Genomic DNA, 114676 nt, shown 5'->3' with positions numbered 1-114676 from the left:
GGATTGGGCAAACGCCATGCCGGCCAGCAAAGAGCCAAGCAACATGTCTTCACGGGCTTGGACATCAGAGCCCACGACATAGGCCTTGTAGAGGCTTTGCGAGATCAGCTTGATGGCATGCAGCGCCATGCTCTGGCTGATGGGGTTGGCCTGCTTGGACACATAGGACTCGATGGCATGCGTCATGGCATCCATGCCGGTCGCCGCCGTGATTTCCGGGGGCAGCTTCAGGGTCAGCTCCGCGTCCAGGATGGCCAGCTTGGGCAGCAGCAGCGCGCTGACGATCACCGTCTTGAAACGCGTTTGCGTGTTGGTGAATACAGTTGAGGCCGTGCATTCGCTGCCCGTGCCTGCCGTGGTCGGGATGGCGAACAGCGGCAGGGGTGTCGCCTTGAGTTTTTCGTAGCCTTCGTAGTCCAGAATGCCGCCGGGATTGGTGGCCATGGCGGCCACACCCTTGGCAGTGTCGATGGAGCTGCCGCCGCCCAGACCCAGCACGGCGTCGCAGCCGGTCTGCTTGATGAACGCCACCGCCGCATCCAGAACGTCCGTCGTGGGGTTGGGCTCCACCTCGCTGAAGATCTCGTATCCGATTTCTGCGGCTTTCAGCGATTGCAGCACCACATCGACCACCGGAGTTGCCCTGAGGCCCGGATCGGTCACGATCAACAGCTTTGTGATGCCATACGGCTTCAGCAACTTGCCCGTCTCATTGGCCAGGCCGCTACCGCTTTGGATACGTGTCGGAATATAAAAATTAAAGGCACTCATTTGCCGTCCCCTGTTGCTTTGCATTCGAGATGGCGGAGTCTATGAAGCCGGCCAGTTTCGGTACACTGACAGCTTTCCATAGCGATATAACTTTTCCTCATGCGACTCACCACACCCAGCCTGAACTCCGTGATGTCGCGCCTGCATGCCAAGCAGCTGCGGCTGCTCATCGCCATCGAGGAAAGTGGCTCCCTGCTTGGCGCTGCGGACAAGGTCGGCCTCACCCAGCCTGGCGCCAGCAAGGCCTTGCGCGAGCTGGAACAGACGTTTCAGCGGGAGCTCTTCGAGCGCACGAATCGAGGGTTAATCCCTAACGAAGCCGGCAAATGCGTGCTGCGGTTCGCACGCCTGATCCAGGCCGACATCAATAACCTGCGGTTTGAGCTGGATGCGATTGCCAGTGGCGCGGGCGGGCGGCTGGCCATAGGCACCATCATGGGCGCGGTACCGCTGCTCACCGATGCAATCTCCGACCTGCTGCAACAGCAGCCGCGCATGTCGGTGGAAGTAGTCGAGGACACCAGCGAAACCCTGTTGGGCCTGGTGGATCGGGGCCGCCTGGATGCGGCCATCTGCCGCTCCTCGGTGAGCCGCGACCCCGAAATCTACGAGTCGCTGTTCATCAAGGACGAATCGCTGTCGGTGATCGCCAACGTGGGGCACCCGGCCATGGGGGCAAAGTCGGTGGAGCTGACCGAGTTGCAGGACAGTCGCTGGGTGGTCTACCGCGCGCATATGCCCATGCGCCGGCTGCTGGAGCGCGAGTTCCACGAAGCGCAGCTCAACTTCCCGCTGCACCTGGTCGAGACCACATCCATGCTCACCACCCTGTCTCTGCTGAGCCGCAACACCGATCTGGTGGCCCTGGTGTCCGACGACGTGGCGAACTACTTCTGCCGCCACCATCTGGTCGGAGTGCTGCAGTTGCAGCTCAAGTCACGCAGCGAGCCTTATGAGCTGGTGCTGCGCAAGGGCGCCCCACGCAGCCCTACCCTCAGCCTGCTGCTGAAATCCTTGGACAAGGTGCAAGCCACGGGTGTGGTCGAGGACCGTGTCCACGATGTGCCGAAGTGATTTAAAAAAGATAGCTGCTTGCGCTTGCTCATATCGATATTCAGCATGTTTTCCATCTGAAACCCAATACAGACAAGCGCAAGCAGCTTTCAAATTTTCAGCCCCACAAAGATCAGGGCTTGGTCACCTCCAGTTCGGTCAACGGCCCCTGCATGCGGTAAAAGTTCAGATCGGCCGCCGTGAAGAAGGCCTTCGAGTGACCGCCAATGAAGTCGTCGATATGCACGACGGTAGCGCCATTGGCCTCCTGCCAGGAGACGGCGTACACGCCCTCGCTGATCTCCTGCCACTGGCAGGGCGATTCACCGCTGGCACCTGCATAGGGACCGCTGACGATGGCATAGCTGACGGAAGCGCCGTCCGCAGAATAGATGTTGTGCGCCGACAGGCCGTCATAGTCGACACGGAAGCTGCGGCCGGCGAACAGCGGGCGCGAAGTGTTGGTGGAGTTCATGATGGATTCCCAGGGAGAGATGGATGGGCCGCGCCGCTGCTCCTTTTCAGGGAACAGCGGCATTTCATGGCTTCTTAGAGAGGCAGAGGCGCCTCGGCCGACACCAGGCCCTGCTCGCGCAGCGCGGTCCAGAACGCGGCGGGGATGGGCGCCTTGGCCAGCGCCAGGTTCTCGGCAATGCGTTCGGGGCGGCTGGCGCCGGGAATGGCCGCGATCACGGCCGGGTGGGCCAGCGCAAACTGCAGCGCCGCCGCACGGATGTCCACCTGGTAGTCCGCGCTCAACTGGCGCAGGCGGGCCACGCGCGCCAGGATTTCCGGCGGCGCCTTCTGGTACTCGTAGTGATCTCCACCGGCCAGCACGCCGGAGTTGTACGGGCCACCGACCACGATGCCCACGCCGCGCGCAAGGCTCTCGGGCATCAGCTTGCGCAGTGCGTCCGCATGGTCGAGCAGCGTATAGCGGCCCGCCAGCAGAAAGCCGTCGGGATCGGACTGCTCCAGCGCCATTTCGCAAGGCTCGACGCGGTTCACGCCCAGGCCCCAGCCCTTGATCACGCCCTGCTCGCGCAGGCTGATCAAGGTTTTGGCGGCGCCGTCCATGGCGATCTGGAAAACGTCTTTCCACTGCTCGCCGTGGAAGTCCACCGCCGGGTCGTGGATGAAGACATAGTCGATATGGTCCACCTGCAGACGCTTGAGGCTGGCCTCGATGGCGCGCAGCGTGCCGTCGGCCGTGTAGTCATAGACGGCCTTGTTGGCCAGACCGTACTGGAACAGGCCGCTCTTCTCGCCCAGATCACGCGAGCTCGTATCTTCGAGCTCGTCGGTCAGCAGGCGGCCGACCTTGGTACTCAGCACGTATTCATTGCGCGGATGGTGCTTCAGGGCTTCGCCCAGGCGGATTTCGGCCAGGCCCGCACCATACATGGGAGCCGTGTCGAAATAGCGAATGCCTTGCTGCCAGGCCGATTCCACCGTGTCCAGGGCTTCCTGCTCTGGAATGTTGCGGTACATATTGCCCAGCGGTGCCGTGCCAAAGCCCAGTGCCGTGGGCACGGAGATGCGCTTGGAGATGTTTGGGGTATTGCTCATGGTTCAAGCCTCTGCGGATTCAGTTTCCAGCGTGGGGTAATCGGTCAGGCCGCGCTCGCCGCCGCCGAACAGCGTTTCGCGCTCATGCAAGGCCAGCGGCGCACCTATGCGCAGGCGCTCGGGCAGGTCGGGATTGGCCACAAAGGGCCGACCAAAACCGATCAGGTCGGCCCAGCCCTGCTCCACGGCTTCGCTGGCCCGCTCTGCCGTGTAGGCACCGGCATAGATCATGGTGCCGGGGAAGGTTTCACGCAGGCGCTGCTTGAACTCGACCGGCATGTGCGGAGCCTGCTCCCAGTCGGCCTCGGCGATGTGGATGTAGCCCACGCCGATATCGGCCAGCAGCCTGGCGGCGCCCAGGTAGGTGGTTTCGGGGTCAGCGTCCTCGCAGCCGTTGAGCGTGGTCAGCGGCGCCAGGCGGATGCCGACGCGGCCGGCATCGCCCGTACCTTCAACCAGGGCGCGGGTTACTTCACCCAGGAAACGCAGGCGATTTTCCAGCACGCCACCGTATTCGTCGGTGCGGTTGTTGGCGTTGGAGTCGATGAACTGGTTGACCAGATAGCCGTTGGCGGCGTGCAGCTCGACACCGTCAAAGCCGGCTTCCATCGCATTGCGTGCGGCCTGGCGGTAGTCATCGACGATGGCGTGGATCTCGTCAACGCTCAAAGCGCGCGGCATGGAGGCCTGGGCAAAGCCGGGCTTGCCGTCGGCATCGGCCACGAACACATTCACGCCCTGGGCCTGAATGGCCGAAGAAGACACCGGCGACTGGCCATTCAACAAACTGGTATGGCTCAAACGGCCCACATGCCAGAGCTGGGCGAAGATGCGGCCGCCGGCGGCATGCACGGCATCGGTCACCAGTCGCCAGCCAGCGACTTGCTCGGCGGTGTGGATGCCGGGCGTCCAGGCATAGCCCTTGCCCAGCGGCGAAATCCAGGTGCCTTCGCTGATGATGAGGCCGGCGCTGGCGCGCTGCGCGTAGTACTCGGCCATCAACTCGTTGGGCACGTCGCCGGGCTGGCTGGCGCGCGAGCGCGTCATCGGGGGCATCACGATGCGGTTGGGCAGATCGAGGCCGCCCATCGAATAGTTCTTGAACAAGGGATCTTGGATATCAGGCATTGCAAATCTCCTCGGCCGGTGCCGTCACCTTGGCCAACGAATGATGAAAAATGGGCAGCACATGCTCGGCGATCTCATGGAAGGTCTCGTCAAGCGGGCGCTGGTTGCGGCGGAAATGCAGGCCGACATGATCGACACCGGCTGCGCGCAAGGCGTGCAGCTCTTGGATCAAGGCCTTGCGGCCGCCACGCAGGCCGAAACGCCAGCGCTGCAGCGGCTCGTCGGCGTTTTCGGTCAGATCCAGATGGATGAAACTGGCGTAGGGCTTGACGCCCGCCACGGCGCGCCATGCGGCCACGCGGCGTGCATGGTCCTCGGGCGTGCCCGGATAGGCCAGGCAGCCGTCCATGTTTTCAGCCACCCAGTTCGGGGTTTGCTGGGCCAACCCAGCCACCAGCAGCGGCAGCGGCGACTCCATGCGCGGCAGCACATCCAGTCCACCCGGCAAGCGTGCCTGCGCACCTTCGCGCAGCAGTTCCACCTGATCGCGGAAGTTCGCGCCACGGCCCTCGAAGTCGCGCCCGAACAGCGGGTACTCCACCGGACGGTCACCGCTGGCCACGCCCAGCATCAGGCGGTTGCCGCTCAGGCGCTGCACCGTGGCAGCGGACTTGAGCGTGAGCAGCGGCTCGCGGATGGGGAGCACCACGGCGGCCGTGCCCAGCAGGATGTTCTGCGTGATGCCAGCCAGGTAACCGAGATAGGAAAACACCTCGAACACCTGGGCCGCATCGCCGAACGACGGGTCGTACAGCGGTACGTCCCTCACCCACAGGGCGCGAAAACCAAGGCGGTCGGCCAACCGGGCCAGTTCGGCATGGCGGCGCAGGTCCGGCTCGCCGGGCAGGCGGCCAGCCTCGCGCCGCGCCTGGTCGCCCGCAGGCGTCCAGTCGTTATCCAGAGGAGCTTCGATGCCGATGCTGAAGCCACCTTCGGTCAAGCGAGCCAGAGAAGCAGTCATTGCAGGTTCTCCCTTAATCCCAGACAGGAGCCAGGCCGTCAGGGCTGACTTCTCGGCCGTTGCGCTCGAGCGTGGCGATCAGCGCCATGTCTTCCGCATCCAGCTTCAGGTCGCGGGCCAGCAGGTTGCTGGCCAGGTTCTCGCGCTTGGTCGAGGAAGGGATCACCGCATAGCCCAGCTGCAGCGCCCAGGCCAGCGCCACCTGCGCCACCGTGGCGTTGTGCTTGGCGGCAATCTGGATCAGCACCGGGTCCTTGAGCACCTTGCCGTAGGCCAGGGTCATGTAGGAGGTGACCTGAATGCCCTGCTCTTTCAGGAAAGCTGTCAGCTTGCTGCCTTGCAGATAGGGGCTCAGTTCGATCTGGTTGGTAGAGATCTGATCCTTGCCCACGGCAGCGATGGCCTGCCGGGTCAGCTCGATATTGAAGTTGGAGATACCAATCTGGCGGGTCAGCCCCTTGGCCTTGGCATCGGCCAGGGCTTCCATGTACTCGGACAGCTCGACACCATTGCCGGGAGCGGGCCAGTGAATCAGGGTCAGGTCCACGTAGTCGGTGCGCAGCTTCTTCAGGCTGTCCTGCAGGCTGGCCACCAGCTTGTTCTTGCTGTAGTTCTCGACCCAGATCTTGGTGGTCAGAAACAGGTCGCTGCGTGCCACGCCGCTCTCGGCAATCGCCTGGCCGACTTCAGCCTCATTGCCGTAGATCTGGGCGGTATCCACGGCGCGGTAGCCCACGTCCAGGGCATTGCGCACCGAGTCGATCACGACCTGGCCGTTCAAACGGAAGGTGCCGACGCCGAAAGTTGGGATGTTGCTCATGAAGGGACTCCTAGGGGGTTGTGAAAAGGCGGGAATTGCTTTCCCGATGACTGAAGTTTGCGCTTTTCATCTTTGCAAATTAAGCCCTATATCTCACAAATTCTTTTGAATTTAATTCAAATATAAAACCATCGAAGCTGCCTCAAACAAGATCATCAATTCTTTTTTTGATAGCACCCCATGCTTATCCATCAATGCTTTTTTTGCCCAGCTTGATGAAGATAAAAAGCAAAAAGGCCAGTCAACGGACTGGCCTTTGGGTATAGGGGCGTTGCACGCCCCGGGGGAGCAGGAATGGACGTCAGAGCCCGAGCACATTGGCGCCTATGCAGGCGTCAATGGCGCGCTCCAGCTTCTTCTCATGGACGATGAGCGTGATCTCCATCGATCCCGTGCCCACCTCCAGATCCAGCAGATGGCCGCCGTAGGCATTGAAATTGCTGTCGCCAGCCACGCCATGCAGGTGGATGGACGGCTCGCCCTCCTTCCACGCCACCGAGCCGACGATGCTGCCCATCTCCACGTTGGAGAAAGTCTTGGCGTCAAACTCCTTGCGGTCCGCATTCCAGTAGCCAAAAGTCGCATGGGCAAAGCCAAGCGCGGTGACACTGGCAGCGGGAATGCTCTCGGCCTTGGCCAGCTTTGTCAGCTCTGCGAAGGCGTTGTCGCCCATACGCAGAACCATCAGATAGCCAGTGGGCGTCTTGATATAGCGAGGGACTTCCATATGCGCCGCTGCTGGTGCTCAGCCCTTGACCACGGCATCGGCCGCGGCGCGGGCGATCTGGGCATCCTGGTCGGGCGAGCCGCCCGAGACACCGATGGTGCCAATAAGCTGGCCACCCTGGCCGAAGACCGGCACGCCGCCACCAAAGACGACCAGGCCGCCATTGGTGCGCTCGAGCCCATGGGCCGGACTGCCGGGTTTGCACCATTCGCCCACCTCCTCCGTGGCTGTGCCAAACAGGGCCGAGGTCTTGGCCTTGTTCAGGGCCACGTCGATGGAGCCAAGGAAAGCGCCGTCCATGCGGCCAAAGGCCTTCAGGTGTGCGCCGGCATCCAGTACGGCGATGTTCACGGCAATGCCGAGTTGCCCGGCTGCCTGGCGCGCTGCAGCAACGGCTGCCTCGGCCTGTTGGAGCGAAATATTCATAGCATGATCCTTGGTAGAGAAATATGGCGCGGCCACGCCGCGCCATGGCTGCTGCTTAGTCCCAGATAGGAGCCAGGCCGTCAGGGCTGACTTCACGGCCGTTGCGCTCCAGCGCAGCGATCAGCGCCATGTCTTCCGCATCCAACTTCAGGTCACGGGCCAGCAGGTTGCTGGCCAGGTTCTCGCGCTTGGTCGAGGACGGAATCACCGCATAGCCCAGCTGCAGCGCCCAGGCCAGGGCCACCTGCGCCACCGTGGCGTTGTGCTTGGCGGCAATCTGGATCAGCACCGGGTCCTTGAGCACCTTGCCGTAGGCCAGGGTCATATAGGAAGTGACCTGAATGCCCTGCTCCTTCAAAAAGGCGGTCAGCTTGTGGCCCTGCAGATAGGGGCTCAACTCGATCTGGTTGGTGGCGATCTGATCCTTGCCCACGGCAGCGATGGCCTGCCGGGTCAGTTCGATGTTGAAGTTGGAGATACCGATCTGGCGGGTCAGCCCCTTGGCTTTGGCATCGGCCAGGGCTTCCATGTACTCGGACAGCTCCACGCCATTGCCGGGAGCGGGCCAGTGGATCAGGGTCAGGTCTACGTAATCAGTGCGCAGCTTCTTCAGGCTGTCCTGCAGGCTGGCCACCAGCTTGTTCTTGCTGTAGTTCTCGACCCAGATCTTGGTGGTCAGGAACAGGTCGCTGCGTGCCACGCCGCTCTCGGCAATCGCCTGGCCGACTTCAGCCTCATTGCCGTAGATCTGGGCGGTATCCACGGCGCGGTAGCCCACGTCCAGGGCATTGCGCACCGAGTCGATCACGACCTGGCCGTTCAAACGGAAGGTGCCGACGCCGAAAGTTGGGATGTTGCTCATGAAGGGACTCCTGGGTTGATGTGAAAAGCGGGAATTGCTTTCCCGATGACTGAAGTTTGCGCGTTTTATCTTTGCAGATTAAGAGCTGTATTTCTCAAATTCTTTTGAAATGAAATCAAATATCCACACCTGGAAATCTGCGGCATTCAAAAGTAACTTTGATAGCTATCACCGCTTTACCATCAATGATTTCAGGCCATTGGATACATGCAAAACAAAAAAGCCAGTCCTATGGACTGGCCTTTTTACAGCTTGCTTTTGATAGCTCCCGCTCAGGCGCCCTGCACCGCGCTTTGGCGGCGGCTGCTGCCCAGCCAGACCAAGCCCAGGCCACCCGCAGCCAAAGCAGCGCCAGCCAGCGGAACGGCCGCATAGCCCAGGCCCTGGCCGATGACGGCACCACCCAGCGCTGCGCCCACCGCATTGCCCAGGTTGAAGGCACCGACGTTGACCGATGAGGCCAGGCCGGGAGCCTGGGCCGCAGCCTGCATGACACGCATCTGTACCGGAGGCACGATGCCGAAGGCTGCTGCGCCCCAGACCACCAGGCCGATGGCCGCGCCAACTTGCGTGGTCATCACAAAAGGCAGTACGGCCATCACCACAGCCAGCGCACCGAGGATGAGCTTGGTGGCGCCATCCAGCGACCAATCGGCCAGCTTGCCACCAATGCTGTTGCCCAGCGTGAAGCCTATGCCGATCAGCACCAGGGCGAAAGCCACGAAGCCTGGGCTGGCATGGGTAATCTCGGCCAGCACCGGAGCCACATAGGTATAGAGCGTGAACATGGCGCCGGCACCCAGCACCGTGGTGCCCATGGCCAACAGCACTTCCGGGCGGGTCAACACCTTCAGTTCACGGCGCACGTCGGGGCGCGCTCCAGGCTCACCCTTGGGCAGCGCCAGCCACAGCGCGGCGATGGTGATAAGGCCCAGCACGGCCGTGCCACCGAAGGCCACGCGCCAGCCCACCTGCTGGCCAATCCAGGTAGCGGCAGGCACGCCACCGATATTGGCGATGGTCAGGCCCATGAACATCATGGCGATGGCGCTGGCCTGCTTGTCCTTGGGCACCACGCTGGCGGCCACTACGGCACCAATGCCGAAGAAGGCGCCGTGGTTCAGGCTGGTGATCAGGCGCGACAGCAACAGTGTCGTGTAGCTCGGCGCAAACGCCGACAGCAGATTGCCGACAGTGAAAAGAACCATCAACCCCATCAGCGCCGCGCGCTTTCCGAAGCGGCTGAACAGCAAAGTCATGATCGGCGCCCCGACCATCACGCCGATGGCATAGGCCGAGACCAGCATGCCCGCCGTGGGAATGCTGACCTGCACGCCATCGGCAATGACGGGCAATAGACCCATGGGGGTGAATTCGGTGGTGCCGATGGCAAACGCGCCAACGGCCAGGGCAAGCAAAGCAGCCGAGGATTTCATGGCAGTCTCTCCTGGAAGAAATAGTGAACGCTAAAGATGAATACGGTGTGAAACAGGTCCGGGACTCAAGCTTCTGCCAGCTTGAGCTGCACAGCCGCGCGGCGATCGAGACGGCCGGACAGCATGGTCAGGCCCAGGGCTCCCAGCGTCACCAGCGCCGCAACCCAGGGGGTATGCGCCAGACCCCAATGGCTGACGACCTGGGCGCCGGCCCAGGAGCCGCCGGCCACGCCCAGATTGAAGGCAGAGATATTGAAGCCCGTGGCCACATCGGTGGCATCAGGCGCGACTTCCTCGGCCAGGCGCACCACATAGACCTGCAGGCCGGGCACATTGCCAAAGGCCACGGCACCCCAAGCCAACACGGTCAACAGCATCAGCGGCTTGCTGGGGGCGGTGAAGGTCAACACCAGCAGCACGGCGGCCAGCAGCGCAAAAATGAGCTTGAGCGCCACTACCGGGCCCTTGCGGTCGGCCAGACGGCCGCCCCAGAAATTACCGACAGCCACCGAAACACCATAGGCCAACAGCACCAGGCTCACCATATTGGGGCTGAAGCCGGTGATGTCTTCCAGAATCGGGGCCAGGAAGGTGAAGGCGATCAGCGAGCCGCCATAGCCCACGGCCGTCATGGCATAGACCAGCAGCAGGCGCGGCTTCAACAGCACGCGCAACTGGCGGCTCAGCGGTGCCGGCTTGGTATGTGCAATATTGCGCGGCACCAAGGCCAGCGCACCAATCATGGCCACCAGGCCAAAGACGGCCACTACCAGGAAAGTAGTGCGCCAGCCAAAGTGCTGGCCGATGAAGGTGCCCAGAGGAATACCGGTGACGAAAGCCACAGTCATGCCACTGAACATGGTCGCGATCGCGCTGCCGCCCTTCTCACGTGGCACCAGGCTGGTCGCAACGATGGTTCCTACCGAGAAGAACACACCATGGGCCAGACCGGTCAGCAGACGGGCCACGATCAGCGTGCCATAGCCGGGAGCCAGCCAGGCCACCAGGTTGCCCACGGTGAACAAGGCCATGAGGCCGACCAGCAACAGCTTGCGCGGCACGCGGCCGGTCAGCGCCGTCAGAATGGGCGCGCCAACGGCCACGCCCAGCGCGTACAGGCTAACCAGCAGGCCGGCCGACGGCAGGGAAACGCTGAGGTCGGTAGCGATGGTCGGAATCAATCCGACGATGACGAATTCGGTGGTCCCTATGGCAAAAGCCGCCAGGGTCAGGGCAAGCAGGGCGAGAGGCATGGCTGCAATCCGGTGATATTTTTCAATGGAATGCAGTGTCCTCGGTTTATATTTGCAGATTAAGCCCTATATCAAACAAATTCTCTTGAATTAAATTCAACAATGAAGACCACCCTCGATGAATTGCAAGCCTTTGTAGCGGTCGTGGACACGGGCTCCATCACTGCCGCTTCAGAGCTGCTGGGCCTCACCATCTCGGCCACCAGCCGGACGCTGGGGAGACTGGAAGAAAAGCTTCAAACCACGCTGCTGCGCCGCACCACGCGCAGGCTTGAGCTGACCGAGGAAGGCTCCAGCTTTTTGCACAGCGCCCGCGCCATCATCGCCTCCGTCGACGAAGCCGAGGAGCAGATGGCCGCGCGGCGTATGCGCCCGGCCGGTCGGCTGCGCGTCGATGCAGCCACGCCCTTCATGCTGCATGTGCTGGTGCCGCTGATAGCGGGCTTTCGCGAGCGCTATCCCGAGGTGGAGTTGGAGCTCAATTCCAACGAAGGCATCATCGACCTGATCGAAAAACGCACCGATGTAGCCTTTCGCATCGGCGTGCTCAAGGACTCCACCCTGCACGCCCGTCCCGTCGGCACCAGTCAGGTCCGTGTTCTGGCCAGCCCCGCCTACCTCAAGCGCCACAGCGCGCCAAGCGACACGGAGCAGCTGGCCAGGCATTCGCTGCTGGGCTTCACCCAGCCCGAATCGCTCAACGACTGGCCACTGCGCGACGCAGCTGGCAACATTGTGCGCATTCAGCCGACGATTGCCTCCTCCAGCGGCGAGACCCTGCGCCACATGGCCTTGGCAGGCCTTGGCCTTGTCTGCCTGTCGGACTTCATGACGCGCGAAGACCGCAAGAGCGGCAAGCTGGTTCAGTTGTTCCCAGAGCAGACACTGGACGTACGCCAGTCCATCAACGCGGTCTACTACCGCAACACCGCGCTGGCGGCACGCATCACCTGCTTTGTGGACCATGTGATGGAGACCCTTGGTAGGCGACCATTCGCGGATTGACCTTCACGAAGTGACCTGCCTCCTTGTGCCTCAGTGGTAAAGGCATCTCCCACGGATTACGTCCCATGATGGTCTCTCATCGAGTTGAGGGCCACACAGGATGTGCTCTCTAGAGGGCGGGTTTCAACTCGCTTGAGCGACTAGCGACGATCGGCTTCCTCAGCCTTATGGCTGTCAGCGTCTTGCCGTAGCCATGAATTCATCATCTCGGCCATGAGCAGACTCCCATAGTGCACCTCCGAACTACAGCTGCAGGCTGTCTGAAGTCACTCGACTCAAAGATGCCAATGACAGCTAATGCCCAAAGCAGTCATTGGACTATCGCTAGTTTCGAGTGACCGCTTTTACCTGGGGCGAATTGGTGCCATTGACCCTAAGCAGAATTTCGGATGCACGTTAACAACGACTGAAATGCAGCGATGGCCGCTGTCCGTAGCCGCTCGCAACCTGTCGGACACCGCTCCATAACGGCCATCCGAGCATTGACGCCCGCAACTGCCCTGCCGTCCGGCTGTTACTCACCCCAGCGCAAACATCACGATGTCATTGCGCTCCCATGTACTTCATTGCTCGCGCTGACCAGGGTTTTGAGGAACTCTTCGACCAACCTGCACCGCTGTGCCGGCTGTGCGTCACAAGTTATCGACATAGGGTGGCCGTAGTCCCTGTAATGCAACAACACCATGCACCTAGAGACATGCCTAGTTATAAGATACATAATTAGTGAATCTTATGTGCAGTATCGACAGCGAAAGGAGTTGCGCAATGAGGATTCATGAGCTTTGCACTGAAGAGGAAGTCGTCAGCTTGGTGCACTCCTTCTATGCGCGAATACGCCAGGACGAGGTGCTCGGCCCCATCTTCGATGCGCGTATAGCGGACTGGGACCATCATCTGACCAAGCTGGTGGATTTCTGGTCGGCCATTTTGCGACGCACAGCACGCTTTTCAGGGGCTCCTATGCCCAAGCATGCTGCGCTACCCGGTCTAAGCCTAGAGCTGTTTGAGCGCTGGCTGGGCCTGTTCGAGGTCACGCTGGCCGAGCAACCCAACCGCGCAATGGCCAATCAAGCGTGGCAGGCGGCGCGCCGTATTGCACAGAGCCTGTGGTCGGGCTACCAGATGAGCCGTGATCCCAAGGCACTACCGGCGGTGGTGAGCCATGTCTGAGCTGCTGCAGATCGAGGAGCCGATGAGGTCTGTGCCCCAACCCAAGGCTCCTGCACCCCAGTGGAAAGCCTTATTGGAGCTTGGCTTCAGGCCCTTGTACATGGCCGGTTGTCTGTGGGCTGCGGTGTCGGTCGCGCTGTGGGTGTTCGCGCCACAGTGGCTTGCGGGGCGTTTGGGTGGCGTGCTGTGGCATGCGCACGAGATGTTGTGGGCCTTTGTGGCGACGATTGCCGTGGGCTTTCTGCTCACTGCGGCGAGTAACTGGACTGGAAGCAACCCTATTCAGGGCCGGGCGCTGGGCGGGTTGTGCGTGCTGTGGCTGCTGGCGCGCGTGGGTTTCTTGGTGGTGGGTGATACAGCTTTTGCTTTTGCCGTAGTGTGTGAACTGCTGTTTTTCGTCGTCGCTGCCGTAGTTCTGGGTCGGGTGATCTATACAGCACGCAGCCGACGCAATTACGGCCTGCCGCTGCTGGTGTCAGGTCTGGGTGTGGCCGATGCACTCTTTCTGCGCTCGGTATGGCAAGGCAGCGACTACGCAACGCTGATGCATTACCTTTATACAGGGCTGCTGTGCATGGCTGTGATTGCACTACTGGTGGCGCGGCGCGTTATTCCATTCTTCGCTATGCGGGCGGTGACGGATCTGCAGATTCCCATGCATACGGCCAGCGGGCAATGGCAACTCTGGGCTGGCGTGCTTGGCATTGTCTGTTTGTTGCTGGGATGGGGGCCGGGTATGGTGACCGCGTTGGCTGTCACGGGACTAATCACCCTATGGCAGGTGTTGGCCTGGAAACCCTGGGCTGTGCGTCAGGTGCCGTTGCTGTGGATTCTGTACCTGGGTCATGCGGCCTTGGGCACGGGCCTGCTGGTGGCAGCGCTGCAGGCGAGCAACTGGGTACTGCGCCTGGCCTGGCCGGTCCATGTGATCGGCGTGGCCGGCTTTGCGGTGCTGATAATCGGCATGGTGACACGTACGGCTTTGGGCCATCTGGGGCGACCATTGCGCGCCGATGGGAGCATCGTGGTCATGTATGTGCTGGTGCTTGCCGCCGCTTTGTTGCGCCTGCTGGCACTTCTGCCTGCGGGGCTCCCTCAAGTCGCGCTGCATGCCTCGGCGCTTGCATGGGGGCTGGCCTTTGCTTTGTACCTGTGGCGATTTGTGCCCTTGCTGATTCGGCCGCGCCTGCCACCAGCTGGACTCTCAGCGGCTCAGCCCTCAGGACAGGTCGCCAGCAAGTCCAGAGAATCTGTTTGAACGAGATCACTCAATGCGTCTAACCCTGATGACCGACTATGCGCTGCGGCTGCTCATGCATGTAGCCCAGCGACCAGATCGCCTGTGCACGATTTCCGAGGTTGCGCAGGCTTATAGCATTTCCGAGGCAAATCTGATGAAAGTGACGCATCAACTGGCCCTGCAGGGTTGGATAGAGACGGTACGTGGCAAGGGAGGCGGCATGCGCCTCGCCCGTGAACCTAAGCAGATCCATATCGGTACAGTGATACGTGGACTAGAGTCCGACTTCACGCTGGTGGAATGCTTTGGCAACGACAACCGGTGCACGCTGACCGGCGACTGCCGCCTTGCTGGCATGTTGCAAGGAGCTTTGCACAGCTTCATGGCGCATCTAGATGGCTTCACTCTTGCGGACCTGATACCGCCAACGTCTGTCAGCGCAGTGCCGTTGATTCCTGCCATACGACTGTCAAGAAAGGAGGCCCAGACATGAGCTATGGCCTGCTGATCACACTGCACCTGCTGGCCGCCGTGGCGTTTGCAGGCACAGTGTTCTTCGAAGTCGTGCTGCTGGCCAACGTGCACAGCCGAGTGCCGAAGCAGCACATGCTCCCCGTGGAGCAGGCGCTGGGAACACGCGCCACCGCCGTCATTCCCTGGGTGTTGCTAGTGCTGTATTCTGCGGGAGCAGGCTTGGCCTGGCAGCACCGATCGGTACTGGCACACCCATTGGCCAGCAGTACAGGCATGCTGATGGTGCTCAAGATTGCGCTGGCGCTTAGCGTGCTTGCGCACTTCGCCAGCGCCATGTGGTGGCGCCGCCAAGGACAACTTAATGGGCGACGCTCGCACCGATTGCATCTGAGCGTGTTCTGCCACGTGCTGGTCATTGTCTTGCTGGCCAAGGCCATGTTCTATCTGCACTGGTAAGAGACTAGCGAGGTATGCCAAGCGGCTGCATCCAAATACGTCATGGCAGACTTTCCCCTTGATCAGGGTGAGTCTGCCAATTCAATATCCAAAGAACTCCTCACTACGCACATCGTCCTCATCAATGCCGGCTGATAACAGCAACTGCTGCATTGCCGCCACCATGGAAGGTGGGCCAGCAACATAAAAGATCGGATTAGCCAAGCCCTCAATGGCCTGCTGGAGCCACTCTCTATCGATCGTTTGTGTATCACCACTCCAATCCACGGCTGAGTGCGCCATATCCGTCATGGTGGCCTTGAGCCGGAATTTTGGATTCTTCTTTTCGAGAGCTTGAAGTTCAGAGAGAAACGCCGAATCTTCTGGACGACGATTGGAATACAGCAGAAGCAAATCCTGCTGTGACTGCTGCATTGCAGCGTTTCGAAGCATGCTCATGAACGGCGTCACGCCAATCCCACCGGCGATGAGCACACCCGCTCGCGCCGTGTTTTTGTGCAAGGTAAGCGAACCAAATGGTCCATCGATATCCAACTCAGCACCTACGGGTAGAGCTCCCAAAGCGCGTTTGTAAACACTGTCCCTCATCCGCGTGGCAAACACTAGTTCACTCTCGTGTGGCGCGCTGACAATGGAGAACGCGTGACATCGCTCCTCGTTGCTCTCCCCAGGGACCGCGCCTGGCAGCTGGATTTCAAACGCCTGTCCAGGGCGGAAATCAAACCCCGCCGGTTTGGCGAGATGGAATGCCATCGTACCCTGTGCAACCTCTTCGCGTTCGAGGATTTTGCTGTGCTCTATGCCCATGATTCACTCCTTAGCAATCAATGGATCTACACATTGGATGTGTCCAATGGAGCAAATATTCCCGTCAATCGATACCCACCGTAAGAAACGGGTCGAATTGGGCGTTCTCATTGAACCGACCACCTCAGCCTGTTATGGCAGCGTTCGAAAAGCGCTACGCCGAGTGCTGGGCATCGAGAAAGTCATCTGGTTGCCAGGAATTGCGGGTCAAGACATCACCGATGGCCATACCGACTTTTATGCCCGCTTCTGCGCGCCCGGTGTGGTGGTGGCCGGTTTCGAGGGCGATTCGTCCTCGCCTGAGCATGCGGTCACACGTCGCCATCTCGACATCCTGCGCAAAGCCACGGATGTGCGTGGTCTTCCATTAAAGGTTGTGACCATGCCAGGGCCTGACCATGTTCGGCCGCAGTATGAGAACAAGGACTTTGCTGCAGGCTATATCAACTTTTATGTATGCAATGGCGCGGTGCTATGCCCTGAGTTTGGTCATGTGCAAGCCGATCGCAACACGAAAGCGATCCTGCGTGAGCAATTTCCCGGACGCGACATCGTGCAACTCAACATTGACGCAATCGCAGCTGGCGGTGGAGGTATCCACTGCACCACACAGCAGCAGCCGGCCTGAAATGATCAATGGGCCTGTCCAGAATGAGAGGTTTCATAAGACAGTGCCTTTGAAAGCCTTGTCACGGGCGGTGATCTCGTAGCCACTTCGTATTCATCTTGCAACCACGCGGCATACAGGATGGTGAAGTCGATAGCGGATGCCTGAATCAGATCTGCCGAATTGCGGTACGGCGGCAGATACGCGCCAATCTCATCGTGCCTCCACCCAAGCAGGCCCTGTTTTTGCTCAATTGCTGCCGTTGAGCTATCCGACCGCTTTTGCCCGTCTTGCTGTCCGGCCTCCCAAGGTCTCGCTGTCTCCAGTACCGCAAGCAGAAATCTGCGGGACTGCCTATATCGAAAGACTCATGGCAGCTTTCAGGCGCGACAGTGCCGTAGTGTTTCGGCCATATTCGGCATGCCAGGGATGGGGCGGCAGCCAGAAGGCATTTCAGCCTCCTGCACTGTCGCGGACAAACCTTTAGGCTTCAGTCCCGGTCGCTCTACAGAATCAGGCGCTCTTGAGGCGGAAGACGCTGACCATCTGCGACAAGTCGCTGGTCTGCTGCTGCATGGATTGCGCAGCAGCGGTGGACTCTTCCACAAGGGCGGCATTCTGCTGGGTCACCAGATCCATCTCGGCCACCGCGCGGTTGATCTGCTCGATGCCGCTGGTCTGCTCATGGCTGGCGGCGGTGATCTCACCCATGATGTCCGTCACACGCTGCACACTGCTGACGATTTCATCCATGGTCTGACCGGCCTGGCTGACCTGCGCACTGCCCTCCTCCACCTTGGTGACCGAGGCCTGAATCAGCTGCTTGATTTCCTTGGCCGCTTCAGCGCTGCGACCGGCCAGAGAGCGCACCTCCGATGCCACGACGGCAAAGCCGCGGCCTTGTTCGCCGGCACGGGCTGCTTCCACGGCGGCGTTCAACGCCAGGATATTGGTCTGGAAAGCAATGCTGTCGATCACGCCGATGATGTCGGAAATCTTGCGCGAAGACTGACTAATGGCACCCATGGTCTCCACCACTTGCGACACCACCATGCCTCCCTTGACAGCCACATCGGAGGCCGACAGCGCCAGCTGATTGGCCTGACTGGCGTTATCGGCGTTTTGCTTGACCGTGGAAGTGAGCTGCTCCATGGAGGCAGCGGTCTGCTGCAGGGAACTGGCCTGCTCTTCCGTGCGCGCAGACAGGTCATGGTTGCCCGCTGCAATCTGGCCCGACGCTGTGGCAATGCTGTCCGTGCCCTGACGCACCTGTCCCACCAGCCTATCCAGGCTGGAATTCATATCGTGCAAGGCCTGCATGAGCTGCCCGGTTTCATCGCTGCTGTTCACATGGATCTTGGCCGTCAGATCACCATCGGCCACGCGGCGAGCCACGCCGACCGCATGCTTGAGCGGAGCGGTGATGCCTTGCGTAAGACGCCAGGCGCTGACAGAGCCGATGGCCAGAGCCAGCAAGGCCAGAACCAGGAAGTACGTCCTACTGCTGCTCTCGATCTGCTCCACCTCTGCCGCCTTGGCATCCAAGCTGGCGCGCTGCAGGTTCAGCAACTCGCCGAGCAGCTTCAGATAACCCTGGGCGGCCGGCACATAGCTGTTGATCAGCGTGGACTCCGCCTCTTCGGCCATGCCATCGGCCTTGAGCTGACTGACCTTGTCGCGGCTGGCGAGATAGGTCTTGCGCACCTGCATGATCTTGTCCAGGATCTCGCGCTCCGCAGGCTGGGTGATCAGGGGTTCGATCTGCTTGAGCACATTGGCCGTGCTCTTGGTAGTGGCAGCCGCATCCGCAGCCAGAAACTGCACCAGACTTGCGTCGCTGCTCTTGGCGATGGCCGTGGTGCGTGCCACCGCCACGCTGACATTGCTGTTCCAGTCGCTGATCAGGCGTTCCTTGGTCAGCGGCTCCTGCATCATCTGCTGCGTGGCCTTGCCCACCGAGTTCAGCTGCCAGATGCCGATAACCGTGATCACCACGGCAAATGCCAACACCACTGCGAACCCCAGGCCCAGTCGGGCACCAATGTTCAGCTTGGTCAATCTCATCGCTTTCATCCATTCCATAGAAAAGTAAATAGCCGGCAAAGCGGCCACTCCGATACATGAAATGGGGCCGATCCGGCAAAGCCGCTTGCTGCGTCACTCGCCTAGCGCAAATCGCAACACAATGTAATTAGTATTATCAAGGGATTACGTCGCTGGATTGAGCTAGCAGGCCAACGACTCAAGAGGCTTTGTAGAAATGCCTTCGGCGGCTCAACTCCTCGCATCTGCAAATAGCAAGACCATTGCTTTCGAGCAGACCACTGTTAGAAATCTCGTCACATAGATGAACAGCGGCCACGCCCCGGGAAGGCCTCAGCGTCATTGCATCCTGAAAAGTGCGGGCCTCTTTTGCAAACGCAAAAAGGCCTGCGCCGCGAAATCGCGCAGGCCTTCTACCTCAAGCCCGATCAACTGGCCAATGTGATGGTCACGCTGGTGTCGCCATAGCTCGCAGTGGACTTTGCGAAACCATCCACCACCACACTGGTGAACTTGTTGTGCACGCCTTTGGCGGTCAACACGACAATCCTGTCACCCGCCTTGGGTGTGTAACCGCTGATGAAGCTCACGTTCAAAGCACCTGCCAGTGCAGCATGGTCGGTCACCGCCAACGTACCGGCAGTGCTGCTGGAAAGCGCCAAGTTCAACTCCCCCGACTTCTGGGTGTAAGAGCCTCTCACCTGGAGCTGGTTGCCGTTGGTTGCCAAAGTACCGCCATCGACGTATACCGCGCCGATGCCTATCGCGGTGGAAGAGTCCGCACGCAAGGTGCCCGCGGAAACCACGGTGCCGCCGCTATATGTATTCGCGCCTGTCAATGCCAGAGTGCCGCTTCCACGCTTGGTCAGCTTGCCCGCGCCGCTGATGTCGTTGCGCCAACGGTCAAAAGTGCAGAAGCCCGAAGCACAGAAGCCTTCGATGCTGTCGTTCATGGTGACGGTCACATCTGCCTCCAGTCTGCCGTAGCCGCTGGCCGCATCGAACAGGTTCAGTCGCCCAAAGCCTTCTTCATCGTCAAGCACTGGGTAGCCGGAATCGATGGCCGTGGTTTTGAGCACGGCTCGCCGCTGGTCTGCCGTCAGATAGGGAAAGCGGGTCTCCAGCAGGGTTTCCATTCCTTTGGGTACAACGGCAGGCTTGCCAGCCTTGGCCTTGTCTTGTGCAAAACCGAATGTCAGCCGCCTGAGATATTCCGCCTTGGTGATCGCGAAATCCGCAAAGCGGTCTTCGCCGGGCTTGGCCGAGTGCGCAACGTTCCAAAGCTCCACGCCGGTATTCACGCCCAGTCTGCTTCGCAACTGCGCTTGTGCTTGCTGAAACACGAGCTGACGCTGTGCTTCGGTATAGCTCAGACCTCGATCGCCAGCGCCCTTCAGAAAAGGCATCCATACGGACGAACCCAGCATGCGCCCGCCCATGACGCCCAGCGCCGAATGCATGCCGGCACGAATGCGGTTTTCACCGGCCTCAAGCCCGCGCGCCAGGGCTTCATGGAAACGCTGCGGCGCCATATAGGCAATAGCCATTGAATAGCGCACGAATTCGGCGGTATGGCCGCTGGGGAAGTCGGAGTCCTGCTGTGCCTTGACCTGCGCAGCAGCTGCATCATCACCTGCTGCGCGACGCGACATCAGTTCTGGCAGCACTTTGACGACCGGCAGGCTGCTGTCGGCAGCCGACCAGCGATACGGACGGGCGAATTTGTAAAAACCTTTGGGCCCGTTGTCCGAAGCAATATTGCCGACCGTGGCATTGTCAACGAACTGAAGCACCGCGCCGAACTCGGGGTTGGTCTGGATATTGGTATCGCCCCAGCCAGCGCTGGGATTCTTTGCAAGATCATCCCAAGCCTGGCCCAGCGGCCCCAGCGAGCCTCCCATGACCGTGCGCGTGACCTTGTTGCCGGTGTCGTCGAGCTTGATGTCCTCCTTCTGCGCATCGGTGTAAATCGTCTGTGTGGTCAGCTTGGACGAGTACGCCATATTCTGCAGAAATAGCTCGTTCTTCTTGATCGTTCCCGTGGTCCCTGCGGCCGGCGCCTGGCCTGGCGTGCTATCAGTGTTGTCTGCTGTAAGCACATGCCAGACACCGTTCCATGTAGTCAGAGCGAAAGCCTCACATCCCTGCTTTCCGGCGACGTTGGTATCCGGTGTGGTCGCGCCAGGCGCGAAGATTCCAGCGAAATCGGATTTCTTGAAACCGTTCATCTTCCGCTCGGAAGGCTCCCAGATATCGAGGAAGCCCGAGAGAATGCGCAGCGTGCTGTTGGTGGTGTGATCGGCATAGCAGGAGTTGTTGCCATTGGCCGTTGCATCATGCCTGCCGGAGTTGAAGACGGTGGCATCTTCGCGGTATCTGGGTACATCGGTGCGCGACACAGGCATGCTGGTCGCAGCTTGCGCTGTGACGTTGATCGTCTCGGTGCCCAGCCCTGCGGGCGGGCCGGGAATCACGTACTCGGCCACCTGGTCTTGATTGCCGCCGTCACCGCCGCCGCAGCCAGCCAGAGTCAATATTGTTGCCAGGGCGACGGCACGAAGCACGAATGTTTTCTTGTGTGCGGAAAAATGAACAGGTGTCTGCATACGCAAGCCAATCTCAAAGGGCGGAAAAGCCCGCAATCTTGGTAAGCGATCGTGAATCCGTTATGACATATCAATAAAATGGGCTTGCGTTTTCTGCCGCTCCGACTGTGCAATGCAACCGACTCGGCCCCCTTGGCGCTCAATGAAAATCCCGGCTGTTCAGTCCGACCTCGGCAAACCGCCCCAGCCAGCGGGTCACATCCCTGGCCTTCATCACGACCAGATGGCGAACCGCAGGCTCATCCCCTGTCTGGGCCGCAGGCATATCCCCCGCTGATTCCGACGCCTCCAGCTGCGGGGCCGTGCTGCGCTGCCAGATGCCCTCCACCGCCAGCAGACGCGAGGCCAACAACGCAGAGCGCCAGCGCGCAAAGGTCTGACTCCAGACCACCAGGTTGATGACACCGGTTTCGTCTTCCAGCGTGATGAACAGCGTGCCGTTGGCAGTAGGCGGGCGCTGGCGCACGGTGACGATGCCGCAGGCACGCAGCTTCTGGCCCGGCAGCATCTGGCGCAGCTCGGCTGCGGTTTTCAGGCCATGTCGTGCCAGCCTGGGACGCAGCAGGGCCAGCGGGTGGCGGCGCAGGCTCAGGCCGGTGGCGGCATAGTCGAACATGATTTCCTCGCCCTCGGCGGCCTGGGGCAGTTCAAGCCTTGGCTCATGAATGGCGGCCTGCGCAAAGATGGGCGGCAGGCTGGCCTGCGCAGCAGCATCCCACATCTGCTGGCGGCGATGGCCGGCCAGACTGCGCAGCGCGTCCGCCGCAGCCAGGGCCTCCATATCCGCCTTGTCCAGCCGGGCCCGGATGGCCAGATCGCTCACGTCCTTCCACGGAGCCTGCGCAGCTTCACCTTCGATCCGCAGCGCAGCGGCCTTGCCCAGCCTGGCAACCCGGTTCAGCCCCAGGCGCACGGCCGGCTGGGGCTGGGCCACGCCGCGCATGGCTTGCAGAGGAGCTTCCAAGGTGCAATGCCAGCGGCTATGGCAGACATCGATAGGCAGCACGCGCACTCCGTGTCGGCGCGCATCCTGTACCAGTTGGGACGGCGAATAAAAACCCATGGGCTGGGCATTGAGCAGCGCCTGCAGAAAGATGGCCGGCTCATGGCGCTTGAGCCAGGCGCTCGCATAGGCCAGCAGTGCAAAGCTGTAGGCATGACTTTCGGGGAAGCCATATTCGCCAAAGCCCAGCATCTGCGCAAAGATGGCCTGAGCGAATTCCAGCTTGTAACCACGCGCCACCATACCGTCGATCAACGGGCGCTCGAACTTGTGTACGCCGCCCTTGCGCTTCCAGGCCGCCATGGAGCGGCGCAGCTCATCGGCCTGGCCGGCCGAGAACTTGGCAGCATCCATGGCGATCTGCATCACCTGCTCCTGAAAGATGGGCACGCCCAGGGTTCTCAGCAAGGCATTTTCAAGCTCCGGTTTTTCAAGCTTGAGTGGCAGCTTCCGGCGTGCACGCTCGCGCGCCAGCAGATAGGGATGAACCATGCCGCCCTGAATCGGGCCGGGGCGCACGATGGCGACCTCGACCACCAGGTCATAGAAGGTACGCGGCTGCAGGCGCGGCAGCATGCTCATCTGGGCACGGCTTTCGATCTGGAAAGTACCCACGGTATCGGCCTGGCAGATCATCTCGTAGGTCGCGGCATCCTCCTGCGGAATCTGGTGCAGCTCCCATGGCTCGCCACGCCAACGAGCGCGCTCGTTCAAGGCATTGCGCAACATGGTGAGCATGCCCAGGGCCAGCACATCGACCTTGAGCAGGCCCACGACATCGAGATCGTCCTTGTCCCACTGAATGACGGAGCGCTTGGCCATCGTGGCAGGCTCCACGGGCACCAGACGCGTGAGCTTGCCCTCGGTCAGCACAAAACCGCCCACATGCTGGCTGAGGTGGCGCGGGCTGTCCTTGAGCTGCCAGGCCAGCTCTATCCAGAGGCGCAACCTATGCACGCCCACTGCGCAATGCATTTCGCGTGCCAGCACCTCGGCCTCCTGGAGCTTGCGCTGCACCCAGTCTTCGGGCAGTGCTTCGGGCGCCTGGTCCTCCTCTGCCGCATCCGCCGTCTCCGCGTGCGCCTGTGCTTGCGCCTGGGCATGCTCGCTGAACCAGTACTGCCCCTTGGCCAGGGCATCGATCAGATCGGCCCGCAGGCCCAGCGCCTTGCCCACATCGCGCAGCGCGCTGCGGCTGCGCCAGCAGCTGACCACGGCCGTGAGCGCAGCGCGGTCGCGCCCGTACTTGCCGTAGATGTACTGAATGACCTCTTCGCGCCGCGCATGCTCGAAATCCACATCGATATCGGGTGGCTCGCTGCGCTCCTTGCTGATAAAGCGCTCGAAGAGCAGATTGTTGTTTTCCGGATCTACCGCCGTGATGCCCAGGCAGTAGCAGACCGCAGAATTGGCCGCCGAGCCTCGCCCCTGGCAGAGAATGCCGACGCTGCGCGCATAGCGCACGATGTCATGCACGGTGAGAAAGTACATCTCGTACTTCTGATCCTCAATCAGCGCCAGCTCTTTGTGCAGCTGATCGTGCACGTCCTCGGGAATGCCCTGGGGATAGCGTCCCGCCGCGCCCTCCCAGGTCAGCCAGGCCAGGGTCTGCGTGGCCGTCATGCCGGGCAGCACGCTCTCTTGCGGATAGTGGTAGCGAATCTCGTCCAGGCTGAAGTTGCAACGCGCCGCCAGCTCCAGCGTCGCCTCCAGCATGGCTCTGGGATAGAGCGAAGCCAGCCGCAGACGCGAGCGCAGATGCCGCTCGGCATTGGGCTGCAGTGCAAAGCCGCATTCAGCCACGGTGCGCCCCAAGCGTATTGCCGTGACCACATCCTGCAGCGGCTTGCGCGAGCGCGCATGCATATGGACATCTCCGCAGGCCAGCAAGCGCAGCCCCAGCGCCGCGCCCGCCTGCTGCAGGGTCTGCAGCCACAGGCTGTCGTCGGGCGCCAGGTGCAGCTCCACGCCCAGCCACAGGTTATTTGTCGAAAAATGCGCTGAAACATTTTCCAGACAAGCGGTTATAGCTATCAAATCCGATGCATCGAGCTGCTCGCGCTGCGGCAGCAGCAGGCATTCGCAGCCTTGCTGCAGCAGCTGCCAGGGACTGGATTCATCGACCAGATAGTCGCCCTTGCCTGAGCGGCTGCGCGCAGCGGTGATGAATTCACAGAGATTGCCCCAGCCTTGCAGATCACGCACCAGCACCACCAGCCTGAGCGGGCCCCAGGCGAATTCGCTGCCATGGATCAGGTGCAGGCCGCAGTCCCGCGCCGCTTCAAAGGCACGCACGGCACCGGCTACCGAACATTCGTCGGTCAGCGCCAGCGCCGCATAGCCCAGGCTTTTGGCCCGGTGCACCAGCTCGGCAGGCGATGAAGCACCGCGCAGGAAACTGAAATTCGAGAGGCAATGCAGCTCGGCATAGGCCAGCGGCCCTTTGCCCATGCCCTGGGCCACGGGGCTGGTCGGTATGGCGGCAGGCGGCGGCCCTGCGAGGCGCAGTGCGGGAGCGGGCGGCTCAACCAGGATCTGCTCAGCCATACACGCCTTGTGCAAACCAGCAGGCGGGGCTGGCGGTCATGCTCATCAGGTGTTCGCTACGGGCGCGCTCGCGGTAAATCCAGACATGGCCGACCACGGCGTTATAGGCCACGAAATAGTCACGCACGGCCAGGCCGGCCGGCGCGCCGACCTGGGCCTCGGCAAACGCATCGCCAGCCACATCCCACCAGCCGGACTCCAGCCTGTAGGGCCCGGCCCTGAGCTGCAGCGGCCCATGCCATTGGGGACGGTTGCCCTGCACGGGCAAGGCCTGGGGCTTGGACAGCAGCCAGGGCGGCCACAGGGCTTGCCAGGGATCGGCACAGCCGGGCTGACGGCGCGGCCTGAAGCCGGCCCCCGCCTCGGCCCTGGCGCTAGCCCTGGTGCCCCCTGGCTTCTGGCTCTGCAGCAGCTTCGCCGCAGCTTGCCAGCACTGCATCTGCTCAGGGCGGTGATCGGCCAGCGGCTGCACCATTTGCACGGTCTCCTCGCCCCAGCGGGCGCTCAGGCGTTCCACCCATTCATGCCAGGCCAGAGTATCCGACAGGCCCTGGCCCTGGGCGGCAGGCAGGCAGCTCAGCGGCTCGGCCGTCCAGGCAACCGTCTCCAGCGCCTGCAACTCCAGCATGTCCACGGGGGCGCGCCAGCGCTGCTGGCCCAGGTGCTCACGCAACAGGCGCTGCAAATGCGCCATGCCCTGCGTGGGCTGGGCCGTGCGGATGACAAGCGCTTCCCAGGCCGGCAGCTCCTGGCCGTCAATACGGCGCAGATCATGGTGCCAGCGCAATCGCAGCGCCAGCACCGCATGGTGACGGGCCTGCAGCCAGGACTGCAGCGCGCGCAACAGCGGCTGGGCGGCATGGAGCACGGCATCGGCATGGTGAGCCGGATAACCCAGGTCGTGGCGTAGCTCGAACTGCTGAGGCAGTTGCAGCCAGTCAAGCGGCTGAGGCAGCAAACCATAGGCCTCGTCGAGCACACGCAGAGCCTTGGCTCCAATGCGACGCGACAGCCCCGCACGCGGCAGAGCGCGCACATCGCCCCAGCTGCGGCAGCCCAGACGCAGCAGCACGGCGCCGTGCTGCTCCAGGGCGCTCAGCGTCCATAGCGGCAGCGCATCGGCATGCAGCGATGACTCAGGCATGGACAAGGAAGCAGGAACGGTGCCGCAAGGCCGGTCCTGCTGCAGCCGCAGCCGTGCCAAAGCCTGCCAGGCCGTGCCGCCCTGTCCGCGCAGCGGCTGCAGTGCCGCATCCCCGCCCCCGGACTCCGGGTGGCCAGCCTGGCAAGCTTGCGCAAAAGCACTGTCCAGTCGCGCCAGCAAGACCTCGGCTCCACCCCAAAGACGCTGCACCATGCTGGTCTCCATGAGCAAGGCGTCTTCGAGCAAGGCCACCCGCGGCGAAAACTCCAGTGCCCACCAGCAGGCACTCTCTGGCACCGGACTGGACTGACTCAGGCAGGCCAGAGGCCAGGCCATCCAGTGCTCTGCGCTGCCCATCTCATGCCTCCGTCGTCCAAGGCGAAGCCGTTGCAGGAGCTGCGACAGTCATGCGCCCCTGCATGAGCATGGCAGCCTCCTCGCTCTGGCGCGCATGTCTTTGAGACTGCGCCTGCAGCACTGGCTGCCAGGCCCATTGCGAAAGCGGGAGCTGTATGGGACGCTCCAGCAAAGGCCCGCGCCGCTTCAGTATCTGTATCTGCAAACCCGGCGCCTGCTGGGCAGCGGAGTCTGCCGTGACTCTCTCCAGTCTCAACCGCAACGCAGCAGGAGAGCTGTGCGGCTCGGCCTGCGACTCCTGCCATAGCCACAGAGGCCGGCCCTGCGAAGCGGCAGCCAGTTGCAAGCGGCGCAGCGTGGACGCTGGAAGCTCGGGCAACCAGGCCAGCACCGCCAGCACATCCCGGCAATGCAGAGCCTGCTCACAGGCCCAGGCCAGATCCTGGGCACTGCGCCCCGGCTGCACCGCACACAGCCGCTTCGCGTCAATGCCGGCGGCCTGCAAGGCCGGGGCAAAAGGCAGATAGGGTGGAGCCACCAGCACCAGCTGGCCCAGCCCGGAATCCGTGCGTGAAGCCGCATGCTGCCGGACACGGGCGGCCAGCGCAGGCAACAGCAAGGCCCACTCCGCATGACAGTGCGCGGGTTGCTGCAGCTGAATCAAGGCATTTCCGGGCCAGCCTCCGCCCGGCAGCTCGGCATCCAGCGCAGCATGACCGCTGGGCCAGACCTGAGGGCCGGCGCCGGCCTGCCAGTCCGTGCCGCGCCAGACACCGGGAATCTGTATGGCGGACAAAGGCGGGCTGCTCGCAGCGGGCAGACCCGGCCGCACGCCCTTCTCTGCACCTGTTTGCTGCCGGACAGACTCCGTCATGCCGGGCGGTGAGCCAGGATGGACCAAGGATGTCAGAGGCTGGGTGTGCATGCGAAAACTCTTGAATACTGTACAAATATACAGTTATTCGAGTTTTCACGCAAAACAAGGCCTTAATATCGGCGGCAGATACGGCCGACCCTTTTATATCGGACGTTGTGCGCTATCAAAAATACTTTTTCAGGATGGCGCACACAGATGCGACAAAGCACGCCGCGCTGCGGCGTGATGCACAGAATCTTGAAGAAATACCGGTTTAGCGCTTGTCAATCAAGCGCCTGCAGCTATCAAACTTGAGGTCAGCCGTCGTCGCAGGCAAAACTCGCAGTCAATGCCCTCAATTGAGCGACTGCTTGTCGGCATTCATGGCCGAGCTGCGGCCTGCCTGCGGCATCAGCTGAGCGCAGGCCTCGCACCATTCGGCCACCGCGACTTCCAGTGTGGAGCCGCCCTGTCCCAGCGTGGGCCAGCGGCGCAGGCAGTCGTTCATGATGGCCTGCAACTGCCACAGGGCCTCGCGGTTGACCAGGGCCAGCTCGCTCATGCCCAGGGCGTCGTCCTTGAGGTAGCTCAGCACATCCAGCTGCTGGCTGGGGTGGGAGCCCGCTTCGGCCAGCTGTTTCTGCAGTTGCGCAAGACTGGCTTCCACGGCCACCGCCGCCTGCGCATCGGGCATTTGCTGCCAGTGCTCGGGAAAATCGCGCCGGAGTTCGCTCCATTTGCGCAGCGCAGCCTCCAGGGCCGCAATGCTGTGCGAGAACTCGGCCTGCAGCGGCGCCAGTGGCTTGCCAGGACTGATTTCGTCATAGAGCAGCGGCAAAATCAGGTGCACCAGATCGGCCGGATAGCTCTTGTGGTTCATGCGCAGCATGAGCGACAGGCGCTGGCCCGGCATGTCCGTGAATTTCTCGAAGAAGGCCGAGACCACCTCGGCCAGCAGCAGCACCTGCCCCATGGGCGAAATGGCGTTGCCCTTGATGCCGCGCGGATAGCCGGAACCATCCATGCGCTCATGGTGCTCGAGCACGGCGATTTCCACGGCGCGCGAATACAGTTCTGTGCTGCGCACCACCAGCATGGCGGTGACGGAATGCGCGACCAGATGCTTGCGCTCCTCGCCGCTCAAGCGGTGGTCCGGGTCGGTCCAGACCGGGTCCATATAGAGCATGCCCACATCGTGCAGCAGCGCGGCCGTGGCCAGCGGCACGCATTCGCGCTCGGTCCAGCCGTTCTTGAGCGCCAGAAAGATCGCCACCAGCGTCATCTGCAGGCTGTGCTGGTAGAGGTCGGTGCGCTGCTCGCGCATGACGGTGAGCTTGAAGGCGATGGCCTGGGGCAGCAGCAAGCTCTTGAGCGGCGCCAGTAGACGCTCGATATCGCCCATGGACGCCACCATGCGATGCAGTAGGTCGACCTGCTCGCATTGCTGACGCGCCAGGGTGACCAGGGATGCCACGTCGACCAGGTCGCCCGTGATCAGGTTGGCATCGATCGGATCACGCAGCTTGTGCATGACCAGACGGTCATAGAGACGACTGTCAACACGTGTGCCTTTGTCCACCAATTTCATGCCCTTGTCGGTATAGATTGCATCGCCTGTCATGACCTCCGTATGCTCGGCCATATCGGTGACTGCGCGCAAAAAATGTACATCGGTCTCGTGCCCCTGCGCACCAGCGTTCTCACTCATCAAAGCGCTCTGTTTCTGTCTGCTCAATCAAACTCGATTGTTGCAGATTGCAATAATTTGTGGGCCACAATTCAAGCAAAAACAGCTTACATCGCTTGTGCCATCAACCCCGGCAGCTATTAATTCTGCTGATTCCGCAGAAAAAGCATAAAAAAAGAACCGCCGCAGCGGTTCTTGCCCGGGAGCGCAGCGCCGCTTATTTCAGCAGCGTCACACCCGTCTTGGACTGGATCTCGTCAAAGCTCACGCCCTCGGCGAGCTCCACCAGCTTCAGGCCTTCGGGTGTCACGTCCATCACACCCAGATCGGTGATGATGCGATCCACTACGCCCAGACCCGTCAGCGGCAGGGTGCAGCTGGGCAGGATCTTCAGGTCGGTCGTGCCGTCCTTTTTCTTGGCCACATGTTCCATGAGCACGATGACGCGCTTGACGCCCGCCACCAGGTCCATCGCTCCGCCCATGCCCTTGACCATCTTGCCGGGAATCATCCAGTTGGCCAGATCGCCTTTTTCGGACACCTGCATGGCGCCCAGAATGGACAGATTGATCTTGCCGCCGCGAATCATGGCAAACGACTGGTCGGATCCGAAGATGGCCGAGCCGGGAAGCGTGGTCACGGTCTGCTTGCCGGCGTTGATCAGGTCGGCGTCGACCTGGTCCTCGGTCGGGAAGGGGCCGATGCCCAGCATGCCGTTCTCGGACTGCAGCCACACTTCCTTGTCACCCGTGTGGTTGGCCACCAGCGTGGGAATGCCGATACCGAGATTGACGTAGAAACCGTCTTCGAGTTCTTGGGCCGCGCGCGCGGCCATCTGGTCTTGGGTCCAGGGCATAAGAGCCTCCTGAATAAATCGTGATTGACGTTATTGGTAGTCGCCGGAGTCGATCATGGGCTGCAGGTGCGAAATCACACCATCGAGCAAGTGCAGCAGATCGACACTCTGGCCGTCTTCGAGCCGTTTGAGGACCATGTCGCGAGCCCCCACCTGGATGCTGGTTTCGCGGTAGCGCACAACGGGGTCAGTTCCCCATTCGTCGCTCACCATATGCCAGTCCATATCGTCCATTTCGCAGCTCAGCGCGTCACCCAGCACCACGCCCAGTCCTCGGGCCAGCAACAGGTTGTCGACCGACACCAGGCCGCGATCGAGCAGCGGCTGCAGCTGCGCCAGACCCGAGCGGTCCATGCTCCAGTCGCCCAGCCCCAGTTCGCGGGCCGCGACCTGGCACACCAGCAAGCGTTCGCGCTCCAGTTGCTCCAGCTCTTGCGCGGCCAGCGCACGAAAGACCGGTACGTCGGCCTGGGCGGCAGCCTCGGGCGAATAGGACGTATCCGCCATATTTCAGGCTTCGCGCACGGTGCGCTTTTCGATGCGCTTTTCGGGATTGGCGTTGTGCACGATGCGGTGCACATAGATGCCGGGCAGATGGATGTCGTCGGGAGCGATCTCGCCCACTTCCACCAGCTCCTCGACCTCCACCACGCAGACCTTGCCGCAGGTGGCTGCCGCAGGGTTGAAGTTGCGCGCCGTCAGGCGGAACTGCAGATTGCCGCTCTTGTCCGCGCGCCAGGCCTTGACCAGGGACACATCGGCCACGATGGCGTGCTCCATCACATAGGTTTCGCCGTCGAATTCGCGCAACTCCTTGCCCTCGGCCACCAGCGTGCCCACACCGGTCTTGGTGAAGAAGGCGGGAATGCCGGCGCCGCCAGCGCGCATCTTCTCGGCCAGCGTGCCCTGAGGCGTGAACTCCAGCTCCAGCTCACCGGCCAGGTACTGGCGCTCGAACTCCTTGTTCTCGCCCACATAGCTGGAGATCATCTTCTTGACCTGGCGGGTGTCCAGCAGCTTGCCCAGACCAAAGCCGTCCACGCCGGCGTTGTTGGATGCCACCGTGAGGTTCTTGACGCCGCTGGCGCAAACCGCATCGATCAGGGCCTCGGGAATGCCGCACAGGCCGAAGCCGCCAACGGCCAGCAATTGCCCGTCGGACACCACGCCCTGCAGCGCCGCTTCTGCGGATGGGTAGAGCTTTTTCACACATGTCTCCTTGAAATTGGATGCGCTACGATACTACGTACTTAAGTAAGTAGTTTTTCGTAAAGAGCAGTACCATGGTTGTGGATTACCGGCTGGCGTTCGACGCCGCCCCTGTAGGTCTCGTCATCTCGCGCAACCGCATCATGATTGACTGTAATCGGCAATTGTGTGAAATGTTCCACGCATCGCGCGAAGTACTCATAGGACAGACATTCCAGGTGCTTTATCCCAGCGTTGACGAATACGAGCGCCTGGGCGCGCGCATTGCCCCGATTCTCAACACCACAGGCATCTATTCCGACAACCGCATCATGAAGCGCGCCAATGGCGAGGTGTTCTGGTGCCATGTCAGCGGCCGCACGCTGGACCGCAACGATCCCCATGCCTCGGGCATCTGGAGCTTCGAGGACCTTTCGGCCCATCGCCCCGTCAAGGCCGAGCTCACGGGCCGCGAACGCGAAGTCGCTGCGCGTCTTCTCGAAGGCATGACCAGCAAGGAAATCGGCAAGGCACTGGCCATCAGCCATCGCACCGTGGAAATCTACCGCGCCCGGCTGATGCGCAAATACGGCGCCTCCACCGCAGCCGATCTGGTGCACAAGCTGGTAGCCGGCTGAGCCGCTGCCACAGCTGAGGTCAGGTAGGTCAACGACCTGATTTGATGGCTCATGCTTGTGTAAACAGGCAGGCTCGCATACGCTCAAAAGTCACAGTCTCAGTCACTTTGCGAAGTATCTGAACCCGACTTTGCGTCGGCTCAAGACTCGACCCATATTTCTTCCTATGGCGCTGCTTAGTAATTTCAATAGCACAACACGCCCTTCAGGCCAGCCGCGCACCGATAATTCATCTCAACCAATCGCCAATAGCTATTGAGTTGAATTGATTGATATCAATCATTGATTGATATCTGTTTCCTGGACCTACCGACCTGTCGGATCGTTGAAACGGAGAGCCCCATGACTACTGAATCCAAGTGCCCCTTCCACCAAGGACAGAACAGCGAAACCGCCGCCGCAGGCAACGCCACCAGCAACAAGGACTGGTGGCCCAATCAGCTGCGTGTGGATCTGCTCAGCCAGCACTCCGCCAAAAGCAACCCCTTGGGCGAAGACTTCAACTACGCCCAGGCCTTCCAGAAGCTGGACTATGAAGCCGTCAAGCGCGATCTGCGCGCCCTGATGACCGACTCGCAGGACTGGTGGCCTGCCGACTTCGGCCACTACGGCCCCCAGTTCATCCGCATGGCCTGGCACGCAGCCGGCACCTATCGCATTCAAGACGGTCGCGGCGGCGCGGGCCGCGCCCAGCAGCGCTTTGCCCCGCTCAACAGCTGGCCTGACAACGTCAACATCGACAAGTCGCGCCGCCTGCTGTGGCCGATCAAGCAAAAGTACGGCAACCAGATTTCCTGGGGCGACCTGATGATGCTGTGCGGCAACGTCGCACTGGAAACCATGGGATTCCGCACCTTCGGCTTCGGCGGCGGTCGCGTGGACACCTGGGAACCCGATCAGGATGTGTACTGGGGCGCAGAGAAGGAATGGCTGGCGCCCACCCAGAACCCGCACAGCCGCTACAGCGGCGAGCGCGACCTCGAGAACCCGCTGGCCGCCGTGCAGATGGGTCTGATCTATGTCAACCCCGAAGGCCCGGACGGCAATGGCGACCCCCTCTCGGCCGCGCATGACATCCGCGACACCTTTGCCCGCATGGCCATGGATGACGAGGAAACCGTGGCGCTGATCGCCGGCGGCCACACCTTCGGCAAGACCCATGGTGCCGGCCCCGCCACCCATGTGGGCGCCGAGCCCGAAGCCGCCGGCCTGGAAGCCCAGGGCCTGGGCTGGGCCAGCAGCTACAAGTCCGGCAAGGCCGGCGACGCCATCACCTCGGGCCTGGAAGTGACCTGGACCCAGACCCCTGCACAGTGGAGCAACTTCTTCTTCGAGAATCTGTTCAAGTACGAATGGGTGCAGGAAAAGAGCCCTGCCGGCGCCATTCAGTGGGTTGCCAAGGACGCCGGCGATGTCATCCCCGACGCGCATGGCGGCCCCAACAAGAAGCCCACCATGCTGACCACCGACCTGTCGCTGCGCATGGACCCGGCCTACGAGAAGATCTCGCGCCGCTTCCTTGAAAACCCACAGGCTTTCGCCGAAGCCTTTGCCCGCGCCTGGTTCAAGCTGACCCACCGCGACATGGGCCCTCGTGCGCGCTATCTGGGCCCAGAAGTACCTCGGGAAGAACTGATCTGGCAAGACCCCATCCCCGCCACCAAGCATGAACTGGTCAACGACGCCGATGTAGCCGCCCTCAAGGCCAGGCTGCTGGCATCGGGCCTGTCGGTGCAGGAGCTGGTGGCCACGGCCTGGGCCTCGGCCTCCACCTTCCGTGGTTCGGACAAGCGCGGCGGCGCCAACGGTGCCCGCATCCGCCTGGCTCCGCAAAAGGACTGGGCAGCCAACAACCCCGCGCAACTGGCCAAGGTACTGACCAAGCTCGAAGAAATCCAGCGCGAGTTCAACAAGGCGGCAGAAGGTGACAAGCGCATCTCGCTGGCCGACCTGATCGTGCTGGCCGGTAGTGCCGGCGTGGAAAAAGCAGCCGCAGACGCCGGTGTTCAGATCACCGTGCCCTTCACTCCTGGTCGTGGCGACGCGAGCGACGAGCAGACCGATGCCGAATCCTTCGCGCCGCTGGAACCCAAGGCCGACGGCTTCCGCAACCACCTGCAAGGACGTTTCCCAGCACCCGCCGAAGCCCTGCTGATCGACAAGGCCCAGTTGCTGACGCTCACCGCCCCCGAGATGACCGTGCTGATCGGCGGCCTGCGTGCCATCAACATCAACACCGCCGGCAACCACGGCGTGCTGACCCAGACTCCGGGCAAGCTGACGAACGACTTCTTCGTCAACCTGCTGGACATGGGCACACAGTGGCAGCCTCTGGAGGATGGCAGCTACGAAGGCGTGGACCGCAAGAGCGGTGCCAGGAAGTGGAGCGGTACCCGCGTGGACCTGGTCTTCGGCTCCAACGCCGTTCTGCGCGCCGTGGCCGAGATCTATGCCGAGAAGGGCAACGAGCAGAAGTTCTACCGGGACTTCGTCGCCGCCTGGGTCAAGGTCATGGAACTGGACCGCTTCGACCTGAAGAAGTAACAGGGCGCGCCGGGGTGAAAGCCCCGGCTGCAGGAAAATCCTAAAAAAAGAGCTGCCAGCGCTTGTCAAGCATGCGCTGGCAGCTCTTTTTTCATGAGCAACACATCACATCTCCAGCTCGACCGCTTCCTGCGACAGATCCCAGCCCAGCACAAAGACTTGGTACTGGTTTTGCCCGCTGTCGTCGCTCCAGACCTCGGGGCCGAACTCGCTCATATTGCCGTTCAGACTCAGTCCTTCGCGCAGCGCACTGGAATCGGTCTGCTCGGCCAGCACAAAGCGGCCGCTACCGGTACGCAAGGCGACCCGTCCGGAAGACTGCTTGAAAGCGACGACGGTGGCTTGTTCTGACATAAGGACTCCTTTACTGTTGTTGGCTGTTGTTGTTTGCAGCCAAGTCTAATCAGACCTGGGCAAAGCGAAAGCCCTGCTATTTCGGCCTGTGTGTTCCACCCGTAGGACGATCTCCGTTAGGCTTGCAATGTTTCCCTATCAAGCCCCACAAGCCATGCTTTTCATTCTGTTCAAACTTCTGCACCTTCTGGCCATCATCATCTGGGTGGGCGGCATGTTCTTCGCGCATTTCTTTCTGCGCCCAGCCGTCCAGGGTCTGCAGCCGCCCGAGCGCGTGACGCTGATGCATGGCGTGCTGCAGCGCTTTTTTGCCTGGGTCATGGTACTGGTGGTCGTCGTGCTGGCCACCGGCATCGGCATGATTGGCAGCATTCACGCCATGGCCGCCCAGGCCGGCGGCCAGTTCAACATGCCGGTCAACTGGATCGTGATGAGCATTCTGGGCCTGGTGATGATGGCCGTGTTCGGTCATATCCGCTTTGCACTGTTCAAGCGCCTGGATGCGGCCGTGCAGCTCAAGGACTGGCCCGCAGGCGGCAAGGCGCTGGAGAGCATCCGCAAATGGGTTTCCCTCAATCTGGCCCTGGGCCTGGTGATCGTGGTCGTGCTGCGCGTGCCGCTCTGAGCCACCTCTACCCTGCCCGCCCCCGCCCGGTCTCCATGACCGGGCTTTTTTTTGGGGCAGTGCCAGGTTCAGGCGCATAACAACAATGGACAAAATGCTTTTATTTTCATAGCAAGCGACACAAGCATCCCAAGGCCAGATATCCCGCTACTCAAAACCTTGCTGACATTTTTTTGCAGCTGCACAATAATTGCCGACTCAATCATTGATCAAGCAAATATTGGTGGCGCCATTGCAAAACCAGACCGACCCCATCATCGACCCGCAGGACGAATCCAGCTTCTTCTACCAGGCAGGGGTCTACGCGCCGGACAAAAGCATAGGCTTTCTCATGCGGCGTGTACTCAGCTCCATCCTGCAGCTGGCCGACGCCCAGCTGGCCGAGCAAGGACTGACCTATGTGCAGTGGCTGCCGCTGTACAAGCTGCTGATCTGTGCCGACACAAACAGCAGCACGCTGGCCAAGGACCTGGGCATGGACCCGGCTTCGGTGACGCGCGCACTGGACCGCATCGAGGCCAAGGGGCTGCTGCGCCGCGAGCGCTCCACCACCGACCGGCGCGTGGTGCATCTGGTGCTCACCGAGGAGGGACGCAGCGTCGCCACCCAGGTGCCCAAGGTGCTGACCAAGGTGCTCAACGGCCATCTGCGCGGCTTCAGCCACAGCGAATGCACGCTGATGCTGTCCATGCTGCAGCGCATGCTGGTCAACGGCGATGCGCTGCGCGATGCCCTGACCCAGGAGCCGGCCAAGCCCCCCATCCAAACGAACGAGGCAGACCGCGACCCCAGAGACTAGGCTGGCCTGCTGTCTACTTTTTTCACCGCCCTATTTCAATAAAAACCACTGGCACTTTTCCATGACCTCTAGACCATCACGCAAACCCGCCACCGAGTGCGCCCCCGGCCGTTCGCTGCTGGCAACCGCAGCACTGGCCGCCGTGCTCGCGCTGGCAGGCTGTGCCTCGCAAGGGCCGGCGCACCAGCCGCTGGCACGACTGGGCTCGGCCGATGTCGGCCTGAACGACTCCGCCAACCTCGGCGCTGCGGATGCCACGGCACTCGCCTCCTCCCAATGGTGGACAAGCCTGGGCGATACCCGGCTCAATCAACTCATCGATCAGGCCCTGGCCGGCAGCCCCAGCCTGGCCGCCAGCAACGCACGCTTTGAAAAAGCCGCAGCCCTGGCCACGGCCAGCAGCACGGCCAGCGATGTGCGCGGGACGCTGAGCGCCGACGCCACACGCCAGCGCTACACGGCCAACGGCATGATTCCCGCCCCGATTGCGGGCAATATCTACAACAGCGGCAATCTGCAGGCCGGCCTGTCCTGGTCGCCCGACTTCTTCGGCAAGCATGGCGCGGACCTGCAGGCCGCACTGGGCCAGGCACGCGCTGCCAAGGCCGACAGCGCCGCCGCCGCCAACCAGCTGGCCGCACAGGTGGCACGCAGCTATATCGCCCTGGCCCGGCTGATTGCCCAGAAGGAAGTGGCAGAGCGCACGCTGGGCCAGCGCCAGTCATTGCTGAGCCTGAGCGAACAGCGCACCCGGGCGGGCCTCGACAGCCAGGTGGAGCTGACCCAGGCCCAGGCCGGCATGCCCGATGCCCAAACCCAGATCGAGATGCTCGGCGAGCAGATCACGCTGGCGCGCCGCACGATTGCCGTGCTCTGCGCCCAGGCGCCCGATGCACAAAATGCGCTCTCGCCCCGGCTGTCGGTGCTGCGCATCCAGCCCGTGCCCCAGGCACTGGGCGCGGATCTGCTGGGCCGACGCCCCGATGTGGTGGCCGCGCGCTGGCGCGTGGAAGCGGCCACGCAAGGCATTGAATCCGCCAGGGCCGACTTCTACCCCGATGTGAATCTGACGGCCTTCGTGGGTCTGAACGCGCTGGGCCTGGACAATCTGCTGCAGGGCAGCTCGCGCCAGATGGGCATCACGCCTGCGCTGCGTCTGCCGATCTTCGACGGCAAGCGCCTGCGCGCCCAGCTGCGCGGCAAACAGGCCGACCTCGACACCGCCATCGCCCAGTACAACGGCGCGGTGCTCGATGCCGTCAAGCAGGCGGGTGATGCCATTGCCTCCGTGCAATCGCTGCAGCGCCAGCAACTGCTGCAAACCGAGTCACTGTCCAAGGCCGAGCGGGCCTATGACTTTGCCGTGCAGCGCTATCAGGCCGGCCTGGGCAGCCAGATCACCGTGCTCAACACCGAAACCCAGCTCATCAACCAGCGCCGCCTGGCCGTGGACCTGCAGGCGCGCGAGCTGGACACGCGTGTGGCCCTGGCCGCAGCCCTGGGCGGCGGCTGGAGCGACGACACCTCGGCTGTTGCCGTGCAATAAACATCGGACTCAACAAAATCAATAGCTGCTACCGCTTTACTGCCATTGAATCCAAGGCAGAAATACATTCAATTTATTGATTGACAAGCGTCAGCAGCTCCTCTTTTTAAATAGCGCAAAACCGCTTCACAGATAACAAAGCGCCAACATCATGACCGACACCAAGCCTACTCAGAACGCTCCCCAAGCTCCTGCGGCAGCTACGCCCAGTGCCAACCCAGCGGGCCGCCGCAAGGGCCTGACCATCGTGGCGGCCGCTGTCGCCGTGGCCGCCATCGCCTGGGGCGGCTGGCACTGGATGGTGGCCCGCAACTACCAGACCACGGACAACGCCTATGTGGCCGGCAACGTGGTGCAGATCACGCCCCAGGTCGGCGGCACCGTGATCAGCATCGGCGCCGACGATACCGACTATGTCAGAGCCGGCCAGTTGCTGGTGCAGCTGGACCCTGCCGACTATCTGGTGCAACTGGCCCAGGCCGAGTCGCAGCTGGCCCAGACCGCGCGCCAGACCCGCACCCTGTATGCCAACAACGCCCCGCTGGCCGCCCAGGTGGCCCAGCGCGAAGCCGATCTGCTGCGCCTCAAGGCCGATGCCGCCAAGGCCAACGACGATGTGGCGCGCCGCCGCCCGCTCACGGCCACCGGCGCCGTGGGCAAGGAAGAGTTTGACCATGCCAAGGCCCTGGCCACGGCCGCCAGCAACGCCGTGGCGGCCGCTGAAGCCGCCGTGCGCGCTGCCAAGGCCCAGCTGACGGCCGCCGAAGCCCAGACCAAGGGCACGACGGCCGAGGACTTCCCGGCCGTCATGGCGGCCGCAGCCAAGGTGCGCGAGGCCTATCTGGCCCTGCAGCGCACGCGGCTGATCGCGCCCGTGGACGGCTTTGTGGCCAAGCGCGGCGTGCAACTGGGCCAGCGCGTGGCCGCCGGCTCGCCGCTGCTGACCGTGGTCGATCTGCACAAGCTCTGGGTGGATGCCAACTTCAAGGAAAGCCAGCTGGCCGATCTGCGCATGGGCCAGAAGGTGGAGCTGACCGCCGATGTCTACGGCGACAAGACCACGTACGAAGGCAAGGTCGTGGGCCTGGGCGCCGGCACGGGTGCGGCGTTTGCGCTGCTGCCCGCGCAAAACGCCACCGGCAACTGGATCAAGGTGGTGCAGCGTGTTCCCGTGCGCATCAGCCTGGAATCCGAAGCGCTCAAGCAGCATCCGCTGCGTGTGGGCCTGTCCATGGACGTGAAGGTCGATATCCGCGACAAGGACGGCCAGGCCCTGGCCAGCACGCCGCGCAGCGAGCCCGTGGCCCAGACCACCGTCTATGACGGCAGCCTGGCCCAGGCCGAGCAGCGCATCCAGCACATCATCGCGGGCGACAAGCTGCCTGCGCTGACCCAGCTGGCCGACCTGCCCGCCCCGGCCGCAGCCGCTCAGCCCGCCCAGCCCGCAGCCCAAGCTGCGCAATAAGACGCGGAATCAGCCATGACTTCCACGACCTCTGACGACCCCGGAGCGGGCGCCTCGCCACCGGCTGCGGCGGCCCGCCCCATGCCGCCAGCCATCGCCCCGCTCAAGGGCGCGCAGCTCGCCCTGGGCACGCTGGCACTATCGCTGGCCACCTTCATGAACGTGCTGGACTCCTCCATCGCCAACGTGGCCATTCCGGCCATCTCGGGCGATGTGGGCGTCAGCCCCAGCCAGGGCACCTGGGTCATCACCAGCTTTGGTGTGGCCAATGCCATCTCCGTGCCGCTGACGGGCTGGCTCACCCAGCGCTTCGGCGCCGTACGCCTGTTCACCATGAGCGTGCTGCTGTTCGTGCTGACCTCCTGGCTCTGCGGCTTTGCCTCCTCGCTGGAGATGCTGGTGCTGTTCCGCGTGCTGCAAGGCGCCGTGGCCGGCCCCATGATCCCGCTGTCGCAGACCCTGCTGCTGTCCAGCTATCCGCCCGCCAAGGCCGGTGTGGCGCTATCGCTCTGGGGCGTGACGACCCTGGTCGCGCCCGTGGTGGGGCCGCTGCTGGGCGGCTGGATCACGGACAATATTTCCTGGCCCTGGATCTTCTACATCAACGTGCCCGTGGGCCTGCTCTCGGCCCTCATGACCTGGAGCATCTACCGCAACCGCGAAACGCCCACACGCAAGCTGCCTATCGACACCGTGGGCCTGTCCCTGCTCGTGCTGTGGGTGGCGGCGCTGCAGCTGATGCTGGACAAGGGCAAGGAACTGGACTGGTTTGCCTCCAATGAAATCATCGCCTTTGCGGTGATCGCTGTCGTGGCTTTTGCCGTGTTCGTGGTCTGGGAGCTGACCGACGCCCATCCCGTCGTCGATCTGCGCCTGTTCAAGCGACGCAACTTCGCGGCCGGCTCGATCGCGCTGTCGATCGCCTATGGCCTGTTCTTCGGCAATGTGGTGCTGCTGCCGCTGTGGCTGCAGCAATGGATGGGCTACACCTCCACCTCCGCCGGCCTGGCCCTGGCGCCGGTGGGCCTGCTGGCCATCCTGCTCACGCCCATGGTGGGCCGCAAGGTCGGAGTCTGGGATCCGCGCAAGATGGCCACGATTGCCTTCATCGTGTTTGCCATGGTGCTGTGGATGCGCTCGCAGTTCACCGTGGAGACCGACTTCGCCCACATCCTGATTCCCACGCTGATCCAAGGGGGCGCCATGGCCTTCTTCTTCATTCCGCTGACCACCATCACGCTGAGCGGACTGACGCCGGACCGCATTCCTGCCGCCGCAGGTCTGTCCAACTTCGTGCGGATCACGGCCGGCGCCATGGGCACCTCGATTGCCACCACGCTCTGGGAAAGCCGCGCTTCCATGCACCATGCGCATCTGACCGAGCTGCTGGTGCAGGGCCAGGGCACGTTTGCCAGCACGGTCAGAAACCTGCAGGCCGCAGGCATGAGCGCCGAGCAGGCCTATACCCAGATCAACCGGCTGATCGATCAGCAGGCCTTCACGCGGGCCGCCGACGACATCTTTCTGGCATCGTCCTTTCTGTTCCTGAGCCTGATCGTGCTGATCTGGTTCACCAAGCGCCCGGCCTCTCCCGCAGGAGCCGCCGACGCGGCCGCCGGCGCACACTGAAGGAATTGACAAAAAACTGGCTGGAAACGCTTGATCTACAAGCGCTTCCAGCTATTTTTTTGATAGTTGCTAGGCGCCTGTAGCCTGCTTGTCCAGGCGTCGCAAAAAAACCTGCAGCTCCTTGACGACCTGGGCATCGCCCCTGGCCTGGGCACAGCTCAGCCCTTGCTGCCAGGCGGCTCGCGCCGCCTGCGCATCGCCCAGCGCCAGCTCCACCTTGCCCAGCTGCTTCCAGGCGACGGAGTATTCGGCATCCAGTGCCGTGGCCTTGCGCAGATGCTCGCGCGCCACTGCCATCTGCTCCTCGTCGGCATAAGCCTTGCCCAGTGTATAGCGCAGCAGCGCACCGTCCTTGCCGGCCGCCAGCATGCTCTCCAGATTGTGAACCATGGGATTCATGTGCATTTGCTCCTCAGACAGCGAGTGTCGCACTCACCCTATCGGATCATTGGAATGGCCGCCCCGGCGATACGGCCTCTTGCAAATCGGCTCTTGCAGCGCTGCAAACCGTCCCAAACTGCGGCCAATGTCCCACTCAGGCGCCCGATCTTGTTTAGCAAACCAAGCCTCTCCACCCTCATCGCCGACTATGAGGACTCGCCTCAGTACTCGGGCGGGCGCTTTCGCAACACGCATCCACGTCCGGCCAACAGCCCCAAGCCCGATGCCGGGACGCTATGGAAGTTCTTCTTCAACAAGCCGGCCGATTCCGAGCCGGGCAAGGCACTGCCCGTTCTGCCGCTGAGCGCGGCCGAGCTGAACCTCGCGCCCGAGCGCAGCCTCTATCGCCTGGGCCATTCGACCTTGCTGATGAAGCTGCGCGGCGGCTGGTGGCTGACGGATCCCGTGTTTTCCGAGCGAGCCTCCCCACTGTCGTTCGCCGGCCCCAAGCGCTTTCATGCCCCGCCGATTGCCCTGGACGAGTTGCCTGCCTTGCGCGGCGTGCTGCTCTCGCACGATCACTACGATCACCTGGACCGCGCCACCATTCGCGTGCTCGCGCCCAAGGTGGACATTTTTCTCTGCCCTTTGGGAGTGGGAGACAGACTGGCGGCCTGGGGCGTGCCGGCCGACAAGATCGTGCAGCACGACTGGTGGCAGGGCAGCGAGGTCGACGGCCTGCGTTTCACGGCCACACCGGCCCAGCATTTCTCGGGACGCAGCCTGCGCGACGGCAACCGTACGCTCTGGGCCTCCTGGACCATAGAAGATCGCCAGGCCGACAGGCCGCTGCGCGTCTTCTTCAGCGGCGATGGCGGCTACTTCGACGGTTTTGCCGAAATCGGCAGGCACTTCGGCCCCTTCGATGTCACGCTGATGGAGACCGGCGCCTACGACGCCCACTGGCCCTATGTCCATATGCATCCGGCGCAGACCGTGCAGGCCCACCGGGATCTCGGCGGCCAATGGCTGCTGCCCATACACAACGGCACTTTCAACCTCGCCATGCATGCCTGGTGGGACCCCTTCGAGCAGATCGTGAGTCTGGGCAGGCGGCACGGCATAGAGATCGCAACCCCCATGATGGGCGAGCGCCTGGACCTGGGCGCTCCGCATGCGGGCTCGGCCTGGTGGCGGGCCTGCGCCGATATGAAAGCGGATGCGGACTCCCCTTCTTCAGCCGGCAAAGCAAAGCGGCTGGATTCGCGCCCTCAGCCTTGATGTACGCAGGCGTTGCGACCATGATTTGCGACTTGCACCCCCGTAACTTCACGGAGCGAGGCGCAAACATGGCATGTTAGAGTCTGCTCGGCACTGCCGACATCCACTGGCTCCACTTGGTCGGCACACACTATAAGAACCTGCCAAGGAGACCCCCATGCCCTCGCTTGCGCCATGTGCGGTGAACCGGATCGCTACGGATGCCTTTCCCGCCAGCCAGCGCCTGGACCAATGGGAAGCCTACAACGCTTCTTTTCTGGTCGGATTGCGCTGCTCATCCTACGCCGACGAAGGTCTGAACGCGCGGCAGAGCAATATGCGCTTGGGCCAGCTGGCCCTGGCAGACATAGACGGCAATGCCCATGTCATCGAGCGCACGCCACAGCTGGTGCGCCAGCATCCCAAGGAGTCGGTTTTCGTCTCACTGGTGCTCAGCAGCGGTGCCTTCTTCTATCAGGAACACAGCTGCATCCATCTCGCTCCGGGCGACCTGGTGATCTATGACACCCGGCATGCCTATCTGTTCGGCTTCACCCACCAGATGCACCAATTCCTCGTGGATACGCCTGCCGACTGGTTCTACCGCAACTGCAGCCGTGCGCAACTTCCCGGCCCGATCTGTGTGTCGGGGGCGACGGGCAGCGGACGCGTGCTCAATCACGCGTTCCAGAAGCTGGTAGGCAATGCCATGGCCCACCCCGAAGGGGTGGACCAGGATCGCATGCAGTTCGAGGCCTGTGACCTGCTGCGCACCATGCTGGCTGGAGAAGCAGCAGGAATCAGTGCACTACGCACCTCCCACCTGCTGGCCGCGCGCGCCCATATCGACCAACACCTGCACCGCCACTCGCTGGATGCGAGCGAAGTCGCTTCCGCCTCAGGTGTCTCCCTGAGGCACCTGAACCGGCTGTTGCAGGCCGAGGGACACAGCGTGACCGAGCTGATTCTCGTGCGCCGCCTGGAACGTGCAGCCATGGAATTGCGTCAGACTGCGCTGGAGCGCTACAGCATTGCCGAAATCGCCTACCGCTGCGGCTTTGCCAGCCAGGCCCACTTTGCACGCAGGTTCCGCTCACACCATGGCATGACGCCCACACAGATGCGTGCGCAGCACGGTCAGCTACGTGCCATGACTTAGCGGCAGAAGCGGCAGGCGCCAGCAAGGCTCAGGAGCTGTGGGAAAAAGCGTGGGGACGGGCGCACCGGACAATGGCATCCGGCTGCGGCTGAACCAGCACCTTGATAGCATCCCCGGCAGATGCCAGTCGCTCGAAACCGTCCTGTATGGCGGCATCCAGACTAACGGTATGGGTCACGATACGCCCGGCATCCACAACCCCGGAAGCCATCAGCGCCAGCAGCTCCGGATACAGGCCCCGATAGCCCACGCTGGAGGTAATGCGCAGCTCGCGGTTGACCAGATCGAAGGTATCGATGCTCGCCTCGGGCATGAGCCCCAGCAGCACGGCTTCGCCGCCCTTGCTCAGTACGCCAAGCGCCCCTCTCAAGGTTTCCGGGCGACCCACGGCTTCGAACGATACCGGCACGCCCTGCCCGCCTGTGAGTTCACGCACTTGCTGCACGACATCGCCCTGTCTGGCATCGAGCGTGTCGCAGGCACCGAGCTCGCGCGCCAGGCGCAGGCGCCGGGCATCGACGTCGACGGCAATAACGCGGCCCGCTTCATGGTGCTTGGCCATCATCACCAGCAGCAGACCAATGGCCCCCATGCCGAAGATGACGCAGGCGTCGCCAGGGCGCAGTGCACTTTGGCGCACAGCATGCAATGCCACTGCTGCGGGCTCGGCCACCGCCGCTTGCCTGAAGCTCAAGGACGGGGGAAGCACATGTGCCATATAAGCGGGAATCACAGCTTCCTCTGCCATTCCGCCGTCTCCCATGAGCCCCACAAAGCCCATGGATTCGCACAGGTTGTATCGCCCTGCGCAGCAATAGCTGCACTGGCCGCAGCGGTACTCCGGCTCCACGGCGACTCTGTCTCCGATATGCAGCCCTGTGACATCCGCAGCCACCTCCACCACCGTGCCACAGAACTCGTGGCCGATGACTATGGGTGCGACACTGTGGGACAAGGGATGCGGGACCTCGACCGGTATAGAGTCAGGTCCATGCAGATACTCGTGCATATCGCTGCCGCAGATCCCGCAGTACGCGACCTCGATACGGATTTCTGCGGCCTTCAAGGGCCGGCGTTCGATGATTTCCAGGCGCAGATCGCGGGCGCCATACCATTTCAGAGCCTTCATGCCTGCGACTCCTTCAATGCTGCAGCCGGCCGCCTGTCGTCAACGCGCCTGGGCGCTGTCTCAATCAGTCCCAGGGAAAGCAAACCGGCAAGCAAGGCTCCTGCAGCTGCCACCCACATCACCACATCAAGTCCCCACCGGTCGGCTGCTACCCCGGCCAGGGTCGGAGCGATGAAACCGCCGATCAACTCGCCAAAACCCATGATCATCCCCAATGCAGTGGCCATGGCCGCTCGCGGAACGGTCTCGGCCGGAATCGTGGCCATGAAGAGCGTGAAGCAGCCCAGGCCGGTATAGGTCAGCAGCAGCAAGCCGCCCATCACCACCGGCGATTGCGCATACAGAAAGGCCAGAGGACAGCAAGCCGCCACAAAGGAGAAAAAGATCAGTGCCGGACGGCGACCGATATGGTCCGAAATGGCGGGCACGGCAAAGCCCCAGATGACCCAGGCCACACCCATGCAACTCATGACAGCACTCATCGTGCCCGGCCCGAAGCCCTTGGCATTGACCAGATAGGTCGGCGCAAAGGAGATGATGATCACAAACCAGGCCATGAAAACACAGCTGATCAGCACGCTCAACCAGATATTGCGTTCACGCAGCAGAGCCCAGCGCGAGCCTGTCTGCAGGGCTCCAGCGAGCTCATCCGCACGCCTGCCATCCGTGTTTTTCACATGAAGCCAGATGAGCCCGGCGGCAATCAGCCCGGGAACACAGGTCAGGTAGAACGCCGTGCGCCAGCCATAGGCCACGGCCAACGCAACAATCACCGGCGGTGCGATCACGGCGCCCAGCAAGCCCGCAGACGAGCCCTGCAGCAAGCCCATGTTGAGGCCGCGACGACTCGGCGTGGAGGCTTCGACCATCAGTGTCTGCGACAGCGGCAGCACCGGCCCTTCGGCAAGGCCCATCAGCGCTCGCAACAACAGCAGGCCGACAAAACCGCCCACCAGACCCGACAAGGCCGAGCACAGAGAGAACATCAGCACCGAAAGAATCAGCACCGTTTTGCGTCCGCCCTTGCGGTCTGTATAGGCCCCGAAGAATGCACCAGAAGCCGCCCATGCCAATGCCAGAATGGACGACAGCATGCCCAGCTGGGCATTGTTCAGATCCAGTTCCTTGGAGACAAAGGGAAATAAGAACGACAATGCCAGCCGGTCAAAAAAAACAATCCCGAAAGTAAAAAACAGAATGAGCAGCAGCTTGTTCTCATAGCTCATCCACCCGCTCCTGAGGGTTTCATCTTGATTTTTCATGTCTCTCTCCATTCCGTCTTTGGCGGGCTATTTCATTCTTCAGGAAGTCCCGCCTTTCATTGATGGCTTTTCAAATGACTATCGAAACAGCGTGTCCACATAATCTGCACCTATGCCGACTTTTTCATAATGCTTTCGGCATAGTTCTATGTAGCTGTGAACATCGAAATATCCGTCTGGCTTTCCGTCATCATCGAGCCAGATCAGCGGTCCCTTGACGATGAAGAACGCACGCATGGGTTGCTCATGTTCATAGGCCACCAGGGTATGGCCTTCTCCGGGAGTCTCGTAGACAAAATCACCGGCACGGGCTGTCCAGTCATGTTCCAGATAGCCCCACTTCCCCGAAATCGTGTAGGCAAACACTTCGTGCGGATGGTAATGACGGTTCACCAGACCGGCCTCCTTCGCCATCAGAATATCGCACCATTTGTTTTGTGATGGAGAAATCCAGAGGGGACGGGAGGAAACGGTTTCAGAGAATGGGACATAATAACGCTCATCCTCCGTGGGAGCGTTCTGAATATAAACCTCCGGCTGCGCATCAGGCTGAAAACATTCAGAGATCGGCTTCAGATATTTCCAGAATTCATTCGTGGCTTTTTCGGGCATTTGTCTCTCCTTGAATAAACAGTTCTTGACGAACGTCATAATCCTATCCATGGGAAAAATTCTGTTTAGCCCCAGCCGGACATGATGTTTGACCCTGCAGGACAAGCTCTGGAGCAAGGCAGCCCGGCCCTGGCTGAACGACCGACTCCACCAGGTCTGCCGAAATCGACTGGGGATGGCCGAGAATGCCGCCATGGATATTTCACGCCACTCACGCTGTCTTGCTGCATACGCGGCCGTCTTGGGAGCACTGCTGCTCAGTGCCTGCGCCGGCAACCCTGCCATGGCGCCTAAGGCGGCCGACATCACTCCCCAGCCCCAGGCTGACTCCGCCTCGGCTTCCAGCGGCCAAACCGGAAATTGGCCGGCCTGGATCAATGCAGATTGCACACCTCCCGCCCAGCTCGATCAGCAACCCCGACCACGCCGCCACACCACGCCTTTCATCAGCGCCCACTGGTTTCCAAACGGGCTGGAGACCACGGTGGTCTTCCGTCTGGAAGTCACGGCTCAGGGTCAGCTCGGCCGTGTGGCCTATCAGCCCGCCGATACCGATCCCCGCATCGTGAAGTCCATCATGCGCTCGCTCGAACGCTGGAAGTTCAAGCCCGGCATGCGCCAGGGCCAGGCCGTGACGGCCTGCTTCGAGCAGCCCTACCAACTGGTGTTTCCGCGCCAGGAGATCGATGTTCCTCGAACGCCCGCCATGAACACAGAACCGCAGTGAGGCCGCAAGCTCAATTCCAACGATCTGTGCTCGAAAACCCCAAAATCCATTAATTGCGGTGGTGCAAGCCCCTTGCCCACCGCTAGAATCGCCATCGTCAGGAGAGAGTGCCTGCAGCTTGAAGCTGCCTTGCACCGCCGAAGGCGCAGACCCCCAACCCGGTGTCAAAACGCTCAGGCAAAAGGACTGACAAGCGCTGCAAGGTGTGCAAACCTGCAGCGTCCCTTGCTGGAGAGAGATGCAGGCTGTCATTTCGTATGTGCACCGGCATCCACCGAAGGAGCAAGCTGCCCTATGCAATGCGGGCAGTGAATCTCTCAGGTAAAGCGGACAGCAGGGCAAGCCCGCCACGCATGGCCCAGCCATGCATGGCCACTCATTTTGGTTTGACCACCGGAGCGCTTGCCTGTGACTGCTGCTGACACCTCTTCCGATCTGCGTTCCACACCGCTGTTTGCCCTGCACCAGAAACTGGGTGCCCGCATGGTGCCGTTTGCCGGCTACTCCATGCCCGTGCAATACCCTCAAGGCCTGATGGCCGAGCATCTGCACACGCGCAAGGCCGCCGGCCTGTTCGATGTCTCGCACATGGGCCAGTTGCTGTTGCGCGGCCCCGATGCCGCCGCCGCGCTCGAATCGCTGATGCCCGTCGATGTCATGGACTTGGGCCTGCACAAACAGCGTTACGGCCTGCTGCTCGATGAGCAAGGCGGCATTCTGGACGACCTGATGTTCGTCAACCGCGGCGAAGATCTGTTCCTCATCGTCAATGGCGCCTGCAAAGAGGCCGATATCGCCCATATCCAGAGCCGCATCGGTAGCCGCTGCGAGGTCATTCCTCTGCCCGAGCGCGCCCTGCTGGCCCTGCAAGGCCCGCAAGCCGCTGCGGCACTCTCACGCCTGATTCCTGCCGTGACGCAACTGGTCTTCATGACCGGCAACCACTTCGACTGGCAAGGCCATGCGCTCTACATCACGCGCAGCGGCTATACGGGCGAGGACGGTTTTGAAATCTCCCTGCCCGGCGACGCTGCCGAAGCCTTTGCCGAAGTTCTGCTGGCCCAGCCCGAGGTGGCGCCCATCGGTCTGGGCGCGCGCAACTCGCTGCGCCTTGAAGCCGGACTTTGCCTGTACGGCAACGACATCGACACCAGCACCACCCCGGTGGAAGCCGCGCTGAACTGGGCCATGCAGAAGGTGCGCCGCACCGGCGGCGAGCGCGAGGGCGGTTTCCCTGGTGCGGCCATCGTTCTGGAGCAATTGCAGAACCCGCAGTCGCTGCGCCGCAAGCGCGTGGGCCTGATCGCGCTGGAGCGCATTCCCGTGCGCGAGCCCGCCGTGCTGGAAAACATGGACGGACAGCATATCGGCCACATCACCAGCGGCCTGCTCAGCCCCACGCTCAACCAGCCTGTGGCACTGGCCTATGTCGAGCCCGACTACGCAGCCATCAATACGGAAATCTTCGCCATGGTGCGCGGCAAGCCCGTGCCCATGAAGGTAGTCGCCACGCCCTTCGTTCCCACCCGCTACTACCGCGGCTAGGTCTGCCGCCGCGCATGAGACGGGCCAGTTTGCCAAACAGCGGCCAGAACACCGCTAAAGTGCGAGCTGGACCTTTCTCAAACAACACCCGATTCCCCTGAATCCCCCATCTGGAGCTTTTCATGAGCATCAAGTATTCCAAAGAACACGAGTGGATCAACGCCGCTGACACCAATGCCGCCATCGTCGGCATCACCGTACACGCACAGGATGCGCTGGGCGATGTGGTGTTTGTGGACCTGCCTGCCGTGGGCTCCACCTTCAAGGCCGGCGATGTCGCGGGCGTGGTCGAGTCCGTCAAGGCCGCCGCCGATGTCTACATGCCCGTGACCGGCGAGATCGTCGAAGTCAACGAAGCCCTGCGCGATGACCCGTCGCTCGCCAACAGCGACCCGCTGGCCGCTGGCTGGTTCTTCAAGGTCAAGATGAGCAATGTGGGCGAGCTCGAAGGTCTGATGGAAGAGACCGCCTACAACGACTTCGCCAAGGACAACTAAGCGTATCAACGGCCATCGCATTGCGAAGGCCGTTTTTGCATGCAGCCATGAGCACCATCCAGTATTTCGACGATCCGGAAGTCGGTCTCGCCCGCGAGACCAGCCACCCGGCCTTTGTGCGCGTCGCAACCCAGGACTTCTATTACGACTGCGGTGACGACTTCAGCCCCTTCGGCAACGATGACGGCAGCGACACACTGGCCGCACTTGAAGAGTGGTACCAGGAGCAGGCAGGCGGCAAGCCCGCCAAGACCCTGCGCTTCCTGCGCCAGCAACTGAGCGACTGGGATCTGCCCGTGCCCGAGGACATGCTCACTCATGACGATGCGGCCAAGGCCCAATGGCTGACCAGCGACGACATGAACCAGAGCTATCTGCGCTCGGTCTGCCGCGCCCACGTGGCCACCGCCTTTGGTCAGCTCAAGATCACGGGCAGCATCGATGCCGATCTGCACAAGCAGGCCCTGCTTGCCCTGGCCTGCCAGCAGTGGCTGAACACCGTGGCACGCAGCAAATATCCCGATTGGGAATATGCCGACCAGGAAAGCGAACGCCTGGCCCTGATGAACACCGCGCTGGAACAGGCCAGCGCTGCTTGAAGCACCGGCTGTATGCCTGCAGGCATACAGCATTCACGCATGCCTGGCATGCAAACCGTCAGTCACAGTATTTGAGAATAGGTCCCTCCCATGCTGATGTCGCCTCCCGCCCCCGTTGCTTCCCTGGAAGCGCTGGAAAACAGCCACGAATTCATCCCCCGTCATATAGGCCCGGACGCCGATGAGCAGCAAAAAATGCTGGCCGCCATCGGCAAGCCCTCGCTGGAAGCCTTGATTCGCGATGTGATGCCCGACTCCATCGCTCGCGCCAGGCCCATGGATCTTCCAGCGCCAATTACCGAAGCTGCGGCGCTAGCCGAACTCAAGGCCATCGCCAGCAAGAACCAAGTTCTCAAGAGCTTTATCGGCCAGGGCTACTACGGCACGCACACGCCGGGCGTCATCCTGCGCAACATCCTCGAGAATCCCGCCTGGTACACGGCCTACACCCCCTATCAGGCAGAGATTTCGCAAGGCCGCATGGAGGCACTGGTCAACTTCCAGACCATGGTGACCGACCTGACCGGAATGCCTATCGCCAATGCCTCGATGCTGGACGAGGCCACGGCTGCCGCCGAGGCCATGACGCTGGCCAGGCGCTCAGTCAAATCCAGAAGCCATCGCATCGTGCTGGCCGGCGATCTGCACCCGCAGACGATTGAAGTCATCCAGACCCGCGCCCGGCCGATCGGCATCGAAGTGGTGATCGCCAACAGCCAGCAGGAATGGGAAGCTGCCCTGGCAGGCGATCTGTTTGCCGCCGTCATCCAGTACCCTGCATCCAGCGGCTGGATTGTGGACTGGAAGGCCGATGTGCAAGCCATTCATGCCAAGCAGGCCGCCGCCATCGTGGCGACCGACCTCCTGGCCCTGACCCTGCTGACACCGCCCGGCGAATGGGATGCCGATATTGTCGTGGGCAACAGCCAGCGCTTCGGCATGCCCATGGGCGCAGGCGGCCCGCACGCGGCCTTTATGGCCTGCCGCGACGAATACAAGCGCAGCCTTCCCGGCCGTCTGGTGGGTGTCAGCGTCGATGCGCATGGCAAGCCCGCCTACCGCCTCGCTCTGCAGACACGCGAGCAGCATATCCGTCGCGAGAAAGCGACATCCAATATCTGTACGGCCCAGGTCCTGCCGGCCGTGATTGCCAGCATGTATGCCGTCTACCACGGCCCCCAGGGGCTGAGGCGCATTGCCCAGCGTGTGGCACGCTTCACCGCGATCCTGAGCCGGGGCCTGGCCCAGCTGGGCTTCAGCGCCCATCACCATGACACGGCCTTCGACACGCTGAGCCTGCATACCCGGGAGGCGACCGATGCCCTGGCGGCTCGCGCCGTGTCCCGAGGCGTCAATCTGCGCAAGGCCTGGGATGAATATCTCTGCATCAGCCTGGACGAAACCACGACCCGGGCCGATGTCGAGCTGCTCTGGAGCATCTTTGCCCAGGAGGGGCAGGCTCTGCCCTCCATCGAAGCCATGGACGAAGGCCCGACCTCGCTGATCCCCGAATCCCTGCAGCGCAGCACGGCCTATCTGACCCACCCGGTCTTCAACACCCACCACTCCGAAACCGCGATGCTGCGCTATATCCGCAGCCTCAGCGACAAGGACCTGGCCCTGGACCGCAGCATGATCCCGCTGGGCAGTTGCACCATGAAGCTCAATGCCACCAGCGAGATGATTCCCATCACCTGGCCAGCGTTCGCCGACATCCACCCGTTTGCGCCCGCCAACCAGCTGCAAGGCTATGCCGAGCTGGACCAGCAACTGCGCGACTGGCTGTGCCAGGCCACGGGCTACGCGGGCATCAGCCTGCAGCCCAATGCAGGCAGCCAGGGCGAATATGCAGGTCTGCTGGCCATCAAGGCCTTCCATGAATCACGCGGCGAGGCGCACCGCAATATCTGCCTGATTCCCAGTAGCGCCCACGGCACCAACCCAGCCAGCGCGCAAATGGTGGGCCTTCAGGTCGTGGTCACCAAGTGCGATGACAACGGCAACGTGGACATGGGGGATCTGAAGCTGGCCTGCGAGAAGCACAGCGCCAATCTGGCCTGCATCATGATCACCTACCCCAGCACGCACGGCGTGTTCGAGACCCAGGTCAAGGAGCTGTGCGAGCTGGTGCACAGCCATGGCGGCCGCGTCTATGTGGACGGTGCCAATATGAACGCCCTGGTAGGTCTTGCCGCGCCCGGCGAATTCGGCGGCGATGTCAGTCATCTGAACCTGCACAAGACCTTCTGCATTCCTCATGGCGGCGGCGGCCCCGGCGTCGGCCCCGTGTGCGTGGTCGAGGATCTGGTGCCCTTTCTGCCAGGGCATGCCACGGCAGGCGATGTCCGTCAGGTGGGGGCCGTGAGTGCAGCGCCTTTGGGCAATGCTGCCGTGCTGCCTATCAGCTGGATGTATATCCGCATGATGGGCGAGCCGGGCCTGAAACTGGCGACCGAGACCGCCATCCTCAACGCCAACTACATCAGCGCACGCCTCAAGGACCACTTCCCCACTCTCTATGCGGGCGAGTATGGTCACGTGGCCCATGAGTGCATTGTGGATCTGCGCCACTTCAAGGACAGCTGCGGCGTGATGGCCGAGGATGTGGCCAAGCGCCTGATCGACTACGGCTTCCACGCACCGACGCTGTCCTTTCCCGTGCCCAACACGCTGATGGTGGAGCCGACCGAGAGTGAAAGCCTGTCTGAGCTGAACCGCTTCATCGAAGCCATGATCGCCATCCGCGCCGAGATTGCCGAAGTGGAGGCCGGCAGACTGCCCAGGGATGACAACCCGCTCAAGAACGCCCCCCATACGGCAGAGGCCTTGCTGGCCGCAGACTGGCAGCATGGCTACAGCCGCGAAACCGCCGCCTATCCCGTGCCTGCCCTGCGCCGCGCCAAATACTGGAGCCCCGTGGGCCGCGTGGACAACGTCTATGGTGACCGCAATCTGTTTTGCAGCTGCGTGCCCATGGACGCTTACGAAGACTGATCGCCAGGGTCTCCCCCATGCCAGTGCGCTCTGCCGCACTGGCTTTTTTATGCTCAATCAATGTCGAACACCAGCCAGCCCGTTGCTGTTCGCCGGCAGTGAATGCATTCACGACTTCAATGCAACCGGCATTGCTGCTGCCAAACCGAGCATCGAGTTGCCTGAATACCGGTTGCCTGCCCGCCTTTTTCAAGGGCAGATGCAGGGACCGGCTTACACTGCCGAGGTCTTCTGCCTGTCTCATGAGCTCCTCTGAACCCACTCCTCCTCCCTTGCTGCCAGTCATTGATGGCGGCCTGCCTCTGCATGCCCTGCTGGCCCCCGGTGCTGCGCCGCTAGGCCTGAGCGCCAACACCCAGCCATTGGTACCGGAAGATGAAGACCCGCTGCAGGCCCTGGTGGCGGAGTTGCGCAACTACCAGCACGAGCTGGAGCTGCAAAACGAGGTGCTCAATTACAGCCAGGCCGTGGCCGAGAGCGCATCGGAGCGGTTTGAAACGCTGTTTGCAAGCATTCCGCTGCCGCTGCTGGTGGTTGATGAATACGATATGGTGGTCCAGGCCAATGCCATGGCTCACCGCGCATTTCAGCCCACCGAAAAAGACCGGCTGCTGATCAACTTCAAGCCCTTTGTGCATGTCAACGACGCAGAGCGCGTGACTACGGCCTTCGAGCAGGCCAAGGCGATGGGACGCGCCGAGGTGCACGAGGTTCTGTTCCAGATCACCGAAGAATTCGAGCTCTGCGGCGACCTGCATGTGGCCGGCGTGGTCGTGCCCCAGCAAAACGGCCCGGCCACCTGGCAGTATTTGTGTGCCGTTGTCAACCAGGGCCCGCTGCTTGCCGAGCGCAAGGCGCTGCAAGAGCGCAACCAGCAGCTCTATGCCAGCGAGAGACGGCTGGAGTCGGTCATCAACTCCGCGCTGGACGCCATCATCTGCGTCGATCAGCACCAGCGCATCACTGTCTTCAACCCCACGGCGGCAGCCCTGTTTCTGTGCTCGCCTCAGGATGCCCTGGGCAGCCCGCTGGAGCGCTTTTTACCCGATGCCGCTCGGGCACTGGCTTTTTCCTCGCTGACCACACAGGCCGTGCTGGGCGAGATGACGGGTCTGACCTTGTCGGGGCGTGAGATTCCCATGGAAATCAGCGTCTCCTTCGAGCACCACAGCAGCGGCGACACCACCACCATCTTTGCGCGCGACCTGACCAGCCGCAATCGCGCCGAAGCCCAGCGCAATGCGCTGGAAACCCAGCTGCGCGAATCCCACAAGATGCAGGCCGTAGGCACCATGGCCGGCGGGATTGCCCACGACTTCAACAACATCGTGGGCGCAATCCTGGGTAATGTGGAGCTGGCCAAGGCCGATAGCTCCAGCAACCCGGCTGCCATGGAAAGCCTGCGCGAGATCGAAAAAGCCGGTCGCCGCGCCCGCGATCTGGTGCGCCAGATTCTGACCTTCAGCCGCAATGACCTGCCCGAACGCCGTCCGGTTCAGGTGCAGGAAGTCATGTCCGACACGGCTCGCCTGCTGCGCGTGACTCTGCCTCCCTCCATAGAGCTGCAGGTGCAGGAGTCCAACGATCTGCCGCCGCTGCTGGCCGACCCCACTCAGGTGGAACAGGCGCTGTTCAATCTCTGCAACAACGCCATGCAGGCCATTGGCAGTCAGCGCGGCATCATCCAGATGCGGGCCATGCGCATTGCTCCCGACAGCTACCAATGCGAACGCCTGGGTCTGGCCGTGGCCGAATACCTGGTCTTTATGGTGCAGGACTCTGGCCCCGGCATGGACGTCGTGACTCAGCGACGCATCTTCGAGCCTTTTTTCACCACCAAACCGGTCGGCCAGGGCACAGGCCTGGGCCTCTCGGTCGTACATGGCGTGATGCGCACACATGGCGGCGCTGTCGATGTGCACAGCGAACTGGGCCAGGGCAGTTGCTTCACGCTGTACTTTCCTCTCAGCGACCCGACTTCCAGTCACTCTACGCTGCCGCCCATGCGCATGGACAAGCCCGAAGCCCCGCTGCCCGAACCTGTCCTGGCCACGCGCTCCAGCCATGTCATGTATGTGGACGACGATCAGGCTCTGGTCTTTCTGTTTCAGCGCCTGCTGCGCCGTCGCGGCTATGAAGTCTCGGGCTTTACCGATCCTCATGAGGCCATGGCCGCGCTGCATGAGGAGCCACAGCGTTTTGACCTCATAGTCACCGACTACAACATGCCCGGCTTCAGCGGCCTGGACCTGCTCAGACAGGCCCTGCAGATCAACCCTCAACTGCCGGTTGCACTGGCTTCCGGCTATGTGACGGCCGAAATCGAGCAGGCTGCGATTGCAGCCGGAGCCAGAGCCTTGATCCACAAGCCCAACGATGTGCAGGAGTTCTGCGCCACTGTGCATGAACTGCTCAACCCCTGAAACAATCGATAGCTGTTTGAATGAGTGCGTTGAACTGTGTGTATGAAGACGAGCACCTGCTGGTGCTTGACAAGCCATCGGGCCTGCTGTGCGTGCCCGGTCGCGGCCCCGACAAGCAAGACTGCCTGAGCCTGCGTGCCCTCCAGCATTTCGGCAATGCACTGGTCGTGCACCGGCTCGATCAGGCCACATCGGGTCTGGTCGTCATGGCTCGCAATCCGGCCGTCCAACGCCAGCTCAGCCAGGCCTTTGCCGAACGCAAGGTCGACAAGCGCTATATCGCCGTAGTGGCCGGTGAGTTGCAGGCGCACAGCAAAGCAGCTGATGCCAGGGGCTGGCAACTGATAGACCTGCCGATTGCGGCCGACTGGGAGCGTCGGCCGCTGCGTGTCATCAACCACGAAACCGGCAAAAGCAGCCAGACGCTGTGGCGGGTGATCGAGCACACCGCTCAACCAGGAATACCCCGCACCCGGGTTTTGCTGAGCCCGCTGACGGGCCGCACCCATCAATTGCGCCTGCATATGGCGGCCATAGGCCACCCCATGCTGGGCGATGCGCTATATGCCAGCGAAGCAGTGGCCTGCGCCAGCCCGCGCCTGTTGCTGCATGCGGCAGCACTGGAGCTGGTGCACCCGGTCACCGGCGGACTGCTGCAGCTAAAAAGCGATCCACTTTTTTAATCCCCCTCAAATCGGCAGCAGCCGTCAAGCTCTCAAAGTTGCCAAGCCGCAACAGAAAACCCTTCAGAACTGCGCCGGGGCAGGACAGGAGTCTGCACAAAAAGACCGCTGATGCAGACACTTGCCCACAGTTCAGGCATGGACTGTGCATATACATCACAAACACAGGCCACGCCATAGCCCTTGCGTACTAGCTGCTATGCACGACATAGCAAAAACCGAAAGCCTGCACCAGCCCCTGCATACCCTGTTGCCTTCGTTGACCACTCGATTAATCTGAGCTTCTTTGCGCGAACTGCTATGGCAGCAATCGCGCTTTTCGAACATCTCTCGAGATTAAGGAAGTCCTCATGAGCATTCCGTTCCGCATGCAAACCGTTGTTGCTGCCCTGGGCCTGGCTGGTGCCGCCCTGGTCTCCACCGCGCATGCCCAAATCAAGATCGCCCTGGTCATTCCGACCACCGGTGCGCTGACCCAGTACGGCGACATGGTCAAGGAAGGCGCCACCACCGCCGTTGAAATGGCCAATGCCGCTGGCGGTGTCAATGGCAAGAAGATCGAGCTGGTACCCGTGGACGATGCCTGCGAACCCAAGCAAGGCCCCGTCGCCGCCAACCGCGTGGTCAACAGCAAGATCGGCTATGTGGTCGGCCCCGTCTGCTCGGGTGCCTCGATTGCCGCAGCGCCCATCTACAACAACGAAGGCGTGGTTGTCGTCACTCCTTCTGCCACCTCGCCCGCTCTGACCGACGGCAAGAACTACCACTTCATCTTCCGCACCATTGGCCGTGACGACCAGCAGGGCCCGGCAGCCGCCAAGTTCATTGCCGAGAAGCTCAAGCCCAAAAAGGTTGCCGTGCTGCACGACAAGCAGTCTTACGGCCAGGGCATTGCCTCTTCCGTGCGTGACGACCTGAAGAAGGCCAAGATCGACGTGGCACTGTTTGAGGGCATCAACGCAGGCGACAGCGACTACTCCGCCGTCATCACCAAGCTCAAGGGCGCAGGCGTGGACTTTGTCTACTACGGCGGCTACCACCCCGAAATGGGTCTGCTGCTGCGTCAGGCTGCCGAGCAAGGTCTGAAGGTCAAGATGATGGGTCCTGAAGGCGTGGGCAACCCTGAAGTCAATGCCATTGCCGGCCCTGCCGTCGAAGGCATGCTGGTAACCCTGCCCGCCGACTTTGCTGCCAATCCCAAGAACGCCGCCGTGGTCAAGGCCTTCCAGGACAAGAAGCGCAATGCTTCGGGCGCCTTCCAGCTGACCTCGTTTGCCGCCACCCAGTCTCTGCTGGCCGCCATCAAGGCCGCTGGCGACAGCCCCGCCAAGGTGGCCGACTGGATGCACAAGACCACGGGCGTGGACACCGTGCTGGGCCCTGTGTCCTGGAACAAGCAGGGTGACCTGAACTCCTTCGATTTCCAGGTCTTCCAGTGGCACAAGGACGGCAGCAAATCGCTCGCCAAGTAATTCCACCACTCTCTCCGGAGGCAATGGCAGGGGCCATGCCTCCGGATGTTTGTTATCTGGCCCTCGGGCCTTTTCCTGTTTCAAGGGTGGCGTTACATGTCAGACTTTCTCCCCCAGCTGATACAACAGCTATTCAACGGGCTCTCACTCGGAGCCATTTACGCCCTGATCGCCATTGGCTACACCATGGTCTACGGCATCATCGGCATGATCAATTTCGCACACGGTGACATCTATATGATCGGGGCCTACATAGGCCTCGTGACGCTTTCGGCGATTGGCACGCAAAGCGGTCTACCCATATGGGCCATCATCGGCCTGATGCTGGTGGTGGCCGTATTCGTAACCGGCGTCTATGGCCTGGTTGTCGAACAGGTGGCCTACAAGCCCGTGCGCCAGAGCCCGCGTCTGGTAGCACTGATCTCGGCCATCGGCATGTCCATATTCCTGCAGAACTGGGTGGCTCTGGGCCAGGGCGCGCGCGATATGGCCGTGCCTTCGCTGCTGCCGGGCGCCATCAATTTCCACATGGGCAATTTCGAAGTCTTCATCCCCTATACCCGCGTGCTCATCATCGCGGTGACCGTGGTGCTGATGATTGCACTGACCATGTACATCAAGCATTCGCGCATGGGCCGTGCCTCGCGCGCCTGCGCTCAGGATATGCACATGGCCAATCTGTTGGGCATAGATACCAACAAGGTCATCTCCTTCACCTTTGTACTGGGTGCCGTGCTGGCAGCCGTGGGGGGCGTGCTGATTGCGCTGGCTGTGGGCAAGCTCAATCCCTTCATCGGCTTCCTTGCCGGCATCAAGGCCTTTACGGCCGCCGTGCTGGGCGGCATAGGCTCCATCCCCGGCGCCATGCTGGGCGGTGTGATTCTGGGCGTAGCCGAGACCCTTGCCGCCGCCTACATCTCGTCGGAATACAAGGACATCGTGGCTTTCGGCCTGCTGGTGACCATATTGATGTTCCGCCCCTCGGGCCTGCTGGGCAAACCTGAAGTGGAGAAGGTCTGATGAAGTACAGCTTTTCCGCCGCTTTGCGCGATGCGCTGATCGCCACCGTGATGACGGCCATCGTCGTCACCCCCATCTTCAGCCTGCACCTAGAGCGCGCCGGCGTGCGCACCATCATCACCCCTGACTGGAGCATGACCGGCTGGGCTTGCCTTGCCATCTTCGTCGTGCAGATGCTCAAGCCCCTGCTCGCCGGCAAGCTGCCCAAGGTCAATCTGCCGGCAGTCCCGCAGATGAAATCGGGCACACGCAACGTCGTCATCTTTGTGGTGCTGATGATGGCCGCCTCCTGGCCCTTCTTCGCGGGCCGCAATGCCGTCGACATCGCGACTCTGGCCATGATTTACGTCATGCTGGGCCTGGGTCTGAACGTTGTGGTCGGCTTTGCCGGCCTGCTGGACCTGGGCTTTGTGGGCTTCTATGCCGTGGGCGCCTACACCTATGCGCTGCTGTTCCACTGGGCTGGCTGGACGTTCTGGGAAGCGCTGCCGCTCGCCGGCGCAGCCTCGGCCCTGTTCGGCTTCGTGCTGGGCTTTCCCGTGCTGCGCCTGCGCGGTGACTATCTGGCCATCGTGACGCTGGGTTTCGGTGAGATCATCCGCCTGCTGCTGACCAATCTGACCAGCTTCACGGGCGGCCCCGACGGCATCTCCAGCATTCCCAAGCCTACGGTGCTGGGCCTGCCCATGACCCGCACGCCCTTGACCGAGGACGGCACGACCTTTCATCAGTTCTTCGGTCTGGAGTTCAACTCCATGCACATGGTGATCTTCGTCTATCTGATGGCCCTGCTGCTGGCCATGGTGACGCTGTTCATCAGCAACCGCCTGATCCGCATGCCCATAGGCCGCGCCTGGGAAGCGCTGCGCGAGGATGAAATCGCCTGCCGTTCGCTGGGCCTCAACCCCATGAAGATCAAGCTCTCGGCCTTCACGCTGGGCGCCATGTTCGCGGGTTTCGGCGGCGCTTTCTTCGCCGCCCGCCAGGGTATCGTCAATCCCGAGTCCTTCACCTTCATCGAGTCGGCCCTGATTCTGGCCATCGTGGTGCTGGGTGGCATGGGTTCTCAGCTGGGCGTGATCGTGGCCGCCATCATCCTGACCGTGCTGCCCGAGCTGGCACGCGAGTTCTCCGAATACCGCATGCTGATCTTCGGTCTGGTCATGATTTTGATGATGGTCTGGCGCCCCCAGGGCCTGCTGCCCATGAAGCGACACCAGGTGGAGGTGAAGTCATGAAGCTGCACCTGAACGCTATTATTTCAATAACTACAACCACAGGCAGGGCAAGCGCATGAGCGAGTATTTGCTGGAAGTCAAAGACCTGTGCATGCGCTTCGGCGGCCTGCTGGCCGTGGACAACGTGGGCTTTAACGTACGCCCTCAGGAAGTGTTTGCCATCATCGGCCCCAACGGCGCGGGCAAGACCACGGTATTCAACTGCATCAGCGGTTTCTACCAGCCCTCGGGCGGCTCGGTCGTTCTGGACGGCCAGAGCATTGCAGGCCACAGCAGCCACCAGGTCGCCAACCACGGTGTGGTGCGCACATTCCAGAACGTGCGCCTGTTCAAGAGCATGACGGCGCTGGAAAACCTGCTGGTCGCACAGCATCGCCAGTCGCGTGCCACGCTGCTCGGCGGCCTGTTCAACACGCCAGGCTATCGTCGTGCCGAACAGGAAAAGATCGACAACGCGCTCCAATGGCTGGACGTGATGGGCCTGCGCCAGTTTGCCAACCGCGAGGCAGGCAATCTGGCCTATGGTCACCAGCGCCGGCTGGAGATTGCGCGCTGCATGATCACCAAGCCTCGCGTGCTGATGCTGGACGAGCCCGCCGCCGGCCTGAACCCGCAGGAGAAGAAAGACCTGCAGCATCTGATCGACGATCTGCGCAAACAGTACGGCGTGGCCGTGCTGCTGATCGAGCACGATATGGGTCTGGTCATGGGAGTGTCCGAGCGCATTCTGGTCATGGAATACGGCAAGCCCATCGCCATGGGCCTGCCCGAGGCGATTCGCAATGATGAACGGGTCATCAAGGCCTATCTGGGAGAGGCCTGATGAGCCAGCATATGTTGCAACTGGAGCAGGTCTCCACCCATTACGGCGCGATCTGCGCGGTCAATCATGTCAGCCTGCATGTCGATCAGGGCGAGATCGTCACACTCATCGGCAGCAATGGTGCTGGCAAGACATCGCTTCTGATGACGGTCTGCGGCAACCCTCGTGCCAGCGGCGGGCGCATTCTGTTCGAGGGCGAGGACATCACCCAGATGTCCACTCATCACATCATGCGCCGCGGCATTGCCGTCTCGCCCGAAGGCCGTCGTGTCTTCAAGGACCTGACGGTGACCGAGAACCTGCAGATGGGCGGCTTTTTCCTGAACAAGGCCGAAATCGCTGACGGCGTCGAGCATGTGTTCAAGCTCTTTCCTCGCTTGAAGGAGCGCGCAGCGCAACGCTCGGGCACCATGTCCGGCGGCGAGCAGCAGATGCTGGCCATAGGCCGCGCGCTGATGAGCAAGCCGCGCCTGCTGCTTCTGGACGAACCCACACTGGGCCTGGCGCCGCTCATCATTGCGCAGATCTTCGAGATCATCCAGACCATCCGCGCAGCGGGTGTGACGGTGTTCCTGGTCGAGCAGAATGCCAATCGCGCCCTGCAGATTGCCGACCGAGGCTATGTGCTGGAAACCGGCAAGGTGGTGCTGGAGGACAGCGGTGTCAACCTGCTGAGCAATGACGAGGTGCGCAAGGCCTATCTGGGTCATTGACAGCTTACCGACCTCATCTGAGGTCATCGCCAGGCCCCGCCGGACGCAAGTCTTGCGGGGCTTGCTCTTTTCTGCCTTCAATCAACCGTAAGATGCTTCGCATGACAAAGCATTTAACGATTCTGACCGGTGGCTCTCGCGGCATGGGCCTGTCCATGGGACAGCAGCTGCTGCAGCAAGGCCATCAGTTGCTGAGCATTGCCCGCAAGACCAGCGCCGCCCTGGCCTCCAGCGCCAGCAAGCCTGCACAGCTCTTGCAATGGGAGCAGGACCTGGCACAGAGCGCTGCTGCTGCGCAGCGCCTGGCGACCTGGCTGGGCACGATAGATCCCCGTGAATGGGCCAGCATCACCCTGATCAACAATGCGGGCGTCATCCCGCAGATTGCGCCGCTGTCCCAGGTGCCTTCAACCGACATGATCAATGCCCTGCGCGTGGGTCTTGAAGCTCCCATGGCCCTGACCGGAGCCTTTCTCGGTGCAACCGAGAGCTGGCAGATTCCCCGCAAGGTGCTCAATATTTCCTCGGGCCTGGGCCGGCGCGCCATGGCCTCGCAAGCCAGCTATTGCACGGCCAAGGCCGGCATGGACCAGTTCAGCAGCTGCGTGGCGCTGGAAGAGGCGGCCAAGCCCAACGGTGCACGCATCGTGTCTCTGGCGCCAGGCGTCATCGACACCGATATGCAGGTGCAACTGCGCAGCGCAGCTTCAACCGACTTCCCTGATGTGGGCCGTTTTGCCGCTCTGCACGGCAGCGGGCAGCTGACCTCGGCCGATGACGCCGCAGCCCGCGTGCTGGCCTGGCTGGCACGGCCGGACTTCGGCGACCAGGTGGTTGCCGACGTACGCCAGGCTTGAGATCGCACTCGGAGCGGTTGGACGCCAAAACATGGCTGCAACCGCCTTATCCAAACCAATGGCTAAAGGCGCCCGCAGCTCTTGTTGCCGTGAACTACCAGACCAAGCAAAAAATCTGGGAACAGGCACGGCCTATTCTCGAACCAAGCCCTGGCAAGTCTTTCATGCGTGGCAGAATGTTTCCACTGGTCTGCAGCAGCCTCCGTGGCTGTGCGCAGAACCACAATCCGCACCCGTGGGCCACATAGGCAGCGACACCCGATCGGTACGCTGCCTCCGTGCTAGCAACGGCAGCAACCCTGTCGTGCAGCGCGTGCGGATGGCGATCATGTCCGTACGGCATGGCTCGCGCTCCCCGGTAAAGACAAATACCCATTGATGGCGGAACCACCGTCCCCGATCATCGAAAAGCCCACCTTCCGTGACTCTGGCTGCCGAGCTCAAGGCTCAGGTACCAGCCGCGACTGCGCCGCCCTTGTTTGCGGGCCAGCGCTCCCCCGTTCGTCTCTGGAGCTTCTTTTTCATGATTCGCCAAATTCTCATCAGCACAGCCGTGATCGCAAGCGCGGGCCTGAGCTTTTCAGCCGCTGCACAAGACCCCGCTGCCGACTACCCCAACAAGCCCGTGCGCATGATCGTGCCGTTCCCGCCAGGCGGCGGCACCGACATCCTCTCGCGCGTGATTGCCAACAAGCTCACCGAAGTCAGCAAGTGGACCGTGGTGCCCGACAACCGTGCGGGTGCAGGCGGCACCATCGGCATCACCGAAGCGGTGAAAGCGGCGCCCACGGGCTATGACATGGTGATGGGCCAGAAGGACAATGTGGTCCTTGGCCCCTACCTCTACAAGAACCTGCCCTGGAACCCCAGCAAGGATCTGACCCCCGTGGCTCACGTGGCCTACACCCCCATCGTGATCGCCACGGCCGCCAACTCGCCGTACAAGACGCTGGCCGACGTGGTGGCTGCAGCCAAGAAGAATCCGTCCAAGATCACCTACGGCTCGCCCGGCAACGGCACCAGCATCCACCTGGCCGGCGTGATGCTGGAAAAGGCCTCGGACATTCATCTGACTCACGTGCCCTACAAAGGCTCCAACCCCGCGATGATGGATGCACTGGCCGGCAATGTGGATCTGCTGGTGTCCTCCGTACCCTCGGCCATAGCCCAGATCAAGGCCGGCAAGCTGCGCGCCATCGCCGTGACCTCGGCAAAGCGCTCGTCCTCGCTGCCAGACACCCCAACACTGGCCGAATCCGGTCTCAAGGGCTTTGATGTGAGTACCTGGTACGGCCTGTTCATGCCCAAGGGCACGCCCTCGTCCATCGTGACCAAGGTCAATGTCGAAGTGAACAAGCTGCTGGCCATGCCCGAGGTGCGCGAGGCCATTCTGACCCAGGGCGCCGAGCCCCAGTCCATGAGTGTCGCCAACTTCGACAAGATGTTCCAGGCCGACTTCAAGCAGTCCAAACAGGTCGTCGAATCCTCGGGCGCCAAGATCGAGTGACATCCCGACGCGGCGCGCAGGATTCGCGCCGCCCTGCCTGGCGCGGATAGGCCTGATCTGCATCAATGCGGCATATGACAGGCTCGTGAATACTTCTCCGGAAACCCTTGAATTTCTGGAGAACATCATGGCATTGCTGGTCTGGGTCCCCGAGCTGGACACCGGGATTGCGGAGATCGACCGGCAGCACCGCCGTATCGTCGATTACATCAACCGGCTCTACGAATTGCGCAGCTCGCCCGACCGCGAAGGTCTGGGCGATGTCATCGGGGAGATGATCGACTACACCGTCTCGCACTTCGTCTTCGAGGAAAGCCTGATCGAGAGCGCCGGCTACATGTTCGCCGGGCCGCACAAAAAAGTGCACGAGCTGTTCACGCGCCGCGTGATCGAGATGCAGACCCGCTTCGATGCGGGCGAGGATGTGGCCGCCGAACTGCATGGCATGCTCTCGCGCTGGCTGTTCAACCACATCCGCAACGAAGACCATGGCTATGTGGACTCGGCCAAGGTCTATCTGCGCATGATGTCCAAAGAGAGCGGACACACGGCAGAAAAAGAACGACTCAAAGCGGAAGTGCTGCAGGAGTTGGAATTGCAGCAGAAGAAGAAAGGCTGGCTGGCCCGACTGCTCAATCGCTGAGCACCCTTGCTCACAAGAAAAACGGCTCCCTGAGGAGCCGTTGCTTCGTGGGCAGCCGCCTGACGCTCACTCGCGCACGACCAGCACCGGCACGCGCACGGCGCCAAGCACGCGCTGGGTGACGCTGCCCAGCATCAGCTTCTCAAGGCCACGTCGCCCCTGCGAGCCCATGACGACGAGATCGGCACCCACGCTTTCCATGGTGCGCACAATGCCTTCATGCACGGCATGGCCCTCGCCCACCAGCGTCTTCACGGGCACGCCCGCCTCATCCATGATGGCCTTGACCGCATCCAGGGCGGTGTTGGCTTCGGCGGTGGCCGCGCTCAGATACTGTGACTGGCCATAGGCAAAGTCGGCGCCCACGCCGGTGAAAGGATAGGGATCGACCACATACACCGCCGTCACGGCGCTGCCGAAGACCTTGGAAAGCTCCGCGGCCTTGTGCGCCGCCAGCATGGAGGGCTTGGAGCCGTCGACCGGAACCAGAATGTGATTGAACATGGACATATGTTTCTCCTTTCAGGTTGCAGGCGACAAGGACCTCAAGCCAGAGGCCCGGGGCAGATGCCGCTCTTGAAATAGCGTTGAGTCTGCCTTCATCATGCCTCAGCGTGTTGACATGAATCAACCCTGAAGTTCACGCTGGCTGAGGTCTGGCTCAGATACAGACATGGGCCGTCTGGTATTCGTAGCACTTTTCCAGCAAAGTGTCGGACTTGTCGGTGATCCTGATGCGCGTGCCGTCTGGGCGCAGCAGGGATACATTTTTGAAGGCTGGCTCATGGGGTTTGCTGGGCGCATCGCGACGCACGGTCCATTCCTCCTGGACGATGCCGCCCGGCATGTCCAGCATCACGACGATCTGCTCGGTATCGTCCGAGAGTCGAATGCACTTGGCATCATTGAGCTCGACCACGGCCCCGGCCGGCGCGGCCAGACCATAAGGGCACTCCTCCACGCCGTGAATCGGTACCGAGGTATCGCCGAGGGTAATCTCAAGGCCATTGCGAAAGTAGATCGTGGGCTCCTTGGTGTAGGCCGCCTGCGCCGGACGGTCTTGCGAAGGCTTGCAGGCCGCTACGGTGACAAGAGCGGTCAGCACTGAAATACTAAGGGCGTAAAAGCGATTCATATAAAAAACCACGCTCTGCTAGGCGTGGCGTTGGCCAGCTGATCTGGCTTGTTGGATGCAGGGAAGACTCGAAGAGGCGAAAGCTTCGCCGCGACAAGCCTGCATCATGCAGTGTTGAGGCCGTCACTTTGACGTATTGAGCACGTTACAGTTTTGCCCAAATTTTCCGAACAAAGCCCTCCGGCTCAATCAAGCAGCCTGACCCTGCTGCTGCTGGAGCTCGGCACCCTGGAAGTTGCCGCGGCGATAGGTCAGCACCAGCGTGTCGCGCACGCCCCCAGGCTCGGCGGGCTGAATCGGCGTGGTTTCATGAATCATGCGCGCGTCGTCGAGCAGCATCACGGACCAGGGCTCGGTCAGCGTGAAGCGCTGGCCATTGGGGCCGGTCGCTTCGAACACCCGGGTCTCGCCCCCTTTGACGCCCTTGCGCCCCACCAGCAGCACGGCGACCAGATCGACGCCGTCGCGGTGCGCGCCCTCGGGCGTGGGCCGTCCGATGCCGTCCGTGGTGTCGATGCGGAACTGGTGCGCCTCGACAAACCAGCGCTCATGCCGCTCGTCGGTGCAGAACACCTGATCGGCCAGTTGCCCCAGAGCATTGATCATCTCCAGCCATGCCGCGCTCGTCGTCGTGCTGTCCAGCATGGGCTCGAACATGCGCTGCATGCCGCCATGCAGCGCGTTGTATTCCACGGGCTGCCAGTGGGCGCGGTGGGGCACCTGCTGCACCTGATCGCCTTCGCTGACAAAACAGGAATGACGGCGGCGGCGATAGCGGCCGCCATCCTTGAGGAAGGCATCGGGCGGCAGGCCCTGCCAATCCGCATCCATGACATGCAGATCGCTCACGCTCAGGCCCATCCACTGGGCGAAGTCCTCGGGCTGCAGCACGGCATAGCCGCGCGTGCGCAAGGACTGGGCTGCCTCGGCAGCGGCAATATAGGGAGGGGAAAACATGATGTGCGCCATAAGGTCGGCAAGCTTACTCCTCGCAGGCCCCGCTGGCTTGTGGCTCGGCATCAAAATTTACGCAAGGCAGCATCAACCAAATTGCATGGATGAAAAAATGCCTGCATCGCACACAGCGATGCAGGCAGACAGCCTGGCGCCAAGAAGGTACCAGGCATCATCACGATAGTGACGAGAGCGATCAGTTCGCAGGCTTACACCAGGGGCAGACCCACATAGTTCTCGGCCAGCGAGGTCGAGCCGGCTTCGGAGTGAACGATGTAGTCCAGCTCGGCTTCCTGTACCTTGGTGTTGAACTCGCCCTCGCCGGGGAAGTTGTGCAGCATGGAAGTCATCCACCAGGAGAAGCGCTCGGCCTTCCATACACGGCGCAGGCACTGCTCGGAGTAGCGATCGATGCCGGCTTCGGACTGCTGCTGGTAGTACTCGACAAAGGCTTGCGACAGATAGCCCACATCGGAAGCTGCCAGGTTCAGGCCCTTGGCGCCGGTGGGCGGCACGATGTGGGCGGCGTCGCCGGCCAGGAACATGCGGCCGAAGCGCATGGGCTCGGTCACGAAGCTGCGCAGCGGCGCAATGCTTTTTTCCAGCGAAGGGCCGGTCATCAGATTGGCGCGAGCTTCGGGGTCCAGGCGCTTCTTGAGCTCTTCCCAGAACGCTTCGTCGCTCCAGTCCTCGACCTTGTCGGTCAGCGGCACCTGCAGATAGTAGCGGCTGCGCGTGGCGCTGCGCTGGCTGCACAGCGCAAAGCCGCGCTCGGTGTTGGCGTAGATCAGCTCGTGCGACACGGGCGGCGTATCGGAGAGCAGGCCCAGCCAGCCGAAGGGGTAGACCTTCTCGAAGGTCTTGATCTTGTCCTGAGGCGCGCTGGCGCGGCAGATGCCGTGAAAGCCGTCGCAACCGGCGATGAAGTCGCACTCGATCTCGTGCACCTGGCCGTCTTTTTCGTAACGCACCTTGGGCTTGTCGCTCTCGAAGTCCACAGGCTGCACATGGCTGGCTTCGTAGACTGTGGTCAGGCCCTCCTGGGCCCGCACTTCCATCAGATCGCGGGTCACCTCGGTCTGGCCGTAGACCATCACGCGCTTGCCGCCGGTCAGGTCATGCAGATTGATGCGGTGGCGCTTGCCCTTGAACAGCAGCTCGATACCGTCGTGGGGAAGACCTTCCTCGTTCATGCGCTTGTCAGCACCCGCCTGCTTGAGCAGATCCACGGTCACCTGCTCCAGCACGCCGGCGCGGATGCGGCCCAGCACATAGTCGGCGCTGCGCTGCTCGATGATGATGTTGTCGATGCCCGCCTTGTAGAGCAGCTGCCCCAGCAGCAGACCCGAGGGACCGGCACCGATGATGGCGACTTGTGTACGCATGATTGTGACTCCTTGTTATGGCTCAAAAACCTGTCGCTCGGCGCGCTTGACGACACCGATTGCGCTGTGCAGCAAGACTAAGTTTTGTGCTGCATCAAGATAAAGGAGAGAATCGATGTTTGCGCGATAATCGCACAATGAGAACGATGATCGCGCAAAACAAGAACCACGGAGCCGAGCATGAGTGAACCCGGCACCCCTACCATCGCTGCGGCGGACTTCATTGCCGGCCTGGCCAAGGGCCTGGCCGTACTGGAGAGCTTCGACACCGAGCGCCAGCGCCTGAATGCCACCATGGCCGCCGAGCGCGCAGGCATCACGCGCGCTGCCGCCAGGCGCCATCTGCTCACCCTGGCCTATCTCGGCTATCTGGAATCCGACGGCAGCTATTTCTGGCTGGCCCCCAAGGTGCTGCGCCTGTCGGGCAGCTATCTGGCCTCGGCGCGGCTGCCTCGCATCGTGCAGCCCGTGCTGCACAGACTGGCAGCGCAGACCGGACTCTCCTACTCCTGCGTGGTGCGCGAGGGCCGCGAAGTCGTCATCGTCGCGCGCAGCGCCGTGCATGAAAAAGGCGAACGGCTGATGGCCCACGGACTGCACCTGGGCACGCGCCTGCCGGCGCACGCCACGTCCACGGGCCGGGTGCTGCTGGCCTCGCTCTCGAGCTCGGAGCTCGACGACTGGCTGGCCACCTATGACCTGCCCAAGCTGACGGCGCACACCGTCTCCGATGGTGCGGCGCTGAAGGCCTTGCTCGACGAGGTGCGCCGCCTCGACTACTGCATGGCGCTCGAAGAGCATGAACTGGCCATTCAGGCCGTGGCCGTGCCGCTGCGCAATATGCGCGGGCGCACCGTGGCAGCACTGAATGTGGTGACATCGGCCAAGCGCATGAGCCCGCAAACCATGCAGCAGGAAATACTGCCGCTGCTGCAGGAGGCCGCCAGAACCTTGCGCCCCCAACTTTGACGCTATCAGTTCAGAAGCTTATTGCGCTTGTTATCAATTGATTTCAGATAGATATATATCTGAAATCGTTATTCAATCAGCACAACAAGCTCCCCTAACAGGAGCGTTAACTATCGGCCGCAAGGTACTGGTGCAGGCGCCGTGCTCAGATATGACCGCTTTCCACCGAGCAGACCTGCATGCTGAGGCGGCGCAGCAGCTCGGCCGTGCGGCGCATCAGTGGCGTGGACTTCTTTTTGGCGGGCTGCACCAGGCACAAGGTGCTGACGATATGCGGCGACTTGATGGGCACCTCCACCAGCGCGGCATCCGTGGCATGACTGTGCATGGCGCTATCGGTCAGCGCCGCATAGCCATAGCCGCCGCGCACCAGATCCAGAATGGCGGGCACGCTGGAAACCTCCCAGACCACATTGAGCTTGACCTGGGACAGCGTGGCCTGCGCCTCCATCAGCTTGCGGAAAATCTGCCCGTGCTGAGGCATGATCAGCGGGAACTCGGCCAGATGCTCGAACGGGATGCTGGTGCGGCCTGCCAGCGTGCTGGCCGGGCCGATCAGGCACAGGCGCTCTTCGAGCACGGGCGAGACCTCGATCTGCGGATGCGGCTCCGGCGTGTAGACCAGGCCCAGATCCATGCGCCCCGAAGTCAGCCACTCCGAGATATTCATGGAGAAACCTTCGACCACCGCCAACCTGGCCTTGGGCATCTCGCGGCTGAAGCCGTCGATCAGGGGCAGGGTCAGGCGCCGCGCCAGGCTTGGCGGCAGGCCGACCGTGATACGTCCCACGGGCTCGTCGCGCTGACTGCCCAGGTCTTCCTTGGCCATGGCCACGCGCTGCATGATGGCGTGACCATGCTCGAGCAGGCGGCGCCCCGCATCGGTCAGCGTCACGCCGCGCCCGGTGCGGATCAGCAAGGTCTCGCGCAACTCAGTTTCAAGGGCACGCACCTGACGACTGAGCGCCGGCTGGGCGGTGTCCAGCAGTACCGCAGCCTTGCTGAAGCTCCCCACTTCGGCCACCCGAACAAAGGTCTCTATCTGCTGCAGATTCATGCTCACACCTTTCAAAACAAGCTATGCTATTTTGCTATAGCTGCTAGCCTCAGCTAGACCTAGGTGTTTATGACCCAAGTGACACAATGTAATTAACTGGGCCTGAATATCTAAAAATAACAGCCGACGATATCAACAATGCGTGGTCCACACGCAATTCATCATCGACATCCTTCCAGGGAGACAAAATGACCCATAAGCTCAATATGAGCCGTCGCCAAGCTGCATTCGCACTCGGCGCCATTGCCGCAGCCGTGGCAGCCCCCTCTTTCGCCCAGAGCGACAAGTGGCCCACCAAGTCCTCGCGCATCATCAACCCCTTCCCCGTAGGCGGCGGTCCCGATGGCATTTCGCGCCTGGTGGCCGACAAGCTGGGCCGCGCCTGGGGCCAGCCCGTGGTGGTGGAAAACCGTCCCGGCGGCAACGGCTTCATCGCCATCAACGAATTCAAGCGCGGCGCGACCGACGGCACGGACATGATCCAGCTGGACAACGTCCACATCGCGGCCTACCCCCACCTGTTCAAGAAGCTGCCCTACGACCTGAACAAGGACTTCGACATCCTGATGCCCTTGTTCCGCAACTACTTCTTTGTCTGCGTTCCCGTCAACAGCCCCTACAAGACCATCGGCGACCTGATCGCCGATGCCAAGGCGCATCCCGGCAAGCTGAACTACGGCTCCTGGTCCGTGGGCAACCCCGTGCACCTGGGCTCGGCGCTGCTGGAAAACCAGACCGGCACCAAGATGGAGCACGTGATCTACAAGGAAACCAGCCAGCTGTACCAGGGTGTCGCCAACGGCGAGCTGACCTTTGCCCTGGGCTCTCTGGGCACTGCAGGTCCTCTGGTGCGTGGCGGCAAGCTGCGCTTCCTGGCGGTGGCTGCTCCCAACCGCATTGCCGGCTTCGAGAACGTACCGACAGTGTCCGAATCGGGCGGCCCCAAGGATTTCGCAGCCATCGGCTGGAACGCCCTGGCCGTGCGCCCCGGCACCCCTGCTGCCGTGGTCGAGAAGATCCGCACCGACGTCCGCCAGGCGCTGACCGGCCAGGACGTGAAGGAAAAGTTCGCCGCCTTCGGCTACGAGTCCTTCAACCCCACACCCGCTGAATTCAAGGCCTTCATGGCCTCCGAGAGCAAGCGCTTTGGCGAGGTGATCAAGAAGGCCGGCCTGGCTCTGGACTGATCCGTCTTCCAATCGATAAGAAGCCGCCTCTTGCAGGCGGCTTTTTCATGTCCTCTGGCATCAAGAAAAACGCCCGATGCAAGCACCGGGCGTTTTGCAGGGAAGTTCACTGACTTCTTATTGGTCGCGCGCCTCGATGGCACGGTTGATGCCCAGTGCCGCCAGCGTGCACAAGGCGCCCGACAGCAGATAGATACCCAGAGCCACCAGACCGAATTTTGCCGAGACACCCAAGGCCACCAGAGGCGCAAACGCCGCACCGATGAGCCAGGCCATGTCCGTGGACAGGGCTGCACCGGTGTAACGGTAGCGCGACGAGAAGTTGGAAGTCACCGTGCCCGATGCCTGGCCGTAGGATAGGCCCAGCAGCACAAAGCCCACCAGGATGAACACATTGTTGCCGGTGCTGCCGCTGCCCAGCAACCAGGGCGCCAGGAAGCTGAAGATGCCGATCAGGCAGGCCATGGTGCCCAGGGTGTTGCGACGCCCCACTCGGTCCGCCAGCCAGCCCGAGAGCATGATGGCCGCGCCCGCCAGGAGTGCACCGATGATCTGCACCACCAGCACTTCCGTCATGGACTGGTCGGAGTACATGGAAATCCAGGACAGCGGGAACACGGTCACCAGATGGAACAGCGCAAAGCTGGCCAGCGCGGCAAAAGCACCGATCATCACATTGCGGCCTTCGTTGGCCATGAGACTGGTCACGCTGATGGGCTCCAGCTCACGCTCCTGCAGAAGCTGGGTATAGGACTGACCCACGACCAGACGCAGGCGCGCAAACAGCGCCACCACGTTGATGGCGAAGGCCACGCAGAAGGGGTAGCGCCAGCCATAGCTCATGAACTCGTCGGCCGTCAGGCTGGAGTACAGATAGGCAAACAGCGCTGCCGCAATGATGAATCCCAGCGGCGCCCCGAGCTGGCCGATCATCGAGTACCAGCCGCGCTTGTTCGGCGGCGCCGACATGGCCAGCAGCGAAGGCAAGCCGTCCCAGGAACCACCCAGCGCCAGGCCCTGGCCGATGCGCAGGATCACCAGCGCCCAGACGGCCTTCATGCCGGCTGTCTCAAAGCTGGGCAAAAAGGTCATGCCCACCGTGCACACGCCCAGCAATAGCAGCGCCAGAGTCAGCTTGGTGGCACGACCCCAGCGGCGCTGCACGGCCATGGAAAGCGCCGTGCCCACGGGGCGGGCCACAAAGGCCAGCGAGAAGATGGCAAACGCGGCCAGCGTGCCGTCGAGCTTGGATAGATAGGGAAACAGCAGCGAGGGAAACACCAGCACGCAGGCGATGCCGAACACGAAGAAGTCAAAGTACTCGGAAGAGCGCCCGATGATCACCCCCACGGCAATCTCGCCAGGGGTCACATCCTCGTCGGTATCCGCATAGGCCAGGGTTTCCGAGTTCTCATAGTCTTGCTGAGTAAGACCAACGGACGGGTTCATGCTTGTCATAAAGGTACAACTCCTTGTCTTACTTTTCAGTCCCGGGGACGCTTTCCGTTCTACGCCCAAGCATGTGCAGCTGCAATAGAGTTTTTGCCCTGAACACTGTCAGCCCAGCCCTGTGCAGGCCCCGTTTCTGAGGGCTGATTTGACAATTTCAAGCCCTGTCAGCTCAAAGTTTGTCCACACGCCAAAGCCGCTAAACCCTTGTCGCATAGCGCATTTCCGATCCCGAACTGTTGACCTTGGACAAAATGTCCAATGGACAAGCCCCTGTTTGGTATTACATTTGCCGAGATCCAGTAATCCGCGTTTACACCTAAGCGCGACTTTGTCACGCCCAAAGCATGTTAAAAATCAAGGAAATCCGTGGGCCCGCGTGGCTCTCAGCGGCCGCTTTGACCGCAACCCTCGCAGGTTGCAGCAAGGCCGTCGTCCTCAACCCAGCTGGCGATGTCGCCAAGCAGCAAGGCGATCTGGTCATTACGGCCACTTTGCTGATGCTGCTCATCATCGTCCCCGTCATCTTTTTGACGCTGCTGTTTGCCTGGAAATACCGCCAGTCCAACACCGAAGCCAAGTACGACCCCGAATGGCACCACTCCACTGCGCTGGAGCTGGTGATCTGGACGGTTCCCCTGCTCATCATCATCGCTTTGGGCGCCATTACCTGGATCAGCACCCACAAGCTCGACCCCTATCGTCCCCTGGACCGCATCTCCGCCACCAAGGCTCTGGACCCCAACGTCAAGCCTCTGGAGATCCAGGTCGTGTCTCTGGACTGGAAATGGCTGTTCTTCTACCCGGAGCAAGGCATTGCCACCGTCAACGAAGTGGCTGCCCCGGTGGATCGCCCCATCCACTTCAAGCTGACCTCCACCCACACCATGAACGCGTTCTACGTTCCTGATCTGGCCGGCATGATCTACACCATGCCCGGCATGCAGACCGAGCTGAACGCCGTGATCAACAAGCCCGGTGTCTATGGCGGCAAGTCCTCCCACTACAGCGGCGCTGGTTTTGCAGGCATGACCTTCAAGTTCCACGGCCTGGAAAACGAGCAGTTTGATCAGTGGGTTGCCAAGGCCAAGACCGAAGGCAAGGCTCTGACACGCGATGCCTATATCGATCTGGCCAAGCCCAGCGAGCGCAACCCCGTTGAACGCTTCGCCAGCGTGGACGAAGGCCTGTACCACAAGGTCCTCAACCGCTGCGTGGAAGACGGCAAGATGTGCATGAACGAAATGATGGCCATCGACGCCGCCGGCGGCAAGCCACCTGCACACCACAGCAAGACCTCCAGCGTGACCCTGCCCCTGGATGTCTGCACTTCCAAAGACGCTGACCGCGTTGTCGCCCTGCTCGACGAAGTCGCCGCCTCCGGAGCTGTCGCACAGCAATAAGTAGTTCACGGTGCGGATGCGCTCACCGCTCAGCCGCTCCAATACGACAGAAGAGACTCAACATGTCTGAAACAACAACCCCGGCCTCCCACTGGCTGTTGGGCCGTATCACATGGGACCAGATTCCCATGACGCATGAGCCCATCGTGCTCTTGACCTTTATTGCCGTGGTGCTTGGCGGCCTCGTCGTGGTCGGCGGCATCACCAAGTTCCGCCTCTGGGCTCCGCTGTGGAACGACTGGATCACCTCCATCGACCACAAGAAGATCGGCATCATGTACATGATCCTCGGTCTGGTCATGTTCCTGCGCGGCTTTGCCGATGCCGTGATGATGCGTCTGCAGCAGTCCATGGCCTTCGGCGACAACATGGGCTACCTGCCTCCTCACCACTACGACCAGATCTTCACGGCCCACGGCGTGATCATGATCTTCTTCGTGGCGATGCCCTTCGTGACCGGCCTGATGAACTACCTGGTTCCTCTGCAGATCGGCGCACGTGACGTGTCCTTCCCGTTCCTGAACAACTTCAGCTTCTGGATGACCACCGGCGGCGCCGTGCTGGTGATGATCTCCCTGTTCCTGGGCGAGTTCTCCACCTCCGGCTGGCTGGCTCTGTCCAATCTGGGGCATCAGAGCGGCAGCACGGGTCTTGACTACTACATCTGGGGCCTGCAGGTCGCCGGTGTGGGCACGACCTTGTCAGGTATCAACCTGATCGTGACCATCATCAAGATGCGCGCTCCCGGCATGAACCTGATGAAGATGCCCGTCTTCACCTGGACTGCCCTGTGCACCAACGCCCTGATCGTGGCCTCCTTCCCCGTGCTGACCGCAGCCCTGGTGCTGATGTCGCTGGACCGCTACGTCGGCACCAACTTCTTCACGAACGAGCTGGGCGGCAACCCCATGCTGTACGTGAACCTGATCTGGATCTGGGGCCACCCCGAGGTCTACATCCTGATCCTGCCCTGCTTCGGCGTGTTCTCCGAAATCGTGGCAACGTTCAGCCGCAAGCGCCTGTTCGGCTACACCTCGATGGTCTACGCCACCGTGTGTATCACCATCCTGTCCTACCTGGTGTGGCTGCACCACTTCTTCACCATGGGCTCGGGTGCCAGCGTGAATACCTTCTTCGGTATCACCACGATGATCATCTCCATCCCCACGGGCGCGAAGATCTTCAACTGGCTGTTCACCATGTACCGCGGTCGCATCCGCTTCTCGGTGCCCATGCTGTGGACGGTTGGCTTCATGGTCACCTTCGCCATCGGCGGCATGACCGGCGTGCTGCTGGCCGTGCCTCCCGCAGACTTCGTGCTGCACAACTCGCTGTTCCTGATCGCCCACTTCCACAACGTGATCATCGGCGGCGTGGTGTTTGCCGTGTTTGCCGGCATCAACTACTGGTTCCCCAAGGCTTTCGGCTTCCGACTCAACGAGTTCTGGGGCAAGGCTTCGTTCTGGTTCTGGCTGGTCGGCTTCTGGGTTGCCTTCACTCCCCTGTACATCCTGGGTCTGATGGGCGTGACCCGCCGTGCCAACCACTTTGACGATCCTTCGCTGCAGATCTGGTTCATCATCGCTGCCTGCGGTGCTGCCCTGATCGCTGCCGGTATCGGCTGCTTCTTCATCCAGCTGGCCGTGTCCATCTGGAAGCGCGACGAGCTGCGTGACGTGACCGGCGACCCATGGGAAGGCCGCACACTGGAATGGGCCACTTCTTCGCCCCCTCCCCAGTACAACTTCGCCTTCACCCCCGTGGTGCACGACATCGACGCCTGGACCGACATGAAGAAGCATGGCTATCAGCGTCCGCTGAGCGGCTTCGAGCCCATCCACATGCCCGCCAATACCGGCGCTGGCGTGGTGATTGCCGGCCTGTCCACCGTTCTGGGCTTTGCTCTGATCTGGCACATGTGGCCTCTGGTGATCGCTTCGTTCGCCGCGACCATCCTGGCCTCGATCATTCATACCTTCAACTACAAGCGTGACTACTACATCCCTGCGGCCGAAGTGGCCACATCGGAAGAAGCACGTACCAAGCAGCTTGCAGCAGCCCATGTCTAATACACATATCAACGCTGGCGGCGCAGCCGCCCTGGCTACTCGCGAGTACCACCTCGCGCACGAGCCCCATCCGGAAAACGGCACCTCGCTGGGCTTCTGGCTCTACCTGATGAGCGACTGCCTGATCTTTGCCGCACTGTTCGCCACCTATGGCGTGCTGGGCCGCAGCTATGCAGGCGGCCCCTCGGGCAAGGATCTGTTCGACCTGTCGCTGGTCGCGGTCAACACGGCCTTCCTGCTGATGTCGTCCATCACCTTCGGCTTTGCCATGCTGCAAAAGCAGAAGAAGAACGTGAACGGCACGCTGCTGTGGCTGGCCGTCACCGGCCTGCTGGGCGCAGCCTTCTTGGCCGTGGAACTCTATGAGTTCCACCACCTGATCCATCAAGGTGCGACGCCTCAGAGCAGCGCCTTCCTGTCGTCCTTCTTCACGCTGGTGGGCACCCACGGTATCCACGTGACCTTCGGTCTGGTCTGGCTGATCACCCTGATGATCCAGATCAAGAAGCACGGCCTGATCAACGAGAACGTGCGCCGTATCAACTGCCTGTCCATGTTCTGGCACTTCTTGGACGTGGTCTGGATCGGTGTGTTCACCTTTGTGTATCTGATGGGGGTGCTGTAAATGAGCGCACACGATATCCACGCCGGTCATGACGATCACCACGATCACGACGACCTGCACGTCACCATGGGCGACTATGTGAAGGGCTTCATCCTGGCCGTCATCCTGACCGCCATCCCCTTCTACCTGGTCATGAACAACATCATCACCGACCGCACCACGGCTGTGGCCGTGCTGGGCCTGTTCGCGGTGATCCAGGTGCTCGTGCACATGGTGTACTTCCTGCACATGAACGGCAAGATCCAGGGCGGCTGGACCATGCTGTCCACCATCTTCACGGTGATCTTCCTGGCGATTGCCATCTCCGGCACGCTTTGGGTCATGTTCCACATGAACACCAACATGATGCCCGGTCATGAAATGCACCAGGCTGCAGGCCATGCAGATCACGCAGGTCACACGGCTCCCGCAGCTGTCACACCTTGACTGACCTCATGAAGAATCAGAGCGCTGCGCGGCAGCGCTCTCCCTTCGCCAAGGCGATGCTCGCGTTTGTGGGCATCGCCTTGTTTTTAGGGTTCATGGCTCTGGGCACCTGGCAGGTGCAGCGTCGCGCCTGGAAGCTCGATCTCATCGAGCGCGTCGAGCAGCGCGTGCACAGCGCCCCCGTAGCGGTTCCCGAGCCCGGCCAGTGGCCGCAGATCAATGCGGCCAGCCACGAGTACCTGCCCGTCAAGGCACAGGGCCAATGGCTGGACAGGCAAAGCGTGCTGGCCAAGGCCTTGACCGAGGCCGGCGCGGGCTTCTGGCTCATGACGCCGCTGCAGCTGAGCGATGGCACACAGGTACTGGTCAACCGCGGCTTCACGCCCGAGAAGCTGCGCGGCCAATGGCTCAAGCAGATTGCCGAAGCCGGGCCATCCGCCGAGACCGTCACCGTCATCGGCCTGATGCGCATGAGCGAGCCCGGCGGCGGCTTCCTGCGCAAGAACGATCCCGCCAACGACCAGTGGTACTCGCGCGATGTCGCCGCCATTGCCCAGGCCCAGGGTCTGAGCAGGCCCGCCCCCTACTTCATAGACCAGGGCGTACCCGCCAGCAACCCGGCCTATGCCCGGACAGAGGCTGGTACCGAAGCCCTGCGCCCTGGCATGACGGTCATCCGCTTCCCGAACAGCCATCTGGTCTATGCACTGACCTGGTATGGGCTGGCCATCATGGTGCTGGGAGCGGCCTGGCTGGTACGCCGGCATGACAAGGCAGTTGCCGCAAGCTGATGCCCCCCTGAAAAGCGCTCCCCGGAGCGCTTTTTTTCGGCCCCTGCAGACAGCCCTACATCAGCAAGGCATAGCCCCAGAGGCGTCCGTGGCAGCCCCGCTCGGTGACAATTGCGCGGTGAGCCAAATTTCCGATTCCCTGTTTCGCGTACAGCGCCTGACCGAGCGGCAGAACATGCAACTGCTGATTCAGTTGCGCTGGATTGCCGTGGTCGGCCAGGTCGTCACCATCTCGCTGGTGCACTACGGCTTTCAGATTGCCCTGCCCCTGCTGCCCATGGCGCTGGTGCTGGTGGCCCTGGTGGCCACCAACCTGGCCTATATCTACTGGAGCCAGGGCCTGCACCGCCCCGTGACCTCGCGCAGCGTCTTCTATGCGCTGCTGGCCGATGTGCTGGCCCTGACCATTCAGCTGTACCTGAGCGGCGGTGCCAGCAACCCCTTCATCTATCTGTATCTGCTGCAGGGCATTCTGAGCGCCGTGCTGCTGCCCGCCCATTACACCTGGTGTGTGGTCGCGGCCTCCTTTGTCGGCGTCATGGGCCTGACCCTGTTTCACCAGCCCCTGCATGTGCAGTTCGTCAGCCAGGAAGGCCTGCCCAGCCTCTACGTCGTGGGCGTGCTCATCAGCTTTGCGCTGACCAGCATCCTGACCATCGTCTTTCTGACCCGCATCGTCGAGAACACGCGCCGCCGCGACAAGCGCATCTCCAATATGCGCCAGCGCGCCAGCGAGGAAGAACATATCGTGCGCCTGGGCCTGCTGGCCACCGGCGCAGCCCACGAACTGGGCACACCTATGGCCACCATGTCCGTAATCCTGGGCGACTGGCAGCATATGCCGGCCCTCATGCAGGACGAGGATCTGCGCGAGGACCTGCAGGAAATGCAGCGCCAGCTGCTGCGCTGCAAGTCCATCGTCTCGGGCGTGCTGCTGTCCGCCGGCGAGACCCGGGCCGAAGGCACGGAAAGCACCACCTTTGCGAGCTTTGTGCAAGGCGTGGTCAGCCACTGGCAGACCCATAACAGCCTGCAGCACTTCGCACTGCACCAGCAGGGCGTGAAGGACTTCGCCATGCTCTCGGATACTGCATTGCAGCAAATGATTTGCAATTTGCTGGACAATGCCCTCGAAGCCTCGCCCGACTGGGTGGAACTGACCCTGAGCAGCGATCACGACCAGATACGCATCCAGGTGCGCGACCACGGTCCGGGCTTCGATGCCGCCGTGCTGCAGCAACTGGGCCAGTGCCATGTCTCCACCAAACAGGAGCGCCCCGGTCGCGGCCTGGGCCTGTTTCTGGTGACCAACGTGGCCCGCGCCCTGGGCGGCCGCGTTCATGCCGGCAATCTGCCGGCTCAGCAAGGCGGAGGCGCTCTGGTGGAGGTCAGCCTGCCCCAGTCCGCTCTCGCGATTTAAGACATTGTGGTTTGCATGGAAGAAGACCGTTTACTGCTGCTGGTTGAAGATGACGCGGCATTTGCACGCACCCTCAAGCGCTCGTTCGAGCGCCGGGGCTACCGTGTGCTGCATGCCACCAGCGGCGAGGAAGTGCAGCTGCTGCTGACCCAGCACCGGCCGCAATATGCGGTCATGGACCTGAAGCTGGCCGGCAATGCCTCGGGCCTGAACTGCGTGCAGATGCTGCATCTGCACAACCCCGATGCGCTCATCGTCGTTCTCACCGGCTACGCCAGCATTGCCACGGCGGTTGAAGCCGTCAAGCTCGGCGCCTGCCACTACCTGGCCAAGCCCTCGAATACCGACGACATCGAAGCCGCCTTCGGGCGGGTCGAGGGCCGCACCGACGTGGAAGTCAGCAGCCAGACCACCTCCATCAAGACGCTGGAATGGGAGCATATTCACGAGACCCTGGCCGAGTCCGGCTTCAACATCTCCGAGGCCGCACGCCGCCTGGGCATGCACCGGCGCACTCTGGCGCGCAAGCTGGAAAAGCGCCAGGTCAAGTGACTGACGTCAGACTCAAGCAACAATGTTGATAGCTGGTGCCGCTTTTCGGCATTGCCTTTCAAATACAAAAGTATCTGAAATCGTCATGCATCAAGCGATAACAGCTCCTTTTTTCATTAGTTTCGCGGCCTCGTTCCAGCGCACCGGCAGACGTCCATGAAGCAGCAGCAACAGCGGCAACCCCGACTCATAGGAGCCACCGGCCTCGGCCTGCTGGTTCTGTCCTATGCGATAGCCCTGCCTTGGCTCGTGCGCGGCGAAGCCGTGGACCTGGTGCCTTTTCTCTGCGCCCTGGTCTTTGGCTGCTGTCTGATCCGTCCCGTCACGCTCTCCTTCGAGCGCGCATCCAAGCGTGCCAAGGCCCTGGCCGTCACGCTCCTGGCCCTGCTTGCCGCCGCCATTGCGACCGCCGTGGCCGGCGGCCATGCTCAAAGCTGGCTCGCACATCTGCGCACAATGCCGCGGTGGCAGGCCAACCACCTCTTCTTTCTGTTCTTCGCCTTGCTGCCGCTGAGCAAGGGCATCGTCGTCGCCGTGCTCAATCTCATCAGCCTGGCCGCGCGCGGTATCAGGGGCAACAAGCCTTAGGCAGGCATCCGTGCCGTTTTCCCGCCGCAACCCGGCATTCATGGCTCCACCATCTATAGTTGCGGCAGAGATGCACATCATGAAAATCCTGGGCCGACTTGTTCTCTCCGTCTTTCTGGCACTGCTTGCCAGCCTCGCCGTGGCGGCGCTTTTCCTGCCGTTTCACAGCATCTTTCTGCCGCCCGACGGGGTCAGCTGCCTGCATGAGAGCCTCTCGGGATGCATGCGCACCCTGGAAATAAGCCTGCTGGTTTACGCCCCCTTGTTCTGCATCATCGGCGTTCTGATCGGCACGCCGATCTTCATGTTGCTGCTGTACCTGCGCGATTGATCAGACCACTCTGCCCGGGGCTTTCATGCGCGGCCCTATCGCGGGCTGCAGGACCAAAGACAAGAGCAAAAACCGGGCGAAGCGGGCCATAAAAAAACCGGCAGTGTCTCCACTGCCGGTTTCTGTTTTCAGCGCCCTTTATGGACGCCGGCGAAAGCCTGCATCAGTCCGCCTCACTCGGCGACGGCCTGCTCGGGCTCGGCCTTGGGGGCGTCCTTGGGCAGCTCGGTAATGGTGAGCTTGACATCACCCTTGCCTTCGTTGCCCGCTTCGTCCCAGTCCACTTCCAGGCGTCCGCCGTTGGTCAGGCGACCGAACAGCAGCTCATCGGCCAGCGAGCGGCGGATGGTGTCCTGGATCAGGCGCTGCATGGGGCGTGCACCCATGAGCGGGTCAAAGCCCTTCTTGGCCAGATGCTTGCGCAGCTCGTCACTGAAGGTGACGTCCACCTTCTTCTCGGCCAGCTGCTGCTCCAGCTGCAGCAGGAACTTGTCGACCACGCGCAGAATGATCTGCTCGTCCAACGGCTTGAAGCTGACGATGGCATCCAGACGGTTGCGGAACTCGGGCGTGAACAGGCGCTTGATATCGCCCATTTCATCACCGGCCTCACGCGGATTCGTGAAGCCGATGGTGGCCTTGTTCATGGTCTCGGCGCCCGCATTCGTGGTCATGATGATGATCACGTTGCGGAAGTCGGCCTTGCGTCCGTTGTTGTCGGTCAGCGTGCCGTGATCCATGACCTGCAGCAGCACGTTGAAGATGTCCGGATGCGCTTTTTCGATTTCATCGAGCAGCAGCACCGAATGCGGCTTCTTGGTCACGGCCTCGGTCAGCAGACCGCCCTGGTCAAAGCCCACATAGCCGGGAGGCGCGCCGATCAGTCGGCTGACCGCATGACGCTCCATGTACTCGGACATGTCGAAGCGGATCAGATCCACGCCCAGGATATAGGCCAGCTGCTTGGCAGCTTCCGTCTTGCCGACGCCCGTGGGGCCGGAGAACAGGAAGGAGCCGATCGGCTTGTCCGGCTTGCCCAGACCCGAGCGCGCCATCTTCACGGCAGACGACAGCACCTCCAGTGCCTTGTCCTGGCCGAAGACCACGCTCTTCAAGTCACGCTCCAGCGTCTGCAGCTTGCTGCGGTCGTCGTTGCTGACGTTGGCCGGCGGAATGCGGGCAATCTTGGCCACGATGGCCTCGATCTCGGCCTTGCCGATGGTCTGCTTGCGCTGGGCTTCGGGAGCAATGCGCTGGGCAGCACCGGCCTCGTCAATCACGTCGATGGCCTTGTCGGGCAGGTGACGGTCGTTGATGTACTTGGCCGACAGCTCGGCCGCCGCCTGCAGGGCTTCCTGCTCATAGGTGATGCTGTGGTGCTCCTCGAAGCGCGACTTCAGGCCCTTGAGGATGTCCACGGTCTCGGCCACGGTAGGCTCGACCACATCCACCTTCTGGAAACGGCGCGACAGGGCCGCGTCTTTTTCGAAGATGCCACGGTATTCCGTGAAGGTGGTCGCGCCGATGCAGCGCAGCTGGCCGCTGGACAGCGCAGGCTTGAGCAGATTGGACGCGTCCAGCGTGCCGCCCGAGGCCGCACCGGCTCCGATCAGCGTGTGGATCTCGTCGATGAACAGGATGGCATGTGGCTTGTCCTTGAGCGACTTGAGCACCCCTTTGAGGCGCTGCTCGAAATCGCCGCGGTACTTGGTGCCGGCCAGCAACGCGCCCATATCCAGCGAGTAGACCACGCCTTCCTTGAGCACCTCGGGCACCGTGCCCTCGGTGATGCGCCAGGCCAGACCCTCGGCAATGGCAGTCTTGCCCACACCGGCCTCACCCACCAGCAGCGGGTTGTTCTTGCGGCGGCGGCAGAGGATCTGGATGGTGCGCTCCACCTCGTACTCGCGCCCGATCAGCGGATCGATCTTGCCTTCCTTGGCGGCCTGGTTCAGGTTCAGTGTGAACTGCTCCAGCGGCGAGGCTTTTTCATTGCGCTCGCCGGCCGCGCCTTCCTCGTTCTCCGAGGGAGATTCGGCCTTGGCAGGCTCGGGCGGTTCGCCCTTCTTGATGCCATGAGCAATGTAGTTGACCACGTCCAGGCGCGTCACGCCCTGCTGGTGCAGGTAGTACACGGCATGGGAGTCCTTTTCGCCGAAGATGGCCACGAGCACATTGGCGCCCGTCACCTCCTTCTTGCCATTGCCTGTGGACTGCACATGCATGATGGCGCGCTGAATCACACGCTGGAATCCCAGCGTGGGCTGCGTATCCACCTCTTCGGTGCCGTCCACCTGCGGTGTGTTGTCCTTGATGAAGTTGGACAGCGATGAACGCAGGTCGTCGATATTGGCCGCGCATGCGCGCAGCACTTCAGCTGCACTGGGGTTGTCCAGCAGGGCGAGCAGCAGATGCTCCACGGTGATGAACTCGTGGCGCTGCTGACGGGCCTCGACAAACGCCATGTGCAAGCTGACTTCCAGTTCTTGAGCGATCATGTGCGACTCCTTTCGGCTTGCTTGGTTGACTCTCTGCTAACTAATCTGAGGGCGGACTGCGCTTATTCAACAGGCTCGAATGTGGCCTGCAGCGGATGACCCGCTTTCTGGGCCGCCTGCAGCACCTGCTCGACTTTTGTCGCCGCCACATCCTGGCTGTAGACGCCGCAGACACCACGGCCGTCCAAATGAATCTTGAGCATGATCTGCGTGGCCGATTCGCGGTCCTTGCCGAACAGCTCCTGCAGCACGGCAATCACGAACTCCATGGGCGTGAAGTCGTCATTGAGCATCACCACCTGATACATGCGTGGCGGCTGCAGCCGCTGGCGGCGCCGTTCAAGCACCAAGGAATCTCCATCGTCAGGCGTTCTGATCGCTGGCGAGACCGGGGGAATTGATGGGAGTTGGGTAGCCATGAAATCCATTCTAGCGAGCCGTTGCAATGTTTTTGCGCTGGCATATGCATAGCATTGTTAGGGATTTCAAGGCGGCCGGAAGCAAATTTGGCAAAACCAAGGGAAATCCATGGAAATCCCTTAACCAGCAAGCGCTCTGCGCTATCAAAAATTCAGGCTCCTATCCGGCATTCGAGTGCAAGCAGCTCGAAAAGGCAGCCCATGCTTTTTATTCATAAACCACTTTGACCTGACCCGCAGCCGCCGAGCCATACCAGGCGGCCAGTGCGGCATCCGACGGATAGAAGCGGCTGCTCTCGCCCAGCGCCAGCTCGCAACTGGCCGAGCCGCGCTCGTCGCGGCATATCAGGTCCAGACGCACCTTCACGCCATGGTTGATATTGCCGCTTTCGGTTTCCTCGACCTTGGCCGGGAACTGGCGCAGCAGCGCCGGCACATTGGGCATCTTCTCCCCGACGCTGACCTGCAGATAGCGCGCAAAACGGCAGCGTGCATCGGCCAGACTCCACATCTGCTGCACCTTCATGCGCAGGCCGCCGCTGAAGCGGTCGGGCTGGAGACGGCCCGAAACCACGACGAACTCGTCCTCCTTGAGCACTTCGGCGCAAGCTGCCATGGTCTTTTCGTCGACCGAGGCCTCGATCACCGCCGATTTGTCGTCCAGCGTGAAGATGCTGAGCTTGCCGCGCTGGCCGTTGATGGTGCGCAGCCCGCCGATGATGCCGGCCATGGTCTGCGGCTCGCGGCTGTCACGCATCTCGCCGATCGGGGTGCGCACGAAGCGGCGCACTTCGGCCTCGACCTCGTCGAACAGATGGCCTGTCAGATAGAAGCCGATGGCCGTTTTTTCCAGCGTCAGCTTTTCCTTGACGCCCCAGGGCAGCACATCGGCCATAGGCGGCTCCGCCGTGCTCGAGCCCAGCGCGTCATCGCCCATCATGTCGAACAGACCACCCTGATCGGCGTTGGCAATCGAGGTGGCAGCAAAGCCGAAGGCCGTGTCCAGCGTCGCCATCAGCGAGGCGCGGTTCATGTCTATCGTGTCAAAGGCGCCACCCTTGATCAGCGCTTCCACCGTCCGCTTGTTGATGCGGCTGCGATCCACACGCAGGCAGAAGTCGAACAGGCTCTTGAACGGCCCCTTCTCGTGGCCGTTGGGGCCTGTGCCCTCGCCGTTGCGCGCAGCCACAATGGCTTCGATGGCCGCCTGCCCTGTCCCCTTGATGGCTCCAAGGCCATAGCGTATGACCTTGTCGGTCACCGGCTCGAAGCGGTGCACGCCGCGGTTCACATCGGGCATCTCGAAAGTGATGCCCATCTTGAGCGCGTCCTCGTACAACACCTTGAGCTTGTCGGTGTTGTCCATTTCCACGGTCATATTGCCGCAGTAGAACTCGGCCGTGTAGTGCACCTTGAGCCAGCCCGTGTGATAGGCCAGCAGGGAGTACGCTGCCGCGTGCGACTTGTTGAAGCCGTAGCCCGCGAACTTCTCCATCAGGTCGAAGACCTCGTCGGCCTTTTCCTCGCTCAGTCCGTTCTTGGCCGCGCCCTCGCGGAAGATGCCCCGGTGCTTGACCATCTCCTCGACTTTTTTCTTGCCCATGGCCCGGCGCAGCAAGTCGGCGCCGCCCAGCGAGTAGCCACCAAGCACCTGGGCGGTCTGCATCACCTGCTCCTGGTAGACCATGATGCCGTAGGTTTCGGCGAGCACCGACTCGACCAGCGGATGCGGATACTCCACGACTTCCTGCCCGTGCTTGCGGGCAATGAAGGTGGGAATCAGGTCCATGGGACCGGGACGGTAAAGAGCGTTCAGCGCAATCAGGTCTTCCAGGCGCGAGGGCTTGGCCTCCTTGAGCATCTGCTGCATGCCGCGTGATTCAAACTGGAAGACGGCTTCGGTCTTGCCATCCGAGAACAGCTTGTAGGTCGGGTAGTCGTCCAGCGGAATGTTCTCGAACTGGAAGTTCTCCTGCCCCTTGTGGCGCTTCATGATGAATTCGCGCGCAATCTCCAGAATCGTCAGCGTGGCCAGACCCAAGAAGTCGAACTTCACCAGGCCCACGGCTTCCACGTCGTCCTTGTCGTACATGGCCACGGCCGAGGTACTGCCAGGCTGCTGGTAGAGCGGGCAGAAATCGGCCAGCCTGCCCGGCGCAATCACCACGCCACCGGCGTGCATGCCGATGTTTCGCGTCATGCCCTCCAGGCTCTGCGCCATCTCGATCAGGGTCTTGACGTCCTCCTCGCGCTCAATGCGCTCGGCCAGAATCGGCTCCTCCTTGATGGCGTAGGTGTATTTGTCGCCTTCCTTGGGCGGATTGGGCGGGTACTTGAGCGTGACATGCAGGCCGGGCTTGTTCGGGATCAGCTTGGAGATGCCGTCGCAGAAGGTGTAGCTCATGTCCAGCACGCGGCCCACGTCGCGGATGGCCGCACGTGCGGCCATGGTGCCGAAGGTGGCGATCTGGCTGACGGCATCACGGCCGTAGCGGTCCTTGACATAGTCGATCACGCGATCGCGGTTCTGCTGACAGAAGTCCACGTCAAAGTCGGGCATGGACACGCGTTCGGGGTTCAGGAAACGCTCGAACAGCAGGTTGTATTCCAGCGGGTCCAGGTCAGTCACCTTGAGCACATAGGCCACCAGCGAGCCGGCACCCGAGCCACGACCCGGCCCCACTGGGCAGCCATTGGCCTTGGCCCACTTGATAAAGTCCGACACGATGAGGAAGTAGCCCGGAAAGCCCATCTTCATGATGGTTCCCAGCTCGAACTCCAGCCGCTCCACATAGCGCGCACGTTGGGCGTCGCGCTTGGCCGCATCGGGATAGAGGTGCACCAGACGCTCCTCCAGCCCCTGGTAGGACTCGTGGCGGAAGAACTCGTCCATGGTCATGCCATCGGGCACGGGGAAGTTGGGGAGTTGCGGGTTGCCCAGCTCCAGCGTCAGGCTGCAGCGGCGGGCAATTTCCACCGTGTTCTCGATCGCGCTCGGAATGTCGGCAAACAGCTGCTCCATTTCGGCAGCGGTCTTGAAATACTGGTCGCGCGTGAACTTGCGCACCCGCTTGGCATTGCCCAGGATCTCGCCTTCGGCGATGCAGACGCGGGCCTCGTGGGCCTCGTAATCGTCGGGCTTGGCATACTGGATCGGGTGGGTCGCGACCACCGGCAGATTCAGACGGCTGGCCAGCTTCACGGCCGCCAGCACATGCGACTCGTCATCGGAGCGGCCCGCGCGCTGCAACTCGATATAGAAGCGGTGCGGGAACATGGTGGCCAGGCGCTGGGCGATCTCGGCCGCGCCTTTTTCATCTCCACGGGTGAGAGCAATGCCCACGGGGCCGGCTTGCGCACCGGACAGCACGATCAGGCCCTCGCCCAGCTCCTGCAACCATTCCCATTTGTGCTGTGCCTGGTCGCGCACCACATTGCGCGTCCAGCCGCGTGCCAGCAGCTCGGCAATATTGTGGTAGCCCTGCTTGCTCTGCACAAGAACGATGATCCGCGAAGGCGGCGCATCGCCCAGCCCTTCGAGCATGATCTCGGCGCCCAGCAGAGGCTTGACGCCCTTGCCACGGCCTTCGCGGTAGAACTTGATGCCGCCAAACAGATTGTTGAAGTCGGTAATGGCCATCGCCACCTGCCCATCTTCGGCAGCGGCCTTGATCATGGCATTGACGCGGGTGGTTCCGTCGACGACGGAGAATTCGGTGTGCAGGCGCAGATGGACAAACATGGCCGCTATTGTAGGAAGAGCGCTTCGTCCCTGCGGACTCAATGCCTCTAGATTCGCTGTGGACGTAGCGTAAAGACGGCAGCAACTCGCCGGCGCGATCCAGCGGCCCATTACAATGCTTCGATCCTTTTTCAGGAAGGTCCGGGCCTGGTGGTGTATGGTGTAGGTTTGCGCCTTGCCGCCAGATGCTACGGGCCTGCCTCCTATTACCGCTAATGATTGTCAGAAAACTGTCCACCATGCCGCGTATTTCACTGACTCTAGTCCCTGCCGTGTTAATCGCCGCCACGCTGGCGGGATGCTCCAGCACCAAGGACGACCCGACGGCCAAGTGGACACCAGAGCGCATCTATACCGAAGCGCGCGATGAATCTTCCTCCGGCGCCTATGACAAGGCCGTGCCGCTGTTTGAAAAGCTCGAAGGTCGTGCCGCCGGCACACCTCTGGCCCAGCAGGCCCAGCTGGAAAAAGCCTACGCCCAGTACAAGGCCGGCGAAAAAGTGCAGGCTCTGGCCACGCTGGACCGTTTCACCAAGCTGCACCCTGCCAGCCCCGCCATGGACTACGCCCTCTACCTCAAGGGCCTGGTCAACTTCAATGACAACCTGGGCATGTTTGGCTGGCTGACCCGCCAGGATCTGTCCGAGCGCGACCAGAAAGCCGCCAAGGATTCGTTTGAGTCCTTCCGCGAACTGGTGACCCGCTTTCCAGATTCCAAGTACTCCGATGATGCCCGCCAGCGCATGCAGTACATCGTGAACTCGCTGGCCCAGTACGAAGTCCATGTCGCCAAGTACTACTACAGCCGAGGCGCCTATGTCGCAGCAATTGCCCGTGCGCAGGCTGCCATCAAGGACTACCAGAACGTGCCTGCGGTGCGCGAAGCCATGGTGATCCTCGTCAAATCCTATGACGCCCTGGGCATGACTCAGCTGCGTGACGACGCCCAGCGCGTGCTGGAGAGCAGCTATGGCACCAACACCGAGCAAAGCGTAGAGAAGAAAAAAGAATCCTGGTGGAAGCTCTGGTAAGCAGCGTTTTCCGCCCGAGGGACAAAAGGATGCGTCAAGCGCATCCTTTTTCATTTCTACGCCTCTGAATCCTGCGCCGGCGCCTGCTCGCCGTCACGCTTGGCGTGTTGCGCCGACAACTGCTCCAGCGCCGCCTCGAACTCCGGCTGACTGCCCAGCACGCGCATGGGAGGCAACGCCGACATCAACTCCGCTCCATAGCCCATAGTCATCAAGCGGCTGTCGCAGATGACCAGCACGCCACGATCGGCTTCGCTGCGGATCAGACGTCCGGCCCCTTGCTTGAGGGCCAGGGCCGCCTCGGGCAGCATGTAATCATGAAACGCCCCTCGCCCCACGCTCTCCAGCAGTCGCGAACGGGCTTCGACCAGGGGGTCATCGGGAGGCGGAAACGGAAGCTTGTCGATCACCACCAGCTGCAGCATGTCGCCGGGCAGGTCCACCCCCTCCCAGAAAGTGGCGGAAGCCACCAGAACAGCTCCTCGTCCGGCGACTGCCCCGGCGGCCATAAAGCGCTGAATCAAGGCCAGCTTGGGCGCCTCGCCCTGTACCAGCACATCGAGATCAGCAAACAGGCCCAGGCTGCTGCGCAGCGATGCGCTGATCGCATGCAGGGCCTTGAGGGTGGTAGTCAGCACCAGGGTGCGGCCGCCTATGCGCTGCGCTGCATCCTGCACCAGTTGGGCGACCTGCTGGCTGTGCTGTGCGCTGCCGGCCGCAACAAAGGGCTGGGGCACATAGACACCGGCTTGCCGATGGTAGTCAAACGGGCTTTCCACCTGCAGCACCTGTGCTCCGCGCAGGCCGCAGGACTCGACAAACCAGCTCAGCTGGGCGTCATTTCCCAATGTGGCCGAGGTGAAAACCCAGGCCTTCTTCCTTGAAGGATCAAGCTCCTCGCCCTGGTCCATGCCGGCATCCTCCAGCGAGCGCTGAAGCAGCCGCTGCTGCATGATGCGGGCAATCGACAGCGGCGACTCCAGCATGCGCAGATACTGAGCCCCGACCTCCAGCCAGCGCACGCATTCATCATCCGCAGGAGCAGCAAAGCGTGCCAGTCGCGCGAGCAACTCTGCGCCGCGCTCATACAGACGCAGCAGCTCTGCCCCTGCCCCCTCCAGGCTTGAGAGTGGAATCAACAGGGCACGTAGGCTCTGCCCCAGCCGCACCAGTGCCGCACGCCATTTCACCGCGTCCAGTCCCTGCGGAGTCACCGCTTGCCACGCAAGCCGCCCTCCGACCGGAGGCTTGCCGGCCTGCAGGCGCAGCTCACGCATGGCCTGCTCCAGCGTGGCACACAGCACCAGCCAGTCAGCCATGCCGCGTGCATGTTCCTGCGTCAGCCTAAGGACATCACGTGCATACCCCACCAACTGCTGACTGGACAGAGCCTCTCCCGCAAACTGCACGCCGATGTCGTTGAGCCGATGGGCTTCATCGATCACCACCACCCCGGTGCTGGGCAAAAGATGAGCCATGCCGCTGTCGCGCACATCGAGGTCAGCAAACAGCAGGTGATGATTGACCACCACTACGTCGGCCTCCAACGCCTGCTGACGCGCCTGATTGACATGGCAGCCCTGCCAGTGCGGGCAGTCAGACCCCATGCAATTGTCCTTGGTGGAGCTCACCAAGGGCATCACAGGGGAGCGCTCATCCAGCGCCGTCAGCTCGGCAAGATCGCCGGTACGCGTGACCCTGGCCCAGCGCTCCACATCGGCCACGGCGCGCAGCACCTGCGGATCCTGAGGAGCCGTACGACCCTGGCGCACACGCTCCAGCCGCTCCGTACACAGATAGGAAGAACGCCCCTTGAGCCTGGCCATGCGCAGAGGCAGGCCCAGACCATGAACCAGGCGTGGAAGATCACGGGCAAACAACTGGTCCTGCAGGGCCTTGGTGGCCGTGGACACCAGCACGCGCTGACCACTGAGCAAAGCAGGCACCAAATAGGCGTAGGTCTTGCCAACACCCGTGCCGGCCTCCACCACCAGCACCCCGCCCTCCTCTATGGCCTGAGCCACCGCCAGCGCCATGCGGGTCTGGCCTGGGCGCGGCGTGAATGCGGGTTCAGCCAGCGAGAGCGCACCTTGCTGCGCAAACACCTGCGCGACCGCCTCCTGCAAATGAGTCAAAACCGTTTCACCTTCCAACAAGCCAAGTCAGCGCAAGCTCACATAAGATCGCCAATATTCGCCAGAGGCCCAGCCCCTGCCCGATAAAATGTAACGCAACGTTAAATCTCGCTCTGCGAGCGCACTCGCACACACTCATGTCACCCAGCTACCGCATTCAGGCGGCCACCGGCATTCATCGCGGTGACCGAGAATACCAGCAGGACCAGGTTCTGCTCATGGCGCATCCCTATGCCAAGGGCTGCATTCTCGGCGTGGTAGCCGATGGCATGGGCGGGCGCAGCGGCGGGAGAAAGGCATCCGATCAGGTCATGCTGACGGCCCGCCAGGTTTTCGAGCGCTTTGAGCCCACCAAGGAAGACTGCACACGCATGCTGCGCACCATTGTGCAGGATGCTCACACCGTCATTCGCCTTACCGCCATAGCCGCGGAACAGGAGCCCCACAGCACCATCGCGGTCTTTGTGGTCCTGCCCGACAGTCGCTGCCACTTCATGCACTCCGGCGATTCACGGCTCTACCATTTTCGCGGCTCCTCCCTCATGCACCGTTCGCTCGATCACTCCTATGTACAGGCACTGGTCGACCGCGGCGAGCTCACCGAAACCGAGGCTCAGCATCACCCACAGTCCAACATCTTGCTGGGCTGCCTGGGAGCCGAGCCGCCGCCGCCCATGAGCCACCACATGATTGAAAAACTGCTGCCGGGCGACAGCTTGATGGCCTGCTCGGACGGCTTGTGGCATTACTTCACCGCACAGGAGCTGGGCACCGTACTTGACGGACTCTCGCCACGCGAAGCCTCGCAATTTCTGATTGAAAAAGCCAGGCGGCGCGCGGCCGGGGGTGGTGACAACCTCTCGCTGGCGATACTCAAGCTGGATACCTCAGCCGCAGCAGCAAACCCTTGAAGAGCTACTCAGTCCAGGCAAGACTGCTGGAGCGCCTTGGAAACAGGCGCTTGCAGCAATGCTTTCGGTAGCACCCTACTTTAGAGCACTGTCGATCCTCAATGTATCAGGGCGCAGGTGCTGGCAGTGGCCCTGCCGTCTGACCGCGCTCCTTGGCCTGCTGCAAAGCCCTGGCTTTGTGCTCGGCTGCAGCCTTTAGCTTGGCTTCATGATCTGCCCTGGCCTTGGCTTCACGCTCGGCTCGCCCCTGATCGGCCTGGGCACGGTTTTTCTCGTGGCGGCGCACATAGTCAGCCTGCTTGCTGGCACGCTGCTGGGCCTCGGTCTGGCGCTGTGCCTGCGCCGCCTGCTCGTCAACCGCAGGCTTGGCACCCGAGCCCGTGGGCTCGGGCTGGCTCTTGCCATTCTTCTCGCGTTGCTGAGACTTCATGGGAACGGCAGCGTTTTCGGCTTTTTTCTCTTCAATGGCCTGCAGCTTGGCCGCCGCCTTTTCCTTGCGCTCCGCGTCGTTGATTTCCAGCTCGCGCGCACGCAGGGGTGCATCTTTTTCACGTGCCGCCCTGCGGGCATCGGCCAGACAACCCTCCACGGCAAATTTCTGGTAGCAGAGCTTTTCGTCAGCCACCCGCTGCTGCTCGATAACGGCGCGCTTGCCGAGAATCTCGCCGCGCTCGGCTTCGCGCTGCTGGTTCAGTTGCTGGCGCGCCTTTTCGGCAACCGACTTCTGCGCCTGCTTGTCGGTCTGCTGCGCCGAATCTGCCTTTACCTGGGCCATGGCCGGCACACAAGCCAGCCAGACGGCGGCCAGAGGCGCCAGTGCAAAGCCTGCAATGCGGCGGCGGATCAGCTGGGCAAGGATAGTGGGCATCGTCATCAACTCAGAACTCGAAGTACAGGCTGGCATCTTAAAGCCGCAGGCAGCTGCCCGCAGGCGATCAGGTCAAGCTGGTGTCCACCACGCGGCGCTCAAGCGCCAGATATTCCTTGGAGCGCATCTCATTCAGACGCGAGACGGTGCGCGGGAACTCGTGAGACAGAGGACCTTCGGTATAGATCTTCTCGGGCGGCACGGCAGCCGACACAATGAGCTTGACATGGCGATCGTAGAGCACGTCCACCAGCAGCGTGAAGCGCCGCGCGGCCGAAGCCATGTTCACATGCAGCTCGGGCACATCGGACAGCAAGATGGTGTGAAACTGCGTGGCAATTTCCAGATAGTCATTTTGCGAGCGCGGGCCGCCGCAGAGTTCGCGGAAGTCAAACCACACGACGCCGCCAGCACGGCGCTTGGCCGCAATCTTGCGGGTTTCGATCTGCATCACCGGCTCTTCGTCATGGGCCTCGGCCAGGCGATCGAAGGTCTCCTGCATCGCGGCATCGGCTTCCGGGCCCAACGGGCAATGATAGAGCTTGGCATCTTCGAGAGTGCGGCGGCGATAGTCAGTGCCGTTGTCCACGTTCACCACTTCCATGCGCTCCTTGAGCAGGGCAATCGCAGGCAGGATCCGGTCGCGGTGCAGGCCACCAGGATAGAGGCCGTCAGGCTCGAAGTTGGAGGTCGTCACAAAGCCCACGCCGTTGGCAAACAGCGACTCGAGCAGCTTGTAGAGAATCATGGCGTCGGTGATGTCGGCGACATGAAACTCGTCAAAACAGATCAGCTTGTACTTCTTGGCGATCTTGGCGCCAAGGGCATCGAGCGGATTCTGCGTGCCTTGCATGAGATGCATCTCACGGTGAACCTCGCGCATGAATTCGTGAAAGTGCAGTCGCACCTTGCGCTTGAGGGGCACTGCATTGAAGAAGCATTCCATCAGAAAGCTCTTGCCGCGCCCCACACCGCCGTACATATAGACGCCCTTGGGCAGATTGGGGTGATTGATCAGTTTCTTGAGAGCATTGGAGCGCTTGCCCTTGTACACGGCCCACTCGTCGGCACAGCGCTGCAACGCATCGACTGCACGCAACTGCGCGGGATCGCTTTTGAAACCCTTGGCGGCCAGTTCCGCCTCGTAGGCTTGTCTTACATTCACCGTCTTGTCTCCAGATGCTCAAAAAACAATAGCTGCTACCGCTTATGCACTAAGCGTTAGCAGCCATTTTGTTCTGAATTCTAAAAGAAACTCAGCCTGCGCGCGGGCACTTCACAGCCATGTCAAAACCTGCGCGCAAGACTGAAAAAAACTTAGAAGTTCAGGGTACGCTTGTCCACAGCCAGAGCCGCTTCCTTGGTGGATTCGGACAGCGAGGGGTGAGCGTGGCAGATACGGGCGATGTCTTCGCTCGATGCCTTGAACTCCATGGCCACCACGGCTTCGGAAATCAGCTCGGACACCATGGGACCCACCATGTGCACGCCCAGGATCTCGTCAGTCTCGGCATCGGCCAGGAACTTGACCATGCCGGTCGTGTCGCCCAGTGCACGCGCGCGGCCGTTGGCCAGGAAGGGGAAGGAGCCCGCCTTGTACTTGACGCCTTCGGCCTTGAGCTGCTGCTCGGTACGACCCACCCATGCCACTTCGGGGCTGGTGTAGATCACCGAAGGCAGAGTGGCGAAGTTCACATGACCGTGCTGGCCGGCAATGCGCTCGGCCACGGCCACGGCTTCTTCCTCGGCCTTGTGCGCCAGCATGGGGCCACGCACCACGTCGCCCACAGCCCACACGCCAGGCAGATTGGTCTTGCACAGATCGTCCACCACGATGGCGCCGCGCTCGTCCAGAGCCAGGCCCACGGCTTCGGCGTTCAGGCCGATGGTGTTGGCGGTACGGCCGATCGACACGATCAGCTTGTCCACTTCCAGAGTCTGGGCTTCGCCCTTGGCGTTGGTGTAGGCAACGGTCACGCCCTTCTTGCCGGACTTGACTTCACCGATCTTCACGCCCAGCTCGATCTTCAGACCTTGCTTGTCGAAAGCCTTCTTGGCTTCCTTTGCGATCTGCTCGTCCACCACGGGCAGGAACTTGTCCATGCCTTCGAGCACGGTCACTTCCGTACCCAGACGGCGCCAGACCGAGCCCATTTCCAGGCCGATCACGCCGGCACCGATCAGGCCAAGCTTCTTGGGAGTCTTGCCCAGGCTCAGAGCGCCGTCGTTGGACAGGATGTTTTCTTCGTCGAAGGCCACGCCTGGCAGAGCACGCGCGTTGGAGCCAGTGGCCACCACGATCTGCTTGCCGGTGATGACTTCCTCTTCCTTGCCTGCCACCTTGATCTCGTAGCCGCCTTCGACAGCCTTGACGAAGGAGCCGCGGCCGTGGAAGAAGGTGACCTTGTTCTTCTTGAACAGGTACAGGATGCCGTCGTTGTTCTGCTTCACGATCGCTTCCTTGCGGGCGATCATCTTGGCCACGTCCATCTCGACCTTGCCGGTGGAGATGCCGTGGTCCGCAAAGTGCAGCTTGGCATGCTCGAAATGCTCGGAAGACTGCAGCAGCGCCTTGGAGGGAATGCAACCCACGTTGGTGCAGGTGCCGCCGGGAGCAGCGCCGCCAGCGGCGTTCTTCCACTCGTCGATACAGGCGACGTTGAAACCCAGTTGTGCAGCGCGGATGGCAGCGATGTAGCCGCCGGGGCCTGCGCCGATCACGACGACGTCAAATTGCTTGCTCATGATTTGAATCTTTTCTCTGTTTAACTCGAAAAAAGCCCACCGCTTTTGGTGGTGGGCTTTGTAGAAGCTCGATCTGCTGAATTACAGATCAAACAGGAGGCGAGAAGGATCTTCCAGCGCGTCCTTCATGGCCACCAGGCTCAGCACGGCTTCGCGGCCGTCGATGATGCGGTGGTCATAGGACATGGCCAGGTAGTTCATGGGACGGATCACGATCTGACCGTTCTCGACCACGGCGCGGTCCTTGGTGGCGTGCACGCCCAGAATGGCGGACTGAGGGGGGTTGATGATGGGGGTGGACATCATCGAGCCGAAGGTGCCGCCATTGGAGATGGAGAAGGTGCCGCCGGTCATTTCTTCAATGCCCAGCTTGCCTTCCTTGGCCTTCTGACCGAATTCGACAATCTTCTTTTCGATGTCGGCGAAGCTCATCTGGTCTGCATTGCGCAGGATGGGCACCACCAGGCCACGCGGCGAGCTCACGGCGATACCGATGTCGAAGTAGCCGTGGTAGACGATGTCGTTGCCGTCAATGGAGGCGTTGACTGCGGGGAACTTCTTCAGGGCATGCACTGCAGCCTTGACGAAGAAGGACATGAAGCCCAGCTTCACGCCATGTTCCTTGGTGAACTGGTCCTGGAACTTCTTGCGCAGTTCCATCACGGGAGCCATGTTCACTTCGTTGAACGTGGTCAGGATGGCGTTGGTAGCCTGGGATTGCAGCAGACGCTCTGCAATACGGGCACGCAGACGTGTCATGGGCACGCGCTGCTCGGGACGGTCGCCCAGGTTCTCCTTGGTCACGGGAGCTGCCACCTGAGCCAGAGCTGCCTTGGGAGCGCCGGTGGGGATGGCTGCGCCGGCCTTGATGGCACCCAGAGCGTCACCCTTGGTCACGCGGCCGTCCTTGCCTGTGCCAGCCACGTTGGCAGCGGACAGGTTGTTATCGGCCAGGATCTTGGCAGCAGCAGGCATGGCCACGCCGCTCTTGTCGGCGCCGGCAGGAGCGGCGGCCACGGGGGCAGCAGCAGGAGTCGCAGCAGCAGCGGGGGCGGCTGCAGGAGCAGCGGCACCGGCGACGGCTTCGGAGTCGATCTTGGCGATCACTTGCTCGGCAGCCACGGTTGCGCCGTCGCCTTGCAGGATTTCGGTGATCACGCCAGCCGAAGGAGCGGGCACTTCCAGCACGACCTTGTCGGTTTCGATTTCGATGAGGATTTCATCGATGGCCACTGCCTCGCCGACCTTTTTCTTCCAGGTCAGCATGGTGGCTTCAGTGATGGATTCGGACAGCTGGGGGACTTTAACTTCAACGATTGCCATTTTGAATTCTTTCCAAAGATGTTTCTTGTGCCCCCTGTCCTCGGACAGGGGGTGTCGCCTGTATTACTTGGTCAGGACAAAGCCCTTGAGCTTGGCGAATGCGCCTTCCACCAGTGCCTTTTGTTGCTCTTGGTGCAGATGTGCGTAGCCGACAGCGGGCGAAGCGGACGCGGCGCGACCGGAGTAGCCCAGCTTCTGGCCTTCACGCATGTTCTCGTGAATATTGTGCTGGATGAAGAACCAGGCACCCTGGTTCTGCGGCTCATCCTGGCACCACACGATGTCAGTAGCGTTGGCGTACTTCTTCACTTCGGCGGCGAACGCCTTGTGGGGGAAGGGATACAGCTGCTCGACGCGGATGATGGCGACGTCCTTGGATTCCTTCTCGGCACGCTTCTTGACCAGATCGTAGTACACCTTGCCCGAGCAGGCGATGATGCGCTTGACCTTGGCAGCGTTCTTGACAATGGTTTCGTCCTGCTCGGGGATCACGGTCTGGAAACCACCAGAGGTGAATTCGGACAGGGGCGACGTGGCGTCCTTGTTACGCAGCAGCGACTTGGGAGTCATGATGACCAGCGGCTTGCGCAGGCCACGAACCATCTGGCGACGCAGCACGTGGAAGATCTGGCTGGCCGTTGTGGGCTGCACGATCTGCATGTTGGTGTCGGCAGCCAGCTGCATGAAGCGCTCCAGACGCGCCGAGCTGTGCTCGGGGCCCTGGCCTTCATAGCCGTGAGGCAGCATCAGTGTCAGGCCGTTGACACGGCCCCACTTCACTTCACCCGATGCGATGAACTGGTCGATCACCACCTGGGCACCGTTGGCGAAGTCGCCGAACTGGGCTTCCCACACCACCAGGGTGTTGGGGTCGTTCGATGCATAGCCGTATTCGAAGCCCAGCACTGCCTCTTCGGACAGGATGGAGTCGATGACGACAAACGGAGCCTGATTCTCGGCAGCGTTCTGCAAAGGAATATAGGTGCCCTCGTCCCACTTTTCACGCTTCTGGTCATGAACCACGGCGTGACGGTGCGTGAAGGTGCCGCGACCCGAGTCTTCACCCGACAGACGCACGGGATAGCCCGAGGCGACCAGGGAGCCGAAGGCCATGGTTTCACCCATGCCCCAGTCCACGTTCACATCGCCGCGGCCCATGGCTGCGCGATCGTCGTACACCTTCTTGACCAGAGCATGAGGGTTCACGCTGGCAGGCAGAGTCGTGATCTTCTCGGCCAGACGCTTCCACTCGGTCAAGGGAATAGCTGTGTCGCCAGCGTCGGTCCAGGTCTTGCCCACGAAGGGGCTCCAGTCCACGGCGTACTTGCTCTTGAAGTTGGTCAGCACCACGTCCTGGGTGTGACGGCCTTCGTCCATGGCGGCGCGATAGGCCTTGACCATGTCGTCGCCCAGCGTGTCGCCCAGGCCTTGAGTGGCCAGCTTGTCTGCGTACAGCTTGCGCGTGCCGGGGTGGGCAGCAATCTTCTTGTACATCAGAGGCTGTGTCAGTGCAGGTGTGTCCTGCTCGTTGTGACCCAGCTTGCGGAAGCAGATGATGTCGACCACCACGTCCTTGGAGAACTCCATACGGAATTCCAGCGCCAGTTGCATGGCCAGGCACACGGCTTCGGGATCATCGCCATTCACGTGCAGCACGGGCGACTCGATCATCTTGACGATGTCGGTGCAATACAGCGTGGAGCGCAGGTCGCGAGGGTCAGAGGTCGTGAAACCGATCTGGTTGTTGATGATGATGTGAACCGTACCGCCGGTGGTGTAGCCACGGGTTTCGGACAGCGCCAGGGTTTCCTGGTTCACGCCCTGGCCGGCGAAGGCTGCGTCACCGTGCACCAGCACGGGCAGCACTTGCTTGCCCATGGGGTCGTCGCGACGGTCCATGCGCGAGCGCACCGAACCTTCCACCACGGGGTTGACGATTTCCAGGTGCGAGGGGTTGAAGGCCAGCGACAGGTGAACGGGGCCGCCCTTGGCAGACACGTCGGAGCTGAAGCCCTGGTGGTACTTCACGTCACCGGCAGGCAGATCTTCGGGAGCGGTGTGGTCGAACTCTGCGAACAGATCCTTGGGCGCCTTGCCCAGGGTATTGACCAGCACGTTCAGACGGCCACGGTGAGCCATGCCGATCACGACTTCCTGCACGCCCTTGGCGCTGGCGGAGTTGATCAGCTCATCCATGGCGGCGATGAAGGACTCGCCACCTTCCAGCGAGAAGCGCTTCTGGCCCACATACTTGGTGTGCAGATAACGTTCCAGGCCTTCGGCAGCGGTCAGGCGGTCCAGGATGCGCTTTTTCTCGTCCGCATTGAAGACGGGCTTGGAACGGATCGATTCCAGGCGTTGCTGCCACCAGCGCTTCTGATTCTGATTGGTGGCATACATGTACTCGGCGCCCAGGGTGCCGCAGTAGGTTTCGCGCAGAGCATTCATCAGCTCGCGCAGAGTCATGCTTTCCTTGCCGAAGAAGGTGTTGCTGGTGTTGAACACCACTTCCTGGTCGGCGTCGGTGAAGCCGTAGAAGGAAGGCTCCAGCTCGGGAATTTCGGGGCGCTCGGTGCGCTTCAGAGGATCCAGATCGGCCCAGCGTTGACCCACGTTGCGGTAGGCCGCAATCAGCTGCTGCACGGCCGTGCGCTTGCGACCCAGCTCGGAGTCGGCGCCGGAAGCCACCACCACCTTGGTGCCGCCCTGCTTTGCACGCTCGGCAAAAGCATTGATTACGGGCAGGTGGGGAACGTCCTTGTTGTCGGTGCCGTCCACTGCAGGCACATGCTGCAGGGCATCGAAGTATTCACGCCAGGAATCGGGAACGCTGCCGGGGTTGGCCAGGTAGTTCTCGTACATCTCTTCGACATAGGGCGCATTGCCGCCGAACAGATAGGTGTTGCCTTGATAGGCTTGATAGATCGTTGACTGATCGCTCATATCTCGCTGACCTCCGCTTTCCTTCGGAAAGCATTAGCTGGTTTGTAGAACCTCCCGCGACACGGCTGTACCGATTGGCGGATGCGACTGTGGCTGGGGAAGGGCCTTGAGTTGCGGCAGCCATTGTGCCACTGTTCAAAGTCTTGGTCTTATAAAAGACAAGATGTTTACACCCCTGGGACTCGCTTACATTGCGGGAACTCCATAAACAAGGATTCGCATGCCGCTTTTGCCGCTTCACAAACGTGCATTCATTCTTCTTTTAATAGCAGTGACCGCAGGATTCGGCTTGGTTCTAGAGGAATATGCCGTAGCCATCTTCTGGGGTGTGGTGTTTGCCATCGTCTTCGCCCCCCTGCACCGCAAGCTGCTGATGCGCATGCCCAACAAGCCCACGCTGGCCGCGTTGGCAACCTTGCTAATTAGTCTGGTAATGGTCATTTTGCCGCTATCTCTGATAGGCCTCTCGCTCATCAAGGAGACTGCCGCCATCTACGATCGAATCAGCAGCGGCAACCTGTCCGCCGGCAGCTACGTGGAGCAAGTCTTCAATGCACTTCCCTCCTGGCTGACGCCGTGGATGGAAAAACTGCACCTGGGCACTCTGGAGGAAATCCAGACCAAGCTCTCCAACATCGCCCTGCAGGCCAGCAAGCTCGCCGCCACCAAGGCTGTGGGGCTGGGTCAGAACACCCTGGGCTTTGTGGTGGGCTTTGGCGTCATGCTCTACCTGATCTTTTTTCTGCTGCGTGACGGCAAGGAGTTGGTCGCACGTATCTGGGCAGCCACGCCGCTCGCGCCCGAACACAAGCGCGAGCTGGCCATCAAGTTCATTACCGTCATCCGGGCCACCGTCAAGGGCAATCTGGCCGTTGCAGCCGCCCAGGGCGCGCTGGGGGGGCTGATTTTCTGGATTCTGGGCATTCAGGGCGCAGTACTCTGGGCAGTAGTCATGGCATTTCTGTCGCTGCTGCCAGCAGTGGGAGCTGGTCTGGTCTGGGGGCCGGTGGCCATCTACTTTCTGGCCACGGGCGCCGTCACCAAAGGCCTGATCCTTGCTGCTTATGGTGTGCTGGTCATCGGCCTGGTGGACAACGTGTTGCGCCCCCTGCTGGTCGGCAAGGACACCAAAATGCCCGACTATGTGGTTCTGATCTCCACCCTGGGAGGCATGGCCTTGTTCGGTCTTTCGGGCTTTGTGCTCGGTCCGGCCATTGCCGCCCTGTTCATGGCGGCCTGGGAGTTGTTTGCCACCATGCAGGAGCAGGAGGAGAAACTGCTGAACCGGGAAATCGCGCAAAAGCGCACAGCAGCCGATCCACAACAACCGGTAGAAGACCCCGTCCCCACCGTCGCGCCCCCTCCTGCCGAAACACGCAAAAGCGACACAGATTAGGAATTTTCTGTTCAATTCGGCCTGCCGACCGATGGCTTTTCGAGCTGAAAGTTGATAGGTTGAGAGGTGCAGGTTGAAAACTATCGCCGTCATTAAGAAAAACAAAAACGAAACATAAAACTCAAAGTCGCTCAACGTTACTCAAGAATTAAGGGTTTGTAACTGCTATCAAAAATGGGGGGGGCCGTAAAATTTGCTTTCACATAAGCGTTCATACGAAAAGGTACCCCACAATGGACCAATTCTCCAGACGCCAGTTCATGAAAGTGACTGGTTCGACTCTGGCGGGTTCAAGCTTGGCGCTGATGGGCTTCTCACCCACAGCCGCCCTTGCTGAGGTGCGACAGTACAAACTGTCAGCCACCACCGTAACCCGTCAAACCTGCACCTACTGCTCCGTAGGCTGCGGCATCCTCATGTACTCCCTGGGCGACGGCGGGAAAAACTCCCGCCTGTCCGTGATGCACGTGGAAGGCGACCCTGATCATCCGGTCAATCGCGGCACGCTGTGTCCCAAGGGTGCATCGCTGCTGGACTTTGTCCACAGCCCCAGCCGCCTCAAGTACCCCGAATACCGCGCCCCCGGCTCGTCCGAGTGGAAGCGCATGTCCTGGGACGAGGCACTGAACCGCATCGCCAAGCTGCTCAAGGAAGACCGCGACGCCAATTTCGTTGAAACCAACGAAAAAGGCCAGAAGGTCAACCGCTGGCTGACCACCGGCATGCTGGCCGCTTCGGCCTCCAGCAACGAAGCCGGCTACATCACGCACAAAGTGGCCCGTTCCTGGGGCCTTCTTGCACTCGATAACCAAGCACGTGTCTGACACGGCCCGACGGTGGCAGGTCTTGCCCCGACGTTTGGCCGTGGAGCGATGACGAACCATTGGGTCGACATCAAGAACGCGGACGTTATTTTGATCATGGGCGGCAATGCCGCCGAAGCACACCCCTGCGGCTTCAAGTGGGTGACCGAAGCGAAGGAGCACAACAAGGCTCACTTCATGGTGGTCGATCCGCGCTTCAACCGCTCGGCATCCGTGGCTGACTTCTATGCACCGATCCGTTCCGGCTCGGACATCGTCTTCCTCGGTGGCGTGATCAATTACCTGCTGACAAACGACAGGATCCACCACGAGTATGTGAAGAACTACACGGACTTCTCATTCATCGTGCGCGAGGACTTTGCGTTCGACGAAGGTATTTTCTCCGGCTACAACCCTGAAAAGCGTACCTATGACAAGGCGTCGTGGGACTACGAACTGGGCGAAGATGGCTTCGTGAAGGTGGACCCCACTCTGGAACACCCTCGCTGCGTCTATCAGTGGCTCAAGAAGCACTACGCCGGCTATACCCCCGAGAAGGTGGAATCCATCTGCGGCACACCCAAGGAAAAATTCCTGCACGTGTGCGAGAAGCTTGCTTCGACCGCCGAAGCCGGCCGTGTTGCCACCATCCTGTACGCACTGGGCTGGACTCAGCACACCACGGGTGCGCAGATTCTGCGTACCGGTGCCATGATCCAGCTGCTGCTGGGCAATATCGGTATCGCTGGCGGCGGCATGAACGCGCTGCGCGGCCACTCCAACATCCAGGGCCTGACGGACCTGGGCATCCTGTCTGCTTCGCTTCCCGGGTACCTGACGCTGCCAAACGAAGCCGAACAGGACTACAACCAGTACATCGCCACCCGAACGCCCAAGCTGCTGCGTCCCGGCCAGATGAACTACTGGTCGAACACGCCCAAGTTCCATGTCAGCCTGATGAAGGCATGGTGGGGCGCGGCTGCAACTGCTGAAAACAACTGGGCGTTCGACTATCTGCCCAAGTTGGACAAGCAGTACGACATGCTGCAGATCTTCGAGATGATGACGCAGGGCAAGGTCAATGGCTATATCGCTCAAGGCTTCAACCCCTTGGCGGCTCTGGCCAACAGCAACAGCGTGCGCGAAGGTCTCAAGAAGCTGAAGTTCCTGGTCATCATGGATCCGCTGGTTACGGAAACTTCGGAATTCTGGAAGAACCACGGCGAATTCAACGACGTGGACTCGGCTTCGATTCAAACCGAGGTGTTCCGCCTGCCTACCACCTGCTTCGCCGAAGAAGACGGTGCCGTGGTCAGCTCCTCGCGCGTGCTGCAGTGGCACTGGAAGGCTGCCGAGCCCCCAGGAGAGGCCAAGACCGACATTGCCATCATGTCCGGTCTGCACCTGCGCCTGAAGGCTCTCTATCAGAAGGAAGGCGGCAAGTTCTCCGAGCCCATCACCAACCTGTACTGGCCTTACGCCGAAGCCGATCATCCCTCTTCCGAGGAAGTGGCCAAGGAATACAACGGCCGTGCGCTGGTGGATCTGTTCGACCCCAAGGACCCCAGCAAGCTCATCCGCAAGGCCGGCGAGCAGTTGGCGGGCTTTGGCGAAATGCGCGATGACGGCACCACCCTGGGTGGCTGCTGGATCTGGGCTGGCAGCTGGACCTCTTCCGGCAACCAGATGGCTCGCCGTGACAACAGCGATCCAACAGGCATAGGCAACACGCTGAACTGGGCCTGGGCCTGGCCGGCGAATCGCCGCGTGCTTTACAACCGCGCGTCTTGCGACCGCCAGGGCAAGCCCTTCAACCCAGAACGTGTGCTGATCAAGTGGAACGGCAAGCAATGGGGCGGAGCGGACGTGCCGGACGTGGCCGTGGGCCTGGATCCCGAGGTGATCAATCCCTTCATCATGAACCCCGAAGGGGTGGCCCGCCTGTTTGCTCGCAAGGGCATGGCAGAAGGTCCGTTCCCCACGCATTACGAGGCGTTTGACAACCCGCTGGGCTACAACCCCATGTACCCCAACAACAAGCAGGCCGTCATCAGCCCCGTGATACGCATCCTGGAAACCGCCAAGGGCACCCAAGGCGACCCCAAGGACTACCCGCATGTAGGCACGACCTACCGCCTGACCGAGCACTTCCACTACTGGACCAAGCATGTTCAGCTGAACAACATCGTTCAGCCCGAGCAGTTCGTGGAAATCGGTGAGGCACTGGGCAAGGAACTGGGCATAGAGACCGGCCAGAAGGTCAAGGTTTCGTCCAAGCGCGGTTTCGTGAAGGCCGTGGCCGTGGTGACCAAGCGCATCAAGCCCATGAAGATCGATGGCAAGACCATCCATCACGTGGGTGTGCCGATTCACTGGGGCTTCTCCACAACGGGACGCAAGGGCTATCTGGCGAACAACCTGACAGCCTCCGTGGGTGACGGTAACAGCTTGACCCCTGAATCCAAGACCTTCCTCGTGAAGGTGGAAAAGATCTAAGGAGCCACGCTGATGTCCTCAACCATGTCTCTCGATATCAAACGCCGTTCGGCCACGACAACCCCCTCACCGAGCGCACGCGGTGCGCACGCGGGTGAAGTCGCCAAGCTGATCGACGTCTCCAAATGCATCGGCTGCAAGGCTTGCCAGACCGCCTGCATGGAGTGGAACGACCTTCGCGACGAAATCGGCACAGTGGCCGCTGGCGTCTACGACAACCCGACGGATCTGACGTCGGAGTCTTGGACCGTGATGCGCTTTGCCGAGTACGAAAACGAAGCCACAGGCAACCTGGAATGGCTGATCCGCAAGGACGGCTGCATGCACTGCGAAGACCCAGGCTGCCTGAAGGCCTGCCCCTCGCCTGGCGCCATCGTCCAATATGCCAACGGCATCGTGGACTTCCAGCAAGACCAGTGCGTGGGCTGCGGCTACTGCGTCACGGGCTGCCCGTTCAACATTCCGCGCATCTCCAAGAAGGACAACAAGGCGTACAAGTGCACCTTGTGTTCGGATCGCGTGGCTGTTGGCCAGGAACCCGCTTGCGTCAAGACCTGCCCCACGGGTGCTATCCAGTTTGGCACCAAGGAAGCCATGCAGGAGCAAGCGTCCCGCCGTGTCGTGGACCTCAAGGAACGCGGCTACGAAAAGGCAGGCCTCTACGACCCGCAAGGCGTGGGTGGCACGCACGTGATGTACGTTCTGCATCACGCGGACAAACCTTCGCTGTACAAGGGCCTGCCGGACGATCCGTCCATCAGCCCCATGGTGTCGCTGTGGAAGGGTGTAGCCAAGCCTCTGGCCATGGCCGCACTGGGTGCAGCTGCAATCGGAAGCCTGTTCCACTACGTCACCAAGGGACCCAACGACGTGTCCAAGGACCTTGAGGATGAAATGGAACGCAAGGACGCCGAAGCGCTGAACAAGGAGAACGGCAAATGAAACGCAATCCTCGCGACCTCGTGCGCTACAACGCATCGGAGCGCGCCAACCACTGGGTGGTAGGCATTTGCTTCATCTTGCTGGCCCTGTCCGGTCTGGCGTTCTTTCACCCGGCCTTCTTCTGGTTGACCAATCTGTTCGGTGGCGGTCCCTGGACCCGCATCCTGCACCCCTACATCGGGGTTGTCATGGGTGCATTCTTCGTCATCATGGCCTGCCGTTTTGCCAAGCTCAACATCGTTGAGCCGCGCGACATCGAATGGCTCAAGAACGTCAACAAGATGATCGATGGCGACGACCACGACATGCCCGAACAGGGCAAGTACAACGGTGGTCAGAAGCTGTTGTTCTGGGGCTTGGTAATCGGCATGCTGCTGATCGTGATCACCGGCTTTCTGATGTGGCGCGCTTGGTGGACATTGCCGGTCAACGTGGTGCGAGCGGCCTCGGTGGTTCACGCCATCGCTGCCGTGTGGATGATCGGTCTGATCATCATGCACGTGTATGCGGCCATCTGGACTCGTGGCACCATTCGCGCCATGCTTTATGGCACAGTAACGCGAGCCTGGGCCAAGCAACACCACCGCGGCTGGTACCGCAAGATGACGGGTGACAACGACTAAGGTTTTTAGTCCTCTCCCCTAACAACCCAGCCGCCAAGCGTTTATCGGCGCTCGGCGGCTGATTCATTTGGAAACCCTGTCAATGCAACGCATTCTTCAACCCGGTGAAATCGAAGCACTGGATCACACCAGCTTTCCCCGCATCTTGCTGCCCCAGGTAAGCAGTCTGTTCGCCGAACGCGCTGCACGCCTGCGCCAGTTGGCCAACGGCAATCCCATTGCAGACTATCTGCTGTTTGTGGCCCAGATCATGGATGCGCAGCACAAGGCTGCCGCCACCATCGAGATATCTGCGCCCGATGCCGAACTCATGGCGCGTGCTCAGGAGCACTCCATGCCCCTGCTGCCCGCAGTGGACACCATCGATCCCGCCTGGCAAGCCGTACTGGACAATATGCTCGACACGCTGCAGGGTAGCGAAGGCCTGCCTGCACCGCTGCAGCCTCTGCTCAAGGAGCTGCGTGCACTGACTCCCGAGACCCGTGAAGACATTGCCAAAAAGCTGTTGCAAAAGGAAGTCGCCGCCCGCCACGTGGGCATGGCTCCCTTCATCATGGCTGCGCTGCAAGTGACCTTTGCCAAGCGCTCGGCCAGCCTCAGTGGCCGCGACGTTCCCTACACCGACCCCGCCAGCATCTGCCCCGTCTGCGCCAGCGAGCCTGTGGCCAGCGTCATCCGCATTGGCGGCAAAGTGGCCGGTCACCGTTACGCTCATTGCGGCACCTGTGCCTGCGAATGGCATATGGTTCGCGTCAAGTGCACGCACTGCGAATCGACCAAGGGCATCCACTACCAGGGCATTGACGGTTCGGGCGAAGAAGTTCTGGCCGAGACCTGCGACGAATGCGGCAGCTACCGCAAGATCGTGAATCAGGAAAAGAACCCCATGGTCGAACCCCTCGTCGACGATCTGGCCAGCCTGATGCTGGATCTGCTGATGAGCGAGACCCAGTTCCAGCGCGCCAGCGCCAATCCTCTGTTGTTTGTGGCCGTGGCCGAAGAGCAGCAAGGCGAGGCCGATCACGAACTGGTGGACCCTGCGGCGTAAACCTGCCGGCTCCAACCGCCACCATAATGAAGGCGGCAGGAACTCCTGCCGCCTTTTTCATTTTTTCGACGACCCGACACACCTTGGCCATGAGCAATACCGCAGCGACTGCCCCCGAAATTTCGCACCCCTCTCAGCTTCCCGCCGTGGACAAGGTCTTGCTCGCGGTCGAGATGCAGGTGCTGCGCGAGTCCTATGGCCTGGACGCCTGCACCAAGGCTGTACGCGATGTGCTGACGGAGCTGCGCCAGCAGCTTCTGGGCGCTGGCGATCAGCCCGGCCAGAGCGTGCAGGCCGACATCGCCAGCATCGTCCAGGCCGCGCAGCGCCAGCTTCAAGCCCGGTTCGCGCCACGTCTGCAGCCTGTCTTCAACCTCACCGGCACGGTGCTGCATACCAATCTGGGCCGCGCCCTGCTGCCGCAGGCTGCCATTGATGCCGTGGTGCAGGCCATGAGCTCCCCGGCCAATCTGGAATATGACCTCGAGGACGGCGGCCGCGGCGATCGCGACGACCTGGTCGAGTCTCTGATCTGCGAGCTGACCGGCGCTGAAGCCGCGACCGTTGTCAACAACAACGCCGCTGCCGTGCTGCTGGTGCTGTCCACCATGGCCACGGGCCGGGAAGTCGTGGTCTCGCGTGGCGAGCTGGTGGAAATCGGTGGCGCCTTCCGCATTCCCGATGTCATGACCCGCGCCGGCGCCCGGCTCGTCGAAGTCGGCACCACCAACCGCACGCATGAGAAAGACTATGCAGAGGCCATAGGCGAGAACACGGCCGCGCTCATGAAGGTGCACTGCAGCAACTACGCCATCACCGGCTTCACCAAGGCGGTGAGCGATGCCGATGTCGCCCGCATTGCGCACGACAGCAGCCTGCCCATGATTGTCGACCTGGGCAGCGGCACGCTGATCGACATGCGCGACTGGGGACTGCCCTATGAGGTCACGGTGCGCGAGACGGTCGAGTCTGGTGCCGACATCGTCACCTTCAGCGGCGACAAGCTCCTGGGCGGCCCGCAGGCCGGCATCATCGTCGGCAAGCGGGAGCTGATTGCCCAGATCAAGAAAAACCCGCTCAAGCGCGCGCTGCGCGTGGGCAAGATCACGCTGGCGGCGCTGGAGCCCACTCTGCGCCTGTATCTGAACCCCGAAAAGCTCGCCCAGGAGCTGACCACGCTGCGCCTGTTCACGCGCCAGGCCACCGACATGCAGACCCAGGCAGAGCAGCTGCAGCCTCTGCTGCAGCAGGCACTGGGCCAGGACTATGTGGTGGAAACCGCAGCCATGAACAGCCAGATCGGCAGCGGCGCCCTGCCCGTGGAAAATCTGCCCAGCTTCGGCCTAAGGATCTATCCGGCCAGCGGCAAACAGGCGGGTCGCCAGCTGACCCGGCTCGAAGCGCGCTTTCGTGCCCTGCCCCGGCCCGTGATCGGGCGACTGCATGACGATGCGCTGTGGCTGGATCTGCGCTGCCTCGAACACCCGGCACAAGCCCTGTTTGCCGCGCAGCTGCCGCAACTGGCCTGAGGCAGTCCCATGGCCTCGCCCCCCGGGATTTATACAAAAATACCTTGCATCGCTTGATACACAAGCGCCGGCAGCTATCAAAACCACAAGCACACCATGATCATCGGAACTGCAGGCCATATCGACCACGGCAAAACCACGCTGGTGCGTGCGCTCACGGGCGTGGAAACCGACCGTCTCAAGGAAGAGAAAGCCCGCGGCATCTCCATAGAACTCGGCTATGCCTACAGCCCGCTGCCCAACGGCGACGTGCTGGGCATCATCGACGTGCCGGGCCACGAGAAATTCGTCCACACCATGGCCGCCGGAGCCGTGGGCATTGACCACGCCCTGCTGGTCGTGGCTGCCGACGACGGCGTCATGCCCCAGACCCTGGAGCACCTGGAAATTCTGCAGCTGCTGGGTGTCAGGCGTGGCAGCGTGGCGCTGACCAAGGTCGATCGCGTGCTGCCGCAACGCATTGCCGACGTGCACCGCGAAATCAACGCCATTCTCGGCGTCACTGCGCTGGCGGGCAGTCCCGTCTTCGAGACCAATGCCGCAGAACCCGGCAATGCTGGCGTAAAGGCCCTGCGCGAACATCTGCAGGTGCAGGCCCAGATGATGCAGGAGCGTCCCCGGGACGGCCTGTTCCGGCTCGCCGTGGACCGCGTCTTCACGCTGCCGGGCCAGGGCACGGTGGTCACGGGCACGGTCTTCAATGGTCAGGTGCGGGTGGGCGACACGCTGGCACACTCGGCCAGTGGTCAGGCCGTGCGCGTGCGCAGCATTCACGCGCAGAACCAGAGCAGCGACAGCGGCGTCGCCGGCCAGCGCTGCGCACTCAATCTGGCAGGCATAGCCAAGGACGAGATCGAACGCGGCGACTGGATCATGGACCCGCGCCTGCGGCAGGCCACGGACCGCCTCGATATTCACCTGCACCTGCTCAGCGAAGCACCCTTGCTGGCCCAGTGGACGCCCGTCCATGTGCACCTGGGCACCAAACGCACCACAGGCCATGTGGCCCTGCTGCAGGATGAGGCCATAGAGCCCGGCACCGAAGCCCGCGTGCAGCTGGTGCTGGATGCGCCGGTCTTCGCCCTGCCCGGCGACCGCCTGATTCTGCGCAACGCCCAGGCCAGCCGCACCATCGCCGGCGGCATGGTGCTCGACCCCTATGCACCAAGCCGCAAGCGCCGCAGCGCAGAGCGCATGGCCTACCTCGACGCCATGGAGCAGCTAATCGCCCGCAGCGACTTCAGGCCGCTGATCGCACAGGCCCCGCACGGCATTGCGCGCTCGCAGCTGGTGCGTCTGAGCGGCCATGCCTTCCCCGAGGCCAGCCTGGCCGACACCATCCAGCTGCCCATTGCCGGCGGCGATGCCCTGGTGCTGGGCAGCGAGCGCTGGCAGATACTGCAGACCCAGCTCATCGACAGCCTGGCGCGCTTTCACGAAAAATCGCCCGACGAGCCCGGCGTCAACGCGGCCAGACTGAGGCGCATGGCCTTGCCCGGCCTGCAGCAAAGCAGCTACGACGCGCTCTATCAAGGCCTGATCGATGCCCTGCTCGGCAGCCAGCAACTGGCCAGCACCGGCGCCTGGCTGCATTTGCCGCAGCACAGCGTGCAACTGAGCAATGCCGAGCAGACGCTGGCCGAAAAGCTGCTGCCCGCCATCGCGGCAGGCCGCTATGACCCGCCCTGGGTACGTGATCTGGCGCGCGACCATGCCGCAGGCGAGGAGCTGGTGCGCCAGCTGCTCAAAAAGCTCTCGCGCCAGGGCCAGCTGTTCCAGGTCGTCAAGGACTTGTTCTATGCACCGGCGCGCATGGATGAGCTCGCTGCCCTGGTTGCCGACATCGCCGGCCGTCACGCCAGGGGCGAGGTGGAAGCCAGCGCATTCCGCGACGCCACCGGTCTGGGTCGCAAGCGCGCCATCCAGATTCTCGAATTCTTCGACCGCACCGGCTACACGCGCCGCGTGCGCGATGCCCATCTGCTGCGCCCTGACGTGCATTGGAATAGCACGCCACGCTGAGCGCTCGCAGAAATCAGTCCAGGTTCCTTATCCCGCCTGCGCAACAAGCTATCAAATCAGAGTAGGGCGGGATATGCGGCCCTGACGTGCTGTTTGTCAGCAGGTGCCGGATTGCTGGCTACAATCACTGTCCTATCTTCTGCAAGAGTGACTGCTGCCACTCTTGGCTCAAAGGAAGGCAATCGTGCCCGGTGGCGCGGCCGGGCTTCAAACCCGGTGGGGGGCGTCAGCCGCTCCCGGGTTGGTTCGACTCCAGCTGCTTTCCGCCACTCCCCCTCTTTGCATTTCAGACCGCGGCTTCCTGCTCCTGCAGCATTCGCCACATCACCTTGCCGCTGCCGCTCTTGGGCAAGGCTGTCACGAACTGCACCAGACGAGGTGCCTTGTAGACCGCCATATTGTCGTGGCACCACTGGATGATCTGCTCTGCCGTCGTCGCCTCATGACCGGCACGCAACACGACCACAGCCTTGACGGTCTCGCCGCGATAGGCATCTTTGGTGGAGATCACGCAGGCCTCCTGAATCGCAGGATGGCGGAACATCAGCGACTCCACCTCGGCCGGCCATACCTTGAAGCCGCTGGCATTGATCATGCGCTTGAGCCGGTCGGTAATGAAAAAGTAGCCGTCCTCATCCACGCGCCCCAGGTCCCCGGTGCGGAAAAAGCGTTTGCCGTCGAGCTCCATAAAGCTTTGCTCGGTCGCCTCGGGGCGTTGCCAGTAGCCTTCAAACACCTCGGGGCCGTTGACCACGATCTCGCCCTGTTCGCCCTGGGCCACCTCTTCCAGCGTGTCGGGGCTGATCACGCGCGCATCGGTGCTCATGAAGGGGATGCCCAGACATTGCTGCTTGGGATGGTCGGGCGGATTGCTGTGTGAAGGTGCGGCGGTTTCGGTCAGGCCATAGCCCTCGCAAAAACGCAGCCCGTACTGTTCCAGCAGTCGCTGGGCCACGGCCTGGGGCATGGCGGCGCCGCCGCCGCCGATGTATTTGAGGCTGGAGAGATCGAAGGACGCGAAGTTGGGGCTGGCCAGCAGATCGATCACCATGGTCGGGATATTGGTCCAGCTGGTGACCTGATAGTGCGAGATCAGGCGCCCTGCCAGTTCGCGCTCCCAGCGCGGCATGATGATCAGCGTCGCCCCCATGTAGATGGCACTGTGCAGCACGGAAACCATGCCTGTGATGTGAAACATGGGCACGACGGCGAGCACCACGTTCTCGCTGTTGCCCGTGCCCCACAGCGCGCCGGAAACAGCGTTGTGGTTGATGCTGCGGTGCAGGTGCATGCAGCCCTTGGGCTGGCCCGTGGTGCCGCTGGTATAGGGCAGCAAGGCCAGGTCGTCACGACCTGCGGTATGCGGCGGCGGCAGCTCGCTGCAGGCCAGTGCCTGCGTCCAGGCATGGACCTTGCCATGGCTCAGGCTTGCGGGTTCGCGCTCGCCAAGCAGCCAGTTGCGCCAGGCTTCGGGCGGTGCATCCGGCCCTTGCACATCGGCATCAAAACCGTCGGTGAACCGGGTGACCAGCAAGTGCTGCAATGCTTCGGACTGCGGCAAGGCATTGCTGGCCTTGGCCAGCTCCGGCGCCAGATCAGCCGTGGTGATGGCCACCTTGGCGCCCGAATCCGTGATGTAGTGCTTGAGCTCCTCAGCCGTATTCATGGGGTTGACCGGTACAACTACCGCATTGGCTCGAAAGATGGCGTAATGCGCCAGCACCAGTTGCGAGCTGTTTTGCATCAGCACGATGACACGATCACCTTTTTGCACGCCCAGGCCATGCAGATAGGCGGCCATGCGCTCCGTTCCCTCGCACAGCTGCCGGTAGGTCGTGGTGCGGCCCAGAAACACCAGCGCGGCTTTGTCCGGATAGCGCCTGGCATTGATAGCAAGGTTTTCCCAGACACTGGTCACGGGAACGGTGATGGAATGTGGCAGCCGATTGGGCCAAAACTTGTGGTGAGCGGGCATGAGTCAGGCAATCAGAAAAGCGTATACATAGTCCGGGTGGACTAATCAGTCCGCAAGACTAGGCCCGCAACCTCGGCCCGGCATCCGGGATGCCCCCAACAGTCGGTCACGCAGGTGACGGTCGACGCGGCCTGGCGCGGCTCAAGCTGGTCCTGCCCCGTGCTCTGGCTTACCATGCGCAAATGCCTCATGAATCACGCCTGCAGCAGTCGCTGCGCCAGCTACTCGCCAGTCAGCGTACTGCCGCCCTGGCCGTTCAGCCACAGGCCGGTTCATCAGCCCCCGGATATCTCCCCGCCCCGGGCCTGTCTCTGGTGCCCTGGGCCTGGAGTGGTGAATTCAGCTGCCTGATACTGCATGTGAGTGCGCTTGCCGGCCACACACAGGCCATGGAGCAGCATCCTGCCGTCAGCCTGCTGATGAGCAGGCCAGAGTCCGCTGGCGAAGCCGTGCATGCGCTGGAGCGCATCAGCATTCAGGGCGTGGCATCCACTCCCCCGCGCGACAGCGGCCTGTGGCAAGGCGCCCGTACCAGCTATCTGGCGCGCTTTCCCGAAGCCGAGCCCATGACGGCGCTGGGCGACTTTCGTTTTGTCTGCATTACGCCGCAAGGCGGCAGGCATGTGGCAGGCTTCGGCGCGGCGCGCGATGTGGACGAGCACGATCTGATAGCCGCGCTCAACCCGGCGGCCTAGCCTTTGCTGGCTCGGCCCGACCTGGATTGGCCAGCTTGAGCCTTGAGCACATGCTCGGCAATCAGGCACATGCAGGCCAGCGGCTGGCCTTGCACCAGGGCCTGAACATGGTCCTGCCAGATCTGCCCCTGCTGCTCCACGCTTGCGTCCAGAAAGCACTGCAGCATCCGCTGCGGATCTGCACAGGCCTGATAGTGATAGGGATCGCGCCGCAGGCATGCCGCGCGCAGATGCAGGCCCAGGGCCTCCCAGGTCACGGCCCGGCCTTGCAGCCGCTGCCACTGATGCAGCAGCTCATGGGCGAAGACACCTGCCACCACAGGGTGGGAAAGCCGCAGCGGCCGATGCGGATCAGCATGCTCGAAAAAGCTGCGCGGCAGATAGATGCGCCCGCCGCCCAGGGACAGCGCGCGCCTGGTATCGCCCAGACGCCGCACATGCAGACGCATGCCGGGCAACAGTTCATCCAGCGTAGTGCCGAAAAGCCGCTGCGCGAAACCGGCCTCGACCGGCATCAGGCTTCGCCGCCAGAACATCATGCAACAAGCCGTGCGCAAGACGGATTCCGCATCTCGGAGACTCCCGGCACGCTCTAGAACTCGAAGACCTGAGCCAGCTGAGGAACCTGCACCGTGAAATGCAGGCGCTCGTGCAGCAGCGTGGCCAAGGCCCGGGATGCATGCGACTCCCCATGCACCACAAAGGTCTGCTGCGGCGGGCGGGTAAAGGCGGCCGCCCAGTCCAGCAGGGCCTGCTGGTCTGCATGGGCCGAAAAGCCGCCCAGGGTATGGATACCGGCACGGACCTCGACGTCATCTCCAAACAGGCGCACCTGCCTGGCACCGTCGACCAACCTGCGACCCAGCGAACCTTCAGCCTGAAAGCCGCAGATCACCACCGCACACTCGGGCCTGGACAGATTGTTCTTCAGATGATGCAGCACCCGTCCCGCATCGCACATGCCGCTGGCCGAGATGATGACAGCGCCGCTCTTGATGCGGTTGAGCTTGATGGAGTCCTCCACATCGCTGATGAAATGAATGTGCGGCGACTCCTTGAGTCTCCTGACGCTGCCCAGCAACTGCCTGGCCTCCTCATCGAACACGCCGAAGTGCCGCAGCGTGATATCGGTGGCCGCCACCGCCATCGGCGAATCCACGAATATCTCTACCGGCGGCAGGCGCTGCTGCTGGATCAGCTGCAGAAAGTGATAGAGCAGCTCCTGCGTGCGCCCCACGGCAAATGCCGGGATTACCACATTGCCATGGGGTGCCGTGCGCGTGACCACATCGACCAGCTCCTCCAGGGTGTCGCCCGTGCTCTTGTGCTGCCGGTCGCCATAGGTGGACTCGATGAGCAGCAGATCGGCCTCCATGATCGGCGTGGGATCGCGCAGGATCACCCGCCCCGGCTGGCCCAGATCGCCGCTGGTCACCAGCTTGCGCGTGCCGCCATGACCATCTGCCAGCCATAGCTCCACAATGGCCGAGCCCAGAATATGCCCGGCATCCTGGAAACGCACCGTCACCGCAGGATGGGGTTCAAAACGCTGTCCATAGGCCCTGGCCTGGACCTGCTCCAGCGTGCTCGCCACATGGGCCAGCGAATACAGAGGAACCGCCGGCTCGCGCTCGTGCCCCCGGCCTTCACGCCGGCGCCGCGCTGCACGCTCGGCATCCATCATCTGGATATGGGCGCTGTCCTTGAGCAAGACCTCGAGCAAGTCCTTGGTGGCCAGCGTGGCATAGATAGGGCCCTTGAAGCCCTGGGCCACGAGCTTGGGCAGCAGGCCGCTGTGATCGATGTGCGCATGGGTCAGGATGACGAAATCCAGACCTGCGGCATCAAAGGCAAAGGCTTGCTGGTTGTGCTCGTCAGCCTCGCGACCGCCTTGGGCCATGCCGCAGTCGATCAGAAATCGGCAGCCATGCGTCTCGACCAGAAAACAGGACCCCGTGACCGACTGCGCCGCACCGTGAAAAGTGATGTTCATGA

General features: G+C 61.9%; 96 protein-coding genes, 1 tRNA gene, 1 pseudogene and 2 riboswitches (1 of these 100 only partly in view). Of the genes and pseudogenes, 54 read left to right on the top strand and 44 right to left on the bottom strand.

Features of this window, described 5'->3' with window-relative positions:
- Nucleotides 1–771, bottom strand: the 5' portion of a protein-coding gene (locus CTR2_RS11825) for an iron-containing alcohol dehydrogenase (protein WP_087083895.1). It extends 393 nt beyond the left edge of the window; only the first 771 of its 1164 coding nucleotides appear in the window; it begins with the start codon at nucleotides 769–771; its stop codon lies off the left edge, out of view.
- 99 nt (nucleotides 772–870) lie between these two features.
- Here CTR2_RS11825 and CTR2_RS11820 point away from each other — a divergent pair, with 99 nt between their 5' ends.
- A complete protein-coding gene (locus tag CTR2_RS11820; RefSeq protein ID WP_254913371.1) occupies nucleotides 871–1845 on the top strand; it encodes a LysR family transcriptional regulator in 975 nt (324 codons plus the stop codon).
- A gap of 112 nt (nucleotides 1846–1957) precedes the next feature.
- Here the strand turns inward: CTR2_RS11820 and CTR2_RS11815 are convergent, their stop codons facing one another.
- The 10 genes from CTR2_RS11815 to CTR2_RS11770 all read right to left on the bottom strand — a co-directional run bounded on the left by CTR2_RS11815 (nucleotide 1958) and on the right by CTR2_RS11770 (nucleotide 11006).
- A complete protein-coding gene (locus CTR2_RS11815; RefSeq protein WP_087084627.1) occupies nucleotides 1958–2299 on the bottom strand; it encodes a MoaF-related domain-containing protein in 342 nt (113 codons plus the stop codon).
- A gap of 74 nt (nucleotides 2300–2373) precedes the next feature.
- Nucleotides 2374–3393: an aldo/keto reductase gene (locus tag CTR2_RS11810; protein WP_087083899.1), complete on the bottom strand. Its 1020-nt coding sequence runs from the start codon at nucleotides 3391–3393 to the stop codon at nucleotides 2374–2376.
- Between the two features lie 3 nt (nucleotides 3394–3396).
- Entirely contained in the window at nucleotides 3397–4521 is a 1125-nt protein-coding gene (locus tag CTR2_RS11805; RefSeq protein ID WP_087083901.1) for an alkene reductase, read from the bottom strand.
- Nucleotides 4514–5482: a TIGR03571 family LLM class oxidoreductase gene (locus CTR2_RS11800; RefSeq protein WP_087083904.1), complete on the bottom strand. Its 969-nt coding sequence runs from the start codon at nucleotides 5480–5482 to the stop codon at nucleotides 4514–4516. The genes CTR2_RS11805 and CTR2_RS11800 overlap by 8 nt, the downstream gene beginning before the upstream one ends.
- A 13-nt stretch (nucleotides 5483–5495) precedes the next feature.
- Entirely contained in the window at nucleotides 5496–6302 is an 807-nt protein-coding gene (gene dkgB, locus CTR2_RS11795) for a 2,5-didehydrogluconate reductase DkgB (protein WP_087083905.1), read from the bottom strand.
- A gap of 301 nt (nucleotides 6303–6603) precedes the next feature.
- Nucleotides 6604–7029 carry a PPC domain-containing DNA-binding protein gene (locus CTR2_RS11790; protein WP_087083908.1) on the bottom strand — a complete coding sequence of 142 codons (426 nt, stop codon included), beginning with the start codon at nucleotides 7027–7029 and terminating at the stop codon, nucleotides 6604–6606.
- 18 nt (nucleotides 7030–7047) lie between these two features.
- Nucleotides 7048–7455: a GlcG/HbpS family heme-binding protein gene (locus CTR2_RS11785; RefSeq protein WP_087083910.1), complete on the bottom strand. Its 408-nt coding sequence runs from the start codon at nucleotides 7453–7455 to the stop codon at nucleotides 7048–7050.
- 55 nt (nucleotides 7456–7510) lie between these two features.
- Entirely contained in the window at nucleotides 7511–8317 is an 807-nt protein-coding gene (gene dkgB / locus CTR2_RS11780; protein WP_087083912.1) for a 2,5-didehydrogluconate reductase DkgB, read from the bottom strand.
- A gap of 272 nt (nucleotides 8318–8589) precedes the next feature.
- On the bottom strand, nucleotides 8590–9753 hold the full coding sequence (locus tag CTR2_RS11775; RefSeq protein ID WP_087083914.1) for an MFS transporter: 1164 nt from the start codon (nucleotides 9751–9753) through the stop codon (nucleotides 8590–8592).
- A 65-nt stretch (nucleotides 9754–9818) separates the two neighbouring features.
- Nucleotides 9819–11006, bottom strand: a complete 1188-nt coding sequence (locus tag CTR2_RS11770; RefSeq protein ID WP_087083916.1) for an MFS transporter — start codon at nucleotides 11004–11006, stop codon at nucleotides 9819–9821.
- A gap of 102 nt (nucleotides 11007–11108) precedes the next feature.
- Here CTR2_RS11770 and CTR2_RS11765 point away from each other — a divergent pair, with 102 nt between their 5' ends.
- The 5 genes from CTR2_RS11765 to CTR2_RS11745 all read left to right on the top strand — a co-directional run bounded on the left by CTR2_RS11765 (nucleotide 11109) and on the right by CTR2_RS11745 (nucleotide 15351).
- Nucleotides 11109–12011, top strand: coding sequence for a LysR family transcriptional regulator (locus tag CTR2_RS11765; protein ID WP_087083918.1), 903 nt, complete (start codon nucleotides 11109–11111; stop codon nucleotides 12009–12011).
- Nucleotides 12012–12776: 765 nt separating this feature from the next.
- The gene (locus CTR2_RS11760; RefSeq protein WP_087083920.1) at nucleotides 12777–13181 is read left to right on the top strand and encodes a group III truncated hemoglobin; all 405 of its coding nucleotides are present in this window, start codon (nucleotides 12777–12779) and stop codon (nucleotides 13179–13181) included.
- A complete protein-coding gene (locus CTR2_RS11755; RefSeq protein WP_087083922.1) occupies nucleotides 13174–14439 on the top strand; it encodes an NnrS family protein in 1266 nt (421 codons plus the stop codon). The genes CTR2_RS11760 and CTR2_RS11755 overlap by 8 nt, the downstream gene beginning before the upstream one ends.
- Nucleotides 14440–14452: 13 nt before the next feature.
- On the top strand, nucleotides 14453–14914 hold the full coding sequence (locus CTR2_RS11750; protein WP_087083924.1) for an RrF2 family transcriptional regulator: 462 nt from the start codon (nucleotides 14453–14455) through the stop codon (nucleotides 14912–14914).
- Complete coding sequence (locus CTR2_RS11745; protein WP_087083926.1) at nucleotides 14911–15351, top strand: CopD family copper resistance protein; 441 nt, start codon at nucleotides 14911–14913, stop codon at nucleotides 15349–15351. The genes CTR2_RS11750 and CTR2_RS11745 overlap by 4 nt, the downstream gene beginning before the upstream one ends.
- Before the next feature lie 81 nt (nucleotides 15352–15432).
- Here the strand turns inward: CTR2_RS11745 and CTR2_RS11740 are convergent, their stop codons facing one another.
- Nucleotides 15433–16158, bottom strand: a complete 726-nt coding sequence (locus tag CTR2_RS11740; protein ID WP_087083928.1) for a ferredoxin--NADP reductase — start codon at nucleotides 16156–16158, stop codon at nucleotides 15433–15435.
- 148 nt (nucleotides 16159–16306) lie between these two features.
- On the opposite strand from CTR2_RS11740, the pseudogene CTR2_RS11735 reads away from it, so the two are divergent.
- Nucleotides 16307–16786, top strand: a pseudogene (locus CTR2_RS11735) (agmatine deiminase family protein); the annotation flags it as partial.
- A gap of 492 nt (nucleotides 16787–17278) precedes the next feature.
- On the opposite strand, the gene CTR2_RS11730 reads toward CTR2_RS11735, so the two are convergent.
- From CTR2_RS11730 to CTR2_RS11690, 9 genes are all read right to left on the bottom strand, one after another.
- Nucleotides 17279–18829 (bottom strand): methyl-accepting chemotaxis protein, encoded by a 1551-nt coding sequence (locus tag CTR2_RS11730; RefSeq protein ID WP_087083931.1) that lies wholly within the window; start codon nucleotides 18827–18829, stop codon nucleotides 17279–17281.
- Nucleotides 18830–19236: 407 nt separating this feature from the next.
- On the bottom strand, nucleotides 19237–21372 hold the full coding sequence (locus CTR2_RS11725; RefSeq protein WP_254913372.1) for an autotransporter-associated beta strand repeat-containing protein: 2136 nt from the start codon (nucleotides 21370–21372) through the stop codon (nucleotides 19237–19239).
- A gap of 181 nt (nucleotides 21373–21553) precedes the next feature.
- Entirely contained in the window at nucleotides 21554–24964 is a 3411-nt protein-coding gene (gene dnaE / locus CTR2_RS11720; RefSeq protein WP_087083935.1) for a DNA polymerase III subunit alpha, read from the bottom strand.
- On the bottom strand, nucleotides 24957–26465 hold the full coding sequence (locus CTR2_RS11715) for a Y-family DNA polymerase (RefSeq protein WP_087083937.1): 1509 nt from the start codon (nucleotides 26463–26465) through the stop codon (nucleotides 24957–24959). Before CTR2_RS11715 ends, dnaE (CTR2_RS11720) begins: the two co-directional genes overlap by 8 nt.
- 1 nt (nucleotide 26466) lies before the next feature.
- Entirely contained in the window at nucleotides 26467–27390 is a 924-nt protein-coding gene (gene imuA, locus CTR2_RS11710) for a translesion DNA synthesis-associated protein ImuA (RefSeq protein ID WP_087083939.1), read from the bottom strand.
- A 286-nt stretch (nucleotides 27391–27676) separates the two neighbouring features.
- Nucleotides 27677–29029: an HD-GYP domain-containing protein gene (locus CTR2_RS11705; RefSeq protein WP_087083941.1), complete on the bottom strand. Its 1353-nt coding sequence runs from the start codon at nucleotides 29027–29029 to the stop codon at nucleotides 27677–27679.
- Nucleotides 29030–29225: 196 nt separating this feature from the next.
- Nucleotides 29226–29864 (bottom strand): 3-oxoacid CoA-transferase subunit B, encoded by a 639-nt coding sequence (locus tag CTR2_RS11700; RefSeq protein ID WP_003079436.1) that lies wholly within the window; start codon nucleotides 29862–29864, stop codon nucleotides 29226–29228.
- A gap of 30 nt (nucleotides 29865–29894) precedes the next feature.
- Nucleotides 29895–30371, bottom strand: a complete 477-nt coding sequence (locus CTR2_RS11695) for a DUF3806 domain-containing protein (protein ID WP_087083943.1) — start codon at nucleotides 30369–30371, stop codon at nucleotides 29895–29897.
- Between the two features lie 3 nt (nucleotides 30372–30374).
- Nucleotides 30375–31073 (bottom strand): CoA transferase subunit A, encoded by a 699-nt coding sequence (locus tag CTR2_RS11690; protein WP_003079441.1) that lies wholly within the window; start codon nucleotides 31071–31073, stop codon nucleotides 30375–30377.
- Between the two features lie 74 nt (nucleotides 31074–31147).
- Between CTR2_RS11690 and CTR2_RS11685 the strand changes: the two genes are divergently transcribed.
- Both CTR2_RS11685 and katG read left to right on the top strand, forming a co-directional pair.
- Nucleotides 31148–31690 (top strand): PAS and helix-turn-helix domain-containing protein, encoded by a 543-nt coding sequence (locus CTR2_RS11685; protein ID WP_003055436.1) that lies wholly within the window; start codon nucleotides 31148–31150, stop codon nucleotides 31688–31690.
- Between the two features lie 342 nt (nucleotides 31691–32032).
- A complete protein-coding gene (gene katG, locus CTR2_RS11680; protein ID WP_087083945.1) occupies nucleotides 32033–34234 on the top strand; it encodes a catalase/peroxidase HPI in 2202 nt (733 codons plus the stop codon).
- 105 nt (nucleotides 34235–34339) lie between these two features.
- Here katG and CTR2_RS11675 read toward each other — a convergent pair whose 3' ends face one another.
- A complete protein-coding gene (locus tag CTR2_RS11675) occupies nucleotides 34340–34588 on the bottom strand; it encodes a hypothetical protein (protein ID WP_087083947.1) in 249 nt (82 codons plus the stop codon).
- 154 nt (nucleotides 34589–34742) lie between these two features.
- On the opposite strand from CTR2_RS11675, the gene CTR2_RS11670 reads away from it, so the two are divergent.
- The 5 genes from CTR2_RS11670 (at nucleotide 34743) to CTR2_RS11650 (ending at nucleotide 40652) form a co-directional block, all read left to right on the top strand.
- Nucleotides 34743–35213 carry a CopD family protein gene (locus tag CTR2_RS11670; protein WP_176391664.1) on the top strand — a complete coding sequence of 157 codons (471 nt, stop codon included), beginning with the start codon at nucleotides 34743–34745 and terminating at the stop codon, nucleotides 35211–35213.
- Nucleotides 35214–35436: 223 nt separating this feature from the next.
- Complete coding sequence (locus tag CTR2_RS11665; protein WP_176391665.1) at nucleotides 35437–36012, top strand: MarR family winged helix-turn-helix transcriptional regulator; 576 nt, start codon at nucleotides 35437–35439, stop codon at nucleotides 36010–36012.
- A 61-nt stretch (nucleotides 36013–36073) separates the two neighbouring features.
- Nucleotides 36074–37558 (top strand): efflux transporter outer membrane subunit, encoded by a 1485-nt coding sequence (locus CTR2_RS11660; RefSeq protein WP_087083952.1) that lies wholly within the window; start codon nucleotides 36074–36076, stop codon nucleotides 37556–37558.
- Nucleotides 37559–37709: 151 nt separating this feature from the next.
- The gene (locus CTR2_RS11655; RefSeq protein ID WP_087083954.1) at nucleotides 37710–39023 is read left to right on the top strand and encodes an HlyD/EmrA/EmrK family protein; all 1314 of its coding nucleotides are present in this window, start codon (nucleotides 37710–37712) and stop codon (nucleotides 39021–39023) included.
- Between the two features lie 15 nt (nucleotides 39024–39038).
- Nucleotides 39039–40652: a DHA2 family efflux MFS transporter permease subunit gene (locus tag CTR2_RS11650; protein ID WP_087083956.1), complete on the top strand. Its 1614-nt coding sequence runs from the start codon at nucleotides 39039–39041 to the stop codon at nucleotides 40650–40652.
- A 69-nt stretch (nucleotides 40653–40721) separates the two neighbouring features.
- Here the strand turns inward: CTR2_RS11650 and CTR2_RS11645 are convergent, their stop codons facing one another.
- Nucleotides 40722–41051 carry a hypothetical protein gene (locus tag CTR2_RS11645; RefSeq protein WP_087083958.1) on the bottom strand — a complete coding sequence of 110 codons (330 nt, stop codon included), beginning with the start codon at nucleotides 41049–41051 and terminating at the stop codon, nucleotides 40722–40724.
- A 150-nt stretch (nucleotides 41052–41201) separates the two neighbouring features.
- Here CTR2_RS11645 and CTR2_RS11640 point away from each other — a divergent pair, with 150 nt between their 5' ends.
- Together CTR2_RS11640 and CTR2_RS11635 are read left to right on the top strand one after the other, a co-directional pair.
- Nucleotides 41202–42314 carry an MBL fold metallo-hydrolase gene (locus CTR2_RS11640; RefSeq protein WP_087084629.1) on the top strand — a complete coding sequence of 371 codons (1113 nt, stop codon included), beginning with the start codon at nucleotides 41202–41204 and terminating at the stop codon, nucleotides 42312–42314.
- 157 nt (nucleotides 42315–42471) lie between these two features.
- A complete protein-coding gene (locus CTR2_RS11635) occupies nucleotides 42472–43452 on the top strand; it encodes a helix-turn-helix domain-containing protein (protein WP_087083960.1) in 981 nt (326 codons plus the stop codon).
- Nucleotides 43453–43480: 28 nt separating this feature from the next.
- Here the strand turns inward: CTR2_RS11635 and CTR2_RS11630 are convergent, their stop codons facing one another.
- From CTR2_RS11630 to CTR2_RS11620, 3 genes are all read right to left on the bottom strand, one after another.
- Nucleotides 43481–44581 (bottom strand): 2,3-butanediol dehydrogenase, encoded by a 1101-nt coding sequence (locus tag CTR2_RS11630; protein ID WP_087083962.1) that lies wholly within the window; start codon nucleotides 44579–44581, stop codon nucleotides 43481–43483.
- Nucleotides 44578–45843 (bottom strand): MFS transporter, encoded by a 1266-nt coding sequence (locus CTR2_RS11625; RefSeq protein WP_087083964.1) that lies wholly within the window; start codon nucleotides 45841–45843, stop codon nucleotides 44578–44580. Before CTR2_RS11625 ends, CTR2_RS11630 begins: the two co-directional genes overlap by 4 nt.
- 78 nt (nucleotides 45844–45921) lie before the next feature.
- Entirely contained in the window at nucleotides 45922–46455 is a 534-nt protein-coding gene (locus CTR2_RS11620; RefSeq protein WP_087083966.1) for a 2,4'-dihydroxyacetophenone dioxygenase family protein, read from the bottom strand.
- 175 nt (nucleotides 46456–46630) lie between these two features.
- On the opposite strand from CTR2_RS11620, the gene CTR2_RS11615 reads away from it, so the two are divergent.
- The 16 genes from CTR2_RS11615 (at nucleotide 46631) to CTR2_RS11540 (ending at nucleotide 64196) form a co-directional block, all read left to right on the top strand.
- Nucleotides 46631–47182 carry an energy transducer TonB gene (locus CTR2_RS11615; RefSeq protein ID WP_087083968.1) on the top strand — a complete coding sequence of 184 codons (552 nt, stop codon included), beginning with the start codon at nucleotides 46631–46633 and terminating at the stop codon, nucleotides 47180–47182.
- Between the two features lie 88 nt (nucleotides 47183–47270).
- Nucleotides 47271–47381: riboswitch (glycine riboswitch) on the top strand.
- A gap of 19 nt (nucleotides 47382–47400) precedes the next feature.
- Nucleotides 47401–47526, top strand: a riboswitch (glycine riboswitch).
- A gap of 64 nt (nucleotides 47527–47590) precedes the next feature.
- Nucleotides 47591–48727, top strand: a complete 1137-nt coding sequence (gene gcvT / locus CTR2_RS11610; RefSeq protein ID WP_176391666.1) for a glycine cleavage system aminomethyltransferase GcvT — start codon at nucleotides 47591–47593, stop codon at nucleotides 48725–48727.
- 122 nt (nucleotides 48728–48849) lie between these two features.
- Entirely contained in the window at nucleotides 48850–49224 is a 375-nt protein-coding gene (gcvH, locus tag CTR2_RS11605; RefSeq protein WP_043002936.1) for a glycine cleavage system protein GcvH, read from the top strand.
- Nucleotides 49225–49271: 47 nt separating this feature from the next.
- Nucleotides 49272–49823, top strand: a complete 552-nt coding sequence (locus tag CTR2_RS11600) for a MolR family transcriptional regulator (RefSeq protein WP_087083972.1) — start codon at nucleotides 49272–49274, stop codon at nucleotides 49821–49823.
- 90 nt (nucleotides 49824–49913) lie between these two features.
- Nucleotides 49914–52817, top strand: a complete 2904-nt coding sequence (gene gcvP / locus CTR2_RS11595; protein ID WP_087083974.1) for an aminomethyl-transferring glycine dehydrogenase — start codon at nucleotides 49914–49916, stop codon at nucleotides 52815–52817.
- A gap of 49 nt (nucleotides 52818–52866) precedes the next feature.
- A complete protein-coding gene (locus CTR2_RS11590; protein WP_140401049.1) occupies nucleotides 52867–53073 on the top strand; it encodes a hypothetical protein in 207 nt (68 codons plus the stop codon).
- Nucleotides 53060–55240, top strand: coding sequence for a PAS domain-containing hybrid sensor histidine kinase/response regulator (locus tag CTR2_RS11585; RefSeq protein ID WP_087083976.1), 2181 nt, complete (start codon nucleotides 53060–53062; stop codon nucleotides 55238–55240). The genes CTR2_RS11590 and CTR2_RS11585 overlap by 14 nt, the downstream gene beginning before the upstream one ends.
- A 20-nt stretch (nucleotides 55241–55260) precedes the next feature.
- Entirely contained in the window at nucleotides 55261–55923 is a 663-nt protein-coding gene (locus tag CTR2_RS11580) for an RluA family pseudouridine synthase (RefSeq protein ID WP_087083978.1), read from the top strand.
- Nucleotides 55924–56273: 350 nt separating this feature from the next.
- The gene (locus tag CTR2_RS11575; protein WP_004340660.1) at nucleotides 56274–57395 is read left to right on the top strand and encodes a branched-chain amino acid ABC transporter substrate-binding protein; all 1122 of its coding nucleotides are present in this window, start codon (nucleotides 56274–56276) and stop codon (nucleotides 57393–57395) included.
- Nucleotides 57396–57491: 96 nt separating this feature from the next.
- A complete protein-coding gene (livH, locus tag CTR2_RS11570) occupies nucleotides 57492–58415 on the top strand; it encodes a high-affinity branched-chain amino acid ABC transporter permease LivH (RefSeq protein ID WP_087083980.1) in 924 nt (307 codons plus the stop codon).
- Nucleotides 58415–59653: a high-affinity branched-chain amino acid ABC transporter permease LivM gene (locus CTR2_RS11565; RefSeq protein WP_087083981.1), complete on the top strand. Its 1239-nt coding sequence runs from the start codon at nucleotides 58415–58417 to the stop codon at nucleotides 59651–59653. The genes livH and CTR2_RS11565 overlap by 1 nt, the downstream gene beginning before the upstream one ends.
- A gap of 55 nt (nucleotides 59654–59708) precedes the next feature.
- On the top strand, nucleotides 59709–60476 hold the full coding sequence (gene livG, locus CTR2_RS11560; RefSeq protein ID WP_003079486.1) for a high-affinity branched-chain amino acid ABC transporter ATP-binding protein LivG: 768 nt from the start codon (nucleotides 59709–59711) through the stop codon (nucleotides 60474–60476).
- Complete coding sequence (locus tag CTR2_RS11555) at nucleotides 60476–61189, top strand: ABC transporter ATP-binding protein (protein WP_176391667.1); 714 nt, start codon at nucleotides 60476–60478, stop codon at nucleotides 61187–61189. The genes livG and CTR2_RS11555 overlap by 1 nt, the downstream gene beginning before the upstream one ends.
- 92 nt (nucleotides 61190–61281) lie before the next feature.
- Nucleotides 61282–62046: an SDR family NAD(P)-dependent oxidoreductase gene (locus tag CTR2_RS11550; RefSeq protein ID WP_087083982.1), complete on the top strand. Its 765-nt coding sequence runs from the start codon at nucleotides 61282–61284 to the stop codon at nucleotides 62044–62046.
- Between the two features lie 523 nt (nucleotides 62047–62569).
- Nucleotides 62570–63553, top strand: coding sequence for a Bug family tripartite tricarboxylate transporter substrate binding protein (locus CTR2_RS11545; protein WP_087084631.1), 984 nt, complete (start codon nucleotides 62570–62572; stop codon nucleotides 63551–63553).
- Nucleotides 63554–63638: 85 nt separating this feature from the next.
- Nucleotides 63639–64196 carry a bacteriohemerythrin gene (locus CTR2_RS11540; RefSeq protein WP_238707646.1) on the top strand — a complete coding sequence of 186 codons (558 nt, stop codon included), beginning with the start codon at nucleotides 63639–63641 and terminating at the stop codon, nucleotides 64194–64196.
- A gap of 66 nt (nucleotides 64197–64262) precedes the next feature.
- Here CTR2_RS11540 and CTR2_RS11535 read toward each other — a convergent pair whose 3' ends face one another.
- The 4 genes from CTR2_RS11535 to pobA all read right to left on the bottom strand — a co-directional run bounded on the left by CTR2_RS11535 (nucleotide 64263) and on the right by pobA (nucleotide 67670).
- Nucleotides 64263–64700, bottom strand: a complete 438-nt coding sequence (locus CTR2_RS11535; protein WP_034352575.1) for a universal stress protein — start codon at nucleotides 64698–64700, stop codon at nucleotides 64263–64265.
- Nucleotides 64701–64857: 157 nt separating this feature from the next.
- Nucleotides 64858–65331, bottom strand: coding sequence for a hypothetical protein (locus tag CTR2_RS11530; RefSeq protein ID WP_087083983.1), 474 nt, complete (start codon nucleotides 65329–65331; stop codon nucleotides 64858–64860).
- 189 nt (nucleotides 65332–65520) lie between these two features.
- The gene (locus CTR2_RS11525) at nucleotides 65521–66300 is read right to left on the bottom strand and encodes a 2OG-Fe dioxygenase family protein (RefSeq protein ID WP_087083984.1); all 780 of its coding nucleotides are present in this window, start codon (nucleotides 66298–66300) and stop codon (nucleotides 65521–65523) included.
- Between the two features lie 194 nt (nucleotides 66301–66494).
- The gene (gene pobA / locus CTR2_RS11520) at nucleotides 66495–67670 is read right to left on the bottom strand and encodes a 4-hydroxybenzoate 3-monooxygenase (protein ID WP_087083985.1); all 1176 of its coding nucleotides are present in this window, start codon (nucleotides 67668–67670) and stop codon (nucleotides 66495–66497) included.
- A 180-nt stretch (nucleotides 67671–67850) separates the two neighbouring features.
- Here pobA and CTR2_RS11515 point away from each other — a divergent pair, with 180 nt between their 5' ends.
- On the top strand, nucleotides 67851–68639 hold the full coding sequence (locus CTR2_RS11515) for an IclR family transcriptional regulator domain-containing protein (RefSeq protein ID WP_087083986.1): 789 nt from the start codon (nucleotides 67851–67853) through the stop codon (nucleotides 68637–68639).
- Nucleotides 68640–68784: 145 nt separating this feature from the next.
- On the opposite strand, the gene CTR2_RS11510 is transcribed toward CTR2_RS11515, so the two are convergent.
- Nucleotides 68785–69696 carry a LysR family transcriptional regulator gene (locus tag CTR2_RS11510; protein ID WP_034352381.1) on the bottom strand — a complete coding sequence of 304 codons (912 nt, stop codon included), beginning with the start codon at nucleotides 69694–69696 and terminating at the stop codon, nucleotides 68785–68787.
- A 188-nt stretch (nucleotides 69697–69884) separates the two neighbouring features.
- Between CTR2_RS11510 and CTR2_RS11505 the strand changes: the two genes are divergently transcribed.
- Entirely contained in the window at nucleotides 69885–70883 is a 999-nt protein-coding gene (locus CTR2_RS11505) for a Bug family tripartite tricarboxylate transporter substrate binding protein (protein WP_087083987.1), read from the top strand.
- 117 nt (nucleotides 70884–71000) lie between these two features.
- On the opposite strand, the gene CTR2_RS11500 is transcribed toward CTR2_RS11505, so the two are convergent.
- The gene (locus tag CTR2_RS11500) at nucleotides 71001–72341 is read right to left on the bottom strand and encodes an MFS transporter (protein ID WP_087083988.1); all 1341 of its coding nucleotides are present in this window, start codon (nucleotides 72339–72341) and stop codon (nucleotides 71001–71003) included.
- Between the two features lie 338 nt (nucleotides 72342–72679).
- Between CTR2_RS11500 and cyoA the strand changes: the two genes are divergently transcribed.
- The 9 genes from cyoA to CTR2_RS11455 all read left to right on the top strand — a co-directional run bounded on the left by cyoA (nucleotide 72680) and on the right by CTR2_RS11455 (nucleotide 80537).
- Nucleotides 72680–73735 (top strand): ubiquinol oxidase subunit II, encoded by a 1056-nt coding sequence (gene cyoA / locus CTR2_RS11495; protein WP_087083989.1) that lies wholly within the window; start codon nucleotides 72680–72682, stop codon nucleotides 73733–73735.
- Nucleotides 73736–73797: 62 nt separating this feature from the next.
- Nucleotides 73798–75804 carry a cytochrome o ubiquinol oxidase subunit I gene (gene cyoB / locus CTR2_RS11490; RefSeq protein ID WP_034375847.1) on the top strand — a complete coding sequence of 669 codons (2007 nt, stop codon included), beginning with the start codon at nucleotides 73798–73800 and terminating at the stop codon, nucleotides 75802–75804.
- Complete coding sequence (cyoC, locus tag CTR2_RS11485) at nucleotides 75797–76429, top strand: cytochrome o ubiquinol oxidase subunit III (protein WP_003055501.1); 633 nt, start codon at nucleotides 75797–75799, stop codon at nucleotides 76427–76429. The genes cyoB and cyoC overlap by 8 nt, the downstream gene beginning before the upstream one ends.
- Entirely contained in the window at nucleotides 76430–76855 is a 426-nt protein-coding gene (gene cyoD, locus CTR2_RS11480; protein WP_003079512.1) for a cytochrome o ubiquinol oxidase subunit IV, read from the top strand.
- Between the two features lie 8 nt (nucleotides 76856–76863).
- A complete protein-coding gene (locus tag CTR2_RS11475) occupies nucleotides 76864–77646 on the top strand; it encodes an SURF1 family protein (protein WP_087083990.1) in 783 nt (260 codons plus the stop codon).
- Nucleotides 77647–77764: 118 nt separating this feature from the next.
- The gene (locus CTR2_RS11470) at nucleotides 77765–79066 is read left to right on the top strand and encodes an ATP-binding protein (protein WP_043372636.1); all 1302 of its coding nucleotides are present in this window, start codon (nucleotides 77765–77767) and stop codon (nucleotides 79064–79066) included.
- A gap of 15 nt (nucleotides 79067–79081) precedes the next feature.
- Nucleotides 79082–79618 (top strand): response regulator transcription factor, encoded by a 537-nt coding sequence (locus CTR2_RS11465; RefSeq protein ID WP_003069919.1) that lies wholly within the window; start codon nucleotides 79082–79084, stop codon nucleotides 79616–79618.
- A gap of 156 nt (nucleotides 79619–79774) precedes the next feature.
- Nucleotides 79775–80206: a polymerase gene (locus CTR2_RS11460; RefSeq protein ID WP_087083991.1), complete on the top strand. Its 432-nt coding sequence runs from the start codon at nucleotides 79775–79777 to the stop codon at nucleotides 80204–80206.
- A 79-nt stretch (nucleotides 80207–80285) separates the two neighbouring features.
- The gene (locus CTR2_RS11455; RefSeq protein ID WP_087084633.1) at nucleotides 80286–80537 is read left to right on the top strand and encodes a hypothetical protein; all 252 of its coding nucleotides are present in this window, start codon (nucleotides 80286–80288) and stop codon (nucleotides 80535–80537) included.
- A 173-nt stretch (nucleotides 80538–80710) separates the two neighbouring features.
- Here the strand turns inward: CTR2_RS11455 and clpA are convergent, their stop codons facing one another.
- The 3 genes from clpA to dnaE (CTR2_RS11440) form a co-directional block, all read right to left on the bottom strand.
- Nucleotides 80711–83035, bottom strand: coding sequence for an ATP-dependent Clp protease ATP-binding subunit ClpA (gene clpA / locus CTR2_RS11450; RefSeq protein ID WP_087083992.1), 2325 nt, complete (start codon nucleotides 83033–83035; stop codon nucleotides 80711–80713).
- A gap of 62 nt (nucleotides 83036–83097) precedes the next feature.
- Nucleotides 83098–83463, bottom strand: a complete 366-nt coding sequence (clpS, locus tag CTR2_RS11445; protein ID WP_034349666.1) for an ATP-dependent Clp protease adapter ClpS — start codon at nucleotides 83461–83463, stop codon at nucleotides 83098–83100.
- A gap of 199 nt (nucleotides 83464–83662) precedes the next feature.
- Nucleotides 83663–87196 carry a DNA polymerase III subunit alpha gene (gene dnaE / locus CTR2_RS11440; RefSeq protein WP_087083993.1) on the bottom strand — a complete coding sequence of 1178 codons (3534 nt, stop codon included), beginning with the start codon at nucleotides 87194–87196 and terminating at the stop codon, nucleotides 83663–83665.
- A 239-nt stretch (nucleotides 87197–87435) separates the two neighbouring features.
- On the opposite strand from dnaE (CTR2_RS11440), the gene CTR2_RS11435 reads away from it, so the two are divergent.
- On the top strand, nucleotides 87436–88227 hold the full coding sequence (locus CTR2_RS11435) for an outer membrane protein assembly factor BamD (protein ID WP_059440289.1): 792 nt from the start codon (nucleotides 87436–87438) through the stop codon (nucleotides 88225–88227).
- A gap of 56 nt (nucleotides 88228–88283) precedes the next feature.
- Here CTR2_RS11435 and CTR2_RS11430 read toward each other — a convergent pair whose 3' ends face one another.
- Nucleotides 88284–90362, bottom strand: a complete 2079-nt coding sequence (locus tag CTR2_RS11430) for a DNA repair helicase YoaA (RefSeq protein ID WP_087083994.1) — start codon at nucleotides 90360–90362, stop codon at nucleotides 88284–88286.
- 137 nt (nucleotides 90363–90499) lie between these two features.
- On the opposite strand from CTR2_RS11430, the gene CTR2_RS11425 reads away from it, so the two are divergent.
- Complete coding sequence (locus CTR2_RS11425; protein ID WP_087083995.1) at nucleotides 90500–91273, top strand: PP2C family protein-serine/threonine phosphatase; 774 nt, start codon at nucleotides 90500–90502, stop codon at nucleotides 91271–91273.
- Nucleotides 91274–91379: 106 nt separating this feature from the next.
- On the opposite strand, the gene CTR2_RS11420 is transcribed toward CTR2_RS11425, so the two are convergent.
- From CTR2_RS11420 to CTR2_RS11400, 5 genes are all read right to left on the bottom strand, one after another.
- Nucleotides 91380–92141 carry a hypothetical protein gene (locus CTR2_RS11420; protein WP_087083996.1) on the bottom strand — a complete coding sequence of 254 codons (762 nt, stop codon included), beginning with the start codon at nucleotides 92139–92141 and terminating at the stop codon, nucleotides 91380–91382.
- Nucleotides 92142–92208: 67 nt separating this feature from the next.
- Nucleotides 92209–93306 (bottom strand): cell division protein ZapE, encoded by a 1098-nt coding sequence (gene zapE / locus CTR2_RS11415; protein WP_087083997.1) that lies wholly within the window; start codon nucleotides 93304–93306, stop codon nucleotides 92209–92211.
- A gap of 152 nt (nucleotides 93307–93458) precedes the next feature.
- Nucleotides 93459–94886 (bottom strand): dihydrolipoyl dehydrogenase, encoded by a 1428-nt coding sequence (lpdA, locus tag CTR2_RS11410; RefSeq protein WP_087083998.1) that lies wholly within the window; start codon nucleotides 94884–94886, stop codon nucleotides 93459–93461.
- Nucleotides 94887–94967: 81 nt separating this feature from the next.
- Entirely contained in the window at nucleotides 94968–96209 is a 1242-nt protein-coding gene (gene odhB, locus CTR2_RS11405; protein WP_087083999.1) for a 2-oxoglutarate dehydrogenase complex dihydrolipoyllysine-residue succinyltransferase, read from the bottom strand.
- Nucleotides 96210–96272: 63 nt separating this feature from the next.
- Complete coding sequence (locus tag CTR2_RS11400; RefSeq protein ID WP_003055529.1) at nucleotides 96273–99152, bottom strand: 2-oxoglutarate dehydrogenase E1 component; 2880 nt, start codon at nucleotides 99150–99152, stop codon at nucleotides 96273–96275.
- 220 nt (nucleotides 99153–99372) lie between these two features.
- Here CTR2_RS11400 and CTR2_RS11395 point away from each other — a divergent pair, with 220 nt between their 5' ends.
- From CTR2_RS11395 to CTR2_RS11360, 8 genes are all read left to right on the top strand, one after another.
- Complete coding sequence (locus CTR2_RS11395; RefSeq protein ID WP_087084000.1) at nucleotides 99373–100548, top strand: AI-2E family transporter; 1176 nt, start codon at nucleotides 99373–99375, stop codon at nucleotides 100546–100548.
- A gap of 233 nt (nucleotides 100549–100781) precedes the next feature.
- The gene (fdnG, locus tag CTR2_RS11390; protein WP_140401050.1) at nucleotides 100782–103847 is read left to right on the top strand and encodes a formate dehydrogenase-N subunit alpha; all 3066 of its coding nucleotides are present in this window, start codon (nucleotides 100782–100784) and stop codon (nucleotides 103845–103847) included.
- Between the two features lie 12 nt (nucleotides 103848–103859).
- Complete coding sequence (gene fdxH, locus CTR2_RS11385; protein ID WP_087084002.1) at nucleotides 103860–104789, top strand: formate dehydrogenase subunit beta; 930 nt, start codon at nucleotides 103860–103862, stop codon at nucleotides 104787–104789.
- Nucleotides 104786–105412, top strand: coding sequence for a formate dehydrogenase subunit gamma (locus CTR2_RS11380; protein ID WP_003066500.1), 627 nt, complete (start codon nucleotides 104786–104788; stop codon nucleotides 105410–105412). The genes fdxH and CTR2_RS11380 overlap by 4 nt, the downstream gene beginning before the upstream one ends.
- An 82-nt stretch (nucleotides 105413–105494) precedes the next feature.
- On the top strand, nucleotides 105495–106460 hold the full coding sequence (gene fdhE, locus CTR2_RS11375; protein ID WP_087084003.1) for a formate dehydrogenase accessory protein FdhE: 966 nt from the start codon (nucleotides 105495–105497) through the stop codon (nucleotides 106458–106460).
- An 89-nt stretch (nucleotides 106461–106549) separates the two neighbouring features.
- Nucleotides 106550–107989: an L-seryl-tRNA(Sec) selenium transferase gene (gene selA / locus CTR2_RS11370; protein ID WP_087084634.1), complete on the top strand. Its 1440-nt coding sequence runs from the start codon at nucleotides 106550–106552 to the stop codon at nucleotides 107987–107989.
- A 96-nt stretch (nucleotides 107990–108085) separates the two neighbouring features.
- Nucleotides 108086–110011: a selenocysteine-specific translation elongation factor gene (selB, locus tag CTR2_RS11365; RefSeq protein WP_087084004.1), complete on the top strand. Its 1926-nt coding sequence runs from the start codon at nucleotides 108086–108088 to the stop codon at nucleotides 110009–110011.
- Between the two features lie 173 nt (nucleotides 110012–110184).
- A tRNA-Sec gene (locus CTR2_RS11360) sits at nucleotides 110185–110280 on the top strand.
- 17 nt (nucleotides 110281–110297) lie between these two features.
- On the opposite strand, the gene CTR2_RS11355 is transcribed toward CTR2_RS11360, so the two are convergent.
- Complete coding sequence (locus CTR2_RS11355; protein WP_087084005.1) at nucleotides 110298–111986, bottom strand: long-chain fatty acid--CoA ligase; 1689 nt, start codon at nucleotides 111984–111986, stop codon at nucleotides 110298–110300.
- A 182-nt stretch (nucleotides 111987–112168) separates the two neighbouring features.
- On the opposite strand from CTR2_RS11355, the gene CTR2_RS11350 reads away from it, so the two are divergent.
- On the top strand, nucleotides 112169–112681 hold the full coding sequence (locus tag CTR2_RS11350) for a pyridoxamine 5'-phosphate oxidase (RefSeq protein WP_087084635.1): 513 nt from the start codon (nucleotides 112169–112171) through the stop codon (nucleotides 112679–112681).
- Here CTR2_RS11350 and CTR2_RS11345 read toward each other — a convergent pair.
- A complete protein-coding gene (locus CTR2_RS11345) occupies nucleotides 112678–113220 on the bottom strand; it encodes a hypothetical protein (protein ID WP_087084006.1) in 543 nt (180 codons plus the stop codon). The genes CTR2_RS11350 and CTR2_RS11345 overlap by 4 nt on opposite strands.
- Nucleotides 113221–113273: 53 nt before the next feature.
- Entirely contained in the window at nucleotides 113274–114674 is a 1401-nt protein-coding gene (locus tag CTR2_RS11340) for an MBL fold metallo-hydrolase RNA specificity domain-containing protein (RefSeq protein ID WP_087084636.1), read from the bottom strand.
- Nucleotides 114675–114676: the final 2 nt, after the last annotated feature.

It is taken from the genome of Comamonas thiooxydans, assembly GCF_002157685.2.
Lineage (GTDB): Bacteria > Pseudomonadota > Gammaproteobacteria > Burkholderiales > Burkholderiaceae_C > Comamonas > Comamonas testosteroni_H.
The sequence above is the reverse complement of the archived record's forward strand: the minus strand, read 5'-3'. Positions and strand labels throughout refer to the sequence as shown.

What these genes read in the sequence shown, in the direction of transcription:
- CTR2_RS11545 (WP_087084631.1), top strand. Translation starts at nt 62,570, where the DNA reads ATGATTCGCCAAATTCTCATCAGCACAGCCGTGATCGCAAGCGCGGGC.
- CTR2_RS11400 (WP_003055529.1), bottom strand. Translation starts at nt 99,152, where the DNA reads ATGAGCGATCAGTCAACGATCTATCAAGCCTATCAAGGCAACACCTAT.
- dnaE (WP_087083935.1), bottom strand. Translation starts at nt 24,964, where the DNA reads ATGGCTGAGCAGATCCTGGTTGAGCCGCCCGCTCCCGCACTGCGCCTC.
- CTR2_RS11805 (WP_087083901.1), bottom strand. Translation starts at nt 4,521, where the DNA reads ATGCCTGATATCCAAGATCCCTTGTTCAAGAACTATTCGATGGGCGGC.
- CTR2_RS11465 (WP_003069919.1), top strand. Translation starts at nt 79,082, where the DNA reads ATGGAAGAAGACCGTTTACTGCTGCTGGTTGAAGATGACGCGGCATTT.
- cyoD (WP_003079512.1), top strand. Translation starts at nt 76,430, where the DNA reads ATGAGCGCACACGATATCCACGCCGGTCATGACGATCACCACGATCAC.
- fdhE (WP_087084003.1), top strand. Translation starts at nt 105,495, where the DNA reads ATGCAACGCATTCTTCAACCCGGTGAAATCGAAGCACTGGATCACACC.
- dkgB (WP_087083912.1), bottom strand. Translation starts at nt 8,317, where the DNA reads ATGAGCAACATCCCAACTTTCGGCGTCGGCACCTTCCGTTTGAACGGC.
- CTR2_RS11460 (WP_087083991.1), top strand. Translation starts at nt 79,775, where the DNA reads ATGAAGCAGCAGCAACAGCGGCAACCCCGACTCATAGGAGCCACCGGC.
- CTR2_RS11715 (WP_087083937.1), bottom strand. Translation starts at nt 26,465, where the DNA reads ATGGGCAGCGCAGAGCACTGGATGGCCTGGCCTCTGGCCTGCCTGAGT.
- CTR2_RS11585 (WP_087083976.1), top strand. Translation starts at nt 53,060, where the DNA reads ATGAGCTCCTCTGAACCCACTCCTCCTCCCTTGCTGCCAGTCATTGAT.
- CTR2_RS11500 (WP_087083988.1), bottom strand. Translation starts at nt 72,341, where the DNA reads ATGACAAGCATGAACCCGTCCGTTGGTCTTACTCAGCAAGACTATGAG.
- CTR2_RS11730 (WP_087083931.1), bottom strand. Translation starts at nt 18,829, where the DNA reads ATGAGATTGACCAAGCTGAACATTGGTGCCCGACTGGGCCTGGGGTTC.
- imuA (WP_087083939.1), bottom strand. Translation starts at nt 27,390, where the DNA reads ATGCACACCCAGCCTCTGACATCCTTGGTCCATCCTGGCTCACCGCCC.
- clpA (WP_087083992.1), bottom strand. Translation starts at nt 83,035, where the DNA reads ATGATCGCTCAAGAACTGGAAGTCAGCTTGCACATGGCGTTTGTCGAG.
- CTR2_RS11700 (WP_003079436.1), bottom strand. Translation starts at nt 29,864, where the DNA reads ATGCCCTGGACCCAAGACCAGATGGCCGCGCGCGCGGCCCAAGAACTC.
- CTR2_RS11420 (WP_087083996.1), bottom strand. Translation starts at nt 92,141, where the DNA reads ATGCCCACTATCCTTGCCCAGCTGATCCGCCGCCGCATTGCAGGCTTT.
- CTR2_RS11395 (WP_087084000.1), top strand. Translation starts at nt 99,373, where the DNA reads ATGCCGCTTTTGCCGCTTCACAAACGTGCATTCATTCTTCTTTTAATA.
- gcvP (WP_087083974.1), top strand. Translation starts at nt 49,914, where the DNA reads ATGCTGATGTCGCCTCCCGCCCCCGTTGCTTCCCTGGAAGCGCTGGAA.
- CTR2_RS11525 (WP_087083984.1), bottom strand. Translation starts at nt 66,300, where the DNA reads ATGGCGCACATCATGTTTTCCCCTCCCTATATTGCCGCTGCCGAGGCA.
- CTR2_RS11645 (WP_087083958.1), bottom strand. Translation starts at nt 41,051, where the DNA reads ATGAATCCCATGGTTCACAATCTGGAGAGCATGCTGGCGGCCGGCAAG.
- CTR2_RS11505 (WP_087083987.1), top strand. Translation starts at nt 69,885, where the DNA reads ATGACCCATAAGCTCAATATGAGCCGTCGCCAAGCTGCATTCGCACTC.
- lpdA (WP_087083998.1), bottom strand. Translation starts at nt 94,886, where the DNA reads ATGAGCAAGCAATTTGACGTCGTCGTGATCGGCGCAGGCCCCGGCGGC.
- CTR2_RS11455 (WP_087084633.1), top strand. Translation starts at nt 80,286, where the DNA reads ATGAAAATCCTGGGCCGACTTGTTCTCTCCGTCTTTCTGGCACTGCTT.
- CTR2_RS11535 (WP_034352575.1), bottom strand. Translation starts at nt 64,700, where the DNA reads ATGTTCAATCACATTCTGGTTCCGGTCGACGGCTCCAAGCCCTCCATG.
- CTR2_RS11800 (WP_087083904.1), bottom strand. Translation starts at nt 5,482, where the DNA reads ATGACTGCTTCTCTGGCTCGCTTGACCGAAGGTGGCTTCAGCATCGGC.
- CTR2_RS11575 (WP_004340660.1), top strand. Translation starts at nt 56,274, where the DNA reads ATGAGCATTCCGTTCCGCATGCAAACCGTTGTTGCTGCCCTGGGCCTG.
- CTR2_RS11550 (WP_087083982.1), top strand. Translation starts at nt 61,282, where the DNA reads ATGCTTCGCATGACAAAGCATTTAACGATTCTGACCGGTGGCTCTCGC.
- livG (WP_003079486.1), top strand. Translation starts at nt 59,709, where the DNA reads ATGAGCGAGTATTTGCTGGAAGTCAAAGACCTGTGCATGCGCTTCGGC.
- dkgB (WP_087083905.1), bottom strand. Translation starts at nt 6,302, where the DNA reads ATGAGCAACATCCCAACTTTCGGCGTCGGCACCTTCCGTTTGAACGGC.
- CTR2_RS11815 (WP_087084627.1), bottom strand. Translation starts at nt 2,299, where the DNA reads ATGAACTCCACCAACACTTCGCGCCCGCTGTTCGCCGGCCGCAGCTTC.
- CTR2_RS11565 (WP_087083981.1), top strand. Translation starts at nt 58,415, where the DNA reads ATGAAGTACAGCTTTTCCGCCGCTTTGCGCGATGCGCTGATCGCCACC.
- CTR2_RS11675 (WP_087083947.1), bottom strand. Translation starts at nt 34,588, where the DNA reads ATGTCAGAACAAGCCACCGTCGTCGCTTTCAAGCAGTCTTCCGGACGG.
- CTR2_RS11745 (WP_087083926.1), top strand. Translation starts at nt 14,911, where the DNA reads ATGAGCTATGGCCTGCTGATCACACTGCACCTGCTGGCCGCCGTGGCG.
- CTR2_RS11650 (WP_087083956.1), top strand. Translation starts at nt 39,039, where the DNA reads ATGACTTCCACGACCTCTGACGACCCCGGAGCGGGCGCCTCGCCACCG.
- CTR2_RS11790 (WP_087083908.1), bottom strand. Translation starts at nt 7,029, where the DNA reads ATGGAAGTCCCTCGCTATATCAAGACGCCCACTGGCTATCTGATGGTT.
- CTR2_RS11340 (WP_087084636.1), bottom strand. Translation starts at nt 114,674, where the DNA reads ATGAACATCACTTTTCACGGTGCGGCGCAGTCGGTCACGGGGTCCTGT.
- CTR2_RS11630 (WP_087083962.1), bottom strand. Translation starts at nt 44,581, where the DNA reads ATGAAGGCTCTGAAATGGTATGGCGCCCGCGATCTGCGCCTGGAAATC.
- CTR2_RS11590 (WP_140401049.1), top strand. Translation starts at nt 52,867, where the DNA reads ATGCTCAATCAATGTCGAACACCAGCCAGCCCGTTGCTGTTCGCCGGC.
- CTR2_RS11685 (WP_003055436.1), top strand. Translation starts at nt 31,148, where the DNA reads ATGGTTGTGGATTACCGGCTGGCGTTCGACGCCGCCCCTGTAGGTCTC.
- CTR2_RS11510 (WP_034352381.1), bottom strand. Translation starts at nt 69,696, where the DNA reads ATGAATCTGCAGCAGATAGAGACCTTTGTTCGGGTGGCCGAAGTGGGG.
- CTR2_RS11530 (WP_087083983.1), bottom strand. Translation starts at nt 65,331, where the DNA reads ATGAATCGCTTTTACGCCCTTAGTATTTCAGTGCTGACCGCTCTTGTC.
- dnaE (WP_087083993.1), bottom strand. Translation starts at nt 87,196, where the DNA reads ATGTTTGTCCATCTGCGCCTGCACACCGAATTCTCCGTCGTCGACGGA.
- katG (WP_087083945.1), top strand. Translation starts at nt 32,033, where the DNA reads ATGACTACTGAATCCAAGTGCCCCTTCCACCAAGGACAGAACAGCGAA.
- CTR2_RS11705 (WP_087083941.1), bottom strand. Translation starts at nt 29,029, where the DNA reads ATGAGTGAGAACGCTGGTGCGCAGGGGCACGAGACCGATGTACATTTT.
- CTR2_RS11655 (WP_087083954.1), top strand. Translation starts at nt 37,710, where the DNA reads ATGACCGACACCAAGCCTACTCAGAACGCTCCCCAAGCTCCTGCGGCA.
- selB (WP_087084004.1), top strand. Translation starts at nt 108,086, where the DNA reads ATGATCATCGGAACTGCAGGCCATATCGACCACGGCAAAACCACGCTG.
- CTR2_RS11615 (WP_087083968.1), top strand. Translation starts at nt 46,631, where the DNA reads ATGGCCGAGAATGCCGCCATGGATATTTCACGCCACTCACGCTGTCTT.
- CTR2_RS11355 (WP_087084005.1), bottom strand. Translation starts at nt 111,986, where the DNA reads ATGCCCGCTCACCACAAGTTTTGGCCCAATCGGCTGCCACATTCCATC.
- CTR2_RS11555 (WP_176391667.1), top strand. Translation starts at nt 60,476, where the DNA reads ATGAGCCAGCATATGTTGCAACTGGAGCAGGTCTCCACCCATTACGGC.
- CTR2_RS11775 (WP_087083914.1), bottom strand. Translation starts at nt 9,753, where the DNA reads ATGAAATCCTCGGCTGCTTTGCTTGCCCTGGCCGTTGGCGCGTTTGCC.
- cyoB (WP_034375847.1), top strand. Translation starts at nt 73,798, where the DNA reads ATGTCTGAAACAACAACCCCGGCCTCCCACTGGCTGTTGGGCCGTATC.
- CTR2_RS11425 (WP_087083995.1), top strand. Translation starts at nt 90,500, where the DNA reads ATGTCACCCAGCTACCGCATTCAGGCGGCCACCGGCATTCATCGCGGT.
- fdxH (WP_087084002.1), top strand. Translation starts at nt 103,860, where the DNA reads ATGTCCTCAACCATGTCTCTCGATATCAAACGCCGTTCGGCCACGACA.
- CTR2_RS11620 (WP_087083966.1), bottom strand. Translation starts at nt 46,455, where the DNA reads ATGCCCGAAAAAGCCACGAATGAATTCTGGAAATATCTGAAGCCGATC.
- CTR2_RS11765 (WP_087083918.1), top strand. Translation starts at nt 11,109, where the DNA reads ATGAAGACCACCCTCGATGAATTGCAAGCCTTTGTAGCGGTCGTGGAC.
- livH (WP_087083980.1), top strand. Translation starts at nt 57,492, where the DNA reads ATGTCAGACTTTCTCCCCCAGCTGATACAACAGCTATTCAACGGGCTC.
- CTR2_RS11475 (WP_087083990.1), top strand. Translation starts at nt 76,864, where the DNA reads ATGAAGAATCAGAGCGCTGCGCGGCAGCGCTCTCCCTTCGCCAAGGCG.
- CTR2_RS11810 (WP_087083899.1), bottom strand. Translation starts at nt 3,393, where the DNA reads ATGAGCAATACCCCAAACATCTCCAAGCGCATCTCCGTGCCCACGGCA.
- CTR2_RS11350 (WP_087084635.1), top strand. Translation starts at nt 112,169, where the DNA reads ATGCCTCATGAATCACGCCTGCAGCAGTCGCTGCGCCAGCTACTCGCC.
- CTR2_RS11785 (WP_087083910.1), bottom strand. Translation starts at nt 7,455, where the DNA reads ATGAATATTTCGCTCCAACAGGCCGAGGCAGCCGTTGCTGCAGCGCGC.
- CTR2_RS11770 (WP_087083916.1), bottom strand. Translation starts at nt 11,006, where the DNA reads ATGCCTCTCGCCCTGCTTGCCCTGACCCTGGCGGCTTTTGCCATAGGG.
- CTR2_RS11740 (WP_087083928.1), bottom strand. Translation starts at nt 16,158, where the DNA reads ATGGGCATAGAGCACAGCAAAATCCTCGAACGCGAAGAGGTTGCACAG.
- cyoA (WP_087083989.1), top strand. Translation starts at nt 72,680, where the DNA reads ATGTTAAAAATCAAGGAAATCCGTGGGCCCGCGTGGCTCTCAGCGGCC.
- CTR2_RS11695 (WP_087083943.1), bottom strand. Translation starts at nt 30,371, where the DNA reads ATGGCGGATACGTCCTATTCGCCCGAGGCTGCCGCCCAGGCCGACGTA.
- CTR2_RS11580 (WP_087083978.1), top strand. Translation starts at nt 55,261, where the DNA reads ATGAGTGCGTTGAACTGTGTGTATGAAGACGAGCACCTGCTGGTGCTT.
- CTR2_RS11670 (WP_176391664.1), top strand. Translation starts at nt 34,743, where the DNA reads ATGCTTTTCATTCTGTTCAAACTTCTGCACCTTCTGGCCATCATCATC.
- cyoC (WP_003055501.1), top strand. Translation starts at nt 75,797, where the DNA reads ATGTCTAATACACATATCAACGCTGGCGGCGCAGCCGCCCTGGCTACT.
- pobA (WP_087083985.1), bottom strand. Translation starts at nt 67,670, where the DNA reads ATGCGTACACAAGTCGCCATCATCGGTGCCGGTCCCTCGGGTCTGCTG.
- clpS (WP_034349666.1), bottom strand. Translation starts at nt 83,463, where the DNA reads ATGGATTTCATGGCTACCCAACTCCCATCAATTCCCCCGGTCTCGCCA.
- CTR2_RS11760 (WP_087083920.1), top strand. Translation starts at nt 12,777, where the DNA reads ATGAGGATTCATGAGCTTTGCACTGAAGAGGAAGTCGTCAGCTTGGTG.
- CTR2_RS11820 (WP_254913371.1), top strand. Translation starts at nt 871, where the DNA reads ATGCGACTCACCACACCCAGCCTGAACTCCGTGATGTCGCGCCTGCAT.
- CTR2_RS11750 (WP_087083924.1), top strand. Translation starts at nt 14,453, where the DNA reads ATGCGTCTAACCCTGATGACCGACTATGCGCTGCGGCTGCTCATGCAT.
- odhB (WP_087083999.1), bottom strand. Translation starts at nt 96,209, where the DNA reads ATGGCAATCGTTGAAGTTAAAGTCCCCCAGCTGTCCGAATCCATCACT.
- CTR2_RS11515 (WP_087083986.1), top strand. Translation starts at nt 67,851, where the DNA reads ATGAGTGAACCCGGCACCCCTACCATCGCTGCGGCGGACTTCATTGCC.
- CTR2_RS11660 (WP_087083952.1), top strand. Translation starts at nt 36,074, where the DNA reads ATGACCTCTAGACCATCACGCAAACCCGCCACCGAGTGCGCCCCCGGC.
- CTR2_RS11625 (WP_087083964.1), bottom strand. Translation starts at nt 45,843, where the DNA reads ATGAAAAATCAAGATGAAACCCTCAGGAGCGGGTGGATGAGCTATGAG.
- CTR2_RS11380 (WP_003066500.1), top strand. Translation starts at nt 104,786, where the DNA reads ATGAAACGCAATCCTCGCGACCTCGTGCGCTACAACGCATCGGAGCGC.
- CTR2_RS11435 (WP_059440289.1), top strand. Translation starts at nt 87,436, where the DNA reads ATGCCGCGTATTTCACTGACTCTAGTCCCTGCCGTGTTAATCGCCGCC.
- CTR2_RS11755 (WP_087083922.1), top strand. Translation starts at nt 13,174, where the DNA reads ATGTCTGAGCTGCTGCAGATCGAGGAGCCGATGAGGTCTGTGCCCCAA.
- selA (WP_087084634.1), top strand. Translation starts at nt 106,550, where the DNA reads ATGAGCAATACCGCAGCGACTGCCCCCGAAATTTCGCACCCCTCTCAG.
- CTR2_RS11635 (WP_087083960.1), top strand. Translation starts at nt 42,472, where the DNA reads ATGCCCTCGCTTGCGCCATGTGCGGTGAACCGGATCGCTACGGATGCC.
- CTR2_RS11345 (WP_087084006.1), bottom strand. Translation starts at nt 113,220, where the DNA reads ATGATGTTCTGGCGGCGAAGCCTGATGCCGGTCGAGGCCGGTTTCGCG.
- CTR2_RS11600 (WP_087083972.1), top strand. Translation starts at nt 49,272, where the DNA reads ATGAGCACCATCCAGTATTTCGACGATCCGGAAGTCGGTCTCGCCCGC.
- gcvH (WP_043002936.1), top strand. Translation starts at nt 48,850, where the DNA reads ATGAGCATCAAGTATTCCAAAGAACACGAGTGGATCAACGCCGCTGAC.